General features: G+C 33.5%; 130 protein-coding genes, 1 tRNA gene and 1 pseudogene (2 of these 132 only partly in view). 57 read left to right on the forward strand and 75 right to left on the reverse strand.

The annotated features are described in order from the left end of the window. From METIN_RS05025 to rpl12p, 3 genes are all read left to right on the forward strand, one after another. A protein-coding gene (locus METIN_RS05025; protein WP_013100411.1) for a 50S ribosomal protein L1 crosses the window boundary here: on the forward strand, positions 1-610 show its 3' portion. 50 nt of this gene lie to the left of the window's left edge; the window shows 610 of its 660 coding nt (coding positions 51-660); the start codon falls outside the window, past its left edge; it ends in the stop codon at positions 608-610. Positions 611-624: 14 nt separating this feature from the next. Continuing rightward, positions 625-1,644, forward strand: coding sequence for a 50S ribosomal protein L10 (locus tag METIN_RS05030; RefSeq protein WP_013100412.1), 1,020 nt, complete (start codon positions 625-627; stop codon positions 1,642-1,644). Positions 1,645-1,726: 82 nt separating this feature from the next. Next, the gene (gene rpl12p / locus METIN_RS05035; protein WP_013100413.1) at positions 1,727-2,038 is read left to right on the forward strand and encodes a 50S ribosomal protein P1; all 312 of its coding nucleotides are present in this window, start codon (positions 1,727-1,729) and stop codon (positions 2,036-2,038) included. Here the strand turns inward: rpl12p and METIN_RS05040 are convergent. Then, positions 2,027-2,491: a DUF1947 domain-containing protein gene (locus tag METIN_RS05040; protein WP_013100414.1), complete on the reverse strand. Its 465-nt coding sequence runs from the start codon at positions 2,489-2,491 to the stop codon at positions 2,027-2,029. The two genes, rpl12p and METIN_RS05040, sit on opposite strands and share 12 nt — an antisense overlap. Positions 2,492-2,524: 33 nt before the next feature. Here METIN_RS05040 and pstK point away from each other — a divergent pair, with 33 nt between their 5' ends. Continuing rightward, positions 2,525-3,250: an L-seryl-tRNA(Sec) kinase gene (gene pstK / locus METIN_RS05045; protein WP_013100415.1), complete on the forward strand. Its 726-nt coding sequence runs from the start codon at positions 2,525-2,527 to the stop codon at positions 3,248-3,250. On the opposite strand, the gene METIN_RS05050 is transcribed toward pstK, so the two are convergent. Genes METIN_RS05050 through METIN_RS05075 form a run of 6 tightly spaced genes read right to left on the reverse strand, consistent with a single transcriptional unit; the run spans position 3,213 to position 8,721 of the window. Next, positions 3,213-4,535 carry an HD domain-containing protein gene (locus METIN_RS05050; protein ID WP_013100416.1) on the reverse strand — a complete coding sequence of 441 codons (1,323 nt, stop codon included), beginning with the start codon at positions 4,533-4,535 and terminating at the stop codon, positions 3,213-3,215. The two genes, pstK and METIN_RS05050, sit on opposite strands and share 38 nt — an antisense overlap. Further along, positions 4,522-5,682, reverse strand: coding sequence for an L-serine ammonia-lyase, iron-sulfur-dependent, subunit alpha (locus METIN_RS05055; protein ID WP_013100417.1), 1,161 nt, complete (start codon positions 5,680-5,682; stop codon positions 4,522-4,524). The genes METIN_RS05050 and METIN_RS05055 overlap by 14 nt, the downstream gene beginning before the upstream one ends. After that, positions 5,675-6,322: a phosphoribosylanthranilate isomerase gene (locus tag METIN_RS05060; RefSeq protein WP_013100418.1), complete on the reverse strand. Its 648-nt coding sequence runs from the start codon at positions 6,320-6,322 to the stop codon at positions 5,675-5,677. The genes METIN_RS05055 and METIN_RS05060 overlap by 8 nt, the downstream gene beginning before the upstream one ends. Beyond that, positions 6,322-7,458 (reverse strand): tRNA (guanine(6)-N2)-methyltransferase, encoded by a 1,137-nt coding sequence (gene trm14, locus METIN_RS05065; protein WP_013100419.1) that lies wholly within the window; start codon positions 7,456-7,458, stop codon positions 6,322-6,324. The genes METIN_RS05060 and trm14 overlap by 1 nt, the downstream gene beginning before the upstream one ends. Before the next feature lies 1 nt (position 7,459). Continuing rightward, the gene (gene cofC / locus METIN_RS05070; protein WP_013100420.1) at positions 7,460-8,110 is read right to left on the reverse strand and encodes a 2-phospho-L-lactate guanylyltransferase; all 651 of its coding nucleotides are present in this window, start codon (positions 8,108-8,110) and stop codon (positions 7,460-7,462) included. Then, entirely contained in the window at positions 8,107-8,721 is a 615-nt protein-coding gene (locus METIN_RS05075; protein ID WP_013100421.1) for an MBL fold metallo-hydrolase, read from the reverse strand. The genes cofC and METIN_RS05075 overlap by 4 nt, the downstream gene beginning before the upstream one ends. Positions 8,722-8,775: 54 nt before the next feature. Between METIN_RS05075 and METIN_RS05080 the strand changes: the two genes are divergently transcribed. From METIN_RS05080 to METIN_RS05100, 5 genes are read left to right on the forward strand one after another with little or no spacing between them, the layout of a single operon-like run. Next, positions 8,776-9,177, forward strand: coding sequence for a DUF120 domain-containing protein (locus METIN_RS05080; RefSeq protein WP_048203401.1), 402 nt, complete (start codon positions 8,776-8,778; stop codon positions 9,175-9,177). Further along, positions 9,174-9,842, forward strand: a complete 669-nt coding sequence (gene ribB, locus METIN_RS05085) for a 3,4-dihydroxy-2-butanone-4-phosphate synthase (RefSeq protein ID WP_013100423.1) — start codon at positions 9,174-9,176, stop codon at positions 9,840-9,842. Before METIN_RS05080 ends, ribB begins: the two co-directional genes overlap by 4 nt. Continuing rightward, entirely contained in the window at positions 9,839-10,663 is an 825-nt protein-coding gene (locus tag METIN_RS05090) for a methanogenesis marker 8 protein (protein ID WP_013100424.1), read from the forward strand. The genes ribB and METIN_RS05090 overlap by 4 nt, the downstream gene beginning before the upstream one ends. Positions 10,664-10,668: 5 nt before the next feature. Continuing rightward, positions 10,669-11,394 (forward strand): ABC transporter permease, encoded by a 726-nt coding sequence (locus METIN_RS05095; protein WP_048203403.1) that lies wholly within the window; start codon positions 10,669-10,671, stop codon positions 11,392-11,394. A gap of 1 nt (position 11,395) precedes the next feature. After that, entirely contained in the window at positions 11,396-12,637 is a 1,242-nt protein-coding gene (locus METIN_RS05100) for a UbiD family decarboxylase (RefSeq protein ID WP_013100426.1), read from the forward strand. On the opposite strand, the gene METIN_RS05105 is transcribed toward METIN_RS05100, so the two are convergent. From METIN_RS05105 to METIN_RS05120, 4 genes are all read right to left on the reverse strand, one after another. Further along, positions 12,626-13,399 carry a sugar phosphate isomerase/epimerase family protein gene (locus METIN_RS05105; RefSeq protein WP_013100427.1) on the reverse strand — a complete coding sequence of 258 codons (774 nt, stop codon included), beginning with the start codon at positions 13,397-13,399 and terminating at the stop codon, positions 12,626-12,628. The genes METIN_RS05100 and METIN_RS05105 overlap by 12 nt on opposite strands. Before the next feature lie 60 nt (positions 13,400-13,459). After that, positions 13,460-13,535 (reverse strand) — tRNA-Gln (locus tag METIN_RS05110). 98 nt (positions 13,536-13,633) lie between these two features. Then, a complete protein-coding gene (thrC, locus tag METIN_RS05115) occupies positions 13,634-14,839 on the reverse strand; it encodes a threonine synthase (protein WP_048203571.1) in 1,206 nt (401 codons plus the stop codon). Beyond that, positions 14,839-15,813: a M24 family metallopeptidase gene (locus METIN_RS05120; RefSeq protein ID WP_013100429.1), complete on the reverse strand. Its 975-nt coding sequence runs from the start codon at positions 15,811-15,813 to the stop codon at positions 14,839-14,841. Before METIN_RS05120 ends, thrC begins: the two co-directional genes overlap by 1 nt. Before the next feature lie 26 nt (positions 15,814-15,839). Between METIN_RS05120 and METIN_RS05125 the strand changes: the two genes are divergently transcribed. Genes METIN_RS05125 through METIN_RS05135 form a run of 3 tightly spaced genes read left to right on the forward strand, consistent with a single transcriptional unit; the run spans position 15,840 to position 19,520 of the window. After that, positions 15,840-16,340, forward strand: coding sequence for a chorismate--pyruvate lyase family protein (locus METIN_RS05125; protein WP_013100430.1), 501 nt, complete (start codon positions 15,840-15,842; stop codon positions 16,338-16,340). Between the two features lie 2 nt (positions 16,341-16,342). After that, positions 16,343-16,879, forward strand: a complete 537-nt coding sequence (locus METIN_RS05130; RefSeq protein WP_013100431.1) for a methyl-accepting chemotaxis protein — start codon at positions 16,343-16,345, stop codon at positions 16,877-16,879. Positions 16,880-16,883: 4 nt separating this feature from the next. Next, positions 16,884-19,520, forward strand: coding sequence for a valine--tRNA ligase (locus tag METIN_RS05135; RefSeq protein ID WP_013100432.1), 2,637 nt, complete (start codon positions 16,884-16,886; stop codon positions 19,518-19,520). On the opposite strand, the gene cdhA is transcribed toward METIN_RS05135, so the two are convergent. Continuing rightward, positions 19,498-21,774, reverse strand: a complete 2,277-nt coding sequence (cdhA, locus tag METIN_RS05140) for a CO dehydrogenase/acetyl-CoA synthase complex subunit alpha (protein ID WP_013100433.1) — start codon at positions 21,772-21,774, stop codon at positions 19,498-19,500. The genes METIN_RS05135 and cdhA overlap by 23 nt on opposite strands. Positions 21,775-21,861: 87 nt before the next feature. Here cdhA and cdhB point away from each other — a divergent pair, with 87 nt between their 5' ends. Beyond that, on the forward strand, positions 21,862-22,374 hold the full coding sequence (gene cdhB, locus METIN_RS05145) for a CO dehydrogenase/acetyl-CoA synthase complex subunit epsilon (RefSeq protein WP_013100434.1): 513 nt from the start codon (positions 21,862-21,864) through the stop codon (positions 22,372-22,374). Here the strand turns inward: cdhB and METIN_RS05150 are convergent. From METIN_RS05150 to METIN_RS05165, 4 genes are all read right to left on the reverse strand, one after another. Beyond that, positions 22,366-22,977, reverse strand: a complete 612-nt coding sequence (locus tag METIN_RS05150) for a cobalt-precorrin-7 (C(5))-methyltransferase (RefSeq protein ID WP_013100435.1) — start codon at positions 22,975-22,977, stop codon at positions 22,366-22,368. The two genes, cdhB and METIN_RS05150, sit on opposite strands and share 9 nt — an antisense overlap. Further along, positions 22,974-23,624: a selenouridine synthase SelU-like subunit gene (locus METIN_RS05155; protein WP_013100436.1), complete on the reverse strand. Its 651-nt coding sequence runs from the start codon at positions 23,622-23,624 to the stop codon at positions 22,974-22,976. The genes METIN_RS05150 and METIN_RS05155 overlap by 4 nt, the downstream gene beginning before the upstream one ends. Continuing rightward, positions 23,606-24,259 (reverse strand): selenouridine synthase SelU-like subunit, encoded by a 654-nt coding sequence (locus METIN_RS05160; RefSeq protein ID WP_013100437.1) that lies wholly within the window; start codon positions 24,257-24,259, stop codon positions 23,606-23,608. Before METIN_RS05160 ends, METIN_RS05155 begins: the two co-directional genes overlap by 19 nt. Before the next feature lie 120 nt (positions 24,260-24,379). Next, a complete protein-coding gene (locus METIN_RS05165) occupies positions 24,380-25,330 on the reverse strand; it encodes a cell wall-binding repeat 2-containing protein (protein ID WP_013100438.1) in 951 nt (316 codons plus the stop codon). Positions 25,331-25,539: 209 nt separating this feature from the next. Between METIN_RS05165 and METIN_RS05170 the strand changes: the two genes are divergently transcribed. Then, positions 25,540-26,463, forward strand: coding sequence for a transcriptional regulator (locus METIN_RS05170; protein ID WP_013100439.1), 924 nt, complete (start codon positions 25,540-25,542; stop codon positions 26,461-26,463). Here METIN_RS05170 and METIN_RS05175 read toward each other — a convergent pair. Beyond that, positions 26,460-27,479, reverse strand: a complete 1,020-nt coding sequence (locus METIN_RS05175) for an adenylosuccinate synthetase (RefSeq protein WP_013100440.1) — start codon at positions 27,477-27,479, stop codon at positions 26,460-26,462. The two genes, METIN_RS05170 and METIN_RS05175, sit on opposite strands and share 4 nt — an antisense overlap. Before the next feature lie 84 nt (positions 27,480-27,563). Between METIN_RS05175 and ftsY the strand changes: the two genes are divergently transcribed. Next, positions 27,564-28,676: a signal recognition particle-docking protein FtsY gene (gene ftsY, locus METIN_RS05180; protein ID WP_013100441.1), complete on the forward strand. Its 1,113-nt coding sequence runs from the start codon at positions 27,564-27,566 to the stop codon at positions 28,674-28,676. Between the two features lie 12 nt (positions 28,677-28,688). Continuing rightward, entirely contained in the window at positions 28,689-29,393 is a 705-nt protein-coding gene (locus METIN_RS05185; protein WP_013100442.1) for a hypothetical protein, read from the forward strand. On the opposite strand, the gene METIN_RS05190 is transcribed toward METIN_RS05185, so the two are convergent. Continuing rightward, positions 29,390-29,659, reverse strand: a complete 270-nt coding sequence (locus tag METIN_RS05190; protein WP_013100443.1) for an ACT domain-containing protein — start codon at positions 29,657-29,659, stop codon at positions 29,390-29,392. The two genes, METIN_RS05185 and METIN_RS05190, sit on opposite strands and share 4 nt — an antisense overlap. An 84-nt stretch (positions 29,660-29,743) precedes the next feature. Here METIN_RS05190 and ilvE point away from each other — a divergent pair, with 84 nt between their 5' ends. Both ilvE and METIN_RS05200 read left to right on the forward strand, forming a co-directional pair. After that, positions 29,744-30,601 (forward strand): branched-chain-amino-acid transaminase, encoded by an 858-nt coding sequence (gene ilvE / locus METIN_RS05195; RefSeq protein WP_013100444.1) that lies wholly within the window; start codon positions 29,744-29,746, stop codon positions 30,599-30,601. Positions 30,602-30,613: 12 nt separating this feature from the next. Continuing rightward, on the forward strand, positions 30,614-31,873 hold the full coding sequence (locus tag METIN_RS05200; protein ID WP_013100445.1) for an MBL fold metallo-hydrolase RNA specificity domain-containing protein: 1,260 nt from the start codon (positions 30,614-30,616) through the stop codon (positions 31,871-31,873). Here the strand turns inward: METIN_RS05200 and METIN_RS05205 are convergent. Genes METIN_RS05205 through METIN_RS05240 form a run of 8 tightly spaced genes read right to left on the reverse strand, consistent with a single transcriptional unit; the run spans position 31,857 to position 39,774 of the window. After that, on the reverse strand, positions 31,857-32,429 hold the full coding sequence (locus METIN_RS05205) for a hypothetical protein (protein WP_013100446.1): 573 nt from the start codon (positions 32,427-32,429) through the stop codon (positions 31,857-31,859). The genes METIN_RS05200 and METIN_RS05205 overlap by 17 nt on opposite strands. Before the next feature lie 9 nt (positions 32,430-32,438). Then, positions 32,439-33,545 (reverse strand): DUF2226 domain-containing protein, encoded by a 1,107-nt coding sequence (locus METIN_RS05210; protein ID WP_013100447.1) that lies wholly within the window; start codon positions 33,543-33,545, stop codon positions 32,439-32,441. Further along, complete coding sequence (larB, locus tag METIN_RS05215) at positions 33,538-34,320, reverse strand: nickel pincer cofactor biosynthesis protein LarB (protein WP_013100448.1); 783 nt, start codon at positions 34,318-34,320, stop codon at positions 33,538-33,540. The genes METIN_RS05210 and larB overlap by 8 nt, the downstream gene beginning before the upstream one ends. Next, positions 34,305-35,039: a D-aminoacyl-tRNA deacylase gene (locus tag METIN_RS05220; RefSeq protein WP_013100449.1), complete on the reverse strand. Its 735-nt coding sequence runs from the start codon at positions 35,037-35,039 to the stop codon at positions 34,305-34,307. The genes larB and METIN_RS05220 overlap by 16 nt, the downstream gene beginning before the upstream one ends. After that, entirely contained in the window at positions 35,036-35,524 is a 489-nt protein-coding gene (locus METIN_RS05225; protein ID WP_013100450.1) for a MogA/MoaB family molybdenum cofactor biosynthesis protein, read from the reverse strand. Before METIN_RS05225 ends, METIN_RS05220 begins: the two co-directional genes overlap by 4 nt. Beyond that, the gene (locus tag METIN_RS05230; protein WP_013100451.1) at positions 35,525-36,676 is read right to left on the reverse strand and encodes a class I SAM-dependent rRNA methyltransferase; all 1,152 of its coding nucleotides are present in this window, start codon (positions 36,674-36,676) and stop codon (positions 35,525-35,527) included. Between the two features lie 4 nt (positions 36,677-36,680). Continuing rightward, positions 36,681-37,646, reverse strand: coding sequence for a porphobilinogen synthase (gene hemB / locus METIN_RS05235; RefSeq protein WP_013100452.1), 966 nt, complete (start codon positions 37,644-37,646; stop codon positions 36,681-36,683). 4 nt (positions 37,647-37,650) lie between these two features. Next, the gene (locus METIN_RS05240; RefSeq protein WP_013100453.1) at positions 37,651-39,774 is read right to left on the reverse strand and encodes an ATP-binding protein; all 2,124 of its coding nucleotides are present in this window, start codon (positions 39,772-39,774) and stop codon (positions 37,651-37,653) included. 30 nt (positions 39,775-39,804) lie between these two features. On the opposite strand from METIN_RS05240, the gene METIN_RS05245 reads away from it, so the two are divergent. From METIN_RS05245 to METIN_RS05255, 3 genes are read left to right on the forward strand one after another with little or no spacing between them, the layout of a single operon-like run. Beyond that, a complete protein-coding gene (locus METIN_RS05245; protein ID WP_013100454.1) occupies positions 39,805-40,440 on the forward strand; it encodes a hypothetical protein in 636 nt (211 codons plus the stop codon). Then, on the forward strand, positions 40,437-41,222 hold the full coding sequence (locus METIN_RS05250; RefSeq protein ID WP_013100455.1) for a sugar phosphate isomerase/epimerase family protein: 786 nt from the start codon (positions 40,437-40,439) through the stop codon (positions 41,220-41,222). The genes METIN_RS05245 and METIN_RS05250 overlap by 4 nt, the downstream gene beginning before the upstream one ends. A gap of 3 nt (positions 41,223-41,225) precedes the next feature. Then, a complete protein-coding gene (locus METIN_RS05255) occupies positions 41,226-41,939 on the forward strand; it encodes a UPF0280 family protein (protein ID WP_013100456.1) in 714 nt (237 codons plus the stop codon). On the opposite strand, the gene METIN_RS05260 is transcribed toward METIN_RS05255, so the two are convergent. From METIN_RS05260 to cofH, 7 genes are all read right to left on the reverse strand, one after another. Continuing rightward, positions 41,936-42,700, reverse strand: coding sequence for a proteasome assembly chaperone family protein (locus tag METIN_RS05260; RefSeq protein WP_013100457.1), 765 nt, complete (start codon positions 42,698-42,700; stop codon positions 41,936-41,938). The two genes, METIN_RS05255 and METIN_RS05260, sit on opposite strands and share 4 nt — an antisense overlap. A gap of 61 nt (positions 42,701-42,761) precedes the next feature. Then, entirely contained in the window at positions 42,762-43,370 is a 609-nt protein-coding gene (locus METIN_RS05265; RefSeq protein ID WP_013100458.1) for an OB-fold nucleic acid binding domain-containing protein, read from the reverse strand. Positions 43,371-43,412: 42 nt separating this feature from the next. Then, complete coding sequence (locus tag METIN_RS05270) at positions 43,413-43,982, reverse strand: S-layer protein (protein WP_013100459.1); 570 nt, start codon at positions 43,980-43,982, stop codon at positions 43,413-43,415. 75 nt (positions 43,983-44,057) lie between these two features. Beyond that, positions 44,058-46,052 carry an S-layer protein gene (locus METIN_RS07455; RefSeq protein WP_013100460.1) on the reverse strand — a complete coding sequence of 665 codons (1,995 nt, stop codon included), beginning with the start codon at positions 46,050-46,052 and terminating at the stop codon, positions 44,058-44,060. Between the two features lie 185 nt (positions 46,053-46,237). Beyond that, complete coding sequence (locus METIN_RS05285) at positions 46,238-46,663, reverse strand: UPF0179 family protein (RefSeq protein ID WP_013100461.1); 426 nt, start codon at positions 46,661-46,663, stop codon at positions 46,238-46,240. Beyond that, positions 46,641-47,966: a P-loop domain-containing protein gene (locus METIN_RS05290; RefSeq protein ID WP_013100462.1), complete on the reverse strand. Its 1,326-nt coding sequence runs from the start codon at positions 47,964-47,966 to the stop codon at positions 46,641-46,643. Before METIN_RS05290 ends, METIN_RS05285 begins: the two co-directional genes overlap by 23 nt. Further along, the gene (gene cofH, locus METIN_RS05295; protein WP_013100463.1) at positions 47,959-49,026 is read right to left on the reverse strand and encodes a 5-amino-6-(D-ribitylamino)uracil--L-tyrosine 4-hydroxyphenyl transferase CofH; all 1,068 of its coding nucleotides are present in this window, start codon (positions 49,024-49,026) and stop codon (positions 47,959-47,961) included. Before cofH ends, METIN_RS05290 begins: the two co-directional genes overlap by 8 nt. A gap of 86 nt (positions 49,027-49,112) precedes the next feature. Between cofH and rpoE the strand changes: the two genes are divergently transcribed. The 5 genes and pseudogenes from rpoE to METIN_RS05315 all read left to right on the forward strand — a co-directional run bounded on the left by rpoE (position 49,113) and on the right by METIN_RS05315 (position 50,823). Next, positions 49,113-49,667 (forward strand): DNA-directed RNA polymerase, encoded by a 555-nt coding sequence (rpoE, locus tag METIN_RS05300; RefSeq protein ID WP_013100464.1) that lies wholly within the window; start codon positions 49,113-49,115, stop codon positions 49,665-49,667. A gap of 3 nt (positions 49,668-49,670) precedes the next feature. Next, positions 49,671-49,850 (forward strand): transcription elongation factor subunit Spt4, encoded by a 180-nt coding sequence (gene spt4, locus METIN_RS05305; protein WP_013100465.1) that lies wholly within the window; start codon positions 49,671-49,673, stop codon positions 49,848-49,850. A gap of 4 nt (positions 49,851-49,854) precedes the next feature. Next, a pseudogene (locus METIN_RS05310) lies at positions 49,855-50,325 on the forward strand (GTP-dependent dephospho-CoA kinase family protein); the annotation flags it as partial. A 9-nt stretch (positions 50,326-50,334) separates the two neighbouring features. Beyond that, positions 50,335-50,634 carry a 30S ribosomal protein S24e gene (locus tag METIN_RS07585; protein ID WP_083771776.1) on the forward strand — a complete coding sequence of 100 codons (300 nt, stop codon included), beginning with the start codon at positions 50,335-50,337 and terminating at the stop codon, positions 50,632-50,634. 3 nt (positions 50,635-50,637) lie between these two features. Continuing rightward, positions 50,638-50,823: a 30S ribosomal protein S27ae gene (locus METIN_RS05315; protein WP_013100467.1), complete on the forward strand. Its 186-nt coding sequence runs from the start codon at positions 50,638-50,640 to the stop codon at positions 50,821-50,823. Here METIN_RS05315 and mfnF read toward each other — a convergent pair. Beyond that, the gene (gene mfnF / locus METIN_RS05320; protein WP_013100468.1) at positions 50,807-51,778 is read right to left on the reverse strand and encodes a (4-{4-[2-(gamma-L-glutamylamino)ethyl]phenoxymethyl}furan-2-yl)methanamine synthase; all 972 of its coding nucleotides are present in this window, start codon (positions 51,776-51,778) and stop codon (positions 50,807-50,809) included. The genes METIN_RS05315 and mfnF overlap by 17 nt on opposite strands. A gap of 24 nt (positions 51,779-51,802) precedes the next feature. Between mfnF and METIN_RS05325 the strand changes: the two genes are divergently transcribed. Continuing rightward, positions 51,803-52,282: a UPF0254 family protein gene (locus METIN_RS05325; protein WP_013100469.1), complete on the forward strand. Its 480-nt coding sequence runs from the start codon at positions 51,803-51,805 to the stop codon at positions 52,280-52,282. Here METIN_RS05325 and METIN_RS05330 read toward each other — a convergent pair. Next, positions 52,268-52,870: a DUF366 family protein gene (locus METIN_RS05330; RefSeq protein ID WP_048203407.1), complete on the reverse strand. Its 603-nt coding sequence runs from the start codon at positions 52,868-52,870 to the stop codon at positions 52,268-52,270. The genes METIN_RS05325 and METIN_RS05330 overlap by 15 nt on opposite strands. Before the next feature lie 93 nt (positions 52,871-52,963). Between METIN_RS05330 and trpE the strand changes: the two genes are divergently transcribed. Continuing rightward, on the forward strand, positions 52,964-54,331 hold the full coding sequence (gene trpE, locus METIN_RS05335; RefSeq protein ID WP_013100471.1) for an anthranilate synthase component I: 1,368 nt from the start codon (positions 52,964-52,966) through the stop codon (positions 54,329-54,331). Then, a complete protein-coding gene (gene smc, locus METIN_RS05340; RefSeq protein WP_013100472.1) occupies positions 54,325-57,753 on the forward strand; it encodes a chromosome segregation protein SMC in 3,429 nt (1,142 codons plus the stop codon). The genes trpE and smc overlap by 7 nt, the downstream gene beginning before the upstream one ends. On the opposite strand, the gene METIN_RS05345 is transcribed toward smc, so the two are convergent. Next, positions 57,748-58,980, reverse strand: a complete 1,233-nt coding sequence (locus METIN_RS05345; RefSeq protein ID WP_157198823.1) for a helix-turn-helix transcriptional regulator — start codon at positions 58,978-58,980, stop codon at positions 57,748-57,750. The genes smc and METIN_RS05345 overlap by 6 nt on opposite strands. A 71-nt stretch (positions 58,981-59,051) precedes the next feature. Here METIN_RS05345 and METIN_RS05350 point away from each other — a divergent pair, with 71 nt between their 5' ends. Next, positions 59,052-59,897 carry a protein translocase subunit SecF gene (locus METIN_RS05350; RefSeq protein WP_048203580.1) on the forward strand — a complete coding sequence of 282 codons (846 nt, stop codon included), beginning with the start codon at positions 59,052-59,054 and terminating at the stop codon, positions 59,895-59,897. A gap of 1 nt (position 59,898) precedes the next feature. After that, positions 59,899-60,735: a carboxylating nicotinate-nucleotide diphosphorylase gene (nadC, locus tag METIN_RS05355; protein WP_013100475.1), complete on the forward strand. Its 837-nt coding sequence runs from the start codon at positions 59,899-59,901 to the stop codon at positions 60,733-60,735. On the opposite strand, the gene METIN_RS05360 is transcribed toward nadC, so the two are convergent. The 14 genes from METIN_RS05360 to glmM form a co-directional block, all read right to left on the reverse strand. Beyond that, entirely contained in the window at positions 60,703-61,365 is a 663-nt protein-coding gene (locus METIN_RS05360) for a fibrillarin-like rRNA/tRNA 2'-O-methyltransferase (RefSeq protein WP_013100476.1), read from the reverse strand. The genes nadC and METIN_RS05360 overlap by 33 nt on opposite strands. A 5-nt stretch (positions 61,366-61,370) precedes the next feature. Next, positions 61,371-62,114, reverse strand: coding sequence for an NAD+ synthase (locus METIN_RS05365; RefSeq protein WP_013100477.1), 744 nt, complete (start codon positions 62,112-62,114; stop codon positions 61,371-61,373). 4 nt (positions 62,115-62,118) lie between these two features. After that, positions 62,119-62,718 (reverse strand): DUF655 domain-containing protein, encoded by a 600-nt coding sequence (locus tag METIN_RS05370; RefSeq protein WP_013100478.1) that lies wholly within the window; start codon positions 62,716-62,718, stop codon positions 62,119-62,121. A 49-nt stretch (positions 62,719-62,767) separates the two neighbouring features. Next, entirely contained in the window at positions 62,768-63,091 is a 324-nt protein-coding gene (locus METIN_RS05375; RefSeq protein WP_013100479.1) for an RNA polymerase Rpb4 family protein, read from the reverse strand. Between the two features lie 2 nt (positions 63,092-63,093). Further along, complete coding sequence (locus METIN_RS05380) at positions 63,094-63,396, reverse strand: 50S ribosomal protein L21e (protein WP_013100480.1); 303 nt, start codon at positions 63,394-63,396, stop codon at positions 63,094-63,096. Then, positions 63,380-64,645, reverse strand: coding sequence for a tRNA pseudouridine(54/55) synthase Pus10 (locus tag METIN_RS05385; protein WP_013100481.1), 1,266 nt, complete (start codon positions 64,643-64,645; stop codon positions 63,380-63,382). Before METIN_RS05385 ends, METIN_RS05380 begins: the two co-directional genes overlap by 17 nt. 3 nt (positions 64,646-64,648) lie before the next feature. Continuing rightward, a complete protein-coding gene (gene leuD / locus METIN_RS05390; protein ID WP_013100482.1) occupies positions 64,649-65,140 on the reverse strand; it encodes an Isopropylmalate/citramalate isomerase small subunit in 492 nt (163 codons plus the stop codon). Positions 65,141-65,172: 32 nt separating this feature from the next. Next, the gene (eif5A, locus tag METIN_RS05395) at positions 65,173-65,565 is read right to left on the reverse strand and encodes a translation initiation factor IF-5A (RefSeq protein WP_013100483.1); all 393 of its coding nucleotides are present in this window, start codon (positions 65,563-65,565) and stop codon (positions 65,173-65,175) included. 81 nt (positions 65,566-65,646) lie between these two features. Further along, the gene (locus tag METIN_RS05400) at positions 65,647-66,393 is read right to left on the reverse strand and encodes a TatD family hydrolase (protein WP_013100484.1); all 747 of its coding nucleotides are present in this window, start codon (positions 66,391-66,393) and stop codon (positions 65,647-65,649) included. An 11-nt stretch (positions 66,394-66,404) separates the two neighbouring features. Continuing rightward, positions 66,405-67,781: a PFL family protein gene (locus METIN_RS05405; RefSeq protein ID WP_013100485.1), complete on the reverse strand. Its 1,377-nt coding sequence runs from the start codon at positions 67,779-67,781 to the stop codon at positions 66,405-66,407. Positions 67,782-67,787: 6 nt separating this feature from the next. Further along, the gene (hpt, locus tag METIN_RS05410; RefSeq protein WP_013100486.1) at positions 67,788-68,339 is read right to left on the reverse strand and encodes a hypoxanthine/guanine phosphoribosyltransferase; all 552 of its coding nucleotides are present in this window, start codon (positions 68,337-68,339) and stop codon (positions 67,788-67,790) included. Positions 68,340-68,348: 9 nt separating this feature from the next. Next, positions 68,349-69,026: a UMP kinase gene (gene pyrH, locus METIN_RS05415; protein ID WP_013100487.1), complete on the reverse strand. Its 678-nt coding sequence runs from the start codon at positions 69,024-69,026 to the stop codon at positions 68,349-68,351. Beyond that, the gene (gene pheS, locus METIN_RS05420; protein ID WP_013100488.1) at positions 69,023-70,453 is read right to left on the reverse strand and encodes a phenylalanine--tRNA ligase subunit alpha; all 1,431 of its coding nucleotides are present in this window, start codon (positions 70,451-70,453) and stop codon (positions 69,023-69,025) included. Before pheS ends, pyrH begins: the two co-directional genes overlap by 4 nt. Then, the gene (gene glmM / locus METIN_RS05425) at positions 70,441-71,742 is read right to left on the reverse strand and encodes a phosphoglucosamine mutase (RefSeq protein ID WP_013100489.1); all 1,302 of its coding nucleotides are present in this window, start codon (positions 71,740-71,742) and stop codon (positions 70,441-70,443) included. Before glmM ends, pheS begins: the two co-directional genes overlap by 13 nt. Positions 71,743-71,777: 35 nt before the next feature. On the opposite strand from glmM, the gene METIN_RS05430 reads away from it, so the two are divergent. Next, entirely contained in the window at positions 71,778-72,758 is a 981-nt protein-coding gene (locus tag METIN_RS05430; RefSeq protein WP_013100490.1) for a DUF354 domain-containing protein, read from the forward strand. 249 nt (positions 72,759-73,007) lie between these two features. On the opposite strand, the gene METIN_RS05435 is transcribed toward METIN_RS05430, so the two are convergent. Continuing rightward, positions 73,008-73,475, reverse strand: a complete 468-nt coding sequence (locus tag METIN_RS05435; RefSeq protein WP_157198825.1) for an IS1 family transposase — start codon at positions 73,473-73,475, stop codon at positions 73,008-73,010. Further along, a complete protein-coding gene (locus METIN_RS07845) occupies positions 73,438-73,731 on the reverse strand; it encodes an IS1/IS1595 family N-terminal zinc-binding domain-containing protein (RefSeq protein ID WP_449288508.1) in 294 nt (97 codons plus the stop codon). Before METIN_RS07845 ends, METIN_RS05435 begins: the two co-directional genes overlap by 38 nt. A 32-nt stretch (positions 73,732-73,763) precedes the next feature. Between METIN_RS07845 and METIN_RS07850 the strand changes: the two genes are divergently transcribed. The 5 genes from METIN_RS07850 (at position 73,764) to METIN_RS05455 (ending at position 78,529) form a co-directional block, all read left to right on the forward strand. Continuing rightward, entirely contained in the window at positions 73,764-73,985 is a 222-nt protein-coding gene (locus METIN_RS07850) for a transposase (RefSeq protein WP_449288509.1), read from the forward strand. A 226-nt stretch (positions 73,986-74,211) separates the two neighbouring features. Then, positions 74,212-74,481: a hypothetical protein gene (locus METIN_RS07815; RefSeq protein ID WP_394295976.1), complete on the forward strand. Its 270-nt coding sequence runs from the start codon at positions 74,212-74,214 to the stop codon at positions 74,479-74,481. A gap of 367 nt (positions 74,482-74,848) precedes the next feature. Continuing rightward, entirely contained in the window at positions 74,849-75,874 is a 1,026-nt protein-coding gene (locus METIN_RS05445) for an ABC transporter substrate-binding protein (protein WP_013100491.1), read from the forward strand. A 61-nt stretch (positions 75,875-75,935) separates the two neighbouring features. After that, the gene (locus METIN_RS05450; RefSeq protein ID WP_013100492.1) at positions 75,936-77,543 is read left to right on the forward strand and encodes an ABC transporter permease; all 1,608 of its coding nucleotides are present in this window, start codon (positions 75,936-75,938) and stop codon (positions 77,541-77,543) included. Then, a complete protein-coding gene (locus METIN_RS05455) occupies positions 77,534-78,529 on the forward strand; it encodes an ABC transporter ATP-binding protein (RefSeq protein ID WP_013100493.1) in 996 nt (331 codons plus the stop codon). The genes METIN_RS05450 and METIN_RS05455 overlap by 10 nt, the downstream gene beginning before the upstream one ends. A 119-nt stretch (positions 78,530-78,648) precedes the next feature. Here METIN_RS05455 and METIN_RS05460 read toward each other — a convergent pair whose 3' ends face one another. Beyond that, positions 78,649-79,686, reverse strand: coding sequence for a H(2)-dependent methylenetetrahydromethanopterin dehydrogenase-related protein (locus tag METIN_RS05460; protein WP_013100494.1), 1,038 nt, complete (start codon positions 79,684-79,686; stop codon positions 78,649-78,651). Positions 79,687-79,780: 94 nt separating this feature from the next. Between METIN_RS05460 and speB the strand changes: the two genes are divergently transcribed. The 6 genes from speB to METIN_RS05490 are packed head-to-tail and all read left to right on the forward strand — an operon-like array spanning position 79,781 to position 85,317. Beyond that, positions 79,781-80,629, forward strand: a complete 849-nt coding sequence (gene speB, locus METIN_RS05465; RefSeq protein WP_013100495.1) for an agmatinase — start codon at positions 79,781-79,783, stop codon at positions 80,627-80,629. A 5-nt stretch (positions 80,630-80,634) separates the two neighbouring features. After that, positions 80,635-81,153 carry a hypothetical protein gene (locus METIN_RS05470; RefSeq protein WP_048203412.1) on the forward strand — a complete coding sequence of 173 codons (519 nt, stop codon included), beginning with the start codon at positions 80,635-80,637 and terminating at the stop codon, positions 81,151-81,153. A gap of 5 nt (positions 81,154-81,158) precedes the next feature. Continuing rightward, the gene (locus METIN_RS05475) at positions 81,159-82,463 is read left to right on the forward strand and encodes an ornithine cyclodeaminase (RefSeq protein WP_048203413.1); all 1,305 of its coding nucleotides are present in this window, start codon (positions 81,159-81,161) and stop codon (positions 82,461-82,463) included. Continuing rightward, on the forward strand, positions 82,393-83,010 hold the full coding sequence (locus METIN_RS05480; RefSeq protein WP_013100498.1) for a DUF2100 domain-containing protein: 618 nt from the start codon (positions 82,393-82,395) through the stop codon (positions 83,008-83,010). The genes METIN_RS05475 and METIN_RS05480 overlap by 71 nt, the downstream gene beginning before the upstream one ends. Next, positions 83,000-83,935: a 2-phosphoglycerate kinase gene (locus METIN_RS05485; protein ID WP_013100499.1), complete on the forward strand. Its 936-nt coding sequence runs from the start codon at positions 83,000-83,002 to the stop codon at positions 83,933-83,935. The genes METIN_RS05480 and METIN_RS05485 overlap by 11 nt, the downstream gene beginning before the upstream one ends. Then, the gene (locus METIN_RS05490; protein WP_013100500.1) at positions 83,932-85,317 is read left to right on the forward strand and encodes a TrkH family potassium uptake protein; all 1,386 of its coding nucleotides are present in this window, start codon (positions 83,932-83,934) and stop codon (positions 85,315-85,317) included. Before METIN_RS05485 ends, METIN_RS05490 begins: the two co-directional genes overlap by 4 nt. On the opposite strand, the gene flaJ is transcribed toward METIN_RS05490, so the two are convergent. From flaJ to METIN_RS05545, 11 genes are all read right to left on the reverse strand, one after another. Then, positions 85,314-86,987, reverse strand: a complete 1,674-nt coding sequence (gene flaJ, locus METIN_RS05495; RefSeq protein WP_013100501.1) for an archaellar assembly protein FlaJ — start codon at positions 86,985-86,987, stop codon at positions 85,314-85,316. The genes METIN_RS05490 and flaJ overlap by 4 nt on opposite strands. 10 nt (positions 86,988-86,997) lie before the next feature. Next, complete coding sequence (locus METIN_RS05500; protein ID WP_013100502.1) at positions 86,998-88,644, reverse strand: type II/IV secretion system ATPase subunit; 1,647 nt, start codon at positions 88,642-88,644, stop codon at positions 86,998-87,000. 17 nt (positions 88,645-88,661) lie between these two features. Next, a complete protein-coding gene (locus tag METIN_RS05505) occupies positions 88,662-89,354 on the reverse strand; it encodes an ATPase domain-containing protein (RefSeq protein ID WP_013100503.1) in 693 nt (230 codons plus the stop codon). Between the two features lie 23 nt (positions 89,355-89,377). After that, positions 89,378-89,833, reverse strand: a complete 456-nt coding sequence (locus tag METIN_RS05510) for a flagellar protein G (RefSeq protein ID WP_013100504.1) — start codon at positions 89,831-89,833, stop codon at positions 89,378-89,380. Positions 89,834-89,845: 12 nt separating this feature from the next. Further along, positions 89,846-90,259, reverse strand: a complete 414-nt coding sequence (locus tag METIN_RS05515; protein ID WP_013100505.1) for a flagellar protein F — start codon at positions 90,257-90,259, stop codon at positions 89,846-89,848. Next, entirely contained in the window at positions 90,249-90,653 is a 405-nt protein-coding gene (locus METIN_RS05520) for a FlaD/FlaE family flagellar protein (protein ID WP_013100506.1), read from the reverse strand. The genes METIN_RS05515 and METIN_RS05520 overlap by 11 nt, the downstream gene beginning before the upstream one ends. Positions 90,654-90,686: 33 nt before the next feature. Then, entirely contained in the window at positions 90,687-91,640 is a 954-nt protein-coding gene (locus METIN_RS05525) for a FlaD/FlaE family flagellar protein (RefSeq protein WP_013100507.1), read from the reverse strand. Continuing rightward, the gene (locus tag METIN_RS05530) at positions 91,618-92,043 is read right to left on the reverse strand and encodes a flagella accessory protein C (protein WP_048203414.1); all 426 of its coding nucleotides are present in this window, start codon (positions 92,041-92,043) and stop codon (positions 91,618-91,620) included. Before METIN_RS05530 ends, METIN_RS05525 begins: the two co-directional genes overlap by 23 nt. Before the next feature lie 203 nt (positions 92,044-92,246). Beyond that, on the reverse strand, positions 92,247-92,906 hold the full coding sequence (locus METIN_RS05535) for a flagellin (protein WP_013100508.1): 660 nt from the start codon (positions 92,904-92,906) through the stop codon (positions 92,247-92,249). Positions 92,907-92,964: 58 nt separating this feature from the next. Further along, positions 92,965-93,618: a flagellin gene (locus METIN_RS05540; protein ID WP_013100509.1), complete on the reverse strand. Its 654-nt coding sequence runs from the start codon at positions 93,616-93,618 to the stop codon at positions 92,965-92,967. Positions 93,619-93,655: 37 nt separating this feature from the next. Then, positions 93,656-94,309 carry a flagellin gene (locus METIN_RS05545; protein ID WP_013100510.1) on the reverse strand — a complete coding sequence of 218 codons (654 nt, stop codon included), beginning with the start codon at positions 94,307-94,309 and terminating at the stop codon, positions 93,656-93,658. A 271-nt stretch (positions 94,310-94,580) separates the two neighbouring features. Here METIN_RS05545 and METIN_RS05550 point away from each other — a divergent pair, with 271 nt between their 5' ends. Both METIN_RS05550 and METIN_RS05555 read left to right on the forward strand, forming a co-directional pair. Next, a complete protein-coding gene (locus METIN_RS05550) occupies positions 94,581-94,883 on the forward strand; it encodes a hypothetical protein (protein ID WP_013100511.1) in 303 nt (100 codons plus the stop codon). Then, entirely contained in the window at positions 94,880-95,245 is a 366-nt protein-coding gene (locus tag METIN_RS05555) for a hypothetical protein (protein WP_013100512.1), read from the forward strand. The genes METIN_RS05550 and METIN_RS05555 overlap by 4 nt, the downstream gene beginning before the upstream one ends. Here METIN_RS05555 and dadD read toward each other — a convergent pair. The 5 genes from dadD to pheT are packed head-to-tail and all read right to left on the reverse strand — an operon-like array spanning position 95,234 to position 100,324. Next, complete coding sequence (dadD, locus tag METIN_RS05560; RefSeq protein WP_013100513.1) at positions 95,234-96,490, reverse strand: multifunctional 5'-deoxyadenosine/S-adenosyl-L-homocysteine/5'-methylthioadenosine deaminase; 1,257 nt, start codon at positions 96,488-96,490, stop codon at positions 95,234-95,236. The two genes, METIN_RS05555 and dadD, sit on opposite strands and share 12 nt — an antisense overlap. Beyond that, on the reverse strand, positions 96,491-97,438 hold the full coding sequence (locus METIN_RS05565; protein WP_013100514.1) for a SufB/SufD family protein: 948 nt from the start codon (positions 97,436-97,438) through the stop codon (positions 96,491-96,493). Beyond that, on the reverse strand, positions 97,435-98,151 hold the full coding sequence (locus METIN_RS05570; RefSeq protein WP_013100515.1) for an ABC transporter ATP-binding protein: 717 nt from the start codon (positions 98,149-98,151) through the stop codon (positions 97,435-97,437). The genes METIN_RS05565 and METIN_RS05570 overlap by 4 nt, the downstream gene beginning before the upstream one ends. 20 nt (positions 98,152-98,171) lie before the next feature. Next, positions 98,172-98,696 (reverse strand): DUF483 domain-containing protein, encoded by a 525-nt coding sequence (locus METIN_RS05575; protein ID WP_013100516.1) that lies wholly within the window; start codon positions 98,694-98,696, stop codon positions 98,172-98,174. Further along, on the reverse strand, positions 98,693-100,324 hold the full coding sequence (pheT, locus tag METIN_RS05580; protein WP_013100517.1) for a phenylalanine--tRNA ligase subunit beta: 1,632 nt from the start codon (positions 100,322-100,324) through the stop codon (positions 98,693-98,695). The genes METIN_RS05575 and pheT overlap by 4 nt, the downstream gene beginning before the upstream one ends. A 204-nt stretch (positions 100,325-100,528) precedes the next feature. On the opposite strand from pheT, the gene METIN_RS05585 reads away from it, so the two are divergent. Together METIN_RS05585 and METIN_RS05590 are read left to right on the forward strand one after the other, a co-directional pair. Further along, on the forward strand, positions 100,529-100,948 hold the full coding sequence (locus tag METIN_RS05585) for a ferritin-like domain-containing protein (protein ID WP_013100518.1): 420 nt from the start codon (positions 100,529-100,531) through the stop codon (positions 100,946-100,948). Between the two features lie 62 nt (positions 100,949-101,010). Then, positions 101,011-101,208 carry a 4Fe-4S binding protein gene (locus METIN_RS05590; RefSeq protein WP_013100519.1) on the forward strand — a complete coding sequence of 66 codons (198 nt, stop codon included), beginning with the start codon at positions 101,011-101,013 and terminating at the stop codon, positions 101,206-101,208. Here the strand turns inward: METIN_RS05590 and METIN_RS05595 are convergent. Further along, positions 101,195-101,959, reverse strand: a complete 765-nt coding sequence (locus METIN_RS05595; protein WP_048203582.1) for a 50S ribosomal protein L11 methyltransferase — start codon at positions 101,957-101,959, stop codon at positions 101,195-101,197. The genes METIN_RS05590 and METIN_RS05595 overlap by 14 nt on opposite strands. 9 nt (positions 101,960-101,968) lie before the next feature. Here METIN_RS05595 and METIN_RS05600 point away from each other — a divergent pair, with 9 nt between their 5' ends. Then, on the forward strand, positions 101,969-102,865 hold the full coding sequence (locus tag METIN_RS05600) for a hypothetical protein (protein WP_048203418.1): 897 nt from the start codon (positions 101,969-101,971) through the stop codon (positions 102,863-102,865). Here the strand turns inward: METIN_RS05600 and METIN_RS05605 are convergent. Then, positions 102,849-103,193 carry a roadblock/LC7 domain-containing protein gene (locus METIN_RS05605; RefSeq protein WP_013100522.1) on the reverse strand — a complete coding sequence of 115 codons (345 nt, stop codon included), beginning with the start codon at positions 103,191-103,193 and terminating at the stop codon, positions 102,849-102,851. The two genes, METIN_RS05600 and METIN_RS05605, sit on opposite strands and share 17 nt — an antisense overlap. Before the next feature lie 105 nt (positions 103,194-103,298). Here METIN_RS05605 and trpB point away from each other — a divergent pair, with 105 nt between their 5' ends. Both trpB and priS read left to right on the forward strand, forming a co-directional pair. Next, positions 103,299-104,495 carry a tryptophan synthase subunit beta gene (trpB, locus tag METIN_RS05610; protein WP_013100523.1) on the forward strand — a complete coding sequence of 399 codons (1,197 nt, stop codon included), beginning with the start codon at positions 103,299-103,301 and terminating at the stop codon, positions 104,493-104,495. Continuing rightward, positions 104,495-105,517: a DNA primase catalytic subunit PriS gene (gene priS, locus METIN_RS05615; RefSeq protein ID WP_013100524.1), complete on the forward strand. Its 1,023-nt coding sequence runs from the start codon at positions 104,495-104,497 to the stop codon at positions 105,515-105,517. Before trpB ends, priS begins: the two co-directional genes overlap by 1 nt. Here priS and METIN_RS05620 read toward each other — a convergent pair. Continuing rightward, on the reverse strand, positions 105,479-106,087 hold the full coding sequence (locus tag METIN_RS05620) for a DUF166 family protein (RefSeq protein ID WP_013100525.1): 609 nt from the start codon (positions 106,085-106,087) through the stop codon (positions 105,479-105,481). The two genes, priS and METIN_RS05620, sit on opposite strands and share 39 nt — an antisense overlap. Positions 106,088-106,100: 13 nt before the next feature. Continuing rightward, positions 106,101-106,991 carry a selenium metabolism-associated LysR family transcriptional regulator gene (locus METIN_RS05625; RefSeq protein ID WP_013100526.1) on the reverse strand — a complete coding sequence of 297 codons (891 nt, stop codon included), beginning with the start codon at positions 106,989-106,991 and terminating at the stop codon, positions 106,101-106,103. Positions 106,992-107,064: 73 nt separating this feature from the next. Here METIN_RS05625 and METIN_RS05630 point away from each other — a divergent pair, with 73 nt between their 5' ends. From METIN_RS05630 to fwdC, 7 genes are read left to right on the forward strand one after another with little or no spacing between them, the layout of a single operon-like run. Beyond that, positions 107,065-107,517: a 4Fe-4S binding protein gene (locus tag METIN_RS05630; protein WP_013100527.1), complete on the forward strand. Its 453-nt coding sequence runs from the start codon at positions 107,065-107,067 to the stop codon at positions 107,515-107,517. Beyond that, the gene (gene fwdF / locus METIN_RS05635; protein WP_013100528.1) at positions 107,504-108,574 is read left to right on the forward strand and encodes a tungsten-dependent formylmethanofuran dehydrogenase subunit FwdF; all 1,071 of its coding nucleotides are present in this window, start codon (positions 107,504-107,506) and stop codon (positions 108,572-108,574) included. The genes METIN_RS05630 and fwdF overlap by 14 nt, the downstream gene beginning before the upstream one ends. Continuing rightward, on the forward strand, positions 108,575-108,820 hold the full coding sequence (locus METIN_RS05640) for a 4Fe-4S binding protein (protein ID WP_013100529.1): 246 nt from the start codon (positions 108,575-108,577) through the stop codon (positions 108,818-108,820). A gap of 3 nt (positions 108,821-108,823) precedes the next feature. Beyond that, positions 108,824-109,255, forward strand: a complete 432-nt coding sequence (gene fwdD, locus METIN_RS05645) for a tungsten-dependent formylmethanofuran dehydrogenase subunit FwdD (RefSeq protein ID WP_013100530.1) — start codon at positions 108,824-108,826, stop codon at positions 109,253-109,255. Then, positions 109,240-110,940, forward strand: coding sequence for a tungsten-dependent formylmethanofuran dehydrogenase subunit FwdA (gene fwdA / locus METIN_RS05650; RefSeq protein WP_013100531.1), 1,701 nt, complete (start codon positions 109,240-109,242; stop codon positions 110,938-110,940). Before fwdD ends, fwdA begins: the two co-directional genes overlap by 16 nt. A 21-nt stretch (positions 110,941-110,961) precedes the next feature. Beyond that, positions 110,962-111,192, forward strand: a complete 231-nt coding sequence (locus METIN_RS05655) for a heavy metal-binding domain-containing protein (RefSeq protein WP_013100532.1) — start codon at positions 110,962-110,964, stop codon at positions 111,190-111,192. A 2-nt stretch (positions 111,193-111,194) separates the two neighbouring features. Beyond that, on the forward strand, positions 111,195-112,022 hold the full coding sequence (gene fwdC / locus METIN_RS05660) for a tungsten-dependent formylmethanofuran dehydrogenase subunit FwdC (protein WP_013100533.1): 828 nt from the start codon (positions 111,195-111,197) through the stop codon (positions 112,020-112,022). Here fwdC and METIN_RS05665 read toward each other — a convergent pair. Next, positions 112,003-112,551, reverse strand: coding sequence for a stage II sporulation protein M (locus METIN_RS05665; RefSeq protein ID WP_013100534.1), 549 nt, complete (start codon positions 112,549-112,551; stop codon positions 112,003-112,005). The genes fwdC and METIN_RS05665 overlap by 20 nt on opposite strands. A 6-nt stretch (positions 112,552-112,557) precedes the next feature. Further along, positions 112,558-112,735, reverse strand: partial view of a hydroxymethylglutaryl-CoA reductase (NADPH) gene (gene hmgA / locus METIN_RS05670; protein ID WP_013100535.1) — the 3' end only. Its footprint extends 1,025 nt past the window's final position; only the last 178 of its 1,203 coding nucleotides appear in the window; its start codon lies beyond the right edge, outside the window — the gene reads right to left on this strand; the stop codon is at positions 112,558-112,560.

Genomic DNA, 112,735 nt, shown 5'->3' on the forward strand with positions numbered 1-112,735 from the left:
GAAGCCGAGAAACTTTGTACAATCCTTTGAATTTATAGCTACATTAAAAGAAGTTGATATGAGAAAGCCTGAAAATAGAATAAGGGCTGAAGTAGTCTTACCACATGGAAGGGGAAAAGAGGCTAAAATTGCTGTTGTAGGAACAGGAGATTTAATTAAACAGGCTGAAGAGCTTGGATTAACTGCTATAAGGAAAGAGGAGATTGAAGAGCTTGGGAAGAATAAGAGACAGTTAAGAAAGTTGGCTAAGGCCCATGACTTCTTTATAGCCCAAGCTGACCTAATGCCTTTAATTGGTAAATACTGGGGGGTTATTTTAGGGCCAAGAGGAAAGATGCCTAAGCCTGTTCCTGCCAATGCTAACATAAAGCCATTGGTTGAAAGGTTGAAGAAGACAGTAGTTATAAATACAAGAGATAAACCATACTTCCAAGTGTTGGTTGGTAATGAAAAGATGAGTGATGAACAAATTGTTGACAATATTGAAGCTGTATTAGATGTTGTTAAGAAGAAGTATGAGAAAGGTCTCTACCATATAAAAGATGCCTATGTAAAACTAACCATGGGTCCAGCTGTTAAGATTAAGAAAGATAGTAAGAAAAAAAGATAAAGAGGGGAACTTAAATGGAAACTAAGGTTCAAGCCCATGTAGCCCCTTGGAAGATTGAAGAGGTTAAGACACTAAAGGGGCTTATTAAGAGTAAGCCTGTTGTAGCCATTGTAGATATGATGGATGTCCCTGCTCCTCAGTTGCAGGAGATTAGGGATAAGATAAGGGATAAAGTTAAGTTAAGAATGTCAAGAAACACCTTAATTAAGAGGGCTATTAAAGAGGCTGCTGAAGAGTTAAATAACCCTAAGTTGGCTGAACTTGCTAACTATGTTGAAAGAGGAGCAGCTATCTTAGTAACTGACATGAATCCTTTTAGATTATACAAGATCTTAGAAGAAAATAAGAGTCCTGCTCCTGTTAAAGCTGGACAAGTAGCTCCATGTGATATAAAGGTTGAGAAAGGTTCCACTGGAATGCCTCCAGGACCTTTCTTAAGTGAGCTTAAAAGGGTTGGAATTCCGGCAGCTATTGAAAAGGGTAAGATTGCTATAAAAGAGGATAAGGTTGTTGTTAAGAAAGGGGAAGTGGTTTCTCAAGATTTAGCTAATGTCTTAAACAAGTTAGGAATTAAGCCAATAAAAGTAGGTTTAAATATCTTAGCTGTCTATGAAGATGGAATTATTTACACCCCAGATACTTTAAAGATTGATGAGGAGAAGTTAAAAGAAGATATTCAGAGAGCTTTCCAAAATGCAATGAACTTAGCATTTAACATAGCCTACCCAGCCAAGGAAGTCTTACCATTGCTAATACAAAAGGCATTTATAAATGCAAAGGCCTTAGCCTTAGAAGCTTGCTATGTGACAAAAGATACAGCTGGAGATATATTAGCAAAGGCACAAGCTCAAGCCTTAGCCTTGGCATCAAAGTTACCTGATGAAGCCTTAGATGATGAGATAAAATCTTTACTGTCTTCATCAGCTGTAACTCAAACAGCTGAAGAGAAGGAAGAGGAGAAAAAAGAGGAAGAGAAGAAAGAAGAGGAGAAGAAGGAAGACTCTGGAGTTGCTGGATTAGCCCTATTGTTCTAACCGAAAATTATAAATATTCTTTTTTGTGATTATCTTCTAAAACTTTAATTTTTTATAAAAAAGGTTTAAGAGGTGTAGAAACATGGAATACATATATGCAGCTTTATTATTACATGCAGCAGGAAAAGAGATAAATGAAGAAAACTTAAAAGCTGTCTTATCAGCTGCTGGAGTAGAAGTTGATGAGGCAAGAGTTAAAGCTTTAGTTGCTGGTTTAGAAGGAGTTGATATAGAAGAAGCTATAGCCAATGCAGCTATGCCAGTTGCTGCAGCTCCAGCACCAGCTGCAGCTGAGGCAAGTGGAGGAGAAGAGAAGAAAGAAGAGGAGAAGAAAGAGGAGAAGAAAGAAGATGACACTGCAGCAGTTGCTGGATTGGCTGCTTTATTTGGATAAATTCCAAATATCATCTCCAACATAGTGTAAATTCTTTATAGCTTTTCCTTTACTCTTTTCTTTCATTTCCTTACCACTCATTAAGGCAATGCCAACACATATAGGTTTTTTATGATTTTCATCTAAGACTACAACAACATCATCCTTTTCTATGCTTTCATCAGCATCCACTATTCCAGGAGCCATGACATCAGCACCATTGATTAAAAATTTTATGGCTCCCATGTCAACTATGGCATATTTTTCCTTAATCTCTTTGTTAGAGAGTGCTTTTAAAGTTGGAATCCACTTATCTCCAAACTTAAAGGCTACAGGTTCATCAACATATAGAATATCATACTTGTCAGTAACAACCAACTCAACACCTTTTTTAGGAAGCTCTATAAAGTTTAGCTTCTCTTTTATCTCCTTAATATCCTTTTTACTTAAGAAGTGCCTCTTTTTAATTTCCATCTTGAGATCACCTTATAGGAAGAAGTGGTCACTATGCTAATTATCCTTACAGGGCTTCCAGCTGTGGGAAAAACAACCTTTGCAAAAAACTTGGCTAAAGAGCTTTCTAACTATGATGTAGATGTTATTGTCCTTGGCTCAGATCTAATTAGGGAGAGCTTTCCAAGATGGAAAGAAGAGTATGAAGAGTTTATAAGGGTGAGTACTTTAAAGTTAATTGAAATGGCTATAAAAAAGTATTGGGTTATTGTAGATGATACAAACTATTACAATTCAATGAGGAGAGATTTAATTAAAATCTGTCCAGATAACTATGCTATCATTTATTTAAAGGCTCCAATAGAAGAGATACTAAAAAGAAATGAGGAGAGAGGGAAAAAAGTTCCTGATAAAGTTATTAAGGAGATGAGCTTAAAGTTTGATGAGCCAGGAAAAAAGTATAGCTGGGATAAGCCTTTTTTAGTTGTTGATACAACAAAAGAAATAAATTATAAAGAGATTGTTAAATCTCTACTTTTATATAGTAAGGATAAAAAAGAGGAAAAAAAAGAAAGAAGTAAAGTAAGTAAAAAAGATGAGATAGATAAAAGAACAAGGAAGATAGTTGGAGAAATTATAAAGAGAGGGTTAGAGAAGGAGAGAATTAAAGAGCTCTTACAATTAAGAAAAGAGTTTATAAAGTCTCTTAAGCATGATGATGTTGATAAAGCTCTAAAAGAGTTTAAAGATTTACTGAATAAACATAACTTTTCCCTTTAGCCTCTTCCTTAACCAAGGATGAGAAGATCAATTTCTTTAACTCCTCATTGAACTCCTTGTAAGATAAATTAGAAAGTTCAAATAGCTTAGACTTTCCAACTATTTTTTTATGCTCTTTCAAAATTTCCAGCAAATTACTCTTAAATTCTTTCTCTCTAATTATACTTAAAAACTCTTTTTTTAGTTTTTCAACATCTATATCTCTTTTCTCACTATAGAAGGAGAGGTTCCATAGGCATATTTCAGCTGATCTTAAGGTTCTTGCCAGTGGAGAGATAGAATCTAATTTATAAACCTCTTCCTCATCAACTATATAAACATCATGCTCCTCCAGTGTGGGAATTGGATAGATATCTAAAAAAATCTCTCTTCCAAAACTCTCTGAAAGTAGGTTTTCAATATCTAAAACATCTTTTTCACTTAAGTTTATTATCCTCCATCTATCTAAGCTTGAGAGTTCATGATAGTTTAAGGTTAAAACTCTCTTAAAAAGTTCTCTCTTATCCAACTTTCTCATTAACCTATTTTCAGAATGCCTTAAAAGAGAGATTAGGTCAGGATCATCCATCTTAGATAGCTCTTTAATATCCAAATTTTTATTATAATACTCTTCAATAACAGCCTTCTTTAGCATCTTATCTGCTATCCTAACTGTTGGATGTAAATAGACAGCTGAATACATCTGATGCCTTGCCACTAAAAGAGATTCTATAGCCATTATCCCCTTTCTTAAAATTCCCATCTTTATTTTATCTCCACTCTTAAAGGTTGTTAAACTCCTTAAAATTCTTGGTAGATCTATCATTCCATAGGCTGTTCCTGTGTGATAACTATCTCTTAAAAGATAGTCTATTCTATCAGCATCAACATCTCCATTAATAATTTTCCTCTCCAACCTTCTACTACTTAAAATATTTAAAACCTCTGAAGGAGAGAAATTGATGAGATCCATTTTTTTAATTATCTTTTTACCAACTTGCTCATGATCATAGCCTAAAATTTCCAATGTATGAGAAAAAGGAGGATGCCCTATATCATGCAAAAGAGCAGCTACTCTTAAGAGTTCAAGATCTTCAACTCCTAACTTTTCCCCCATTCTTGAAGCTACATATAAGGTTCCTATTGAATGCTCAAACCTTGTATGATTAGCAGAGGGATAAACTAAGTAGGTTAAGCCTGTCTGCTTTATATTTCTCAATCTTTGGAATTCTTCACTATCAATTATTTTAATTTCAGTTTCACTTAAGTATATATCCTTATGTATTGAGTCTCTAATTACCTTCATTCATTTTCTCCTTTAGGATATCTATAATTTTATCTTCAACAGGGTTCATAGACTTCTCTATCCTTGACACATTTCTTAAGGTTTCTAACATATCCTTTCCAATAATTCCCCCAAATCCTTTAACACAGGAGTTAGCTGCTAAGTAAGATGAGAAGACAGCTGAAGCTAACTTTAAGGAACACTCTGTCTTACCACCATCACAGACTAAGCCAGCTAAGTTGGATGAGTAGGTTTTAACAGCCTCATCAACTTTATCAAACCCATGTATATAATAAGTAAGCCCTGCTGTAGCTCCAATTCCCCCTCTATTGACACAGCCACACATTGGTGAGATGTAGGAAGAGAGATAAGTGGCATAGATGGTCATGATTGATGAGAGAGCTATAGATCTTAACAACTTATCCTCATCTTTCTCAGTTTCCTGATCATAGGCTATAATTGGGACTGTTGCCATTATTCCCATGTTTCCACTGCCACCAATGGTCATGGCAGACTTTGGGATTCCTATCATTCTATTATAAACTGCTGATGCTGTATCCTTTATCATACTATTTAATATTCTATCATCTATCTTTAGGGATATAAAGTCTTCTGGAGCTTTAGGATTGGTTAGCTCTTTATTTAACTTTATAGCTTCCTTTAGCTTAGGAATAATCCCCTTTGGCAAGTTCTCTATGTAATTTTTGAAATCTTCAGGAGAGAGAGTTAAAAACCTATCCCTAACATCTGGAGGAATTATCTCTCCTGTATGGGATCCAATAGTTTCAGCTGTTCTATTGTCTATTTTAACTCTGCAGAATATGTCATCATAATTGACAACATTAACCTTTAACCTATCTTTTATATACTTCTCAAGCTCTTCATCATACTTAATATCCTTAAACACTTCTAACTTATTTTTTGGATCTCCCAATAAACCACCAACAACAGCTGGCAAGATTCCAAACTTTCCAGTGTTTGGAACAGCAACAGCAAAGGCATTTTTGAATGTCCTCTTATCTAAGGTTAGCTCTATTTTCTCTATACTGTAAGGATCTTCTGGCTTAGCCTTGGCTACAGTATAACCTATAATTCCCACTTCTGTACATCCTAAGGCTCTATTCATCTCCTTATTTAAAACAAAGGTTATTAATTCTTCTTTATCCATATTCCCACCTTCTAACAACTTTTATAAATTCATCTACCATATTTAAATTTTTCTTTCCTGGCTTATCTTCTAAAGAAGAGGAAACATCAACTCCATAAGGATTTAGGTAGTTTAAAGCCTGAACAACATTATCTTTATTTATTCCTCCTGCAATTATAAAAGGTTTTTTTATCTCTTTAATAATAGATTTTGTAATTTCCCAGTTATGAACCTTTCCTTTAATTTTCTCATCCTTTATTTTTGTGTCAAACAAAAAGAGGTCAACATAGTTTTCTAAGCTTTTAACATACTCTATATTTATATTATCTTCCACATGAATAGCTTTAATTATCCTAATTCCTTTTCTTTTTAACTCTTTCACCAACTCTAAACTTTCATCTCCATGTAGCTGTAAATAATCAGGCTTCAACTCTTTATATACATTTAGAGCTTCTTCTAAGCTCTCTGGCATGATGACAGCTACTAAGTTGGTTAGAGGAGAGAGATAATTTTTTAGCTCTATAGCTCTCTCTAAGCTTATCTTCCTTGGAGTCTTTACAGGAACATCTATAATTAAGCCAACAGCATCAGCTTTTTTTGATATATAGCTTATATCCTCTTCATTTGTAATTCCACATATCTTTATCTTAACCATAACCATCACAGTGTTAGATAATAAACCTTTGTTGAAAGCCCTCCAAATTTCACATTAAACTTTTCCTTAACAGTTAAGTCAGCTTTAGCTATAGCTTCCTCAAATAGCTTAGTTTCAGCTGTTATACAGATAACTCTTGAGTTTCCATGCATAACCCTCTTCACAGAGAGTAAAAAGTTATTATATAACTCTCTTAATAGCCTTTTCTTTCCCAACCTTATACCATAAGGTGGATTGACAACAACTAAATCAACCTCATTGAAGATCTTATCTATCTTAGTAGCATCTCCTAAGATTAAATTTACAGTGTCATCAACCATAGCACTCTCCAAATTTCTCTTAGCTCCCTCTAAGAATTTTGGATTTTTATCTATCCCATAGATTAAGTATTTCTCATAGTTTATATTAACCTCTCTCTTAACATCTTCCAACAACTCTCTACCAAAGAGATTTAAAAAAGAGAATCCATACTTTCTTTCCCTAAAAATACCTGGTGGAATATTTCTTCTAATTAATGCCCCTTCTATCAAGATGGTAGCACTTCCACACATTGGATCTAAAAGAGATTCATACTCTCTAAAATTTCCTAAGTAAATTAGAGATGCTGCTATTGTGGAGTTGAGATGGGCTAAGTGGTTATAAACTCTATAACCTCTTTTATCTAAGGCTATATCTCCAGTGGTGTCTAAGCCAACAAGTAACTCATTGTGAATAAGCTCAACTCTAACAATAACATCAGGTTCATCTAAATTAACCTTCAATCTTACATTTTTATCTCTTAAGTAGGATTTTATTAAAGCCTCTCCAGCAACTCTTCCAATGTCTATGGAGGTGAAGTTATGAGAACCAACTCTTAAGGGTCTAATGGCAAAGCTTTTATTCTCATCTATGAAAGTCCAGTCTAAGTTATAAATAACTTCATAAATATCTTCTAAGCTTTCAACCTCTCCTCTATATAGGAGAATATTTATTCTCTCCAAGGTTCTGCTAAAATAGTTGAGCTTAGCCATCACTTTTAAATCTCCTTCAAAAAAGACTCTTCCTCTTTCCTCTCTTATCTCTTTAACCTTCCCTCCTAAGCTCTCTATCTCTTCCTTAGCAATCTTTTCCAATCCAGGAGAAAGAGTTGAGTATAGCTCCATACTATTCCCTATAAATCTTAAATCTTCCTGCTGATGAATGCTTGGGCTCAACCTTTATATTTAAGCTCTCTAAGTATCTCTTTGTATAACTTCCATCTCCATGGATAAATATCTCTCCTAAATCTTCAGGAGTGTTTATATCTATTGATAAATAAAAAGAGTCATAGATATAGTAGCTAACCTTATTTCTCTTAAACTCTTCCAAGTGTTTTAAAAAGCTAAACCCTTCATATCTCAAGTTAATTAGGGAAGCTCTACTTAAATAGAGTAAGTTAGTCCCTCCACCCCTTGATGGAGCTATTATAGCTTCAAACTCCTCTTTTAATTTTTTTATCTCTTTTATGTGGCTCTCTCTTATTAATGGGATGTCAGCAGGCACAATTAAGAGATCTTCATTAACCACACTAAAAGCCTGATTTAAAGCCTGATTTAACCCTTTTCCTTTCTCCTCTATAGTTTTAGCTCCTAAGTTGTTACAAAACTCTAAAATTTCTGGGTCTTTACTTATGGCATAGATGTTTAATCCTTTCAAGGCTTTAAAAATATCTCTAAGCATGTTAAATAATAAATTTTTTCTCTCCTCAAGGGTTAAGAACTCCGATAACCTTGTTTTTAAGTTATTTATTGGTGAGATGGGGATAATGGTGTTCATCTTAATCCCAATAGAGCCTTTGCTATTTCCAAGCTCTTCCTATTTCCAACCTCTCCATGTCCTGGAAGAACCTCTTTTATATTATTCTCATATATTAGTCTTTCTAACTTTAATATTGAGCTCTTTAACTCCTCTAAATTTCCTGTTGGTAGGTCCCATCTTCCAACACTGTTAGAGAATAGAGTGTCTCCAGTTAAAACCTTATCTTCATAAATAATAGAGATAGAGCCATAGGTATGTCCAGGAGTATGGACAAATTTTAAAAAATCTATCTCAACCTCAGAGAGAGGAACAATTTCCTTAGGAGCTTTCAACCTTTTCCCAAAAAGCCATGAGACAGTAACTTCATCCCCTCTTTTTAGATGGTTAACTTCATTGTCATGTATAATAGTTGGACAATCAAATATCTCCTCTAACAGATAGTTGGCTGAGGAGTGGTCATAGTGGCAATGAGTATTTATAATATAATCTACCTTATTTGTTATAAACTCCAACTCATCCATAAGTTTGTCAAAGCTCTCTTCACTACCTGGGTCAACAACAATAATATCCTTATCTAAGATTACATAGGTGTTAGAGCTATAACCATAACCATTTATCATAGCTATCATGTCTAACCCCTCAATGATGAGGATTGGCTTTACTGAACCAAAATGATGATCCGTATGAGCTCTGAGAGGGCTTATTTGTTGGGAAAGGTAGTTTCAGGACTTGGTGAAGGAAAAAAGTATCTCTCAATTAAGAAGTATAAAGAAGATATAAAAAAAGTTGTTGGTTTTGAACCTTATGAAGGAACCTTAAATTTAGAGCTTCCTGAGGAGTTTGATATCAGTAAATATAATTATTATGAGACTGAAGACTTCTACCTAAATGGAAAAAAATTTTTTGGTGTCTATGTAGTGCCAGCAACCATCTTAGTTAAAGGTAAAGAAGTTAAAGGAGCTATTATCTTACCAAAAAAGACATCTCATAAGAGAAATGTTATTGAAGTTGTAGCTCCTATAAGGTTAAGAGACCTTGGCTTAAAAGATGGAGATGAAATAAAAGTTAAAATTGGGATAAGATGATAGAAAAGGCTATAAAAGCTCTAAAAGAGGGAAAGATTATTTTAGTTTATGATGCTGATGACAGAGAAGGAGAAACTGACATGGTTATAGCCTCAGAGTTTATCAAGCCAGAGCATATAAGAAGGATGAGAAAAGATGCTGGAGGTTTAATTTGTACAGCTATACATCCAGAGATAGCCAATAGGTTGGGAATCCCTTATATGGTTGACATCTATGAAGCTGCTAAGGAGAGATATAGAGTTTTAGAGGAGCTTTATCCTAATGATATTCCATATGATGAAAAGTCTTCATTTTCTATAACCATAAACCATAGAAAGACATTTACAGGGATAACTGATAAGGATAGAGCATTAACCATAAAGAAATTAACAGAGCTTGTTAAGGAAGGAAGATTTAATAACTTTGGGAAAGAGTTTAGAAGCCCAGGGCATGTTATTCTATTAAGAGCCACTGAAGGCTTAGTTAAAAAAAGGAGAGGACACACTGAGATGACTGTAGCTCTTGCAGAGCTTTGTAACTTAACTCCAATAACAACAATCTGTGAGATGCTTGGAGATGATGGCTTAGCCTTAAGTAAAAATGAGGCTAAGAGATATGCTGAAAAGCACAACTTAGTCTTTATAGAGGGGGAGGAGTTAATTAACTACTACTTGGAGAGAAAATGAGGCATGTAATGGAAGCTCTTGGAAAGGCTAAGGTTATTGTTGAAGATGGGAAAGTTGTCTATGTTGGAGAGCCAAAGGTTAAGTATTGTCCTCTATTTGCCAAGCATAGAGGAATTAAAGAGATAACAAAAGAGGAGATAAAGAAAAATATAGAGTTTAGAATTAAGGACTTTGGACTATTTACAAAGGATAGGAAAGTTTTAGAGAAAGACTATATAGTTCCATTTGGAGCCTCTGAAATTATAATGAGTGCCTTGAAAAGGAAAGTTGTTGATTGCTCTGTTATTGTTTCAGACTGTGCTGGGACAGTAATAACCAACAATCCTTACTTAGTCCAAGGCTTATGTGGTAGAATCTCAGGAATTATAGAGACTTCTCCTATAAAGGAAGTGATTGAGAAGATAGAGGAGAATGGAGGCATTGTCTTAGATAAAGAGAAGGCTAAGATAGATCAGGTTTTAGGGGTTAAGAAAGCTAAAGAATTAGGATTTAAAAAAATTATAGTTACTGTTACAAGCTTGGAAGAGGCTAAGAAGTGTAAAGAGCTTGGAGCAATAACCTTTGGAGTTCACTTAACAGGAATAGAGTGGAGTGAAGAGATAGAGGAATACTTTGACTTACTAACAAGCTGTGCCTCAAAGTGTTTAAGAGAGAGGCTAAGAAATATAAAGGCTCAGATTGGGAAAACCATTCCAATCTTTGCCCTCTCAGAGGTCGGGAAGGAGATACTTTTAGAGAGGGCTAAAGACTTAGATGGTGTTTTAATAACCCTTGAATCTCTTCCAAAGTTAAATGAGAACCAGCCAAGGCCACTGTTGTGATCTAAATGCTTAGCCTTATTTTGTCTTCAATATTTGTCATTCTCTCCATCATAATAGCAAGATTTTTAGAGCTAAGAAATGAGAAAGAAATTATATTATCTTCTTTTTTAGTTTTAATCCAGCTGTTAATATTAGGTTATCTTCTACTCTACATATTTACCCTAAAACTTTTAGGAATATGCCTAATGTTCTTTGTCATGATTATCTCAGCTACAGTGATGATTTTTAGGAAGATTAGAGTTAAGAATAGAATAAAATTTTTTTACTCACTCTTTCTTACATTCTTTTTAACAACCCTCTTCATTATCTCTCTACTTATTTTATTTAAAGTAATCTCCCTAACTCCAAGGGATGTTATCCCCCTCATGGGGATGGTTGTGGGGAACTCTTTAAACACTGTTCACCTACTACTTGATAAGTTAGGAGAGTTGGTTAAGAGAGATAGAGATCAGATCCTTGGCATGCTTGCTTTAGGAGCAACTGAGTGGATAGCTATAAAATTAACTCTAATAAGTTCCATAAGGTCAGCTATTATCCCTCATTTAAATAGGAGTAAGAGTGTTGGCCTCATCTTCATCCCAGGGGCTATGGTTGGTTTAATCTTAGCTGGCTACCCACCAATTGAAGCAGCTAAGATACAAATCATTATTATGTGGATGATCTTAACCTCTTCACTTCTATCTTCTTTAATTATCTCAATATTAACCTATAAAGAATTTCTGAGGTTTTAGCATGAGAGAGTTGATAGAGAAGTTGAAGCCTAAAGTTTATGAAAAAGCTTCTAAGAAATTTGGAGTCTCTAAGATATTAAAAGAGAATGATGGAAAGCCAATATATATTAAAGATGTTGATGACTTTGAGGTTGTTGGAAACCTATGGAGTAGAGAAACATTAGCTAAAATTTTCAATGTGAAAAAAGAGGAATTGTTATTTCTACTTCTAAATGCTATTGAGAGAGAGAAAGAGGGAAAAGTAGAGATAAATGATGATTTAAGGGAGTTGTATATTAAAGATAAAAATATTTTAAGCTGGCCTATCCCAACTTACTATGAAAAGGATGCTGGGCCATATATAACAAGTGGGGTAGTAATAGCTTATGATGAAGACTATGGTTATAACTTGTCAATTCATAGAATCTTAGTTAAGGAGAGCCACTTAGTTATAAGGATGGTTGAGCAGAGGCATTTACACTTCCTATATAACAAAGCTCTAAGAGAGGGGAGAGAGTTAGAGGTAGCTATAGCTATTGGTGTCCATCCCTCTCTACTCTTAGCAGCTTCAACCTCAGGAGATATAACCTTTGATGAGTATAAGATGGCCTCTATCTTAAATAAGGTTGAAGTCTTTGAACTTGACAACCTCTTAGTCCCAGAGGCAGAGTTTATAATAACTGGGAAGATTTGTAAAGAGTTAGATGATGAAGGGCCATTTGTTGATATAACTGGAACCTATGATAAAGTTAGGAAACAGCCAATTATTAAAATAAAAAATCTCTACAGAAAAGAGAAGCCTATATTCCATGCTCTCCTTCCTGGAGGGGTTGAGCATAAAACCCTAATGGGCCTTCCACAGGAGCCAAGGATATATAAGATTGTTAGAAACACAATTCCAACAGTTAAGAATGTTGTCTTAACCACTGGTGGTTGTTGCTGGCTACATGGGGTAGTTCAGATAGAGAAGAGAACTGAAGGAGATGGGAAAAATGCTATCCTTGCAGCTCTTGCTGGACATCCAAGTTTAAAGCATGTTGTTGTTGTAGATGAAGACATAAATATCTATGATATAAATGATGTTGAATATGCCATAGCTACAAGGGTTCAGGGGGATAGAGATTTAGTTATTATCAAAGGAGCTAAGGGCTCTTCCCTTGACCCTTCAAGTGATGGAACCACAACAAAAATAGGAATAGATGCTACAAAGCCATTAAAAGATAGGGAGAAGTTTGAAAAAGCTAAGATCCCCTCAGATATCTAAGAGTTCTAAATCTTTTAAAATAACCTCTATCTTATACTCTTTATCATGCCTCTTTATTCTCCTATCATCCAATTCTAAGGTTATTATCCCCCTATATTTTCTATCTAAAATTTTTTCTAAGTAGGGGATGAAGTTTATCTCAGACTCTTTTAAAGGGAAGTGATCCTTTCCATTACAAACTCCTGAGATGTGGATGTGGCCAACATCCAACTCTATGAAGTCTTTAACATAGTGTTTAGCATGGGCAAAGTCTAAGGTTATTGGAATATTAAAGGTTTCTGAGTAAAATTTAACCTCCTTAGGATGCCAGCAAAGCCTATTTATCTTCTTTGGCATATTTTCCAAGCAAATCTTAACCTTATTTTCTCTCTCTTTTATAGCTTTTAAATAATTTTTTAGATGCTCATGCTCTTCCTCAGTTGGCTCTCTATTCACTGGCCTCTTTCCTGGGTGGATAGTGAGAATTTTAGCCTTAAACCTCTCAGCCAACTCTAAAGACCATAGAGTCTCTTTTATACATATTTCTCTTATATGGTGATTAAAGGAGCATGGATTTAACTCAATATGGGGACAATGGACAGAAACCTTAAACTTCTTTATTTCCTTCTCAACCTCTTTTAAATAGTCCTCATTAAACCTATTATCCCAAAAATCTGGATTCTCTGGGAAAAACTCTATAGCTTTAATTCCTATTTCCCTTAGTATGTCTAAGATTTCAACAATCCCATACTCCCAAAAAAAGAGTGAGGACACAGCTATCATAATTATTCCCTATATATAAAATTATAAATATATACTTCTAAAATAAAAAATAATAAAAAATGGCAGCCCGGCGCGGATTCGAACCGCGGTCCCGGGGTCCAAAGCCCCGGATGATAGGCCGCTACACCACCGGGCTACATAATCTAAGAGCAGAGTATAAATTTTAAGATTGAGTATAAAAAGTTTTCTATTTTGTTATTTTTTATATTTAAATGCAAAAAATAAATTTTAAGTTTAAGAGCTTAATAACTTCTTAAGCTCATCTAAGGATTTAACCTTAATGGTTTCTTCACAAGCCCTTATAGCAGCATCTGGATCCTTTAAACCATGTCCTGTGGTTATACAAACAATTCTCTCACTCCTGTCAATAACTCCCTCATCCAATAGCTTAATTAAGCCAGCTATTGAAGAGGCTGAAGCTGGCTCTACAAAGATTCCCTCTTTTCTTGCTAATAACTTTTGAGCTTTAATAATTTCTTCATCACTAACTGACTCAGCATAGCCATTAGACTCATAGATAGCATTTAAAGCCTTTTTAGCATTAACTGGCTTCCCTATCCTTATAGCAGTAGCTATAGTCTCAGGATTTTCATAAGGCTCTATCTCTCTCTTCCCTTTTTTGAATGCCTCAACTATTGGCTTAGCTCCCTCTGCCTGAATTCCTGTCATTTTTGGAAGCTCATTTATAAAGCCAAGCTCATAGAACTCTTTAAACCCTTTCCAAATAGCTGATATGTTTCCAGCATTCCCTACAGGGACTATAACCCTATCAGGAACTTCCCAGTTTAGCTCATCAGCAATCTCATAGCCTATAGTCTTTTGCCCTTCCAATCTAAATGGATTTATAGAGTTCAATAAATAAATTAATCCCTCTTTAGCCAGTTCATTAACCATATCTAAGGCTTTGTCAAAGTTTCCATCAATCTCAACAACCTTAGCTCCATATATCATAGCTTGAGCCAACTTTCCTAAGGCTACTTTTCCTTTAGGTAGTAAGACTAAGCATTTCATCTTAGCCCTTGCTGAGTAAGCAGCTAAGGAGGCTGAAGTATTTCCAGTGGAAGCACAGCCAACAACCTTTATATTTAATTCATTTGCCTTAGAAACTCCTACTGTCATCCCTCTATCTTTAAAGCTCCCTGTTGGATTAGCTCCTTCATTTTTAACATAAAGCTCTTTAACCCCTAACTCTTCCTCTAAGTTTCTACACCTATAAAGAGGAGTTCCTCCCTCTTTTAGGCTAATTATCTTCTCCCTATTTTTTATTGGTAAGAGCTCAAAGTATCTCCAAACACTAAAAACTCTATTTTTAAACTTCTCTTTATCAACCTCTATCTTGTCAAAGTCATAAACTATCTCCAATAAACCATTGCACTCACACCTATAAACAATCTCATCATCTTCATAGGTTTTTCCACACTCTATACATCTCTGATATATCATAGAGTCACCTTACTCAATTTTTCAAAGCCATCCTTTTTTATAAGGTAGAGATCTTCTAATCTAACTCCAAATTTATCTTTAATATAAATCCCTGGCTCAATAGTTATAACCATATTTTCCTTTAAAATGATTTCCTCTTTCTTAGACACTGTTGGAAACTCATGAACCTCTAACCCTACTCCATGACCTAAGGAATGGATAAAATATTTCTCATACTCTTTAAAATACTCTCTAACCTTCAAGTCTAAGAACTTTGTAGAAACTCCTTCTCTTAAGTAATCTTCTACCAACTCCTTAGCCTCCTTAACTAAGTTATAAATCTCTCTAAACTCTCCCCTCTCATTCAATAGTAAGGTTCTTGTAATATCTGAACAATAGCCTTCATAACAGGCTCCAATATCAACCAATAGAATATCTTTAATCTCTCTATCTTCAGGAAGAGCATGAGGATAACTTGTCTTCCTTCCGGAGACAACAATGGAGTCAAATGCAGCCTTTATAGCCCCTTCCTTTCTCATTAAGTATTCAAGTTCAATAGCCTTCTCTCTCTCATTCCCCTCTGGATTCTCTATAATATACTTCATAGCCTTATCACTAATCTTAGCAGCCTTCTTTATCTTCTCTATCTCTTCCTTCTCCTTTATAGCTCTCAACTCTCTAAGCTTTTCACTAACTATTTTATAATTATCTAAATATTTTAAAAATTCTATCTTTAGCTCACTTTCAACTCCATCACAGCCTTCAAAAATCTCTTTCCAGCCAGTGAATTTTCTAACCTCAATATTTAGGTTGTCCTTAGCATACTCTAAGTCAAGCTCACCAACATATAAAATTGGCTTCTCCTCAAAGACAAGGACTGAGAAGAAAGGAAAATACTTTCCAAGGAAGTAATTTATATTCTCTCTCTTAGTAAGGACAACCTTTTTTAAACCTTCACATTCCATATATCTTAGGAAATCATTGATTTTCATCCTTTCACCAAAAGTTAGGTGAGATTATGAAGATCTATAAAAGAATTGCTGAAATTAATAAAGAGTTTCCTCTACTCAATGAGGAAAAAATATTACTTGGGACTGATGGAAGTGTAACCAATATCTTAGAGATACTATTTGAAGGAGACTGTGAAGTTAAAACCATCTCACAGAGGATAGTTAATGATGTAAATTATAGGGAAGTGATATTAAAAGTTAAAAATCCCTTAGTTTATGCCAAGTCAATAACTCCACTGAAGTTAATTGAGGAAGACTTAAGAGAGGAAATTAAAAAAGATTTATTATCAGCAGATATCCCAATTGGGAAAATAATTAAGAAGCATAACTTAGAAACAAGGAGAGAGATTAAAGAGATTAAGATAGAGAAAATTAGTGATAGAGTAAAGAGGTTACTAAATGTTAACTACAACTATTTGCCTATGAGAAAGTATAATATAATTTATAAAGGAAAAGCTATAATGGAGATCTGTGAAATATTTGCTATTAGGAAGTATATAAAGGGGTAATTATGGTAGAGAGAGATGTAATTAAAGAGCTTGAAGATTCTATAAATAAATTGTTAGTTAGCATAAGAAATTTTAAAGAAAGTAATAAAAATTTAACAACCCTATTAAATCAACTCTCTGATATCTTGAACAATGTAGAAAAAACCATAGATATAACTGAAAAGAAATTACAGGAGATGGTTAAAAGATTACATGAAGGAGGATCAATTAAAACAGAAGTCTTAGAAAAATTTATTAAAAATCTTGAGAACTTAAATATAGTGTTAGATAATGTAAGAGCCATCTCAAACAATATATTCAATGAGATGAAAAAGCATAGAGAATCTTTAGATAACATTAATGACATTGTCAAGAAATTGGAAAATATTGAAATGGAGAATGCTAAACAGGCCTTAGAAGAATACTATGAAGTAAAAAAAATTATGGATGAGAATGGGGCTAAGTTAAAGCTGATTGTTGATAAAAATATTGCTATTGAGGAGAGGCTAAAAGAGCTTTTATTAGAGATAGACTTTACCTTAGAAAATTTAAAAAAGTGAGAGGATGGATAAGGATTACAACATTATGATAGAGAAAGAGGTTCAGAAAAAGTGGGAAGAGGAAGAGATTTACAAGTTTAAAGAGGAGAGTGATAAGCCACCTTATATTATAGATACTCCTCCACCATATCCAACAGGGAAATTACACTTAGGGCATGCTCTAAATTGGACTTATATGGATATTATAGCAAGATACAAGAGAATGAAAGGTTATAATGTCCTCTTTCCACAGGGCTGGGATTGTCATGGGTTACCAACAGAGGTTAAGGTTGAAGAGATTCATGGGATAACTAAGACAGACATTGACAGAAAGAAGTTTAGAGAGCTATGTGTTGAGCTAACAAAAAAGAACATTGAAAGGATGAGAGAGCAAATAAAGAGCTTGGGAATCTCAATAGATTGGAGTAGGGAATATATAACAATGACTCCAAAATATATAGAGAAATCTCAGGTGGCTTTTGTTAGAATGTATAAAGATGGATTAATTTATAGGGGTAAGTTTCCAGTAAATTGGTGTCCAAGGTGTCAGACAGCTATAGCCTTTGCAGAGGTTGAGTACATTGAGAGAGAAACATATCTTAACTATATAAAGTTCCCTTCAGCTGATGGAGAGGGGGAGATAGAGATAGCTACAACCAGACCTGAGCTAATGGCTGCCTGTGTGGCCATCTTAGTAAATCCTGAAGATGAGAGATATAAGGATAAGATAGGAAAAGAGTTTATTGTTCCACTATTCAATCAGAGGGTTAAAGTTTTGGCTGATGAGCTTGTTGAAAAGGACTTTGGTACTGGGGCAGTGATGGTTTGTACCTTTGGAGACAAAACAGATGTTTTATGGGTTAATAAGTATAACTTGCCAATAATTAAAGCTATAAATGAGAGAGGAGAGTTAACTGAAGTTGCTGGTAAGTATAAGGGGTTAAAGACAGAGGAGGCAAGGAAAAAGATTATAGAAGATTTGAAGAAAGAAGGATATTTAATTAAGCAGGAGAAGATTAAGCAGAATGTAGGAGTTTGTTGGAGATGTAAAACACCAATAGAGATAGTTGTTACAGAGCAGTGGTTTGTTAATGTTAAAAAACTCCTTCCTAAGGTTAGGGAAGTGGCTGAAAAAATAAAGTGGGTTCCTGAGCATATGAAAATTAGGTTATTAAATTGGATAGAAAACATGGACTGGGATTGGGTTATAAGTAGGCAGAGAATCTTTGCCACTCCAATCCCAGTTTGGTACTGTCAAGATTGTGGGGCTATAGTTGTGGCTAAAGAGGAAGATTTGCCAGTGGATCCAACTGAGAGAGGCTATGTTTGTGATAGGTGTGGATCAACCAATCTGAAGCCAGAGACTGATGTCTTAGACACCTGGATGGACTCTTCAATAACTCCAATGGTTATAACCAAGTGGTTGGATGATGAAGAGTTCTTTAAAAAACACTATCCTGTCCAGTTAAGGCCTCAAGGGCATGATATTATAAGAACCTGGGCATTCTATACAATAGTTAAATCCCTTGCTCTAACAGGAAAGGAGCCATGGGAAGAGATAGTTATCAATGGAATGGTGTTTGGAGAAGATGGATATAAGATGAGTAAGAGTAGAGGAAATGTTGTAGAGCCTGATGAAATTGTTAATAAGTATGGAGCAGATGCTTTAAGGTTATGGGCAAGTAATTCAGTTATAGGTGATGATGTCCCATTCTCTTGGAAAGAGGTTGATTATGGCTACAGATTTTTAAGAAAGCTATGGAATGCCTGTAGGTTTGCTAAGCTACATATAAAGGATGAGGAAATTGAAAAATTAAAGGAAAAGAGAGAAGTTAAAAATATCATTGACAGATGGATACTATCTAAGTTACAGAGGCTTATTGAAAGGGTAGATAAGGACTTAGAGAGATACAGGTTTAATGTGATAGTAGAGATCTATAAATTTGTCTGGCATGAGTTTTGTGACAACTACATAGAGATGGTTAAGTATAGACTCTATGGAGAAGATGAGAAGGAGAAGGAGGAGGCTAAATATACTCTATACTATGTCATTGATAAGATCTTAAGGCTCTTAGCTCCATTTGCTCCACACTTCTCAGACTATGTAGGAGAAATATATAGGTTAGATAACCTACACTTCTCATTTCCAGAGGTTGATAAGGAGTTAATAGATGAAGATGCTGAGAAATTTGGAGAAATTGCCAAGAGAGCTGTGATAAGTATAAGAAGATACAAGGCCAATAAAGGCTTAGCCTTAAATGCTCCAATAAAAAAGGTTGAGATTTATACTGAAGATGAAGAAACATATAAAGCTTTAAATGAAACTATGAAGGATATAAAGGGAACCCTAAAGATTGAAGAGCTTAAAATAATAAAAGGAAAGCCATCCTTAGAATATAAGATTATTGAAATTATTCCAGATAAATCTAAGATAGGACCAGAGTTTAAGAGTAAGACTAAGGAGGTTATGGAAATTATAAAGAATGCTGATGAAAAAACCTTAGAGAAGATAATAAATGAAGGTTTAGAAACAGAGTTTGGAGTTATAAGAAAAGAGCATATAAAGGATGTTAAGAGAGCTCTCTTTTCAAAAGGGGAAGAGGTGGATTCAGTAGATATTGAAGGAGCTTTAGCTTTAGCTATAATATACTTGGCTCCTTAGGAGCCTCTCTTGGCTTCCATCCTTTCTCTTTTAGGATTTTCTTAACCTCTTCCTTGTATTGATATGGAATTTCTCTCTCATTTCTTATATATAAGTGGATATCTTCAGGGACATAGCCAAGATACTTTTTACTTAGGTCTATGTAGTGAGTTAACTTAATCAACCTACCTTTTGGAGTGTCATTAGGTCTTATACACAGCTTAGCAATTAATGGGATAGCTTCATTTAAGCTTTCAGCTGCATATATTAAGTGTAGTGGAGCTGGCTCAGTATCTATAAGTTCGCCTGTTCTCCTATCCTTTATCTTCCTTAACATCTCTTCTCCTAAGTATAGTCTTCTATACTTAGAGCCATGTGGTCCTAAGATAACTGGAATTCCCCACCTGTTTGCTCCTGTGGCTATAGCTGCAGCCTTCTGTGACATGGCTCCCCAGGCAACAGCACAAACTCCTATTCTATTTAAGATGTAATCAGCAACCTCTGGGAAGTTCTTTTCCAGTGGTAGTTTTGCAAATATATTAGCTATCTTTATAGCTGCTCCAATGGCATGGGCATTGGCTAAGCAGGGGCCTAAGTTTAACAGCCCTCCTCTGTCAAAGGCTCCATGATACTTTTCATAAAGTGTTTTTCCATCCTTATCTTTATAGAAAGCTATAGCCATTGAAGAGCAGCCAGTAGCCACTACTATATAACCTCTTTTTAAGAACTCCTCAGCCATTAGTGGAAGATCATTTCCATTATAGTAATTGTCACAGCCAGCAAATAGTATAACTCCAGGAATGTCTCCAAAGACTATAGGAGCTCCAACCTTTCTAATCTCTACATCAGTAACTGGCCCTCTTCCAGCTCTAACTTTAAACTTCTCATTCTTTATTCTCTCTTTAGCAGCTACTCTATAGAGGTCAACTAACTTAATATTTCTCTCGCAGAATTCAACACACTTCCCACAGCCCACACATTTCTCATAGATGTTAGATAAAGGCTCTAAATTCCCTTTCTTAGCCTCAATCATAGCTTCTTTTATTGGCAACATGGCTGGACAAACTCTATTACACCAGCCACACTCAGTACACTCTTTAATACTTTCTAAGACTTGCTTATCTCTCAAGTCTAAACCTATTCTCTTTTTCTGCTCCTTTAGGATTAAAGCTAATCTAACAGCAACCTCTCCAACCTTATCTTCATCTCTAATTAAAGCTCCAGGATACTTTTTTGTTAGCAAGTCTCTAATAATCTTATCTGGCTCCTCATCAGTTAAATCTGGCAGTCCAAAAGAAGCTTTTTCACTTGTTGCTATTACAGGAATGTCCATACTTGAACAAATTTCTAAGACATCATTCCTTATACATTGTTCATCTATAACAACAACATCAGCAGTTCCTGAGAGGATAAAGGTTAGTTGCCTTGATAATGGACCAACAATCTTAGCCCTCTTTGAGTATCTACTTATGTCTATAGCTGTACAACAGAGGCCACAAACCTCTACCTTATCTTCAATTCCAAGCTCTTCTAAGTAATCTATTATAGCAGCTCCTGGAGCTATGTTATGTCCAATACATAAAATTACTGGCTTCTCCTTCTCAATAGTTCCTAAACCAATCTCTACAAAGTGAACATCTTCCTCTCCAAATGGTAAATCATATAGTGAAATTTGTATTAGTTCTCCAATCTCTTTAGCCATGTTGTCCAATAAACCAGCATGTAAAGCCTTGGATTCAAAGTCTATACTATCTCCTTCCTGTCCTGTGTGTGTTGCTGCTAAGAGCATGGTGATTTCTCTCTCTATCATGTCAAGGATCTTAGCTAAGTCTTTAACAGTCTCTGGCTTAACTCCTGTTACTGTTGTAGTTATAGGAGCTATAACTTGAATATCCCTACTTGTCTTTAACTTTAAATTAGGATTTTTCTTTAATGCTATTTCTAACAAGTGTCTTGCATGTGATGTATGTGTTGCTGCTCCCATACAGCAGGCTAATAAAACAATCCTTGCCTGCTGTTTTTCAAGGTTAATCCCACATCCTCCTTTTCTATTCTTGGATAAGTCACATTTTCCATAGGTACAGAGACAGCAGAGAGAGCAGAGAGGAGAATAGAAAGGCTTGAAGTAAGAGAGTAACTTATGATCCCACTCCCTTAGCTTAGGATAGTTAGAGCTAACCTCCTTCTCCTCTTCTTCCTCAAACCCCTTAATTACAATTTTCTCATAATCTACCTTCAGATTTTTTGAGAGTATATTCTTTATATCTAAAGCCATGAATAAACACCTTTAAATATAAGTAAGTAATTTGTCATTATTAATCATTACAAATTATAACCTATATATACATTGTGGTGGTTCTTCATGTGGAATCCTGCCTATGTAACTCCTGAAATAGCTAATATAGCTTCACCAAAGATAGTAGCCATGGCTGTAAAAAAGGCTAAGAGGCCCATGTTTGTCTTAGGCTCTCTTCTAAATTCTCTGCCTGAAGAGATAACTATGGAAATTTTGGAGGTAGCTAAGTTGTTAAAAAATAAGTATAATGTTACAATAGTCTCCACTGGTGGCTCTTACTTAACCCTCTCTAAGTATCTTGAGCCAGATGCTAAAATAGGAATCATAGATCTAATAAATAACTTAAGAAATCCATACTGGGAAGGGTTTGATGGTAAGGGAAATTATGATCTAATTTTATTTGTTGGAGTTCCCTACTATATAGCTACTCAAGGCTTATCAACCTTAAAACATTTTGCTCCACATCTTAGAACCATAACCCTCTGTAAGTTCATGCACCCAAATGCAGACTATAGCTTTCCAAATCTATCTAATGAAGATTGGTTAAGCTATTTAAGAAACTTGAAAAGCTTAATCTAAGACACAGATGGTTAGATAAGAAAATTCTTTATTAATACAGTCACTTAACTTTAACTTATATATTTTCTCATTTGGATAGGTTAAGTTCTCTAAAATCCAAACTTCCCTATCAATTCCATTCTCAACCAAGTATTTGGCATCTTCCTTTAAATTGTTTGGGAGAAAAATTACTTTCTCGTTATTTTTTATGTAGTCTATTAACTTCTTCAAGTTCTCTCTTTTTCCATGTAAGGTTAGTATTTTAAAGTCTTCCCAAGATATCTTTAACTTGGCTGAAGCTATCTGAACTGAAGAAATGCCTGGAATCACTTCAATATATTCCTTATCAACTCCAATTTTTAAAAGAGTTTTAAGTAGCCCACTGAAACAAGGGTCTCCAGTTGATAAAATAGCCATGTCATGAGCCTTATAATCTATTGAGCCTAAAATATTCTTTAGATCTTCAACAACATTCCTTACTTCATAAACCTCCTTATCCTTCAGCTCAAAAAGAGATAAGGCTCTTCTTGAGCCAACTATATATTTACAACTATTAACCTTCTCTAAAGCCAATAGGGTTAAAAACCTTTTATCCCCTGGCCCTATCCCTATTAAGTAAATCATTTTTCCACATGCCTATAACTTTTAAATCCTCCAATTAACCTTTTAACCTTCTTAAAGCCTAAGAGGCTTAATATTAAAGCCACTGTTCTACTTCTCATCCCTCCCCTTGCACAGAAAACTATTATTTCTTTATTTCTATCTAATTTTTTAACTTCATTGAGTATTCTAACCAAGCTCTTACTAACTATATCTATAGCCAACTCCATAGCCTTCTCTTTTCCCTCATTCTTATAAACCTTTCCTATTAAAGCATGCTCCTCATCCAAGAATAGAGGGATGTTAATAGCTCCTGGAATTGTTTTTTCCTTAAACTCCCTTGGAGATCTAACATCAATAAAAATAGCATCTTTCTTTTTTAAAGCCTCATCTATGGTTATTGTGTCATCAGGAATAGTTATAGAGCTTAAAAATTTCTTTATATTTATTTTCTCAATGTAAATTTTCTCATCTTCAAGTAAGAAAATTTCCTTTCCTTCTTCCTCCATCTTTTTTATTGTATCTATTACTTTCCTAACTATCTCTCCTCCAACTTTCCCAGCTAAGATTTTTTCAGAGTTAGCTATCATCTTTCTTCCATCTTTTAAGAAAATACATAGATAGACATCTTTATTAAATGTTAGTAGCCTTGCTAAGATTTCCTCATCCATAGTTTTTCCTTGATAAACTTGTCTATGATTTCAGCAGATTTTTTAACATCTTCATTATAAACAACCAAATCAGGCTTAATATTCTTGATATTTCTCATATAATGAACTCTATACAGCTTCTCTTCCAACAGCTTAGCAGCTTCAAAGTATTGGTCATTTTTAATTAAGCTGATGGCTTCATCTAACATATCAATCATATCTGGCTTTTTAAAGTCTCTTCTTAAAATGAATAATTTATTGATTAGCATTTCCTTCTCTCTCTCATTTCTTGGCTTGTAAATATTAACCAACCTCTTTATTTGGCATTCATAAGGACAGTCTATTAAAATTTTATAGTCATAATTTTTTATATTAGCAAGAAGCTCAGGAATCTTTATTCTATAATCTCCCCCTATTTTTCTTCCTTCATACTCAACAACAACATAACCATATTTTCCAGCTTTCTTTATCTCTTTCTCTATAATCCTATCAAACTCTTCCTGTGTTCTCATCTTTAAGTCATAGAGGTCTCCTAATATACTTCCCCTTGTCCCAGCTATCTCCTCTATGTCAATAACTGGATGTTTCTTTTTTAACTCCCTTAAAATTTCAGTTTTCCCACATCCTGTTTTTCCAAACAGTCCAAAGATTATCATATTCATTATCTCTTACTTGTTTTCTGCAAAGTTATTAAAAAAGTTGTTTGGTATTAAATACTTTATTGAAATAAATTTAAATCTTTGGATTAAGAAAAATAAAAAATAAAAAATTTGAATTTATTTCATATAGCCTTTTTTCACTTCAGGCTTTTCTCCTAATTTTTTACCAACTGTTACATTTTCCATTTTGTTTGTTATATTTATTTTATTTTTTCCTTTTTCTATTTTCATCATTGTCTTAACTCTACCCATATGCTCCATTTTAACCATAACTCTAAATTCATTGTCTAACTTAACCATAATTCTAAAAGCTTCTTCTAATTTATTCTGCTCAATTAGTTGTTTAACTTCATTTAATTCTTCTTCTAACTTTGTTACATTTCCACTTATTTTTAATCTTACTAATTTATGCTCAAACATTTTTATTTTATTCATTAACATTAATCTTATTCTCTCTTTTGGGATAAATTTTTCCATTACCTTAATTTTAAATTTATTCTGTAACATAATTTTTATTTTTGTCATATTACAAGGACATACTGGATTTTCAATGACTATAGCTTTTGAAATATTCAACTCCTTAGGATTTACTGAGAGATTTAACCCATTTGTTAAAATTGGAACTGATCCATTTGCTACTAAATTTATAGACTCATTTAAAGCTATGTCATCATAACCATAACATATACAAGCACTCATATTTTTAAATCTTTTTTGTAACATAAGTTTGAATTGATTCAATGCTATAGCATTTGTCTGATATCTATCTTTTCCTCCAACTCTTTCAACATTGATTCCATAATCTTCTAAGGCTTTTGTATAATTTTCTACAACTGCTAAAGGACCTCCAACAATGATCACATTATCAGGAGTTAAATTTTCAATCTTAGTTATTAAACTCTCATTATAAATTCCCCACTCTGTAGTCACTATGGTAGCATTTAAGGCTTCAGCTATAGCTAAGGCTGTAGCATAATCTGCTGAGTTATCACTAACTAAAACAACAGTCTCTGCTGACACATATGTAAGGGCTAAGAGTGATAATAAAACCAACAACAATTTTTTCATACTCTCACCTCATTAAGGTAATAAAGTAGTATAATATAGTTTGGATTATATATATTCTTGCTCCTGTTTTCGGAACTATATATTTACATATAAAATTTTTTCTAAATTTTTTCCTTTTATATGAACTAAATTTCTTAATTTAAGTAGGTAAACTTTAAAAAACTAAATAGTAAATTTTATATATAATCATCATTTGGAGGGTGATGCTCATGAGATATATATTAATATCTGAATGTATGGAATTATTAATGAAGAATAACTTTGAAGTTTCTAAGCCTGTGAATAGAGCATGCTTTGACATCTTAGCTAAGAGGGATGATATTAGATTAGTATTAAAGATATTAAAGAATATTGATAGCTTTAGTAAAGAGCAATCTTCTGAGCTAAAGATGTTAAGTAAGGCAATTAGAGCAGTTCCTCTAATTATTGGGGCAAGAACAAGAAATGCCCCTATGGAAGATGGAGTTGTCTATGACAGATACAACATCAAAGCTGTAACCTTTGAAACCTTCAAAGATTTCTTAGAGGGTAGTCCTCCTATAGTTTATGCCAATAGAGGAGGGTTCTTTGTAAAGATTGATGGAGAAACCTTAAAGAGAGTTAGAGAGGAGAAAAAAATTTCAGTTGGTGAACTTGCAGAGGCTGTAGGTGTTTCAAGAAAAACCATCTATAAGTATGAAAATTACAGTGCTAACCCATCTGTTGATATAGCTATAAAAATAGAGGAATACTTAGATGCTCCATTAGTTAGAGGAATAGATCTATTTGAGCCAATAGATGAAGATATAGAGGTTAATAAAGAGATTGATGGTTTAAAGAAGGAGATAATAAATTTTTTAAATCAATTAGGATTTAAATCCTTTCCCTTAGAGAGGGCTCCATTTGATGCTGTAGCTGATGATAAGAAAGAGATACTATTAACAAACATAGACAAGGAGGAGAATATTGAAGTAAAGAAAAAGGTTTACTTTGTAAGGGAGATAGCTAAGTTGTTAGAGGCTTACACTTTATTGGTGTTGGAAAAGAAAGAGAGAGAATATAAGAATGTCCCAGTTTTAAGTAAAAAGGAGTTAGAGGATATGAATAATGCTATGGAGCTAATTAACTATATTAAATCTATAATAAATCACTAAATTTCTTTTCTTAAGTCTATTGTTTGCTCTATCTCTGGCCCAGTTGAGATAATGGTTACAGGCACTTTAGTCACTTCCTCAATCTTCTCTATAAACTCCTTAGCTCTTCTTGTTAATTTTCCAAACTCTTTAACTCCATAGCATTCTTTATCATACTTATCTAATCCTGTTAAAGCTATCTGTGTAGCTCCATTCAATCTACAAGCTTTCTTAGCCATCTCAAAGTCAAAGTATCCTACTCTTCTCCTTCTTCCTGTCACTGTCCCATATTCCACTATCCCTAATCTTTCAGCCTCTTCTAATGGCATTTCTGTTGGGAAGGGGCCTGAGCCTACTCTTGTAGGGAAGCTTTTAAAGACAACTATGACATCATCAACCCTTGTTGGCCCAATTCCTACATCAGCTGCAAAGGTTGAGGCTGTTGTGTCTTTAGAAGTAACATAAGGATAGGTTCCATAATAAAGGGAGAGGAATGTTCCCTGTGTCCCTTCAATTAAAACATCCTCTCCTCTATCTAAGGTGTCATTTATTAGCTCAGAGACATCTCCTAAGTAATCTTCCAACTCTTTAATATCCTTAGCCTGCTTTAATATTCTTAAAACTCTATCAACATTTGCCGGCCCACAGCCACTGCCAGTTGTCCCTATCTCCTTAGCTAAGTGCTCATCTTTTCTATCCATCTCTTTATGTTTCTCTTCAATAATTCCAGCTCTGTAATCAACAACTAATCTTTCTCCAACCTTAAACTCTTTCAACATCTCAATCTCTTTTAAAAGAACCTCTGGGTCTACTAAAACTCCAGCACCTATAGCAAGCTTAGCATCTAAGTGTGGAAAACCTGTAGGAACCATTCTAATTCCATAGCTTTTACCCTTAACCTTAACTGTATGCCCAGCATTTGGGCCTACTCCACCTCTGGCTATAACTGATGGCTTATCTTTCATACAGATATAACTAATTATTTTCCCTTTCCCTTCATCTCCCCACTGTCCTCCAACTATAATGGAGCATGTCAAAAAACTCACCTACTTAATATTGACATAAACTTTTTTGAATAGAAATTATATAAAAGTTCCTTATCATAGTTAAAGGGGATAACTATGTTCAACTTGCTAAGAGAAAAGTTTATGAAAGCTGCAGAGAAGATAAAGGAGAAAATTTATAAGAAAGGAGAAGCTGAAGAGGTAAAAAAAGAGGAAAAAGTAGAAACTAAAGAGGAGAAGAAAATTGAAGAGAAAAAGGAAGTTAAGGAAGAGAAAAGTAAGGGGATGTCATTCTTTGATAGGTTTAAGATAACAAGAACTATAAAGAGAGTGATAAAAAAAGAGGTTGTAATAGTTGAGGAAGATATAGAAGATATCTTAGAAGAGCTTGAGTTAGAACTGTTAGAGGCTGATGTTGCTTTAGAAGTTGTTGAGAAGATGATAGATTCTATAAAGAAGGAGCTTGTTGGTAAAAAGATAAGCCCTGATGACAATGTTGAAGAAATTGTCTATAATGCTGTCAAGAACTCTATTTTAAATATCTTATCAAGGGAGAAGATAGATCTTGAAGAAATTATACAAAAGAATAGAAAGGAGGGAAAGCCAACAGTTATAGTTTTTGTTGGAATTAATGGGACTGGAAAGACTACAAGTATAGCTAAGTTAGCATATAAGTTAAAGAATAAGGGTTACTCTGTTGTCTTAGCTGCTGGAGACACATTTAGAGCTGGAGCTATTGAGCAGTTGGAAGAGCATGCTAAGAGGATAGGAGTTAAAGTTATAAAACAAAAACCTGGAGCTGATGCTGCAGCTGTTATATATGATGCTATTCAACATGCGAAGGCTAAAAAGATTGATGTAGTTCTTGCAGACACTGCTGGAAGGCAGGCAACAAATATAAATTTAATGGATGAGATAAAGAAAGTTGTTAGGGTTACTAAGCCTGACTTAGTCATCTTTGTAGCTGATGCCTTAACTGGAAATGATGCCATCTTTCAGGCTGAAGAGTTTAATAAAGCTGTTGGTATTGATGGAGTTATCCTAACCAAAGTTGATGCTGATGCTAAGGGAGGGGCTGCTATCTCTATAGGTTATGCTATAGGGAAGCCAATACTATACTTAGGAGTTGGGCAAAGGTATGAAGATTTAATAGAGTTCTCTCCAGACTTCATTATAAAGAAAATCTTTGGAGAAGAAGATATTAAGTTTTCAACAGAAAGAGAATTTTAAAAGGGATAGGATATGGTTTTAGGTAAGATCAATAACTTAGTTCCTGGAACCCAGATAATAGCTAAGGTTAAGGTAGTAAATATTAGAAAGAAGGAAAGTGAAGATGGAAATGTCTTTTACATAGGGACTATTGTAGATAGAGATGGAGTAGCCAACTTTATCACAACCATTCCCTTGGAGAAAGGGAAGTGCTATGAAATCTTTGGTAGGATTACAGAGGAGAAGAGTGTAAAGATTATTGAGAAGGTTGTTAGGGGGGTTAGATACCCAAGAGAGATAGAGGATATTCCAGAGGAAGAGCTTTATAAAGGAGGAAAAGTTTTAGACTTAATGATTCCAGCCATCTTTGAGCTTTCAAAGAATAATATTTATGTTAACTATTATTGTAAGAACTGTAAAAGCTTAGTTGAAGCTAAGATCAAGCCAAGGGGTTTAGTCTATATATGTAATGTCTGTGGGGAGCTTAACCCTGAAGATGTAGATGTCAGAATTAAAGTTTTAGGGAAGATACACTTTGGAACCATATCAAAGAGATGCTATATCCCCTCTTCAACCTTGGAAAACTATTTCCCTGGCCTTTTAGATATGTTGGAAGAGTATGGAATTGATGACACTATAAATACCATATATTTAAAGTTACATGGAAAGACTTACTTGGTTAAGGGATTTGATGGGAAAGATGATAACTATATAGTTACTGAGATAGAAGATATTTAAATCCTATGCATGTATTTGAATATATCTTCATGTTGGACTATAACTTCAACTCCTAACTCTTTTCCCTTCTCAACAAGCTTCTTTTTTAAGCTTGAAAAATCTCCTTTTATGTTTGAGATATCTACAATCATAATCATGGCAAAAAGTCCTTCCATTATTGTCTGACTTATATCTAAGATGTTAGCATTATTTTCAGCTAAGACTGATGAGATTCCAGCCACAATTCCAGGTTTATCCTTACCTATAACTGAAACCACAACTTTCATAAAAATTTCACCTTAAAAAAATTTTTATAAGTTAGCTCAAAATTTTTAAAGAATTGTTATTTAAACATTACTTGGGTGGTTAGAGTGAAGATCTATTTAAATGGAAAATTTGTTCCCAAGGAAGAGGCTAAGGTTTCAGTTTTTGACCATGGTTTACTCTATGGAGATGGAGTTTTTGAGGGAATAAGGGCTTATGATGGAAATGTGTTCATGCTGAAAGAGCATATTGATAGGTTATATGACTCAGCAAAATCCATCTGTTTAGATATTCCTCTCACAAAGGAGGAAATGATAGATGTGGTTTTAGAAACACTTAGGGTTAACAATTTAAAAGATGCTTATATAAGGCTTGTAGTTACAAGAGGGGAAGGAGACTTAGGCTTAGACCCAAGGAAGTGTAAGGAGCCAAGTATTATATGTATAGCCATCCCTATGCCTCCTCTCTTGGGAGAGGAAGGGATTAGGGCTATAACCGTCTCTGTAAGAAGGCCTCCAATAGATGTTTTAAATCCAGCTGTTAAATCTCTAAATTACTTAAATAGTGTCTTAGCCAAAATTTTGGCTAACTATGCAAATGTTGATGAAGCTCTCCTTTTAGATAAAGAGGGTTATGTTGTTGAGGGTACTGGAGACAATATCTTTGTTGTCAAAAATGGGGTTTTAAAAACTTCTCCACCATACTTAAGTATATTGAAGGGGATAACAAGAGATGTTGTTATAAAGTTGGCTAAAGAGGAAGGAATAGAGGTTAGGGAAGAGCCAATAACTTTACATGATCTATATACTGCTGATGAACTCTTTATCACTGGAACAGCTGCTGAGATAGTTCCAATCTTTGAAATAGATGGAAGAATTATAAATAATAAAAAAGTTGGAGAGATAACAAAGAGGTTAAGGGAGAGATTTAAAGAGATTAGAACCAAATGGGGAATAAAAATATAAAAAGAGATAGTTATGGTTTTGCTTAAATTTCATGGAGGATGCCATCAGATAGGAATGAGTTGTGTAGAAGTTATAGGAGAGAAAGATAGAGTTTTCTTAGACTGTGGAATGATGCCTGACACTGGAGAGATTCCTAAGATAGATGATAATGCCCCTCTAATTGTTTCCCATGCTCACCTTGACCACTGTGGGGCTATTCCATTTTACAATTTTAAAAAGATTTATTGTACTCCTCCAACAGCTGATTTAATGTTTATCACTTGGAGAGACACACTAAATTTACAAAAGTCATTTAAAGAGGAAGATATTCAAAGAGCTCTATCTTCAGTGGAATGTCTCAACTACTATGAAGAGAAGAAGATAGGGGAGAATTTAAAATTTAAGCTCTACAATGCTGGCCACATCTTGGGAAGCTCTTCCATTTATTTAGAAATTGATGGAAAAAGAATTCTTTACACTGGAGATATTAATGAAAGTATGCAAAGAACTGTTAGGGCAGCAGATACTGACATTGATGACATAGACATCTTGATAATTGAAGCCACTTATGGATCTCCTTTAGATATAAAGCCTGCAAGGAAGGTTTTAGAGAGGGAATTGGTTAATGAGGTTAAAGAAACCATAGAAAGAGGAGGAAAGGTTATTATTCCAGTATTTGCTGTTGGTAGGGCTCAGGAGATATTGTTAGTTTTAAACAACTATATTAGATCTGGTGAGTTAGAGGCTAAGATATTTACTGATGGCTCACTGATTCATGCTACATCCATATACTTAAGCTATACAGATTGGCTAAATCCTAAGCTAAAAAACTTAATTGAGACTGGAATAAATCCATTTGGAAATGTAGAGAAAGCTGATGAGAGTAGAATCTTTAAAAAAGATGAGCCTTGTGTTATAGTTTCAACCTCTGGGATGGTTCAGGGGGGACCAGTTTTAAAGTATCTTAGGCTGTTAAAGGATCCCAAGAATAAGTTAATTCTAACTGGCTACCAAGCAGAGGGGACCTTAGGAAGGGCTTTAGAAGAAGGGATTAAAGAAATAAAGCCATTTAAGAATAAGATTCCAATTAGGGGAGAGGTGGTTAAGATAGAGTTTTCAGCCCATGGAGATTACAACTCCTTAGTAAGATATATAAAAAAGATTCCCAAGCCAGAGAAGGCTATAGTGATGCATGGAGAGAGATATCAAAGCTTAGCCTTTGCCATGACCATATGGAAAAATTTAAAGATTCCTGCTTATGTCCCTATTAAAGGGACTATTCTGCCAGTATAGGTTTTTCTTCTAAACTTTCTAATCTTCTTATACATTCTAAATATCTGTCTCTTACTATTTTATATATCTTTTTAACTACTTCTCTTTCATCAACAGGGTTTAGCATAACTCTGGACTCAAAAATAATATATATTGGCTCTTCTCCAATAATTGACTTAAAAATATATAAATAGCTCTCTTTTTTTGAGATAATAACCTTTCTTGTATCTGGAAAATTTTTAATAATATTTTCAAAGATATAGACTATCTTAGGCCCTAAGTCACTCTCATCTTTAATTGTTGTTGCTATAGTTAAACCCTCCTCATCAGTTACAATAATATCTATTAAATTATGTTCTAAAGCTAACTCCACTAAGTCAAAGTCTTTTGAGAACTCTCTTTCTTCAATAACCTCTTTTGGAGCAACATAACTTTTTAACTCTTTTAAGCTTTTAACTAACTCCTCTTCAATTTCCTCCTTTTTTTCATATTCTTTTTTTAACTTCATATTATAGAAAAGATAACCTAACAAACCACCAGTAATAAAGGTTATTAAAAAAATTAGTGTTGAACTCATGAAAAACCCTCACACTATTTTAGCATTTATCCTTATTTTTCCTGTAGAAACAATATTTCTAACTTTATTATTTATATCATATTTAATTTTATCTATAGGAATATCTTTTTTAATAAATCCTAATATCTTCTTTGGAGAAACTTGTACATTAATATCTATAATATATTCCTTATCCCAATCTACCTTAACATCAACTATAGCCTTTTCAATATTTTCATTACTCATTAAATAGTTATATATATCCTCTCTTATTTGATTCTGTAACTCAACAAGTTCTTCTGATGTTGGCCTAAAAATATCTTCTATAATTTGCTCAACCCATTCCTCATCTGGCTCTTTTATCCCAAGTTTCTTTAAAAGCTCCTCCCTTGAAAGTTCTTCAAATGTCTCTTTTAGCTCTTCCTCAGCCTCTTCTCTGATCTCTACAATTTCCAACTTAGCATCAGGATATAGATCAAAGATTTTATTAAACTCCTCTTCAGACAGTTTAAAGATTTTTACCCTTGAGCTACTATCCCTTATTAGGTTATCAATGTAATTCTTAGCATTCTCTTTAAATATAATTCCAAAGTTATTTTCATAGATAGCTCCAACTAAAGATTTATTCTTAAAAATTAGATATCCTTGCTCAAAAGAGTCTTTAATCTCCTTACAAATATGAATTAAATAATAACCTTCTCCTAAGAATTTTTCAAATTCTTTCTCTTCACTAATTAGCTTTCCAAGCTTTAACTTAACTTTTCTCTTTTTCCTTTCTTCTTCTTTTTTCTTTTCTTGTTTAGCTTTTTCTTCCTTAACTTTAAATATTTGAGGATAGAGCCACTTCATTAAATTCATTTTGTCTTTATTATACTTATAAACTTCAATTAATATATTTCCTTTAAGATTTTTATAGAACTCTTTAAACTTCTCTACATCTCCAAAGTATTCCTTATCATCTTTAATATAAACTCCAATAATTTTATTCTCAGAGATAAATAAGTATCCTTCCTTTATTTTGTTGTTCTCCTTTGAAAAAACTGCAATATAGCCTAAGCTAACAGCCTTTATTAGATTATCAAATTCTATTTTCTCATTAAATCTACTAACAAACCCTCCTTCTACTATTTTAATCATGAACTTCCCTCAGAAGATTTTTAACTATCAATCCTGCAAATACTGCAGCTCCAAAGCCATTATCTATATTAACAATAGCTAACCCTGGAGAACAGGAGTGAAGCATAGTGAGTAGAGGAGTTATCTTTATCCCATAACCTGTAGAGGTTGGCACTCCAATAACTGGGACATCAACAAGAGAAGACACTAAAGAAGGAAGAGCTCCTTCCATTCCAGCTATGGCTATGATACAAGAAACTTTAGAGCTTAACATTCTCTTTAAGTAGGGGAAGAGTCTATGAACTCCTGCTATGCCTACATCATAAGCTTTTATATAGTTAATTCCCATCAAATTTAAGGTTTCTATGGCTTCTTCAGCTATTGGTATGTCTGAGGTTCCAGCTGTTATAATCCCAACACAGCCAAATTTTTTTATTTTATAATCTTTCTTTCTTATTGATAAAGTTTTTCCAACTCTGTTAATTTTTACAATATAGTTATTTAAGTTATATTCTTTTAGCTTTCTCTCAACTCTTTTTATATTCTCTATCTTAGTTGCCAACGCCACTCCATTCCTCTCAGCCAATTTTAGAGTAGCTTCTACTATTTGTTTCTCACCCTTTCCCTTTCCATAAACCACTTCAGGAATGCCAGTTCTTAACCTTCTATTTACATCTAATTTAATTTCTTCCTCAATTTCTTCAAAATAGTTAAGCTTAACCAGCCTCTCAGCATCTTCTAAACTAATCTCTCCATTTTTAAATTTTAATAAAATTTCCCTTAGATCTTTTCCCATGGTATCCCTAAGGATTCAAAAAAGTTTATGTATCTTCTCTTATCCTCTCCTCTACAGCCTTTCCAATCTATTAATATCTTGTCTACTTCACTCTTCTCAACCATCTGGTTCAGAACATCTTCATCCACTTGAGCATACTTAGGAACTAAGTAGCCAAAGTAATACTTCCCCTCCAATGCTAACTTTGTGAATTTTGGGGCATAGTGGCCTCCTCCAAAGCCTATAACCCTCTCTTTCTCCTCATAGTTTTTATTTTTAATTATCTCTATGGCTTCTTTAACAGCTTTAGCCATCACTTCTCCAGCTTTCTCATCTCTCCACTCCTTTTCAGAGCTTCCAATTTCAACAAAAACAGCCTTTCCTTTTAAGTCTGTTGGTGTGTGATGAACCACTTCAAAGCAAACCTCATAACTTAACCCTAAGCTCTTCTCTTTAATTTTGTTAAGTAAGATTGTATTTAACTCTGGAGAGCATGGGCAAATCTCTTTAGGGTTTCCTCTCTCACAGTTCTCTGTTAAATTCCCAGGAACATGGACAGTTAAGCTTGGCTTATTTGCTAAACTTCTATGCTTAGAGAGAAAAATATAGAAATCTGCTTTCTCTAAATCATCCTGAGTTAGATCTAAAAGCTCTTTCTCAACTATAAAGACATTGTCAAAGTGCTTAGCCATGTTCATGCTTGCTAAGTCTTTTGTAGAGGCTACAATTAAAAACTTCATTCTTTCACCACATGCCCTAAGATGTGAGAACTTTCTTCTTTAATAATCTTAGCTCCAAGCTTACAGGCATTTAGAGAGCCTGGGAGAGAGTAGATTAAAGTTTTCCTATAAATTCCTGCAGTAGCCCTTGATAGTATTGTTCTAAATCTCACTTCTTCATAACTTAATAATTGAAAGATAATTTTAAATCCTTCTAATTCTTTCTCAAACATCTCCTTTAAGGTTTCTATTGTCACATCTTCCCTTTCTAAACCTGTGCCCCCAGTTAGGACTATACAGTTAACCTTAAACTTGTCTATAAAAAAGTCTATAGCTCCTTTTATCATCTCTCTATTGTCTGGCACTATTGTGTAACACTTAGCCTTTAACTCATTCCTTAAAAAAGTCCCAGATTCATCTCTAACTTCTTCTCCTAAGCAGAGAGCTTTATATCTGCTTGTACTTACTGTTATAACCCCAAATTTTGGCTCCACTTTTTTATGCATCTATATCTCCTCAACACCTAAAAATAGACATTTTAAATACTCTGTTCCCTTTGATGTTATTGGATGATCTGGAGCTTGTGAGCCAATTTTAATAATCTTAGCCCACTTTCTTGCCTTTAAGCAGGCATCAATAACCAAGGCTTTAAAAGCATCTGGCTCTATTGGTTGTGAACAAGAGCAAGTAACTAACATTCTTTTAGCCAACTTAGCCCCTAATCTATTTAGAGCATGATAACCTCTTATAGCATTTTTTAAGTATTTCTTTGATTGAGCAAATGCTGGAGGATCTAAGATAACAACATCATACTTCTCTCCTCTATCGGCAAGATCTGTTAAGATCTCAAAGGCATTTCCTTCAATAAATTCATATCTATCCTTAGGGATATTATTAATTTCCATATTTTGCTCAGCTACGCTTAGAGCTTTCTTAGACAGATCTATTCCAGTAACGTAAGCTCCTCTTATAGCTGCATGGACAGAGAATCCGCCGGTGTAGCAGAAGACATCTAAAACCCTATCTCCTGGCTTAATGAATTTCTCTAACTCTAATCTATTCTCTCTCTGGTCTAAGAAGAAGCCTGTTTTTTGCCCATCAATTCTTACTATAAATTTAGCCTCTCCTTCCCTAATGATGGTTTCTTTTTTATTTCCCAATAGATAACCTTCAACCTCTGGAAGCTTAGCCCTCTTTCTATTTCTTCCTGTACTCTTCTCATAGATAGTATCTATTCCTAAGCTTTCTAAGGTTTCTACAATTACATCTCTATACTTCTCAATTCCATAGTTAAATATTTGGATAGTTGAGAGTTCATTAAACTTATCTATAACCAAGCCATTCAGCCAATCTGATTGAGTATAAACCATCCTATAAGTGTCTTTAAAGCCAAGCTCTAACCTATAATTATTAGCATTTACTATTTTCTCTCTAAAATAATTTTCATCTAACTCCTCTTTCCTTAGAGTCATTATCCTAACTTCAGCAGGATTCTTAAACCCTCTCCCTAAAAATTTTCCTCTCTTTGAGTAAATATCTACAACTTCCCCAACTTCAATTTTGTCAAAGTCTTCTTTATTTAATATATTTTCCCTTGGAATTATTAAATTTCCTTTTTCTATTGCTGAGTAGCCTCCAAAATCAACATATAATTTCAAATGATCACCTCATCATTTGAGCAAACTCTTTAGCCCAGTAAGTAATAATAAAGTCTGCTCCAGCCCTCTTAATGCTAACCAAAATTTCATATATTGCTCTCTTCCTATCTATCCACCCATTTCTTGCAGCAGCTTCAACCATTGCATACTCTCCACTAACACAGTAGGCACCAATAGGAACTAAAAATCTTTCCTTAGCCATCTTTATTATATCTAAGTAAGGAAGTGCTGGCTTCACCAAAATTAAATCTGAGCCTTCATTAATGTCAAGCTCTATCTCCCTTAAAGCCTCTTTAGCATTGTGTATATCCATCTGATAACTTCTCCTATCTCCAAAGGCTGGCTTGTTGTCAGCAGCTTCTCTAAATGGACCATAAAAGGAAGAGCAATACTTGGCTGAATAACTCATAATTAGAACATCATGATAGCCCTCTCTTTCTAAAGCTTCTCTTATCACTCTAACCCTTCCATCCATCATATCAGAAGGAGCTATAATATCAGCTCCAGCCTCAGCATAGGATAAGGCTATCTTTTCCAATATCTTCAATGTTTCATCATTCAAAATCTTTCCATCCTTTACAATTCCACAATGTCCATGTGTTGTATACTCACATAAACAACAGTCAGCTATCACTAAGAGGTTATCTCCAAGCTCCTCCTTAATTCCTCTAATAGTTCTTTGAATTACTCCATCTTTCTTAAAGGCTGAGCTTCCAATTTCATCCTTCTCCTTAGGGATGCCAAATAAAATAACTGCTGGAATATTTAAATTAGCTATCTCTTTAGCCTCCTCTATAGCTTTCTCTACACTAAACCTATACTGTCCAGGGAGTGAGTTGATCGGCCTCTTATCCTTTATATTCTCATCTACAAAGATAGGCATAATTAAGTCACTAACATCAATCTTAGTTTCTCTAACCAACTCTCTTATCTTCTCATTTTTCCTTAGCCTTCTCATTCTAACTAACATGCTATCACTCTAAGATTGAATAAAATCCATATCTTGGGGTAAATATGTCTCCACTTTTTCTTAAATATTCTAAGGTTCTCTCAATATCTTTCTCATCCATTCCCTTAGCCTTAGCCCTCTCATATATCTCAGCTTCAGGAGCTAAGTTGTCTCCTCTCTCATCTATTATCTCCTTAATAATATCTAAGAGTAAGTCCATCTTATCTCTTCTTGACTTTGGAGTTCCAGTTATCTTATCTAAATCTAAAGTTCCAGACTCTGGATCATAGGCAATCTCTTTTAGGCAGTAATCTATAATCTTTATAGCTTCTTCAGCATCCTTCTTTTCAACTTTCTCTGACAGTCTTGCTTTAGCATGCATCTCAGAGATTCTTATAATGGCTTCTAACTGTCTTGCTGTTATAGGAATTGGATTATCTCCCTCTCCTAACTTTCTCATCTCTAAGTAATAATTTTCTATAAGCTTCATAGCCTCATTTGTTAAGTATGGCATCTTTAACTTAACTTCACTAAACTCATTGTCTAAGTATAAAGCTCTATTCTCCTCTATGTAAGCACAGTTTCTTGCATAAATAATATAGTATTTTAAAATCTTCTCATCTACAACTATACCATCAACCTCTATAGGGGCTAAGATCTGATAATCTTTTTTAGCACTCTCATAGTGAGCTTTTAAAATATATTCAGCTATCTCCTTATCTGTCTCTCTATTTGGAATATCTTTTAATGGAAAGATCAGATCAAATCTACTTAATAAAGGAGCTGGGATATCTATCTGCTCAATAACAGTTAAATTTCTATCAAATCTTCCTCTTTTTGGATTACAGGCTGCTAAGACTGCACACCTTGCAGGTAGTTTAACATTTAAACCTCCCTTACTTATGTGAATAGTTTGACTCTCCATAGCCTCTAAGATGTATTTCATAACATCCTTATCAACAGTTAGCTCATCTATACAAGCAGTTCCTTCATTTGCCTTAACAAAAACTCCAGGCTTGACAACCCAGCCATCACTTATCTCTGTGCTCTCCCTTGTAACAATAGCAGTTAAACCTCCTCCTGTAGCTGTGGTGACAGAGGCATAAGCATTTTGTGGAAAAAGCCTTGATATCCTCTTAAGCATTGTTGTCTTTCCAATCCCAGGGTCAGTTATTAGCAAGATATGGCTATCTCTCCTTAGTGGGGTTCCATCTGGTAAGAATTTGAAAGCCCCTTTAATCTGCTGTAAGAAGATGGCTTTCTTAACAATCTCATAGCCCTTTATTTGGTAAATTAAATAGTTTGACAAGATATCAATAATATTTTTCTTCCTTCCAAGCTCATCTAAGATCTCTATAATTTCTGGATTATTTATTATATCTCTAACTTCAATCCTCTGATAGCTTTCAGAGAGATTTATATAGTTACTTCTAACAAATATTTCAAAGACTGGCAAGTTCTTCCTTGTCTTTTTTCTTAGGACAGTTCCTATAACTTCAACCCTTCCTGAGTAAATTCCTTTACTATTCTCAAGGAAAACTTTAATGCTTCTTGGAGGGTCATCAGGATTTTTCATTAAGTCTATTGGTTGTTGTATCTCTAACTCCTGTATATTTATATAGGTTGATTCATCATAATCTAAAATCATCTTTTCTCTACAGATTTCTCCATCCTTCTCTCTATTACAGATAGGTTCAGGAAGCTCAAAGTAGTTATGGATATTTATATATTTTATATTTCCACACTTAGGACAGACAAAACAGGCTTTTTTAAGTAGGGCACAAACCTTTCCAGCCTTTATAATGTTTCCTTCAAATTTAACTAACCTATTAACATCCTCAGCAGAGATATCTTCAATAACCTTATAACAACCCATTGGATTTTTAAAGGCTATCTGTATCTTTTCAATCTTCTCATCTTCCCCATAGATCTCTATATAAGTCTCTTTAAAGATACTATATATTATGTCTTCAGCAAACTTTGGCTTTTTAATGATGATATCATTAATTTCACAAGCCTCTGGAAATTTCTCTATAAATTTTTTTATGTCAAACTCAAAAATATTATTCCTTGGCAAATTTTTCAGCTCTTCCTTAATAAAAAGCTTTAACTTATCCTCAAAAAGCCCTCTAAATTCTTCCTCATCCATCTAATCACCAAAAGTATGGAAGGTGAGTTTATGAAAGATATCTTTATTGAAGCTTATAGATGTATTAAAAAAGAAGAACTCTTTATCATCTTTATTATCTCCATAGCTATGTTTATATCAATTTATTTTAATAAGTATATATTTTTACTTTTCTTCACAATAATTTTGAGTGGCTTTTACTTGGAAATATTAAAAGAGGGAAAGAGATATAATTTAATTACCCTCTTAATTAATGGAGTTAAATATATTGCTTGGTTTTTATCTTTACTTTTCCCCATTTATTTAATATTTGTCATCCTACCTACTATAGTTTTAAAATATTTAAATGTTCCTCTAATTTACACAATTATCATAGTTCTCTTAATTTCCTTCTTTCCCTTCTTGCTCATCTTTTTCTACTTTCCAATTGGAGAGGTTGATTTTGCCAAATTTGGGTTTAGAGCTTACTTAAGGATGAAAGAGTTATTCAAAAAAATGATTAATGTTAAGTATATTCTCTTTATAACTATTCTCTACCTTATCTATTCACTTCCAGCTTTAGCACTCATATTTATTTTTATTAATAAATGGTTTACCATATTTTTGTTCATCTTAGCCAATAACTTAATATATCTTTACTGTAAAAAGGCTGAACTTCTCTACTACAAGAGGGAGGTAGAAGTATGAGGTTTGGGATCTCTTCCTTAGTCTTTCTACCAGAGAGCTTAGACTCAGCTTTAAATAAGATAACCAATAAGTTCAGTGTCTGGGAAGTTGTTTGTGAGGGAAACCACTACTTAGATGTTAAGAATATAAAGCTCTTGAGAGATGCTAAAGAAAAGTATAAGGTTGATATAGTTGTTCATGCTCCATTTGCTGATCTAAATCCTGCCTCTATGAACTATAGGGTTAGAGAACTAACTATTAACTGTATTAGGGATGCTATTGAAGGAGCTTATGAGTTAGATGCTGAGTTAGTTGTTATACACCCTGGTTATATCCCAGAGCTTTGGAAAGACTTAAAAGAGGAGGTTTTAGATAACAACTTTTCAACAATTTTGAAGTTGGTGGAGATTGCTGAGGACTATGGTGTAAAATTAGGCTTGGAAAATATGCCAAACTTTCCAGGAGTTTTATGCCAAAAGGCTGAAGAACTTAAAAATATCTTAAATGAGATAGACTCAAAATATTTAGGGGTTACTTTAGATATTGGACATGCTAACACTGTTGGAAATATTGAAGAGTTCATAGATGAGCTAAGGAATAAAATTATTCATATTCACATTCATGACAACAATGGAGAGAGGGATGAGCATCTTGCTATTGGAGAGGGGAAGATTAATTTTTATAGAGTGCTTAAAAAGTTGGTGAAGATAGGTTATGATAAAATCCTAACCATAGAAAATAAAAATTTAAGAGATGCTCTTAAAAGTAAAGAGATTTTATTAGAAATTTTGGAGGATTTATAAAAAATGTTCAGGAGAAGAGTTATTATTAAAGAAACTAATTTATTGGTTAAGTTAAAGGATCAGAGATACTTTAAATTTGTAGAGGAGAATGTAATTAGATTAAGAGCTGAGCTTGAACACTATATTTTAAAAAATCCTTATTTTTTAACTTCTTTAACTCCTATCTATGTTGAAGAGGCTCCAGAGATTATTAAGCTTATGTCCCTCTCCTCCATAAAAGCCAATGTTGGACCTATGGCAAGTGTTGCTGGAGCCATTGCTGAGCTCTCTATTAGAGATGTGCCTACTGAAGCTATAGCAGATAATGGTGGAGACATTGCCTTAAAAACTAAAAAAGCTATTGTTGGCCTATATTCTGGCTCATCTCCAATATCTGGAGAGATTGGATTTTTAATAAAAAATAAAAAGTTTTATGGGGTTTGTACATCATCAGCAACTGTTGGACATTCTATAAGCTTTGGTAATGCTGACTCTGTAACAGTCTTTGCCAAAAGCCCAGCTTTAGCTGATGCCTCAGCTACAGCTATCTGTAATGTAACTATTGGAAAAGATAAAGAGGAGATGATACAGAGAGGCTTAGAGAGAGCTGATAACATAGAAGGAATAGATGGAGTTTTTATAGTTGTTGGAGAGCTTGTAGGAGTTAAGGGAAAGATTCCAAAGGTAATTAAAACAGATAAAAAAGCTACTTTGGGAGAATTATTTGATATTTATTAACCAATATATCTTAGATCCTCATCACTTGGTGGTTTTTGCATAGCCTTGACCATCTCTTCTTCAAACTTTCTAATTCTCTCTATAAATTGTTCCATACTCTTAGCTCTCTTTTTAAGTTCTTCCATATCTATCTTTATATTCTCAATAGATGAGAATTTTTCAAGAACTGCTTTAGCTGCATTTGGGTCTATTAGATAACCAGGAGTTTCCCCCATTAAACAAACTCCTGGTAGGTTGTTAAGATCAGCAAAGAGTAGCATTAAACCAGCAGCTCCTACTATTCCTCCACCATCTGATCTAAACTCAACTCCATGCTCCTTTATCTTTTCAGCTAACTCTTTTCTGTTTGTTGCTCCATAAACCTTAGGCTCTTCACTAATCTTTCCTGTCCCAAAGCCTCCAAAGGTGTAGACAAAAGAGGCTCCATATTCTATGCCTATCTTAACAATCTCCTCAGATAGGTGATACTGTCCTATTGGAGAGAGAGCCTGAGTATTCCCTAAAACTATGATCATTGGCTTAGGCTCCTCTATCTTATAAAATTCAGCTCTCATATATTCAATAGTTCCATCATCTTTAACTAAAACCTGTGGGGGAAAGTCATAACAGTAGAGCTCTAAAAAGAGTTCTCCATTGAACTCATGAACTAAGTGCTCAGCTGCTAACCTACCAACATGTCCAATTCCTGGAAGCCCTTCAATAAGAAGAGCATCTTTTAGAGGATCAATTTCTTTAACAACTTTTCTTATCATCTTCACCATGATTAGACACCTTTAATAGTTTAAAGTTAATTTAAATTTTTTAGCTTTTAATATATAATTATTATTCTTTATCTTTTTCTGAGCACCACTTACATTTCCTATACCCTAAGTTTAAGGCATCTTCCTCAGAGTAGAAATAAATTTTATTATCTTCTTTAATTTTCTTACCATATGGGCAATCTTTATTTGTATGGTAAATTTTTGAGTATTTTGATGCATATATATTAGTTTTGTTTTTAGCTAAGGTTATTTTATCTTCAAAATTCTTCTTCAAAAGAAGTTTAAAATCTTTAATATCCCTTAGTATAATCTGATATCTTCCTTTATACACTGAAACCTTCCCTTTAACTTCAACATAATCTCCTTCTAAGATATTCTTCTCCTTTATATACTTGGTTAGTTCTTCTCTCACTTTACCAAAGGCTACAATATCTATATCTCCAGAATCATCAATAATTCTAATTTTATAAATTTTTTCAATCTCATTATATTTATTTTTCTTAGCATAAATTTTAGAAATATCTCCTCTTAAAATAACATAATCATCTTCTTTAACTTCAGCTATTTTCTTATAAGTTGGCTCTGGTGGAAAAAAGTAGAGATATGTAAAAGAGGAGAGAATAAAAATAAGTAAAAGAGGTAGAGTTAAGTTTTTAGGATGTATTTTCATATTTTACCTCAAGAAAAACTTTGAAAAACCTTTATAAAAACCTTAAGGCTTCTCTATTTTAACAGCCTTTCCGTCTTTCCATTCTACGAAGATTGGTTCCTCTGGAATATAATCCAAGGTTTTAAAGTACTCTACGGCAGCTTTAGTTCCCCATCTGTCTGAACCAGCTAAGAGTAGAACTTTAACTTCTTTGTAGAGATGATCGGAGATCTTAACATTCAACTTAATCATTTCAATAACTCCCTTATTCTTTCCTGGATATTCATTAGTTACTTTAACCGGGAACTTATCCATTAACTTCTTAGTTAATGGGTTTGCCACTGGCCCTCCGATTAGGATAGTGTCTTTTGTTATTTCTATATTATTATTTGTATTTGTTATTAATACTGGATTAATTTTCAGCTCTTTAGCAAGATCTAAATCTGAAGCAGTTCCTGCATAAATATCAGCTGTTTGTATAAATACTTTTAAAGTATAAGATTTAATATCTTGAGATACATCAGGACACCTTATATATGGAGAGCTTTTCCATCCATTACCTTTAGCATAAGCTCCACTCATTACTATTAATGCTAAAGTTAACATTACTAATATTAATACCATTTTTCTCATAATACTCACCAAAATGAACTTTTTTATGTAAATGTGTTAATATAATTTAATAAAAAAATAAGAAGATTTGAAGATTTATTCAAGTTCAGCCAATTTTTCTATTAAGTATTTAGCAGCTTCTCTTGTCTTGTATCTATCTCCACCAGCTACAACTACAACGTCATGTCCGTTAGCTGCGCCAGGAATTACTGCTATAGTTGCTGGACTATCGTTGTCTAAACTTATTTTGCCCATATCGACTAACTCTTTTGTTAATTTGTTTGCTACAGGCCCTCCAATTAAGACTAAGTTTTTATCAGCCGCATCTAAGCTAATTTCAGTGTCTAATTTGGCTATTGGAGTAGAGACTGGACATGGTTTTATTGCATTAGCCTCTATCTCATTTAATTTTATATCTGCATTTAATATAGGCTGTTCTTGACCTGGCTTTAAGCATATGGATTTTGTAGTATCCATTGAATAGTAAACATATAACCTATCTTTCTTGTCTTCATCATCAAACTTAAATACTGCATAATCCTCTGGGAAACTTAATTCGTCTCCATTTTCTAATCCATCCAACTTATCTCCTTCATATCTTAAAGCTATACCAACTACACAATCTCCAGTTTTAATATCTTTACTTAATACTAATTTATTGTTATCCATTACAACAGCATATATTTTCCAATCTGGAACATATTCTTTACCTAAATCTAATTCTTTGCAGTTAGTTAGTATCTTAAGTTCTGCAAATCCTGTTTGTTGTGGAATATTCTGCCATGCTTTATGTACAACAACAGCTATGTCTCCTTCTTTATAGTATAGAGTGAATGGAGCTTCTTTAAACTCTGATTTTACTACTTGACCATTCTTTAGAATTTCTACTTTAACCTTTGCTACATTTTGTGGAATATCTTGTAATATATTTGAAACTTTTACCTGATAACCGTTTCCAAGATCATAAACTGTACCTTCTTGCATTACGTCTGAATATACACATTTTCCAAGTAATATATAATCATCATCAGCATCAACTTTACCAACTGTCCAAGATGATCCTAAGAATGGAATTACCATTCCTTTATCTATACATCTAGTCAATAATGGATTTGATTCTCCATCTAAATATGCTAAACTCATATATAAAGCATCTTTTTTGTCGATTACATAAGATTCTGGATCGTTTGGATCTGGTTTAACTATTACTGCTAAGACTTCTCCAGCATCGTCATCAATGTCGTACCAATCACTTGGATCTATATCATCAATTTTTAACATAGTTCCCATTGAACCTAAACTAATTCTTGTATCCATTACAGTTTTTAATTTTTCAATAACTTTTTGTAAGTCTATTGTTACTGTATAAGTACCATCTCCATTATCCACTATATTAACAACAATGTCTGATTTGGTAGGATCTTTACTTAATATTGCATCAATAAACTTATTATATTCATCTTCACCTAAAGCTAATTTAATATCATTTAATAACTCATTACCATTTATATTATCTTGGTTAATATTTAATTTGGCATTTGTAATTGTTCTTTCATTTATATTAAAAGTTATTGAAAGAGTTGGATTACCTAAATCTTCTAATATTTTTGATACTAAAGCATATTCACTACTAACTTGTGCATTATACATTGGGATATTTTGTAAGTCTTTCATATCATTAACGTCTAAAACCCCTAAGTTACTTACTAAGTCGTCTGCATAATCACTATCAGAAGCGGTTATAAAGATTGTTGGCTCTGTTAATAAAGTACCGTGGTCATATATTAATTCATCGTCACTTTTAGAACACACATGAACATCTAAGCAAGCCTTTCCAGTATCAACTGTACTCTCTTTATAGCATAAGCTACCTATAGCTGCAGCAACGTCAGCAGCTGAAACAACGTCCATAGTTGATGGAGCGTTTGCACCGACTACAACGTAGCAGTTTGGCTGTCCATCTTTAACAAATATATCTTTAGAAACTTCCCCTATAACTGTAACTTCAGCGGAAACTCCACTTGCTAAGGCTGTAGCTACCATTGCTCCTCCAACAGCTATAGCACCTATTTTCTTTAAACTCATTGCCATCTCTTTCACCTAATTTTATGTTTTGACGGTATAACATTATGGCCATAGTAGTATATAAAGCTTACGAATTGAAAAAGTTTATAACTTTGTTTCTTGAAATGAAACTTAATTAAAATTGAGATTTCAAAAATTAAGGTAAAAATTAGCTAAATTTTTAAAAAATAAAAGGTTACAAAAATTTGCAACTAAATTAACCTTAAAATAACCTTCCTTAAAGATAAGTTATTTTTACACTCTACTCTCTCTAAAACCTTCTCAACTCTAACCTTATCTCCCTCAACTAATCCCTGAGGAACACAAAATTTATAGTTTTCACAGTCACTATTATCACATAAAATTGGGGAGTAAGTAAATGATAATCCTTCTAAAGCTTTTTTACTTTCTATGATAGCTTCAATTTCAGAAATCTCTACTTCAACAGCTTTAACTCCACCTAAGTGGATCTTACACCTATGGTTTGTTGATCTAACAGACTTTATTTTATAAATTCTACCAACCTCTAAGTTATGACAAAGATTTTTAAATTTACAGTCTTTACACTCTTCTAACTCTCCCAAGTAAATAAATTTTTCTCCTTCCTTAGCTAACTTACTTCCTATTAAAGTTATCATCTACTATCTCCTCAGCCAACTTTTTATAATAGTTAGAGAGCTCTTTCCTAAACTCTTCCAAATTTAAATAGTAAGCTCTATGGTTCTCAATAATCATAGCCCTATCTCCAAGAGCTGTTAGTAAGTCTAAGGAGCTTGTTACTATAATAAACCCTGTTTCTCTCAACTTTTCCCTCTCCTTTCTTATTATATAAGAGAGTGGCTTAACCCCCTCAAACTTTTTATTTAATAATCCTTCAACTAAGAGATTAACAGCTGAGTTATCTTCATCAATTAAAACTAACTTTTTCTTTAGCTTAATAGCTTTCTGTATTTGATAAGCCATAGTCATAGAGCCTGAAGCTGTACCATAAACACTTTTAGGCTCTCCCTTAATTCCCTCAGGAAGTTTTTCAAAAAATAGGCTTATATCTTCTCCCCTCATCTCCATAGTTCCAGCTGAAGCTTTAGATAAACTTTTTGTTGTAATTATAAATTCTCTCCCATCTCCAATAAGATGATCATCTTGGCCACTATCTATAGCCTGTAGAAGAGTTGATTTCCCTTGAGCATTTCTTCCAGTGATAATAAAGATTTCTTTCTCTTTAATCCCCAAGCCTTTAACTTTTCTATATCTTAATTTTATCTCTATAGGCTCTAACCCCTCTGGACAGTAGAAAGAAATATTATCCTTCTTAGGTCCAGCTATTCTATAGTGTTTCCTAACCTCAGTGTATTCTCTTGCTACTCTTGAACCATTGGCTATAAAAGAGACTAACCCCAAGTTTTTTAAAATACTTCTTAAATATTTTTGATCAATTATATTCTTTGCCTCATCAATTAGAATATTTATATCAACATTTTCAATAATTTTATTGATCTCCTCAGCTATCTCATCCACTCTCTCCTTAACCCTCTCTTCTCTATCAAAGACCATCCTTAAGATTAAAAAAATCTTATCTTTTTCTATATAGTTATATTTATCAGCTCTCCAAAGGTTTGCTCCAAAGTTTAGGTCACAATTGACAACAGTTAGGGGTTCATAAAGCTCTCTATATCTTCTCCTAAAATAGCCAGCAAGTTCAGGAAAATTATTGACATTCTCTTTTATGGTTTCTATAACTCTCTGTGTAGCTCCTTCTATTCCATCTTTATAATCTTCTAACTTTAAAAACTTCTTATTCTCAAAGCAAAAAGGTAGAACAACTTTAATAAAACCATCAGGTTGTTTAACAGCATAGTAAAGCTTATTTTTATTTTCCTTTGTTAATAACTTCCTATTTAGAAATTTAGAATTAATGCTTTTAACTATTTCATCAATCATATCTTATCAACTTATATAAAGTATCTCTCTGAGCTGGCTTTAGATTAACTTGCCTTATCATCTCTTTTATCTCTTCAATGCTCATTGATGATACTGTAGCCCCAGCACTCTTGGAAATGTTTTCCTCTATTAGGGTTCCACCTACATCATTAGCCCCAGCTCTTAAGGATACTTGAACCAACTTCTTCCCAAGCTTTACCCAAGAGGCTTGTATATTCTTTAAAACTCTATAAAAGATTATTCTACTAATTGCAAAGACTTTTAAATCCTCTATCCCACTTGCCCCAGCCCTACTTTTCCCATCTCTGTAGAGTGGAGAAAGTTTATACATAAATGATAGTGGAACAAATTCAGTAAACCCCTTAGTTTCCTCTTGAATCTCCCTTAATAAAAATAGATGATTGACCCAATCTTTATAGTCTTCAACATGCCCATACATCATAGTGGAAGTTGTTGGAATTCCTAAGGAATGAGCTTTCTTTATAATATAAACCCATTCTTTAGTCTTTATCTTGTTTGGACAAATTTTTTCTCTAACTTCATCATCTAAGATCTCAGCAGCTGTTCCTGGCATGCTGTCTAAGCCACTCTCCTTTAATACTTTAAGAGCCTCTTCAACATCTAAATTAGCATTTTCAGCAGCAAAATAAACCTCCATTGGAGAGAAGGCATGTATATGTATATCAACTCTCTCCTTAATAGCCTTCAAAATCTCAGCTTGGTAGTAAGTGTCTATCTTAGGGTGTAAACCTCCTTGGATACAAACCTCTGTACATCCCAGTTGTTTAGCTTCAATAGCTTTCTTAACAATTTCCTTTATATCTAAGAAATAAGCTTTCTCATCCTCTTCAGGAACATGGAAGGCACAGAACTTACAGTTACAGTAGCAGATGTTTGTGAAGTTGATATTTCTATTAACCACATAAGTAACTACATCTCCAACCTCCTCCTTTCTCAGTTGGTCAGCAAATTTTAAAATGTCATAAAAGTCTTCCTCATAAAATAAATCTAAAGCTTCTCTCTTTTTAATCCCTCTCTCTTTAAATTTTATCAGATCCATACAGCATACACCAAAATTTATATAAAATTTTAATTATTATTAAGGTTAATGCTTTTTTAAATTTAACCTCTTTTTAGGTGATGGACTTGTATAAAATTTTAGAAGTTGCAGATGTTGTTAGAATTCCTCCCTCAAAATTTGGAAGTGATCTAAAGGAAACAGTTAAAGAGATATTAATAGAGAAGTATGAGGGAATGTTAGAAAAAAACTTAGGGTTTGTCCTTTCTATAATTGATGTTAAGGAAATTGGGGAGGGAAGAGTGATACATGGAGATGGCTCAGCTTATCATCCTGTAGTATTTGAAGCTCTCATATATAAGCCAGAGATCTATGAGCTTGTTGAGGGGGAAGTTGTTGATGTTGTAGACTTTGGATTATTTGTTAGACTTGGCCCATTGGATGGCTTAGTTCATGTTTCTCAAATTATGGATGACTATGTTAGCTATGACCCAAAAAGAGAAGCTATTATAGGAAATGAGACTAAGAAGGTTGTTGAGGTAGGGGATACAGTTAGAGCAAGAATAGTGGCTATAAGCTTAAAGAGTGATAGAAAGAGAGGAAGTAAGATAGCTCTAACCATGAGACAGCCAGGGTTAGGAAAGATGGAGTGGATAGAAGAGGAGAAGAAAAAAGAGGGTTAAGATATGAGAGCATGTATAAAGTGTAAATATCTTACAGAGGAAAAGGAGTGTCCTATCTGTAAGAGCCCAACAAGTGAGAAGTGGATAGGCTTGTTAATAATCTTAGACCCTGAAAAGTCAGAGATAGCTAAGCTGTTAGGAATAAAGGTTAAAGGAAAATATGCAATATCAGTTAAGGAGTAAAATTATGCTGAAGCTTCCAGATCATTTAAGGGAAGAGCTGAGAAAGCCTTTTGGGAAAGTCTATAAGGAATTTCCAGATGTTGATGGTTATATAGTAACTGTTGGAGATATAGTAACAAAGTCAGCCATAGAAAAGGGAGTTAAGATAAAGTTGGCTATCTATGACTTGAAGACTAAGAGAAATATCCCTGTGAAGATAAATTATAAGTTTAAGAAGACTTTTAAAGTTTGTAATCCACCTGGTTATATATCAGATGAGGCAATAGAAAAGATTAAATATATCTCTCAATTAAATGATGATGACATTGGTTTATATGTTGAAGGAGAAGAAGATCTTTTAGCCCTGCTGGTAATAAAGTATTTTCCAAAAAACATTTATGTTGCCTATGGGCTTCCAGATAAGGGAGTTATTTTATTGAAAATAGATGATGAGCTAAAAAAGAAGATAGATGAAATACTAAAAAAATTTGAAAAGGTGAAGATGATGAACATAAAAATAGTTTCAGAGAGATACAACCCCTTAGCTCACAGAAAGGAGATAAGGTTTATAGTGGATCATGAAGGAGCAACTCCAACATTTAAGGATGTGAAGCTAAAGCTTGCAGCCATGTTAAATGTTAATAAAGAGTTGTTGATTGTTGAATCTATCTACCAAGAAACAGGATTACAGAGAGTTAGAGGCTATGCTAAGGTTTATGATAATGAAGAGTTTTTAAAGTACTTTGAGAGAGAGCATATAATAAGAAAGAACCAATTAGAAGAAGAACAAGAGCAAGAGGGATAAAGGATGACAAAGGGAAAGAAAACAGCAAAATACAAGTATTATAAAGTTGAGGGGGATAAAGTAGTTAGGTTAAAAAGATTCTGTCCTAAGTGTGGTCCTGGGGTGTTCTTAGCTGAGCATTTAAATAGATATTCCTGTGGAAGATGTGGATATATGGAGTGGAAACAACCAGCTAAGAAAGAAGAGTAAGTTTTAACAACTTAGCCACTGAAAAACTTGGCATGGCTAAGGAAACACTCTCATCATATAACTCTTTTATAGACTTTATCCTATACTCCCTTAAAGCCTCTTTTAATATCTCTTCTCCTAAACCTACAGTAACAACTTCTTCTAACCCATAACTCTCAAAGATGATTTTAACTTCCTCTCTAACCATCTCAACCAATTTTTTATAGAACTCTTTAGCTAAGCTATAGAGCTCTTCCTCTTTTATCATCTCAATGTCTCCACATACAACCCTTGATAACCTTATTAAGCAACCTTCTCTATCCTTCCCTCCACCATCAGGAGTTTCACAGCTGTAATTTTTAACCTTCCCTAATAAATAGTTGATATCAGCAGTTATAGCAAAGTATTCTGATGCCACATTTGTTAATTTTCCTCTAAATATTATTTTTCTTGCTAAGAAATGTAGAGGAGTTCTTAAAGCTCCAACATATAAGAGTTGGTTATTCATCAATCTATCTAAATCTGTTTTTTTAGCTAAAACCCTTCCTTCTTTTATTGGAATGATGTCAGTGGTGGTTGATCCCATATCAACTAAGATACAGTTGTTAGAAACAAATCTCTTAATAAATTCTGCTGTAGCCATCCAGTTTGAAGCTGAAACCTCTAAGTATCTTTTTTTAGCCTCCTCTGGAGTTAAAAATTTGCCATTAACATCAAAGATATAGACATTGTCAAAAACTGAAGTCACTTTATCTATAATATCTTCAACCCCTTCTTTCTTAGTTTTATAGCAATCTGAAAGCTCTGCAGTCATTACTAAGGCTACATAGTCAGCATCATAATTTTTTAAAACCTCTACTAACTTATCCTTCATCTTCCACATTGGTAAATAGTGAGTATCAATTTTATATTTCTCCCCTTCCAAAATAGTTATCTTAGTGTTGGCTCCTCCAATATCTAAGCCTATAATTTTCATCCTCTCACTTCATGGTGGTTAATGATGATAACAGTGGGAACAGCTGAATGCTTTACCCATGGTCAGATAGGTTTAACCATACATAAAGCTTCTGCTGGCTATCCTAATATAGAATATAAATTCCCTGAAAAAATTAGAGAGGTTAGAGTTTTAACCTCAATGTTTATCCCCTCTATCTATGCTGCTGAAAAACTTTTAGATATCTCTCTCCCAGAGCCAGATTTTGAGTATAAGTATGCTAAGGCATACTCTGAAGAGAAAGACTTATTAGTGGCTAAGCTTATGGCTAAAGGTTTAAAAGAAAAGTTAAATCTTGACATAGCCATAGGAACAACTGCAGGAGTTGGTAGAGGAGCAATAGCCATAATAACCAATAAAAAAGAGGAAGTTTTTACAACAGATATTTATGCCAACCTCTTAACCTTTGAGAATGTCCTTGAGAGACAAAAGAGAGGAATAGAGTTAGGAATAAAAAAAATTATAGAGATATTAAAGGATTGGTAAGGTTTTTCTAATATCTCTCTCTATTCTCTCAACCTCTCCAACATACTTATGAGCTATCTTTTTCATCACTTCCTTAATCTCATTTTCATTCAAAAACTCTTCTAAACCTACAACTTTTACATGCTCAGGCCCTTTGGAAGAGACATTAAGCCCTAAGTGTATCTTATGAGACACTAACCCAGAAGAGGCTATAGAGACAGATAACTTTCTATCTCCAATGTATAGATCATCTCCTTCTCTCCTTACTTTAACTCCAAAATCATTAAGTACTTCCTTAGCCATCATCACTAAAAGCCTCTGTCTAAGATAGGCAACCTTTATATTGTTTGTATCAAAATGCTCAACTATAAAGTTTATAGCCTTCTCAGATTTTATTGGATAATCTATATTAAACTCTTTCTTAACATCTGCTAAGTCTTTCATATTATCCTTACTAACTTCCATCTCCCCTATGAAAGCTACTATACTATCCTTCCTTGTTCCAAATGTCTTAAATGCCCATAAAGGAGAGAGTTCTTTACCAGTGTATTTTAAATTTAACTTGTTATCATTTAATATAATTATATCCATATAATTTCCTCCATACATAATAAAACCCCACAAGTTAATTAATACTTCTAATAAATTGAAATATTACTCTTAAATATAAATCTTACTAAAATATAAATAAAGTGATAAACTATGAAAATCTTGCCTTTAACTGTATCTCCAATAAAGTGTTATGAATATCTTGAAGAAGAAAATACTTTTCTCTTAGAATCTGGAGAATTAACAAGAGAATCAAGATACACAATTATGGGAAAAGCTGAAGGAATTGTTTCTATGAAGGATGGGAAGTTAAGAGTAAAGAGCTTTTCAGAGTTTTCTGATCAAATAAAGGATTTAGAAGGCTCCTATAGTTGTCCATTAGAAGCTTTAAATTTGGTTAGAGATAGGTTAAAAGAGAAAGTAAATTATAAAAATTTAAAAGATTTGAGATTTAAAGGAGGATTAGTTGGTTACTTAAGTTATGATATAGTTAGATACTGGATAGACTTGGAAGAGAAAGAAGAAACTATAAAGTTCCCAGATATGGAGTTTTTTATTGTTAAGGACTTTATAGCCTTTGATTTAAAGGGAGAGAAAATTTATTTAGTTGGTGAAGATGAAAGAATTTTAGAAGAGGCTAAGAAGTATAAGAGAGAGTATAAGGTAGAAACTAATAAAATAGAGTTTAAGAGCAATGTAAATAAAGAGAAATTTATGGAGATGGTTGAGAGAGCTAAAGAGTATATTTATGCTGGTGACATCTTTCAAGTAGTTTTATCAAGGAAAATTTTATTTGACTGTGAAGGATTAGATCCCTTCTTAATTTACAAAAAAGTTAGAGAAATTAACCCTTCTCCCTACATGTACTATTTAAACTTTGGAGAGAGGAAGATTATAGGCTCATCTCCTGAGATATTGGTTAAGACAGAGATGAGAGGAAATAAGAAGTATGTGATAACAAAGCCAATAGCTGGAACTATAAGAAGAGGAAGAGATGAAAAAGAAGATAAGGAGTTGGAGAAAATACTATTAAATGATGAAAAGGAGAGAGCTGAGCATGTCATGCTTGTTGACCTTGGTAGGAATGATATAGGAAAGATATCAAAATTTGGAACTGTGAAGGTTACTGAATTTATGAAGATTGAAAAGTATTCACATGTTCAACATATAGTTAGTAAGGTTGAGGGAGAAATTAAAGATAAATATAATTCCTTCATGGCTGTTAAGGCTACATTTCCAGCTGGTACATTAAGTGGAGCCCCTAAGGTTAGGGCTATGGAGATAATAAATGAGCTTGAAGTTGATAGAAGAGGACCTTATGGAGGAGGAGTTGGCTACTTTAGTTGGGATGATCTAATGGACTTAGCCATAACTATAAGAACCTACACCATCTCAAACAATAAAGGAGCTATACAAGTAGGAGCTGGAATTGTCTCTGACTCTGTTCCAGAGAAGGAGTGGGATGAAACTGAGAGGAAAGGAATGGCTAATGTAAGGGCAATAAGGGATTTACTATGCTAAAAAGGATAGAACTAAAAAACTTTAAATCTTTTAAATCTCTCTCTTTAGAGATCCCTAAGGGCTTTACAGCCATTGTAGGCCCTAATGGTAGTGGGAAGTCTAATATTGTTGATGCTATCCTCTTTGTTCTTGGGAAGAGCTCAGCAAGAAAGTTAAGGGCTAATAAGTTTAGTTCTTTAATTAACTATCATAAGGGAAGAAAGGCTGAGTATGCTGAAGTAACCCTATTCTTTGAATCTAATGGTGAAGAATTTGGAATTTCAAGAAAGGTTAAGAAGAGTGGAGAGACAGCTTACTATTTTATAAAAAATGGTGAGAAGAGAAGATTAACAAAGAAAGAAATTATAGACTTTTTTAGAAGGCTAAAGCTTTTAGGAGACAATATAATCTCTCAGGGAGATCTACTAAATATAATAAATATGTCTCCAATTGAGAGAAGGAAGATAATAGATGAGCTTAGTGGAGTCTCTGAATTTGATGAGAAGAAGAAGAAAGCTGAGGAAGAGCTAAAGAAAGCAAGAGAGTTAATAGAAATTATTGATGCAAGAATTTCAGAGGTTAAAAGTAACTTAGATAGGTTAAAGAAGGAGAAGGAAGAGGCTGAGAGATACTTAGAGTTAAAGCAACTTTTAAAAGAGGCGAGATATGAGCTAACAAAAAAGAGAATTGATTATTTAAATTTAGAGATAAATAATTTAAAAGAGAGAATAGAGAAACTTGAGAGGGAAAAGGAGGAGAAGATAAAAAAATTAAAGGAGATTGAGGAAGAAATTAAAAAGAAAAAAGAAGAGATAAGTAAAGTCTTAGAGAAATTAAAGGATAGTGAAGTATTGGACATCTACAATAAAATTAAAGAGCTTGAGCTTGAAATAAGACATGAGAATGAGATATTAAAGAGCTTAAGAGAGGAAAACCTTAGAATAAAGAATGAAAAGGAGAAACTCTTAAATGAAAAAGAGAAGTTGAGAGAAGAGATTAAACTTAATGAAGAAGCTATTGAAAAAAATAGAGAAAAGATTAAGGAGATTGTAAAGAGCTCAGATATGTTAAGGAAGGAATACTTAAAAATTAACCTTAGCCTTAAAGAGCTTGAAGAAGGAATAAACAAGTTGAGAGAAGAAAAAGAAAATTTGGAGAAAGAAATTGAGAAAAAAAGAGAAAAACTACTAAAGATAAAAGAAAAACTTAACCTAATAAGAACTGAGATTTATAAAAAAGAGCTTGAGATAAAGAATAACTTAGCTAAGATTGAAGAGCTAAAAAAGGAAATGAAGTTTGAAAAAATAGATACTAAAGATCTTTACATAGAGTTAGAGAACTTATCTATTGAAATATCCTTCTTAGAGAAAGAGTTAAGAGAGTTAAAAGAGAAAGAAAGAAAAGTTAAGGATGAGATTAGTAAGTTAAACTCAGAATATTTAAAGGAGAAGGCTAAGATAAAGGCTTTGGAAGAGATAAATCTTGATAAAGCTATTAAAGAGGTTCTAAAGCTTCCTGGGGTTATAGATATAGTTGGAAATCTTGGAAAGACTAAAATGAAGTATAAAAAAGCTATTGAAGTTGCTGGAGGTTCAAGGTTAAAGTATGTTGTAACAGAAACTACTGAAGATGCTATAAGGGCTATAAACTATTTAAAGTCTAAGAACCTTGGTAGGATAACATTTTTGCCACTTGATAGAATAAGAGGGAGGAAAATAGAGCATATCTATGAAGATGGAGTTGTTGGGAGGGCTATTGACTTACTCTCTTTTTCCCCAGAGTTTCAGAAGGTTTTTGAGCATGTTCTTGGAAATACTATTATAGTTGAAAATATTGATATTGCTAAAGAACTCTCTAAAAAATATAAGGCTAGATTTGTTACACTTGATGGAGATGTGATAGAGCCTTCTGGAGCCTTAATAGGAGGTAGCTATATAGAGAAGAACTTAATTAAGGTTGATGAAGAGGAGAAAATTAAAGAGCTTGAGCTAAGTATATTGAAGAAGGAGAGGGAGTTAAGGGAGATAGAAGAGAGAATAGAAGATCTTGAAAATAGAAAAAGAGAGTTAGAGAGAAGAAAAATAAGGATTGAGGAGAAGTTAAGAAGCATAGAAGAAGAAGAGAGAAGAAGAGAAAGAATAGTTGAAGAAAATAGAATTAAAATAAAAAAACTTGAGCTTAGAAATAAAGAGCTTGAAGAGGAAATAAGTAAATTAAGAGAAGAAGAGAAAAATATAGATGTAGAGAAGCTTGAAAAAGAGATAGAAGAGCTTAGTAAAAAGAAGGATGAGATAAATAAGAGAATAGAGGAACTTGGAGTTCAGGAGAAAATAAACAAGTTAAAAGAGATTGAGAAGAAAATAGTTGAGCTTAACAATGAGAAACTTGGTTTAGAAAAAGAAATTGAAAAATGTAAGAGCTTAAATAAATTATTATTAGAGAGAATAAAGGAAATTGAAGAGAAAATTGATGAGTTAGAGAGGAAGGATAAAGCTATTATAACAAATATAGGAGTTTATGAAGACAATATAAAAAAGAAAGAACTTGAGCTAATGAAGTTAAAAGAGAGGTATGAAAAAATCTCTGAAAAGATGAAAGAGCTTAATAATAAAAAGAGATCCTTAGAAGAAGAATTAAGAGAATTAGAAATTAAAAGAGAAGAACTCTTAAGGGAAATAAGAGATATAGAGAAAGAAATAAATAAGTTACATATAGAAAAGGCAAAATATGAGAGTAAGTTAGAGGAAGAAAGAAAAGAGCTTTACATTCAGGAGGAAACTAAAGTTAGGGAAGAGATTAAGGAGAAAGATATTAAAGAGCTTGAATTTCTCATTAGTGAGATAGATAAAGAGATTAAAGCCCTTGAGCCTGTCAATATGAGGGCTATTGAGGACTACAACATTATCTATGAAAGATACAAAGAGTTGCTTAACAAAAGAGAGAGTTATGAGAAAGAAGAGAAAAAATATTTGGATATGGTTAAAGAAATTGAAAAAAAGAAGAGAGAAGTTTTCTTAAAAGTTTTTGAGAAGATAGCTAAGAACTTTGAAGAAGTTTATAGGGAAATTGGTGGAGTGGGAAAACTTAGGTTAGAAAATGAGGAAGATCCTTTCAGTGGAGGCTTGTTAATAGATGCCTCACCAAGAGGAAAGAAGCTTTTAAGCTTAGAACTAATGAGTGGTGGAGAAAAAAGCTTAGCAGCCCTTGCCTTCCTCTTTGCCATCCAAAAGTTAAATCCTTCATCATTCTATGTTCTTGATGAGGTAGATTCAGCCTTAGATGTTAAAAATGTCTCACTGATAGCTGAAATGATAAAAAATTTATCAAGAGAGAGCCAATTTATTGTTATCAGCCATAGGGAACAGATGATTAGTAAGGCTGATGTTGTTTATGGAGTCTATATGGAAGATGGAGTTAGTAAAGTAGTAGGAATAAAATTATAAGTTATTCTTTATTTCATCTGATAATGTTAATTTGTTAATCCTTCCAATCTTCTCCTTAATAATTATCCCCCTATCCTGTAGCTCAGAAACTATCCTTGAAACCTTTGGCTTGGACATGCCAGTAATCTCTATTAACTCTTTCTGAGTTATATGCCCATGTTCTTTAATAATCTCAACTATCTTCCTCTCATCTTCAGTTAGGAAGTCCCATATTAACTTACACCTTGAAGTTAGGTAATTTTTAATCTCCTCCTCAAGTTCAATAACTCTCTCTCTTAGCTTTTTATTCTCTTCAGCTAACTTCTCTTTCTCCTCACTCAACTCACTTATTAACTTTATTAATTTCTCATTTTCATTCTTTAATGAATTAACTTGATTCTTAAGCTCTTCTTTTTCCATCTCAACCTTAGAGACTTTCCCATTAACTATATTTAAGATCTCTTCCTTCTTTTTTATTTCTTCAGTCAACTTTTTTATTTCAAGATCTTTCTCATTTAAGAGACTTTTTAACTTCTCTAATTCCTTATCTCTATCTTTCTTATCTTTAAAGAACTTTAAGCTAACTCCTAATAAAGAGGCTATAAGAAGTGAAGCTAAAATTAAAATTAAGTTACTTTTAGTTTTTGTTGTATTGCTACTTGGAGGAGAGTAAGGAGCGTACATATATTTAAATGAAAAAGTTACTATACTTGGCTCTTGATTTTTAAATTTCCAAATAATTATCTGATTCTTCCCATTTCCTGTTATATAGTAATTACTTGGAGTAATAACATCACTTGCTAATATATAACCAGGAGGAAGAACAACTTTAACTGTTGTATTTCCAGCCACTAAGTAGCTTGTAATAAACTGATAATTATCTTTCCAAAATATACAGTCTCTACAAATTCCTTTTATTGAAATATTTATAAGTTCTCCTTTTTTTAAAGTTTTGTTAAACTCAAGCTCTAACTTAGTGTAGCCACCAATATAGTAAATTACTAAATCTGAGTAATTTATAGAGCTATTAACCTTCAAGTTGTCAAGTTTGTGAGGAATATAATAATAGAGAGTCTCTGTATCATTCTTGATTTTCATAAGTATATTTATATTTTCATATGCTAAATTGTTGTAAGATATATTACAATAAATTTTTTGATTTACTATTTCATGCTCTAATCTTTCTCCAAGACTTAGAGGAAGCAATAAAAATAATAAAATTAGTATAATCTTTTTTATTTTAACCACCAAAACAAAGTTTATTTATATAAAAAGCTCTTAGGTTATATAAAAATTTTACAATGTGAGGGATAGAGTTGATAATTAAAGACTATAGGCTTGGGTTAGCAATAGTTTTTATTTTAATATTGGCTTCTATTTCTCTTTTAGTATTTAAGGGGATTCCTAAGAGTATTGACATAACAGGAGGGGCTGAGATCACTATAAAGGTGAAAGATCCAAACATCTTTTACAGTTTAAAGTCTTATTTAAGTGGGTTAGCTGAAGTTAAAGAGCTAAAGAGTAGCTCAGGCTACTATATAGTTGTTAGGTGTAGCTATGACAAAGTTGAGATCGTTAAGAAAAAACTTAAGGAGTTTTTTAAAGTTGAAAGTTTAAGCTCTTTAAACTACTCTGAAAAAACTGTTGGGCCCATACTATCAAGTAGGTTCTTTGAAGAAGGATTTAAAGCTTTAGCTTTTGCCTTTATCTTTATGTCATTGGTTGTCTATTTCTACTTCAGAGACCCTTATCCAAGTGGAGCCATCATCTTATCAGCTTTAACTGATATAATTTTAACACTTGGAGCTATGAGTTTATTTAACATAGAGCTATCAACAGCTACAATAGCAGCTTTATTAATGATTATTGGTTACAGTGTTGACTCTGACATCTTACTGACAACAAAGGTTTTAAGAAGGTTGTCAGTGAAGTTTGATGAATCTGTAAAGGAGGCATTTGAGACAGGAATTACCATGACATTAACAACTATAGCAGCTATGGTAACTTTATTAATAGTGGTTAAGCTCTTCATCCCAATAGCTGATATCCTTGCTAACATAGCTGAGGTTTTGGTTATAGCCTTGGTGGCTGATATAATATCAACCTGGATCCTTAATGTTAGCTTGTTAAAACTTTACTTAGAAAAGATTAAGAAAGTGATCTAAATTGATAAAGCTCTATGCCTTAAAAGTTTTAAATGAGGCTTTAAAGCAGGACATTGGTTTTATGGATATAACCACTGAACTTTTAGATGATAATGAGATTAAAGCTTACATTGTAGCTAAAGAGCCATGTATCTTATGTGGAATAAACTTTATTAAGGAATTTTTTGAACAATATAATGTTAAATGTAAAGTTATTAAGCCTGAAGGCTCCTTCTGTGAAGGAAAGGTTTTAGAGCTTTATGGAAGCTCTAAGACTATTTTAACCTTGGAAAGAACAGCTTTAAATTTATTAATGCATCTCTCAGGAGTGGCTACTAAGACATATAAATTAATTAAAAAAGTTAGAGAAGTGAATAAAAAAGTAAGAATAGCTGGGACAAGGAAAACTCTTCCTCTATTATCTCCTCTCCAAAAATATGCCATTCTCTTAGCTGGAGGAGATCCTCATAGGTTTAGGTTAGATGACTCTATCTTAATTAAAGATAATCATATAGACATCTTAGGCTTAAGGGAAGCTATAAGGAGAGCTAAGAGGTTTAGCTTCACAAAGAAGATAGAGGCTGAAGTTAGAAACTTTGAAGAGTTAAAGACAGCTCTTGAAGAAAAGGTTGATATAGTGATGCTTGATAACTTCTCTCCAGAAGAAATTGGAGAGGCTCTAAAGATAGTTAAAAGTTATAGCTATAGGCCTATCATTGAGGTTAGTGGGGGAATAAATGAAGACAATATTTTAGAGTATGCCAAGTATGATATAGATGTTATCTCTCTTGGCTCCCTAACCCATTCAGTAAAGGCTATTGACTTCTCACTCTACATTGAGCCACTTACAGACAAATAAGATATGATCCTTTTCATAAGGCTCTATATTAACCTCATCAACAACTTTAAATCCTCCTTTCTCTAAAATTTCTTTTTGCTCTTTAAAAACTTCTTTTGGATCCTTTGTTACATCTACACTCCTTGCCTTTATGGCTATCATTCCATAGCCATTCTTTTTTAAGAACCACTTGGCATTTTTTATTAAGATCTCTGCCTGGTTAGGTTGAGCTACATCTTCATAGATAACATCAACTTTTTCAACAATATTTGAATATTCCCATGGCTTATTTGCATCTCCAAGTATTGGAACAAGATTTTTCCTATCTGAGCAACTGTCTAAGAGCTCTCTCATAATCCTTGGAGCATACTCTAAGGCATAAATAATTCCATCTTCAACAATGTCAGAAACATGTGAAGGAGTGGTTCCAGCAGAGGCTCCAAGGTAGAGAACCTTAGAGTCTCTCTTTATTGGCATAACTTTTAATCCATTAACTATAGCTGCAGCCAACTTACTTTTATATGGGTTCCATACTCTATAGTAAGTTCCATCCTTCTCAATAAATTTCTCATCATAAACCTTCTTTCTACTTAAAGCCTTTGTAGCTATCTTATTATCTATTTTATATACATTTTCAAAGATCTCCTTCATAGCTTTCACTCTATCTTAGCTGGCAATTTTCTTTTATGCTCATTCTTCTTTATTAAATCAAAAATTCTTTTAACTATTTGGAGATCAACACTTAACTCCTTAGCTATCTCCTCTTCTTTCTTACCTTCCTCATACAACTTTAATATCTTGTCTAAAATTTCATAGCTAACTCCTAACTCCCCTTCATCAGTTTGCCCTTCCCAGAGGCCTGCAGAAGGAGGCTTTTCAATGATCTCCTTAGGCACTCCTAATTTTTTAGCCAACTCTCTTACTTCAGTTTTAAATAAGTGGGCTATGGGCATAAAGTCACAGGCAAGATCTCCATATTTTGTTCCATAACCAACATAGATCTCTGACTTATTTGCAGTTCCTGCCACTAAGTAGTTGTATTTATTTGCATAGTAATAGAGGACACACATCCTTACCCTTGCCTTCAAGTTACCATCTGGAATTTTCTCAAACTCCTTTGTAGGAGTATAGAGACCAAAGGCTTTTAGGACATCAGTTATATCAATAATATAATATTTAATTCCAAGCATCTCAGCAACTTTTTTAGCATCTTCTATATCCTCTTTCCTTGTAGTCTTTTCAGGCAAAATTAGACCTAAGACTTTATCTTTACCAAGGGCTTTAACACATAAGAAAGCTGTAGTAGAGCTATCAATTCCCCCACTTAGGCCAACAACAACTCCATTGGCATTGGCTTCTTTAACAACATTTCTTATAAACTCTAAAATTTTCTCCTCCATAGTCTCACTCTTTAACATAGAATGTCATAGTATCCTCATCTAAAATTATTCCTCTTTTCCACTTAACAAATAAATAATATTTATCTTTCTTCTCATCTGAAAGCTCTTTTTCTATCCTCTTAGCCAATATTTTTATTGGATCCCTACCTATTCTATTTTTAAAGTCTTCAAAGCTTTTAAACTTTTCTTTTTCTCTCTCTTCAAGAATCTTCCACATTAACTTATGTTTAATCTCTGGTAGTAGCTCTAAGCTATGTAGCCTTGTAGTAATAGGAGGGGCCTCATTAAAAAATCTTATAAATCTCTCCTCTTGCTGTTGTACAGCATTCATTATGTTATAGATGAGTTCAGTCTTAGCAGTTCCTGTTAGTTGCTCATATTTTATCATTCTATTGACATGGTCAATCTTATCCCTCTTACCCTTTCCTATATAAACTCTCTCTCCTAAGCTTATGTCATCACTCTTTGGAGTCATCTCCATTAGTAAAAATTGTTCCTCTCCAAGTCCTTGAACTATAGGATCTCCCTTTAAATTATAGAAAAAGTCTAAAACCCAGGCATACTCTTCAAACTTTTGAGGCTTATTTTTCTTAGGAAATTTCATAAAATCACCTATTTAATTTGAATTTATAAATATTCACATCTAAAAAAATTTATAAATACTTTCTAACAACCTCTAAGATTTCCTCAGCATTCTCAGGCAACTTTCTCTTGTAGTAAATAACTTCCAAATCTTCTATATCCTCTGGAAGTATATCAGCTATCTTAACAGCTGTTTCTTCATCTACTCCAATCTTTTTAAGTTCTTCAACTAACTCCTTAGCCTTCTCAGGAGTTAATTTTTTAAACTTCTCCAAATAATCTAAGGCACACTTCTGTTCATAGGAGAGGTCTCCAAGTTCAGCTCTTTTTTTCATAATTTCATAGGCTTCAGAAATGGTAATAAATCTTTCATTCAAGATTTTTTTGCCAATCATCCTTAACCCTCTTTAGCTACAGGTCTGAGATGCTGAGGGAAGGCTATTATTATCTTATACTTCCCTCCATCCCTAACCTTAACTAAGAAAGCTCTTCCCTGTTTTCCTACAACCACTCCAGTCCTTCCATGAAACCTTGGGTGAGGCATTCCCTTATGAACTGAAGGATCAATAACTATACTAACATACTCCCCTTCTTTATACTCCTTTAAAGCTCTTGTTATTGGATATAAACCTCTTTCTCTTGGACTCTTTGTCAACTTCTTTCTTGTTTTTCTCCTAAATCCTTCACTCATTTCTACCATTTGTTTCACCATCATGTACTTTTATCACATCAAGCTCCTTACAGATACACTGTTTATTTAAAATAGAGGAGACTGAAGGTTTAGTTCTTCCCTCATCTCCACTGATAAGCTCTTTTATGTAGAGTCCTCCATCACAATAGATAATAAGTTCAAAATGATTTCTATCAACTTTATTAGCTTCAACTTTATAAACCTTACGCACCCTAACCAAATCAGCCCTTCTATGTAAAACTCTCTTTGGAGTTCTTTGATAAATTTCTCTATTCTTTAACTCCTCTTCTAACTTCTTTAGCTCTTCTTCACTAACCTCATCTTCACAATAAACCAAGGCTCTATATGTCTTCTTATGAGGGACATTTTTTATAATAACCTTGTCCTTCCTTCTGCAGAACTCTAAGTTTAAAACTTCAACCCTTCCATCCTTGTTAATCTCTTCTTCCAATTTTTTAAGGTTAATATTTCTTATCCTTGGCTCTTTAATTTCAATGACAAAAGGCCTTCCATTCCCAAGCATTCTTACATCAATATCTTCCCTTCCCGCACCATGGAATCTATAGTCTTTCCCTTTGGTAGCTTTAAGTATGGGCTCTCCAATAATCTCTTCAACTGAAACCAAATACTTTTTTCCTGTAAAGTTACAATAAACACAACCCTTTCCCTTACAGAAGCCACAGAGCCATCTTGTTTGAGGAATGCCTCTAACCAACTTTCTATATCTTCCCTTTATAAAGAGAGGGTTTACTTGAAGCCATATTTCCTCTGTGTAAGGGTTTATATGTATAACAATATCAGGATTCTCCTTATCTGGCTTTTTATTTATGGTTCTTGCTAAGAGTTTTCCAAACTCTCTACCAAACTCCTGCTTTATACTCTCCATATACTCAGTTTTAATTTCCTCTTCAAACTCCTTAATCTCCTCAGGAATATGCGTTCCAATTAAAAAGGTGTTAAATTCATAATCTTTAACCTTCTCTAAAACTTCCTCTAAGAGCTTGTCCATCCTATTAAAAATTCCTTTACACCAAGGACATTCTTTAACTTCTTCATCTACTCCTCTTATTTCTTTAACTCCACTTCTACTTAGAGCTTTTAACATCTCTTCATCTTTATTTATCTCAGCCTCAATAGCCTTAGCTATCTTTAAAGATTTTCCCCTAACTAAGTTGGTGGTGTTAAGAACCTTACCATATAGCCTACCAAAGCATCTATCACAGAGAGGATACTTTTTTAAAATTTCATAGTTTATCATGGCCTAAGCCCTCTTCTTAACTAAATACTCCATTAATCCCCCAGCTTCTAAGATCTCCATCATAAACTCAGGAAGTTTAGTTCCTTGGTAAGTTTCTCCCTTAGTTAAGTTCTTTATCTCTCCAGTTTTTAGATTAACCTCTAAAATGTCTCCTTCATCAACCTTCTTAGAGATGTCCTTACACTCAATTAAAGGAAGTCCAATATTTATAGCATTCCTATAAAAGATTCTTGCAAAGCTTTCAGCTATCACTGCAGAGATACCAAGGGCTTTTAAGCCTATAGGAGCATGCTCCCTTGAAGAGCCACAGCCAAAGTTTTTACCAGCCACTATAATGTCTCCCTTCTTAGCCTTCTTAGGGAACTCTTCATCTATCCCTGTCATAGCATACTTTGCCAACTCTTCAGGCTCAGTATATATCAAATATCTTGCTGGTAAAATAGCATCAGTATCTACATTATCTCCAAACTTCCAAACTCTTCCTTTAATATTCAAAATAACCACCTCAAAAAATAGTTAAAAGGGGTTTACTTAAAGACTCTTGTTATCTTGTATTGTCCAACAGCCTCTATATATTCAACCTCAACCCCTGGCTCTAATCCTTCAATTCCCTCAGGGATTGGTAACTCTAAGGTTTCATAAGTTTGTAAGTCCATAATTTGAACTGTATCTCCAACAACAGCTAAAACTTGAGCCTTTCTCCTATCAATGATTGGAACCTCAACCTTGGAAGATGTTGGAGCAACAAATTCTTTTTTAACCTTATCAAAGATCCCTATTCCTACAACTCTTGCCTTAGCCCCTCCATGTTTTCCAGGCTTTGAGACACTGATATCTACAATCTCACAAGGAACTCCATCTATCATAACATACTGTCCAACTTTTAAAGAACCAACATTCACCTGTTTAGTTCCTGGCATAACTTTCACCTCAAAAAGTTTTTTCTTTAAAGTGGTAGGAAGTCTATTACTTTAAAGAGTTATTTAAAATTTTAGTAAAACTTAGATTCTATAGAATTTCTTAGCATTTTTATATAAACTTTCTTCTATCTTTCTCTTCTCAAGATTCATTCTCTTCATTTCTAACTTAGCCTTAGGTAAGGCATAGATATCAGATTTTAAGCTTCCCAAGTCACTACTAAGGATAAATTTTTTATCATAATCTCTAACAATTTCACAAGCCTCCTTTACACTTAACTTAAAAGCTGGCTGTATGGATAAGCCAACATAAACATCTCTATCAATTAAGTCTATAGTTTCCCTATTTATGTGATCAATTAAAACTAAGCTCTCATCAATCCTAACCTCATTTAGAATATCTAAAATCCTTAAGAGAGCTTCTTTTTTGTTCTTCTCTGGAGTGTGTATAACTATTGGCTTCTCATACTCCTTAGCCAAAATTAGCTGTTCCTTTAACAACTCTTCCTCTCCTTTTAAATAGTGAAGCCCAGTTTCTCCTATACAGACTATTTTATCAATATATTCAGGAATTTTTTTAATTAGGATTTTCCAATCTTTAGGATAGCCCATAGGATGAATCCCAATTCCTGGCAAAACATTAACTCCAGCCATCTCCCCCCTCTTAACCTCAAAATTTACTATCCTATCCCAATGGTCTAAATAAACCTCTGGGGAGATCATTTTATAAGGATCATGTGCTAAAGTAACTATATACTCAATCCCAGCTATGGCCATCTTTTCAATGTCTTCATAGCTTCTAACATCTAAGTGGGTGTGTGCATCTATCATTCTCTCACTTCTTAATTTGTTAGCCCCTGTATAGGAGCTGGAATTCTTCCACCTCTTTTTATAAATTTCTCTGAGGAATATTTATTAACCTTCATAACTACAGCCTTTCCTAACAAGCCTCCATAATCTACTTCATCCCCTTCCTTAGCTCCAGGGATTGGGATAATTCTAACTGCTGTAGTCTTGTTATTTATAACTCCTATAGCCATCTCATCAGCTATGATTGCTGATATTGTAGTAGCTGGAGTATCTCCTGGAATGGCTACCATATCAATACCAACAGAACAGACAGAAGTCATAGCCTCTAACTTGTCTAAGCTTAAAGCTCCGGCTCTTACAGCTTCAACCATTCCACTATCTTCACTCACAGGAATGAAGGCTCCACTCAACCCTCCAACATAGGAAGAGGCCATAGCCCCTCCTTTTTTAACAGCATCATTTAACAAGGCTAAGGCTGCAGTAGAGCCATGTGTTCCACATCTCTCCAAACCCATAGCTTCTAAGATGTTGGCTACACTATCTCCCTTAGCAGGAGTTGGAGCAAGGGATAAATCAACTATCCCAAACTTAACTCCAAGTTTTTTAGACACTTCTCTACCTATAAGCTCTCCAACCCTTGTTATCTTAAAAGCTGTCTTCTTTATCTGATCAGCTAAGGTTCCTAAGTCAGCATCTCCTAACTTCTCTATAACTGATCTAACAACCCCTGGCCCAGAGATTCCAACATTTATAGCTTTATCCCCCTCTCCAACCCCATGAAAGGCTCCAGCCATGAAGGGATTGTCTTCAGGAGCATTTGCAAAGACAACAAGTTTAGCACATCCTATAGCTTTCTCTGTCCTCTCAGCAGTTTCTTTAATAATCTCTCCCATCCTCTTAACAGCATCCATATTTATGCCAGTCTTTGTAGAGGCTACATTAACAGAAGAGCAAACCCTCTCTGTCTTCTCCATCATATAAGGGATAGAGTTAATTAGGGCTTCATCTTCTTTAGTAGAATCCTTATGAACTAAGGCTGAGTAGCCACCAATAAAGTCAACCTTGACATCCTTAGCCACTTTATCTAAAATTTTCCCTATTTCAACACAGGCCTTTATTTTCTCATCTTCCTCTAAACCTCTCAAAGCTCCACCAATGATTAAAGAGATTGGGGTTACAGCTATCCTTTTATTAACTATTGGAACCCCATACTTCTCAGAAACTTCTTCAGCAACATCAACAAGGTTCTTAGCAGAGGAGTAAATTTTATTGTATATATTTTCTTTCAACCTCTCTAAATCATCTGAGACACAGTCCTTAAGATTTATCCCTAAGGTTACTGTTCTTATGTCTAAGTTTTCCATTTTAATCATTTTTATAGTCTCAACTATCTCCTCTGGCCTAAACATGGTTTCTCACTTTATCACAACTTTTCCATCAACAACATCTATTTTAACCAATGTCTTTATCTTATAGCCTGTTTTTTTCTCAACTATCTCCCTTCCCTTCCCTCTCTCAATGACACAAACAATATCCTTAATTTCAGCTCCAGCCCTCTTTAAAGCTTCAATAATAGCTATCATTGTTCCTCCTGTTGAGATGACATCATCAACTATAACCACTTTGTCCCCTTCTTTAATCCCATTCACATAAAGCTGTCCCTTACTGTACCCAGTTTTTTGAAAAACTGGAATCTCTCCCTCTAAGCCATAGCTTCTCTTTCTAATAATAACAAAAGGGATATCTGTGTATAAGGAGAGGGTTGTAGCTAAATGAATTCCCATAGCTTCGGCTGTAACTATCTTGTCAACCTCACTAAAATCAACAATTTTTAGTATTCTACAAGCTACTTCCCTTAAAAGAGAGGGCTCAACTAAAGGAATTCCATCAGTTATAGGATGGACAAAATAGTTATATTCTCCTCTCTTAATTACAGGACACTTTTTTAAGCTCTCCTCTAACTTCAATGTTCCACCTCATTCTATAATAGTTCCAATCCTTTCTCCTTTTACAGCCTTTAATATATTTTCAGGCTCTCCCTTAACAACAATAGCCTTTAACTTAGCTCTCTCTATGATCTTAGCAGCTAAGAGATCAACCACTGAAGAAGAACCAGCCTCTAAGGATTGAGTATTAATTATATTTATTAATTCCTCTATCTTAATCCTGTCATATTTCTTAGCATCTTTATACTTTTTAGGGTCTTTATCATAGATTCCATCAACATTTGTAGCTATGATAAGGAGGTTAGCATCTATATACTCAGCAAGCCCAGCTGAAACAGCATCAGTTGTATGACCAGGATGAGTTCCTCCCATAACTGGAATCTTATTCATACTTAAAATTTCCTCAGCCTCTTCAAAGCTCTTAGGAACTTTCTTTATACTCAACTCTTTTAGAGCAGAGATTAAGAGCATGGCATTCATCCTTGTAGCCATAATGCCAAGCATGTCACAATAACCATTATTTGAGCCAAGCTCTCTTGCTATCTCTATGTATTCTCTTGCTACTTTTCCACCACCAACAACAATAGCTAAGTTATGCCCCATCTCATAAATCTCTTTAAAAGCTTCAGCATACTTCAAAATCCTCTCCTTATCTATCCCTTCCCTTGGAGCTATCATGGAGCCTCCAAGATCTATAACTATCTTCATCCTATAACCCTCCTAAGCCAATCTATGTCATTTTTATGAAGCTCTCTAATGTCAGTTAAGTTATACTTTAGCATAGCCAATCTACTAAATCCAATTCCCCAAGCTAAGACAGGCTTCTCTATTCCCAAAGGCTCTAAAACTTCTGGTCTGAAGATTCCAGCCCCTAAGATCTCTAACCATCCTTTTCCTTCCACATAGATCTCAGCTTCTAAGGATGGCTCTGTGAATGGGAAGTATGCAGGCCTAAATCTAACCTTATCAAAGCCTAACCTATTTAAAAACTCTTTCAATATTCCAATTAGGTTATCAAAATTAACATTGTCTCCCATTAATATACCTTCACATTGATAAAACTCTGGCAAATGTTTGTAGTCAATGGCTTCATTTCTAAACACTCTATCAATACAGAAAACTTTATGATTCTTCTTTTTCTCCTCTTCACTTAAAGAGGCAAGATATCTTATAGATGATGCTGTTGTATGAGTTCTTAATATCAACCTTCTACTAACTTTTTCATCAAACTGTCTCCAACATCTTAAATGTACTTCCCTAACCTTCTCAACTAACTCTTTAGGAATTTCTCCCTCAGTAGGATACTTTAAAAAGAAAGTGTCTTGCATCTCCCTTGCTGGATGATCCTGAGGTTCAAAGAGCATATCAAAGTTCCAGAACTCTGTTTCCACTATAGGGCTTTTAACCTCTTTAAAGCCCATTCCTAAGAGTATCTCCTTAACCTCTCTTATAATTCTTGTGAGTGGATGAACCTTAGCTGGGAAAATAGGCTTTGTAGGAACTTTAACATCATAAGGTCTGATATAAGCCTTTTTCCACTTCTTACTTATAATAATATCTCTTGTTAGTTGAGAAATCTCTTCTTCTATCTCTATTGGCTTCTCTAAAAGTTTCTTTCCTTCCTCAGTGAGTTTAATATTTACTTCTTTCTCCTCCTCTATTTCAATATAGCCTCTCTTTTTTAGGATATTTAATAAGTTTTTATCAACTTCCTCAACAGTTTTCCCATCTATTTCATTTAAAGCTCTCTCTTCCTCATCTTCATAGTCTAAGTTTTCAAAGATTATTTTCCCCTTCTCAATCTTAGCTATCCCTTTCCTCTTTATTGCTCCAAGGGCAGCATTGATCTCTTCCTTATTCAGTATATTTTTTAGTTCCTTAATCTCTATCTCCTTCAAGTTCCTCTCTTTTAAGTACTTAGCTATCTTTCTCTCAGGGAAGTCTTCTTTCTTTATAACTCTAACTCTCTCTCTTTTCTTCTCATCAATTTCAATTAAACCCTTTCCCTTAAGCCAGAGAGAAACTCTTAAAATTTTCTCTCTTGGGAGATACTTCTCCAACTCCTCCAACTTAAAACTATCCTTTCCAGTCTCTTGAAATATCTTCAATAACCTCTTTTCATCTATGTGTAACATCTTATCCCCTCTTTAACTAACTTAACTCCAAGGTTTAATAACTCTTTAGCCCTCTCCAAGGTTTTAGCTTCAACCCTAACCCTTATATATGACTCAGTTCCTGAAGGCCTTATTAGTAACCAGCCATCTTCAAGGCTTATCCTAACTCCATCTATGGTTTCAGCTTCTCCAACCTTCTCTTTTATGTAGTTAATAACTTTCTCTTTTAAGTGATCCTCAACCTTAACCTTTTCCCTTAAATTTATATACTCAGGAATCTCATCCAAGAGTTTGTAAAGCTCTTTATTATAATACTCTAAAACCTCTAAAATTCTTATCCCTGTTAATATCCCATCTGGAGTTTTATGTAATTCATGTATCCATGTTCCACTTGGCTCTCCACCAAATTTTATTTTCCTCTTCCTCATCTCCTCAGAGACATAGACATCTCCTACTTTAGTTCTAACAACCTTTATATCATCAATCTCTTCTATGGCCATTGAACAATCTACTGTAGTTACAACCTCTTTAATTCCCTTAACCTCAGAGAGATATTTAACATACAAAATAAGGAGTTTGTCAAAATATACCCTTCCCTTTTCATCTATAACTATGGCTCTATCAGCATCTCCATCATGAGCTATAGCTATGGTTTTTAAGCACTTAGCCATCTCACAAGTATCTCTTAAATTTTCCTTATCAGGCTCTGGAAGTCTTCCCAAGAATCTACCATCAGGATGGCTATTTATTGAAATAACTTTATAGTTAAAGTCTCCTATCAAACTTGGAGAGATAACAGAAGCTGATCCATTGGCACAATCTACCAAAATTTTCTTTCCCTTACCATCAAGCTCAACATTGTCTAAAATAAAATCTCTATATCTTTTTAAAGCTAATTTATCTTCATAGACCTCTCCAATATCTTCCCAATCAACTTTTTTAAATTTTCCTTCTTTAATTTCTCTCTCTATCTCTTCCTCTTCTTCTTTACTAAGTGAAAGCCCTTCCCTATTAAAAATCTTTATTCCATTGTACTCTGGTGGGTTATGAGAGGCTGTTATCATCACTCCTAAATTGTAATATTTACAGTTATAGCCTAAAACAGGAGTTGGGCATAGATTTATCTTATAAGCATTTCCTCCCCCCTCTAAGATTCCAGATATTAAAGAGCTTTCCAACAATGGAGAACTTTTTCTTGTATCTCTGCCAATAACAATATCTTTATATTTTGCTATGGCCAATCCTACTTTATAAGCTAACTCTGGAGGAAAGTTTTTTATCCTTATTCCAGATGTTCCAAAGAGTTTCAAATTCTCACCTCAATAAAGTTAGAAGGTGAAACACCTTGATCTGGATAGATCTAACCAATAATCCACATGTTCATTTTTTTTCTCAGATCATAAATTTTTATAGAGATATAGCTTTTGTAACCTTTAGAGAGATAAATAACATTAGAGATATTATAAAACTCTATGGTTTTAAAGCCAAATGTGTGGGAAAGCATTCAACTGACTTACTTGGGAAGCTTCTTAACTCCTCTAAGAGGATCTATTTATTAACAAAGCTAATAAGGAATTTAAATTTAAAGGTAGCTGTGGCTAAACACTCTGTTGAGCTCCCAAGGGTGGCATTTGGCTTAAACATTCCAACTATTTTTATTGTTGATAATGAACAGGCTGAGGCCCAGAATAGGCTAACAATCCCATTAGTTAATATTTTAATAAAGCCCATAGCTACAGACTTGGAGAAGTTTAAAAATTTTTGTGAAGTTATAGAGTTTGATGGAGTTTGTGAAGTTGCTAATGTAAATGCAAGGTTAAAAATAGGCTTAGATGAGAATGTAAAGAAATATTTAGATGATGAAAAATATAATATTGTCCTAAGACCCTGTCCAAACTCTTCCTACTGTAATGGGCATAAAGATATTCTCCCTAAGATTGTAGAAGAGCTAAATAAAAGGTTGGATTGTCACTTTATAGCATTTCCAAGAAGTAAGAAGCAAGAGCTTATTTATAAAAAGATAGCTACAGTTCCAGAGCCTTTAGATAGCATCTCTCTCCTATATGAATGTGACTTTATGATAGGTGCAGGAGGAACAATGAATAGAGAAGCTGGAGTCTTAGGAACTCCTGTAGTTTCCTGTTATCCTCAAGAGTTATTAGGAGTAGATAAGTATCTCATTGAAAAGGGAAGATTATATTATTCAACCAATATTAAAGAGATTGTTAGCTATGTTGAAGATAATATTGGAAAAAAGTTAGGGTTGGCTAAGTTTGAAGACCCTACTCATATAATAAAAGAGAAAATATTGGATTATTTATACTGACAAAAATCTAAAGATTTCTGTTGCCCAGAGGTTGTCGAAAAATATGAAATATAACTAAGGAGGTAATAAAATGTATGAGTGGGAAAAAATGTAAAAAGAAAAAGCGCTCATGTTCATTTAGGGTTACTTATATAAGTAGTAATCTCATATATAGCAATTATGAGCGTCGGAATATATAATTTATTCATTCCAAAAGATGAAGAATGTATTGAAGTTATAAGAAGGATCCGATGGAGTAGTGGATACGGGTCATGTACCAAATTTTGATATCATGTCTTTATTATAAAAATATACCAATAAATCGATAATAATATTATGCATTTCCATAGACTTAGAATATCGAATACCTCTTCTAACTAATCTTGCACATGAATTTCTAAATGTTAAGAAGGTTCTTTCTACCCGTCTTGTATATTCCTTACCAATTTTATGTCTTTCGTTAGGAAGTATGTTGTAAGCTTTCCATTTATCGGTATAGAATGTACATTTATCCAATACTTTCTTAGGAATTTCTTTAAGAAGTTTTTTAAGCGATTTGTCTGATCTATCGCCAGTTTTATGCGCTATGATTAGTCCAGTATTTTTATCGACTGCTATCCATATCCACACTTTATTATCCTTAGATCTAACGAAAGAATGCATTTCATCTATTTCTAAATGAATTTGGTTCATATTAAGTTTAATTTTCCTGTTCGCATTGTTTAGTTTTTTTAAAATCTTTAATCCACCTAAGTATTGTAGTTGTACTTAGTTTAAATACTCTACCGGCTTGTCTAATCCCTAAACCCTCAAAAACTACACTTCTAACAACTTTTTCTTTAAAACTATCGGAATATCTAGGAGCTTTAGATTCTTCAACAAATCGTCTCTTACATTTTTTACACAAATACATCTGCCTAACTCCGTATTTCTCTGACTTGTGCTTTCCTGCCTTAACGACTTTATCCGAATTACAATATTTACACCTGATCATAAGAAAAATATATCATAAATGATATATATCAATTGCGCGTACATGACCGTGGATACGTTTGTCCATATTGTGGATCAAAAGATGTTATTTTGAAAGGTAGAGGAAGAAATAGATCACACATTCAAGGATATAGATGTAGCTTGTGTAAAAGACATTTCAACGATTTAACAGGTACGATATTTGCCAAAAAACGAATGTCATTGGGAGGAATGTTTTATATAATCAAAAATTTAAAAAATTCTTTAATTAATTAAATATCCAAGGAATTAGGGGAGGTTATAGAACAATTCATTCGTTTGTAAAAGAGGTTATGAAACAGTCTAAAAAAAGACAACCTTTTAAAAAATTACTGGAAAAACATTAGAAATAGATGAATTTTATGTTAATACTGGAGATAAAGGCACTAAAAAAGAAAATAGTCGAAAGAGAGGTCTAAAAAGAAAGGGTAGAGGAATTTATTAACATGAAAGACCTCCAATAATTACTCTATACGACCTAGCGAATAAAAAAGTGTTTACTTCTGTTGAAACGAATCTAAGCAAAATTAAAATTAGGAAGATAATTAACGAAGTTAATAATTGTGATAGTTTAATTATTAATACAGACGAATACACTATTTACAAAGATTTAGAGTCACATTCAAAGACATTTAAATACTTAATAGTTAATCATACATCAAAAGAATACTCTAACGGCATACCTCATGTCAATAATTGCGAATGTTTCCATTCAATAATTAAACCCCATTAAGAAAACACTGGGGTATTAGTCGAAGAAATCTCTATTTTATTCGGCGGTTTAGAAACTAAAAATAGGCTAAATAGAAATGAAAAATCGTTAGATATGAGAATGAAATGTGTCTATGTAAATCGATAGTTCACAACATACAAACTTTAATGAGAGTAATATCAAGTAATAAATCAACAATAACCAATTTTTAATTTTTAGACAACCCTTAATAACCCATAACTAAGATCTTGCTTATAAATTTGAAGTATGTCTATATATAGATCTTATAACTTTAGTTATTAGAAATTCTAAATAATAATACATAAATATTATTTTTCACTGTAAGATTTTTAATATAACTTATTAAAAAAATTATAAAGGGATATTCATGAGAAAATATCTGACTATTTTATTTGTATTAGCTCTAATTTCTGTAATATTAGTTTGTGGATGTGTTGGCAAGCAAAAATCAGAAGAAACTGGAGAAAAAGTAGTGACAGTCTATGCTGCCTACGGTGGAATGGATTTAATAGCAAAAGAGTTTGAAAAAGATACTGGCATAAAGGTAGAATATATCTCTATGTCTTCTGGAGAAGTTTTATCTCGTCTAGAAGCAGAAAAGAACAATCCGTCAGCTGACGTTTGGTTTGGTGGAGGGATTGATGCTTTCATAAAAGCTAAAGAGGAAGGTTTATTAATGCCTTACAAATCCCCAAATGTGAAATATATTGACAAGAGGTTCGTTGATAAGGATTATTATTGGACAGGCGTCTCGTTAGTTACAATTGGTATAATGGAAAATGAAGAATTGGTTAAAAAGAAAGGACTTCCAGAGCCAAAAACATGGGACGATTTGATAAAGCCAGAATATAAAGGCGAAATTATTGCATCAAATCCAACGATCTCTGGAACTGCATACTTCACAATCTGTGGGATATTGCAAATGAAGGGTGAAAAAGAAGGTTGGAAATACTTAGAAAAATTGTATGAAAATGTCCCATTCTTAACAAAGAGAGGTTCAGGGCCTGCTAAAATGGTCATTTCTGGAGAATATGCATTTGGTATCTGTCCAGATCCGCACATAGCTCCAATGAAAAATAAAGATCTTCCTATTAAGGCCATATACTTAAACAAAGTAATTTGGTGGCCTGCACCCGTAGCTATCATAAAAAACTGTAAGCATCTGGAGAATGCAAAGATATTTGTTGACTGGGTATTATCTAAGAGAGGACAGGAAGTTTTAATGAAAGCATGCCCGAGAGTTCCTGTGAGGGGCGATATAGAACCTATTAAAGGAGTGCCAAACCCGGAAGATTTAGACTTTATTGATATGGACTTTCTCTACTGGAGTAAAAAGAGAGATGAAATATTAAGAAAGTGGGAAGAGATGTATCAACATCTTAAAACAGAATAAATCAAATTTAGTTTTCTCTTATTATCCTTATTTTTTAAAAGTATATTTTTAAGGTGAAATTTTGAGAGGTAATAAGAATATTGTTAGATTTTTACCTCACATATTTGCATTTATTTTTTTGGCAATATTTGTCGCATATCCAATATTGATGGTGTTTATTCAATCTTTTTATGAAAATGGTGTTTTCACATTAAAATATTATTATGAAGTTATTAGTAATGTTTACTATCTGGACAGTTTAAAAAATAGTTTAATGGTTGCATGTTTATCAACTATAATATCCCTGCTTATGGGATTATTATTTTCAATCCTTATCTTTAAAGCAGATATTAAAGGAAAACTCTTTTTTAAAATTGCGGTTTTTTTGCCAATAATTACTCCAGGATTTGTGGTATCTTTATCATATGTATTTTTGTTTGGAAGGAATGGGATTATAACAAATGGTCTTTTGGGATTAGAACCAAATATTTATTCTTGGAAGAGTGTCGTTATTATGCAGTCAATTGACTATACCACAACAGCATTTTTAATTATATCGGCTGTTTTATTGAGTATTGACAGTAGTTTAGAAGATGCCGCAAGAAATTTAGGTGCAAATGAACTTAGAGTATTTAAAGACGTTACTTTACCCTTACTTTTACCTGGCATACTAAGTGCTGGACTTTTAATATTTATGGAATCTATGGCTGACTTTGTAACACCAATTATTGTTGGTGGAAACTTTAATACACTTGCTACCGCTGCTTATTTTGAGATAATTGGTAACTACAACACAGTTATGGCCTCAACACTAAGTGTAGTATTATTAATTCCCTCATTAATTTTGTTTATAGTATATAACAAATTTTACAAGGGTTACAGTCAGAAGTTTTTAAAAGTAAGGCCATATTCTCTAAAAAAATGGCATAAAATTTTATTATCTTTACCTGCAGTTATATTTTCAATTGTTGTGTATTTATTATTTTTTTCCGTATTTTTGGCGGGATTTACTAAGGGCTTTGGATATAACTATGTATTTACTTTGGATCACTTTATAGAGGCATTAAAAAAAGGAAGTTTAGCAATAAAAAATACTATAATATTTTCTATATCATCAAGTGTCTTAGTTGGATTATTAGGCATGGTTTTAGCTTACCTAGTTGTAAGGGATAAATTTTTTGGACGTAGAATTTTAGATTTTCTCTCAGTTCTACCGTTTGCAATTCCTGGCACATTTATGGGTATTGGGTACCTATTAGCATTTAATAGACCTCCATTACTACTAACAGGGACATCTTTAATTATTGTCTTAAACTGTGTTGTTAGAAAACTACCTTTTTCTTTCAAAATAGGATGCGCTACACTTTCCCAAATCGACAAATCTATTGAAGAAGCTTCTTTAAATTTGGGGGCGAATAAAGTAAAAACATTTTTTAGAGTGATATTGCCATTACTAAAACCTGCAATAATTTTTAGCATGATATATACATTTATTGCAACGGTAAAAACACTGGGCTCAATAATCTTTCTTATAACTCCAAATACGAAAGTTTTATCGGCGATGGTGTTTGAAAGTACGATAAACTATGAATTTGGAGTTGCGGCGTGCTATGCAATAATAATGACTATACTTTCCGCAATAGGAACGCTTTTAATTTGGAAGTTAAATGGTGACAAAACATGGTTTTAAAACTCATCAATATTTCAAAATCTTATGGTGATAGGGCTGTAATAAAAAATATTAGCTTAGAATGTGAAAGAGAGTTGATTTCTCTTTTAGGTCCAAGTGGTTGTGGAAAAACAACTTTATTAAGGATTATAGCAGGTTTTGAAACTCTAAATAATGGTAGAATTATTTTGAATGAAGACGATATAACAAACCTTCCTCCTCATAAAAGAAATGTTGGAATGGTCTTTCAGAATTATGCATTATTTCCACATTTAAATGTCTTTGAAAATATTGCTTATGGGTTAAAGGTTAGAGGACTAAAACCAAATGAGATAAAAGAAAAAGTTAAAAATGTTTTAAGTTTAGTAAATTTAGAGGGTTTTGAGAATTATATGATTTATGAACTTAGTGGGGGAATGCAACAGAGGGTAGCCGTGGCAAGAGCACTGGTTATAGAGCCGGAAGTTCTCCTTTTAGATGAACCACTCAGTAATTTAGATGCAAAATTAAGAGTAAAAATGAGAAAAGAGTTAAAAAAACTCCAAAGAACATTAGGTATAACAACAATATATGTGACTCATGATCAAGAGGAAGCTATGGCGATCTCTGATAGGGTAGCTATTATGAATAACGGCATGATTGAGCAAGTTGATACTCCCCAAAATATATATAAATTTCCAAAGACTCCATTTGTTGCAAATTTTATAGGAAGTATAAATGAACTTTCAAAAGTTATTCTTGATAGTATGGGTATAGAATATAATAAAAAGTACTTCTACTTTATTAGACCTGAACATGTAACTATAGGGAAGGGTAATTTTGTTGGTAAAATAGAAGATGTTGAGTATCTAGGCAATTTAGTTAGATATACAATAAATTTTAAAGATATTAAGTTAATTTCTGAAGTTCATGGTCCAAAAATAGTTTTTAAAGAAAACAAAAAAGTTTCATTTGAAATTAAAAAAGATCATATTCTAAAAATTCCAAAAGAAATCTCAAGAAATTAACATATTTTAATCTTTTTTGTTATCTAATGTCTAAAGGGTAAATATTGAATTCATTAGATTTAAAGAAATAGTATCAAAACTGCATAGAATGTTTAAGCTACTAAAGAGAAAATATTGGATTATTTACAGTAAGTATTTTCCAATAATCTTTTTTGGCTTCTTCTTATCATTCCCTCAAGAACCCTCTTTCCTCCAAGCTTTTCTATCTCTTTAACCAACTCTTGAGTGGCAACAACATAGGTTTCTTTAACTTCAGCCTCTTCTATATCTCTTAAACTCTCTTCACTTAATTGAGAGAGTAAGTCTAAAGCTAACTCTAAATCTTTCTGCTTATCAACCAATAGCATAGATTTTGCAGCTCTTATAACTAACTCAGGATTTAAAGCCTTAGCCATCCCTTCAACTCCAGAACTCTCTACAAGAGAGGCTACTGTATATAAAGAATTTATAATTTGCTTTTCAATCAGGTCCTTATGAGCCTTTATATATCTTGTACCTAAGTAGTAGAAGCATAATATTCCAGATAAGGCTAAGGCTGTTACTAAAACTCCCATGTCTGCTACAGCTGAAACCAATTCAGCTGGGACAACATAAGGCTTTTTATTTATACTTTTACACAGCTCAACCAGTTTATTTATTTGCTCATCAGTAGCTAACTTCTTTTTAGTTAAGGTTTCTCCAGCTATTACATAGTGCTGATTCAACTCTGTCCCTGGAACAGAGGCTGGATGAAAGGATGATACTCCAAGATCCTTTCTTTTTAATCTTAAGATTGGCTCTAACTCATAATACAGAAGGAGAGGGTTTACTGTACAGGTTGTACAAATAACAGAATTCTCTGGAAGCTTTTCTATAACATTCTTTATAATGTCACAAGACTTCCCAAAAGGTGTAAAGAAGATATGAATCTCACCATGCCTTGCAGCTTCTAAATCATTATCAGTAACTTTAACATTGGCACTTTCTACTTTTTCCCACTGCTCTTCACTTAACTTATTTTTGTTGGGCTCTGCTAAGATAACATCATATCCAGCCTTAGCCATCTCTATAGCCATTGCTGCTCCTCCATAGAGAAGGTTTCCTCCAAACCTCTCATGAATTTTAAGCCTCTCTAAATACAGCTTCTGATTTCCAGCTCCATATATAGATATCTTCAAATCTTTCACCTTTTTATTAATTTTAAGCTAAGATTATAAAAGTTAAAGAGCTCTTATTTAATTTAACTTAAAGAGTGAGAGGTGAGTATTAGAGATGTTCATAGACTTTTCTAAGTTTATGCTGTCTAAAGATTATGAAAGTTCTAACATAGCTATAGTTTCAATTCCCTATGATGAAACCTCTTCCTTTAAGCCAGGGTCAAGGGAAGGGGGGTTAAGTATAAGAAGAGTTTCTTGGGGATTGGAAAGTTATAGCCCAGAATTGGAGAGAGATTTAAATGATATAAATTTTTGTGATCTGGGGGATCTTGACTTATATGGCTCTCAGGAAGAGAAATTTAAGATGATAAAAGAGGCTGTAAAAAGTATCTTAAGTGATGGGAAAAAGGTTATTTCTTTAGGTGGAGAGCACTCTATAACCTATCCTATAGTAGAGGCTTATAAAGAATTTTATAAAGACTTGGTTGTTATTCAATTTGATGCTCACTGTGATCTAAGAGATGAGTACTTAGGAAATCCCTTATCTCATGCCTGTGTCATGAGGAGAATTTATGAGATCAATAAAGAGATAATGCAATTTGGCATAAGGAGTGGAGATAAAGAGGAGTGGATCTTTGCCAAAAAACATAATATTTATCTAAAAAGAAGACTTTTGAGTGAAGAAGATATTAAATATATAAAAGAACTAAATAAACCAATCTATTTAACTATAGATATAGATGTCCTTGATCCAGCCTATGCACCTGGAACTGGAACTCCAGAGCCTTGTGGCTTTTCAAGTAGAGAGCTTTTTAACTCTCTTTACATGTTAAAAGAGGTTAGTGATAAAATAGTTGGATTTGATGTTGTTGAAGTTTCTCCTCCCAATGATGTAAATGACATAACCTCAATAACTGCTGCTAAGATTGTGAGAGAACTCTTATTAATGATTGGGATTGAGTGATGAAAATGAAAGTCCTAAAGATGTCTGAAAATCTCTACTATATTAAGTATTTAGATAAAGTTTATAAGGTTGAGATTAAGAAAAATAAAGTTTTCTTAAAGAAGAAGGTTAATGATGAGTATCAGAAAATAGAGGAGTTTGAAGATTGTGATATTGAGAAAGTAAAGGAGTTTATAGCTTTTATAGAAGACTTTTCCTTCAACCATGAAAAGCCAAAGATTCATGAGGCTTTACATCTAACTGATAAGGAAGCTGATGAGGTTCTATTAGCTGTTAGAGATGCTTACAATACTAATGTTCCATCTAAGGCTATTGAATATCTATATAGAAAGTTTAAAGAGGACACTAAAAAACTTCTTTTCTCCCTATTTTTATTAGGCTCATGGTTTGAAGAGGCTAAGGCTTATGAAGCCTTAAAGAGGATTGATGAAATCTCAAATGCCTATATAAAATCTACATATATACACAAGGTTAAAGAACTCATGGAGAAGGAAAAGAAGTGTGATGATGTGTTATATAGGTGATAGATTTGTTCATGAGGGAGATTGAGTTAAGGGGTCATATTATAGATAGCTTAATCCTTCCTAAGGTTCTTGATAAAATTTTAGATATGGGTGGAGATTATAAAATTTTAAAGTTTGAAATTGGGAAGAAAAAGACTGATCCAAGTTATGCTAAGATATTGGTTATTGGAAAGGATGAGAAGCATGTTGATGAAATTCTAATGGAGCTTAGAGACTTAGGAGCAGAGATTCCAGAAATAGAGGAGGTTGAGCTAAAACCAGCTGAGAGAGATAGGGTTTTACCAGAAGGGTTTTACTCAACAACCAACCATAAGACATTTATTAGATTTAGAGGGGAGTGGATAGAGGTTGAAAATCAAAAGATGGATGGGGTTATTGTAGTCTACCCTGAAGAGATGAGAGCTGAAGTAAAAACTATAAGGCAAGTAAAAAAAGGAGACTTAATAGTTGTTGGCCATAAAGGGGTTAGAGTAATTCCTCCAGAGAAGCCAAGGGAGCAGGGAGTTTTTGAGTTTATGAAGTCTGATGCTTCCTCAGAAAAGCCTAAAAAAACTATTATTAGACAGATAGCTGAAGAGATGTATAAAATTAGAGAGAAATTTAGAAAAACTGGAGAGGGAGGAATTGTAGTTGTTGCTGGTCCAGCTGTTGTTCATACAGGGGCAAGGGATGCATTGGCAAAGCTAATAAAAATGGGTTATGTTCAAGTTCTCTTCTCTGGGAATGCTTTAGCTACCCATGATATTGAACTCTCCTTATATGGAACATCCTTAGGAGTTAATATAAAAACTGGAAAGCCCGTTCCTGGAGGGCATAGCCATCATCTAAGGGCTATAAATACTATAATGAGAGAAGGAAGTATAAAAAATGCTGTTGAAAGAGGAGTTTTAAAAGAGGGAATTATGTATGAGTGCATAAAGAACAATATTCCCTATGTATTAGCTGGGAGTATTAGAGATGATGGGCCCCTGCCAGATGTTATAACTGATGTGGTTGAAGCTCAGGAGAAGATGAGAGAGCTTTTAAAAGGTAGGGATATGGTTTTAATGCTCTCCACTATGTTACACTCCATAGCTACTGGAAATTTACTTCCTTCATGGGTTAAAACTGTCTGTGTAGATATAAACCAATCTGTTGTAACCAAGCTGATGGATAGAGGAACTTCTCAAGCTATTGGTGTGGTTACAGATGTTGGAACATTCCTTCTTTTATTAGTTGAAGAGCTGGAGAGGTTAGAAAATGAGAGAAAAGAGCTTAATAAAGAAGGGGATAGAGACAATAACCTTACTGTCAAGGAGAAAAGTAACTGAGGAGAGAAGAAGTTACAATGAGGCAAGAGCTGGGACTATTAACACTGAAGAGTTTAAGAAGGCCATACATTACTTAATTGAGGCTGATAGCTATTTATATAAAAAATCTCCAAAGTTCTATTTAAATGATGAAGAGGCTAAAGAATTCTGTAAGTTAATTTTTAAAGCAAAAGATAGCTTAGATAAGGTTTTATCAAACTTTGGTTTCTCCTTCTATAAAGAGGAAGAGCTTGATGAATCCTCACTCTATATAGTTTCAAATAGAAAACTCTTCAAAAAGTTAAAGTCTAAAAATAAAAACTTAAAGGTTGTCTGTACTGAAGGTTTGTTAGACATTGAAGACTTTAAAAAAATTGGAGTGCCTGAGAGTGCTCTAAAATCTTTGGAGAAGAAGGTGGAGATGGCTAAGAAGAATATAGAGAGATTTATTGAGAAGTATAAGCCAAATAAGATATATGTGGTTGTTGAGGATGAAAAAGACAATCTCTTATTTGAGAGAGCTAAAAAGCTATATAATGCTGAAAAGGTAGAGATTGATGAACTCTGAAGATATCATAGTTATAGGAAAAAAGATAAAAATGCCCTTCTCCAAGGGGATCTTAGCAAGATCTCTAACAGCAGCTGGCTTGAAACCAAGTATAGCTTATAAATTAGCCCTTGAAATTTATGAGATGCTAAAAAAAGAGAATATAAAGGAGATAGATAAAGATGAGCTAAGGAGAAGGGTTTATTATTTTTTAATAGAGAAGAACTATGAAGAAATAGCTAAAAGATATTTACTATGGAGAGCCATACTAAATAAAAAGCCAATATCTATTTTAATAGGTGGGGCCTCTGGAGTTGGAACCTCTACAATAGCCTTTGAGTTAGCCTCAAGGTTGGGAATATCAAGTGTTATAGGAACTGATTCTATAAGGGAAGTGATGAGAAAAGTTATCTCAAGAGAGTTGGTTCCAACACTGTATGAGTCAAGTTATACAGCTTGGAAAGTGCTAAGGGAAGAGATTAAAGATGAGGAAAAAAAGTATATCATTGGCTTTGAGAGGCATTGTGAATCTGTTTTAGTTGGAGTTGAAGGGGTTATAGATAGAGCCTTATTAGAAGGACAAAGTGTTATTATTGAGGGAACTCACTTAGTTCCTTCTTTAATAAGTAATAAGTATTTGGAAAGTCCAAATGTTATTTTTATAACTTTAACAGTTAGTGATGAGAAGTTACATAAAATGAGATTTTATGCTAGAGGAAAGGTTTCCAATAGGCCAACTGAAAGATATTTAAGACACTTCAAGATAATAAGGATTATAAATGAATATTTAGTTGTCACATCTAAGAAAAAGGGAATTCCTGTAGTTGAGAATATTAATATAAGTAAGACAGTTGAGGAGTGCTTAAATATCATAACTGAAAAGTTAAAGAGAATCTTAGAAATGGAAGGTGGAAGGGTAGAAGATGTGTTAGAGGAAAGCTTATGATCACTTATAAAGATATCTCAACAATCCTTAACATCCTTGGAAGAATAAGCTTAATTATCTCTTTAATCTCTCTAATTCCTATATTTGTAGCCTTCTATTTTAAAGAAAATCCCTTTCCATTTATAATTTCATCTCTTTTATCTTTTCTAATATCCTTAATATTGTTGAAAACTACAAAAATTTATAAGGTTAAGCTCTACCATTGTATGTGTGTCTCTTCCCTCTCTTGGATCTTGGCCTCTTTAATTGGAGCTATTCCTTTCTATCTCTCAATTCCCTACTTTTCCTATCTTGATGGAGTTTATGAGAGTGCATCAGCTTGGACAACAACAGGAATGAGTTTAATTATAGATTTAAATGTAGTGGATAAATCAATACTATTCTGGAGAAGCTTAGAGCAGTGGATTGGAGGAGTTGGGATCTTAGTATTCTCTTCCTTAGTTTTATCTAACTTAGCCTCTCATCTCTACCTCTCGGAGGCAAGACAGGAGAAAATCTTACCCAAATTTTTGAGTACTATAAAAACTATTATATGGATTTATATATTTTATACTATTGTTGGGATTCTCCTTCTCTACCTCTCTGGCCTATCTCCTTGGGAAAGTTTAAACTTAACCATGACAGGCATCTGTACAGGAGGAATGAGTTTAAGCAATGAAAGCTTTCCTTACAATAGCTTAGCTAAGCTCTTTATGATCCTTATCATGCTTGCTGGAGGTGTAGTTTCTTTTTCAACACACTATAAAATACTGTCTGGGAAGTTAAAGTTGGATTGTCAAATAAAATACTCTCTCCTTGTAATTTTGCTAAGCTCTTTATTTATTTGCTTTAAAGATAAGATTAATTTTTTAGATTCTCTATTTTTAGTGACATCAGCATTAACATCTACAGGCTTCTCAACTTTTGATCTCTCAAAGTTGTCAGAACCTTCATTAATACTATTAATCTTTATTATGTTCATTGGAGGAGGGACTGGAACAACAACAGGAGGGGTTAAGATATTAAGATTCTTAATTATTTTGAAGATAGTTTACTATGAAATTAAAAAAATAGTCTATCCAAGAAATACAGTTTTTCCCAAATATCTTAGTAATCTTAAATTAGATGATAAAATAGTTAAAGAAGCTTTCACAATCTTTATTTTATACTTATTTTCCTCATTTACATTATTTTTTATATTCTCTTTTTACACCTCTCCATTAAAAGCTCTTTTTGACTCTGTCTCTTTTGTCTCTAACATAGGCTTATCTTTGGAAGTAGTTAATATAAATTCTCCAGCAATATTAAAAATAGCTGGAATTTTTGGAATGATTTTAGGTAGGTTAGAAATAATCCCTATATTAATTCTAATTTTAACCTTTTCTAAAATTAAAAGGATTTAATAGATTGGAACTCCTGTACCTAAGAGCTTTATGACTAACATCTTTGTTATATAAGCTACTACTGCACAGATCCAGAGAGTGATAACAAAGTGTAAAAATGCAACATACTTATGTCCACCATCCATAGTCTTTATCAAAATTCCAGAAAAAGCTGAATAAATAATTAGAGTAATAAAAAATATATACTCAACAAGTTGGGCATTAGTTATAGGCTGAATTTGAATAATATTAACAACTGTTTCAGGTATATTCATTGAGTTGTATATATCACTTATTGCTTTGGAAACAGAGAGAGATGAGAAAAGAGCTAAGGCTAAACCTCCACCTAAACCATAGACAATTCCAACAAATTGCTGAACACTCTGATACTTTGCCTTTCTTAGCTGAATAATTCTTTTAAAATTCTTACTTATAATTTCTGAAGCTATTTTTGGATCTCCTCCTAAGTAGGTACATCTTGCATACATATCTGAGAATAGCTGAATTAGATAACTACAAGATTCAAAACCAAAGTATCTCCAGGCTTTATTAGAATCAATACTAAGAGCTATCCTTTTATATAACCTCTTTAAATCTTCTGTTAAAGGGCCAAAGTCATGTAAGGTTAAATATTTTAAAGATTCTTTTAACCCTCCTCCTTTGGCAGCTACAGAGCTTCCTAAAGATCTTAAAAACTCTGGAAAGACAAATTCTTTTCTTTTAACCTTACTCTCTTCTATATGAGAAATAATTCCACAAATAGCTAAAGGTGTAAAAGCTATAGCTACTAAAATTTGATAGGGAATTTTAGCTATTGGTTGTAATCCAATATAGTAAGCATAGCCCAAAATAGCCCCTAATAACACTGTTAATAATATAGAGATCCTTAACCATTTATTTAACTTCTTATCAGTATCTGTTGGCTTCTCTCCAGTGTGCCATAGCCTGTCAAAAGGTAACCTACCTTTGATAACAATGTAAATTAAAAGTTCAGTAACAATAAATAAAAAGACTCCTGCTACAGCCATAAAAATAAAACTAAAAGGCATTAAAAATGGAACTAAAATTGCAAATGCTAATAAGAATGAGATAGATGTCATAGCACTAACATAAAGCTCTTTATATAGATCAAGAGATCTTAACACTCTGTTATAGAAAGCTTCATAGTCATCCATAACAATATCTTGCTCTTTAATTAAGAACTCTTTTAGATCTTCTCCACTATCTAAGGCAAAAGCTAACCTATCTAAAAAGTCTGCAAATTCTGGACTTGGTGTTCTTTGAGCTAAAAACCTACAGGCTTCAGCTAAGGATCTACTCCACTTATCAACTAAGACATATAATTTTCTTGATTCTTCTGCAAGTTGTCCAAGTTCTTCTTTTTCTTCAGATAATATCTTTAAAAGATCTTTTCTATTTAAATCTGTAATTGAGAGAGTTCCAAATTTAGTTATAAAAATATGAAGTCTCTCATTTATTTTATTCTTTAAATTATCTAATAATATGTAAGGGTAGGCAAGAGCCACTCCTAAGATTAGAAGAGCTAAAACAATAAAGAGATATAAAATAACTCCACTAAAAAATTTAATTGCAATAATAATTAACAAAATTGAAACAATAAAAGAAGGAACAACAATTTTAATAAAATACTCCTTTGGGTTTAAACCAGCTCTTATAATAACAGAAAGCACTAAAACCACCTCAGATAGTGAAAGGTAGCCCTTCTAATCCTTTCTCATAGAATGACCATATAATGTCTTTAACTTGATAGTAGTCAAAAATTTCCCTTGCTATCATCTCATCCAAGATTTTAGCCCTTAACTCTAACTCATTGTAAATTTCTCTTGTATCTTCAAAACCAGCAGCTTTAGCTATTTTTTCTTCAAGTACATAACTATTATTTCTCCCTGTAAATACATGCCTATCTTTATCAGGCTCCCATTGGAAAACTCCTCTTGTTATAACCCCATCTACCTCTTTGTAGTAACCCTCTATCTCTTCTATAGTAACCACTCTTCTCAATACTTTCCCTCTCTGATAAACAGCCAGCTGGAAAAGGGCAACATTAAGGTTATCCATGAAGGTGAGAGGAACATTAATAGGATCTCCACTTAATCTTTGAATCATCTTTCTAACATTAGCTGCGTGGAATGTAGAAAGAACAGGGTGTCCAGTTTGCATAGCTTGGAAAGCTACAGCGGCTTCAACACTCCTAATTTCTCCAACTATAATATAGTTGGGCCTTGATCTTAAAGCAGCCCTTAGTAAATCAAAGAGTGTAACTCTACTCTCTTCTGGCCCTCTCTCTCTTGTAATTAGCTGCTGCCATACTGGGTGTGGAGGCTTAACTTCAGGAGTATCTTCACATGAGAAGATCTTAGAATCTGGCTTAATGAATGGAAGGATAGCATTTAAAGTAGTAGTTTTTCCAGAAGCTGTTTCTCCACAGATAAAGATAGACATCCCATACTCTAAGCAAAGCCAGAGGTAAGCAGCAATCTCTGAGGACATTGTTCCCCAACTAATTAGTTGGGTTATACTAATTGGTACATCTGTAAATTTCCTAATTGTAAAAGATGGCCCTTTTAAAGAGACATCAGTTGAGTAAATAATGTTAATCCTTGAACCATCAGGAAGTGCTCCATCAACTATTGGGTTGGCATCAGATACTGGCCTTCCTATTCTCTCCCCAATATTCTTTAAATAGTTGGCAAGCTCAACATCATCCTCCCATGTTATGTTTGTTGGAAGCATTCCAAAGATCTTATGAACTACATGGGTATTATAGGCTCCAATAACATGGATATCTTCTAAGTATGGATCTCTTGATATAGGCTCAAGGTTCCCTAAGCCTATTAAATCCCTTTTTAACAAATAGATATATTTATCCCTCTCTTCTTTTGTAATTTCAATTCTATCATCAACCTTCTTTATTATCTTATCCAAAAATCCTTTTTTTTCTCCAGGTTTTTCAACTACTTTAGTACATTTATCAAAAAGCTTAACTAAGACTTCTTCAAACTCCTCTATACTCTCAGGAGTTTTTTCATAAGGAGCTATCTCTAAAATTTTGTCTAAAATTAATTTATACTTTAATTTTTCTTCAGGAGTCTCTAATCTTGGCTCAATAACAATATATTTAGTCCTTGTTTCAGGAGTTCCAAAAATATGGATAAAAATAGGATCTCCAATTGGATATATTATATTTGGATATTTTAATTCTTTTAATTCCCTTGACAATGAAATTAAAAAGTCAGGAACTCTCATGTAGATTCTTTTAAAATTTTCAATATATTTCTGTAAATGTGGATTTCTTGACATTGCTTCTCTAAGTTCAGCTTCACCCATAAGTCTCCCTCAAAAATTTATGCAACAGAGGCTATTTCTACAGCTAAACCTATCTTAGGTTCTACTCTAAAGACTATATTCTTCTGATAAGTTCCAGGAGCCATATTATATTTAAGTATCTTAGCTACATTCTTAATATTTCCAGCAAAAACAAACAATTCAGTTTTAATTAGCATAGTAGCAGAACTTCTTATAATTGTTAAAACTTCTTCTGATAATTCTTTTGGGTTTATTGTGCAAATTATAATTTTCTTTAAAGCTGTTATTCTCTTAAAAAAAGCCATTAAGTCATTTACACTAACTTCACTGGCATCATTTGCAATTAGTGAGGAGAGAGAATCAAAAATAATAACATCTTTCTCATAAAAAGCTCTTGTTTCCATAACCTTTTTTAAAAATCCATCTTTCTTTTTATTATCTGCTATTAAAGGATAGACAGGAATATATAAGAGAGCCCCAGATAAGAGTTTTTTATTTATAACATAGTCTAAGGAGTTCATCTGCTTTATAAATTCCAAGGTTGTCATCTGGGTAGACACATAAGTAACTGAATGTCTATTTTGTAAAAATCCATAAGTTAATCTTTGACATAGTACAGACTTCCCTGTACTTTCCTCTCCTTCAATAACTATTAAGCTACCATATGGTATACCACCACCAATTCTTTTATCAAAATCATCTCTTGCTAATTCAATTTTTGCTAATTCCATAAAAATCCCCTTAAATATCGTTATTATGGAATATATCCTATAATTTCACGGGATAATCCACTATATAGAACAACTTTTATTTTATGATAGCCAGAGTTATTATATGAAACATTTATAATTCCCACATCTCCAGGATATAGAACATTGGATCCTGGATTGTTATAATTATCAACATTTTCTATAGGTACAACTAAACCATCTATTATTACTGTGTAACTATTCTTTGTTATTGGTAGTTGAGTATTCCCTGTGTTTTTTATGTATAAAGTTGTTATCCCTAAATTAGAATCTCTTGGAATGTTTGAAGGGTCATTAACTATCTCAAAATCTTGGGAAAGCTTTTCTGACAGTACATCTGTTTTTTCTCCAATTCCTATAGATATTTTGTAAGATGAAGTCAGTAAAACTCCAGCAACAAATGCAGCTATTATTAGGACAGTTACAAACAATATAATCTCAGAAAGGGCACTTGATGCCACATTTTCACCAAGCTATGTAGTAGCAAAATACTTATTTCCATAGTTAGATACTATACAGATCCTTGTAGGCTGTGTCCAATTAACTATTAAAGTTATGCTCTCTAAGGGTAATAAGTAGGGAACATCTGGACTATAGGATATATTCTGAGGAGGAACAATAGTTCCATCAAATAGAACTGTAAATTTGTGTGGCTCAACAACCACAGAGCCATTATTGTAAATTGTAATGTTTGTTTGAGTTGCAGAGCTGGACACTTTAGTAATAACCAACTTCTCATTAATTTTATTTTCCAAGTGTTTCTGATAAGCTTCATAGTTTTTATATAGAATTGAGTAACTACTATCTATAGTTGTGTATAGATAAGCTCCAACTATCAATAAAGAAATAACCATAATTACAGTTCCTGCAACACTGCTAAATCCCATAAAATTGTTCAGCCCCCCTCTTGATTTTCCTTAACTCCCACTCTATCTTATCCATAAATTCAGTTGATATTTGCTTACCTTGTATCCTTTCTATGAACAATAGTGAAATTATATGATCAGCAACATCCAATTTTCCTGATGAATCTATAACATTCTCATTGTCTACTCTAATTCCTTTTAATATTTTTAGGAGTTGAGTTAAGGCCTTATCTCCAATCCAGCCAAGCATATAGTAGAATTCTAAAACTTCAGTAACTCCTTCAACACCTACTTTTTCACATAAATATTCTATCCATTTAAATGTCATGATTATTGAGATAGGATCATCAGGAATTTTTTCTAACTTACTTGGCTTGTGTATTTCTAATATTGCTGAAGCTGTTGCTGGATCCATATTTTAACACCCCCTTAAGTATTTGGACTAAGTTTAAATTGATCTTAATTCTTCAGCCCATTTTTTAAATCTTCTAATTTCAATTTCTAACATTTCTAACATATCTGGATCTAATGGTCTTCCAGCTAATTTTTCAATATATAAGAAAGACATTATATGGTCACTTGGTGTTAACTTGTCATTAACCTTAACATTCTCTTCCTCTCCACCAAAAAATCTCATATTTTTAGAGTATCTTAATAACTTTAATACTACTTTATTAGATATCCAACCTATTTTATTGTAATAGTCTAAGACATCAGGCAAATTTGAAGTTCCAACCTTACTAACTAAGAACTGTAACCACTTAAAAGCTAATGCTGTTGATATAGGATCTTCTGGAATGTCATTTAATCTATAACCCTGTTCCTCACCTAACATTTCTTCCACCTCTTCAATCCCCTCTACATCAGGAATTTCTTTAGGAATCTCCTCTTTTTCTTCTTCAACTTTTATTTCTTCTTCCTCTTCTAACTCAATTTCTTCAGGCTCTATTTCTTCCTCTTCTATTTTAATTTCTTGTTCTTCTATGGGTTTTTCTTCTTTAACTTCTTCAACTTTTATTTCTTCTTCTTTCTCTTCTTTCTTTTCCTCTATTTCACTTTTTTCAATCTCTTCAGAAATCTTTGAGGAAGCTACAACAGTGGTTAATTTCATTATAGTATCTAACTTCTGCTCTAAAGATTGCAATTTTTTATTCATTTCTTCTATTTCATCTCTACTTGTCTTACTCTTGGATAATACTTCAGATATTCTCTCAACAATCCTATCCAATTGCCTCTTAGTTATCCTTCTACCTTTTAAATTATTTTTTAATAAGATGATCACAAAAGAAGGTAATTTAGATTTAAGATTTTCTAAATATTCTTCTATTTCATCATCAGTTAAAACTTCCTCATCAGGAAGAATTTCCAATGATGAAGCTTCACTTATTGCCTTTTGAATCATGTTTATCCTCCTCAGTTACAAGCTTTATTATCTCTTCTTCTAACACCTCTTCAATAATCTTCTCAAGATCAACATTTAACTGATTTAGATAGAGAGATCCTAAGATTATTAAGTCATTTGTCAACTCCTCCACAGTTTTTTTAAGTCTTTTATACTCAGTTTCAAGCCTTTCTAATTTCTCTAAACTTGTAGCAGTAATCTTAGAGACCCCAATAAATGGGTTTATTTGATTAGAAACTACTTCATACAAGGCCATTATATCTTGGAGATTTTCATTTATTTTATTAAGCTCAATTCTTAGCATTTCATTTTCTTTTCTTAGGTTGTTTAATGAAGACTCAAGCCTTGGAATTCTTGTTTCTATATCCCCAACCTTAGCCATTAAATTTTCAGTAGTTTCCATTAATTCCCTAACAGTTCTCTCAATCTCATCTAATCTTCCACTTTCCTCCTCAAGATCTTCAAGTATCTCCTCCTCTAATGGAGGAGACTCTTCCTCGGGGGGCTGGTCTTTTTTTTTATTTTTAATTGTGAAAGTTTAGATTTAATTTTTTCAATAAGGTCTTTTATGTTCATAATGTTTCACCTTTAAAAAGGTTAAAAAGTTTATTGCAACTCAATAACTCTTCTATTAAATGTTGATGGAGCATAGAACTCTATAATTCCTGGAGATCCATATTCTGGAATAACTTCTCCTTCAATTAAATCTCTTGGTTTTATTGGCATCCCTATTGCATTAAGATCAACTGTTAGAGCTACTTTATCTCCAAAGTTTATAGTTGGATGAGCTGAGTCATTACATGACCCATCAGCATCTTGCAATATTATAACACCAAATCTGTCTCCACCTGAATATGTCCAAGCAGTTTGTACATTATCACCATTAAATAAATCTTCTGTTCCTTGAATTGCAGGATCATTTACATAAGCAGCACTATCATAAACTAAAGAACACTTCTTCTCTCCATTTGATAATGTAACAATAGTAGATGATAAATCAATTTCATCTCCAATATTTGGAGATACAAATATAAGTAATTTAGTTATTTCATTGTTATTTGGGGCATAACCGACAACTTTTACTACTTGAATCCCACTTGCCACTTGTTTAGTACTTTCTTGTCCGACTCTTGCAGCTTTTTGTTGTAAGTTAGCTGCAGTATTTATAATAACAGCTGCAGCTATAGCAGCAACTAATACTAAAGCAATGAATATAATCAACGTTCCAATTCCAATAGCTCCTTTTTTGGAGCTAAAAAATTTCATAATCTCGCCACCTCATAAGTTTAATCTTAAAAAAATCAGTTTTAAAAAGTTAAAAAGTTTATTGTAGGGTTACTACAGACTGATCTCCTAAATAGGTAGCTGGAGTTGTGAACTGTATAACTGCTGGAGCTCCAAATTCTGGAACAACTGATCCAGTGACAGTTGTTCTAGGTGGTAAATTAAATTGATTAGCTGTAGCATTTATGGTTAATACGACAATATCTCCTTTATTGATAACTGGAGTATTACTTGTACAGGAATTATCAGCATCTTGAACAACAATTATTCCAAATTCTCCTCCACTAAGATTCCATGCATCCTTAGAAATATTTGAAACCTTACCTCCAGTGCTTAGGTCTGTAAATGCGGTGGATTTATACTGTAATACTGCCTTTCTTGAACCGTCACTAATTAATATTTTAGTCTGATTTAAGTCAATTGGAGCACTTCCAGCGTTTGGTGTTATATAAATTCCAAGATAATTTATAGATGTATTGTTGTGTATTCCAATAACTCTTAAAGTTTGTAACCCACTTGCAACCTGCTCAGTACTCTCCTTCCCAGTAGCCATTGCCTTTTGCTGTAAGAATCCACTTGTGTTAATTAAAACTGCTGCAGCTACTGCCGCGACTAAAACCATTGCTATGAAGACTATCAATGTTCCTATACCCATAGCCCCTTTCTTACCTTTTAAGAACGCTAAGAGTTTCATTTGTTATCACCCTATAAGGTTTTAGTTAAATATTTTTTTATTGTAATTCAACTATATCAGAAGTGAATGCTGCTGGAGTTGTGAACTGTATAACTGCTGGAGCTCCAAATTCTGGCTGAACTTGTCCAGAAACTTCTTTTCTATCAGGAATTGATTCACCAAATACTTGACTTACGTCAATTAATAATACTGCTATGTCTCCTTTGTTAATTACTTGACCATTATCTAAAGATCCATCGGCATCCTGTATCTTTCCTACAACGAATGAAGTTGCATCTGCATTACTCCAAGCGGTAATAGTAGCACTATCAAATATATTACTTGCACCTGCAGTAGCACTAGTATAACCTGAGTAATTTAAAACTACTGTATTTCCATCATAGGTTAATAATACTTTACACTGTTTTAAGTCAATTGGAGCACTTCCAGCGTTTGGTGTTATAAAGATTGCTATTCTATCAATTCCACTTGTACCATCATAATGTCCAGTAACTCCTATACACATTAACCCACTTGCAACCTGCTCAGTACTCTCCTTCCCAGTAGCCATTGCCTTTTGCTGTAAGAATCCACTTGTGTTAATTAAAACTGCTGCAGCTACTGCCGCGACTAAAACCATTGCTATGAAGACTATCAATGTTCCTATACCCATAGCCCCTTTCTTACCTTTTAAGAACGCTAAGAGTTTCATTTGTTATCACCCTCTGATTAAAAAATTTTGAATTTAAAGAAGATTCATTAGTTCCCCTATACATCAAACCCCTAAACCAAACTTCGATTATATTATGTTACGCTTTTATAATAAATCTTTTTTTTGTAATCAACTTTGTAACTGTTTTTATTGTTATTTATGTAGGTAGTTATGTAGGTTTATAATAAATAAACTAAATTAACGGATTTATAAAAGCTTATATAAAATAAACCCTAATAATAAAAATCAAAAGTTTTTATGAGGGATAACTATGAGTGAGAAGAAAGAGATAAAGATAGAGATTCCAGCAGAAATAGTTGAAAAAATAGAGAAGTTAAGCTCTCTGCTATCAAGCTTTAAAGGTGGAGTGGTTTCAAAGGAAAAGGTTGAGGAGGCATTAAAATTATTGGATGAGCTTAAGAAGAGATTGCCAGAGGTTCATATAGACTTGGAAAAAATTATAGATGCTTTAGAAGGAACTGGGAGTGAGGTTAAGTTAAGCTTTAACAACTTAAGCTTAAATGGAGACATTAGCTTAAAGATAATTCCAATAAGGAGAGAGAAGAAAGAATGATCCTTAAAATTCTTTTCTCTTTTCAAAATTTGATTAATAAAGGGAACTTAACTATTGAAGTTAGCAATTTTCTCTATATTAAAGTAGAAAAAGAGAAAGTAGAGATTAATATAAAGGATATAGAGAGAGTTAAGATGTTATTAAAAATCTTTAGCAAGAGAAAAAAGGAGAAATCAATTTTCAACTCTTTTAAAAGCCTTATCAAAAAATTAAATGATATTGGGGAGCAATTTAAAAGAGAAAATAAAAGACTTATCTTAAAAGTTGAAGGAAAAGAAGTTTTAATTTTGGGAGAAAGCTCTTTATTATTCAAGAATTTTAAGATAAAAAATAAACTATACTTGATTAAGCTATTCCTTTAACCTATAGTAAGCTTTTTCAGCTTCCTCATAAACCTTTTCCTCATCTATAGTTAATATTTTCCCATCTCTCATAACTACATTTCCATCAATAATAACATCATCTACAAAGCCATTAAAGGAATAGACCAAATGAGAGCTAATATTTTCAAGTGGTTGGAGTGTAGGATTATCTTTATTAATTAAAACTATGTCTGCTAAGGCTCCTTCTTCAAGCTTGCCAGCATTTATATCTAAAGCTTTAGCTCCATTAATGGTAGCAAAGTTAAAGGCTTCATCAGCTTTAATAAGTGTTGGATCTAAATTAACTCCCTTATGTAAGATGGCACAAACCTTTATCTCTTCAAATAGATTTAAATTATTATTACTTCCACAGCCATCAGTTCCTAAGGTAATATTTATTCCCTCTTTTAATAACTTTGGAATTGGGGCCACTCCTGAGGCTAATTTTAAATTACTTATTGGGTTGTGAGAAACATTAACTCTCTTTTCTTTAATAATCTTTATTTCCTCATCACTAAGATGAACACAGTGAGCAGCTATAACCTTAACACCATCAAAGAATTTGAAAGAGTTAAGATATTCAAAAGGTTTCATTCCTGTTAGCTCTTTAACTCTCTTTATCTCCTCAAGGGTTTCATTCATGTGAATATGTATAGGAACACTATATTTTTTAGCTAACTTATTAACTTCAGCTAAAAGCTCTTTTGAACATGTGTAAGGAGCATGTGGCCCTAAGGCTGGCTTTATCCTCTCACATCCTAATTTATTTAAATATTCTATATATTTCTCAGCATTTTTTAGTTCCTTCTCTCTTCTCTCCTCATCAAAGAGATCAATCATCCCATAGGCTAAGAAAGCTCTTAACCCACTTTCCTCTACAGCTTTAGCTATTCCCTCTAAGTAGAAATACATGTCATTAAAAGTTGTAGTCCCTGTTTTTATCATCTCAATACATCCTAACAGGGTTCCATAATAAACTATTTCCTCATTTAACTTAGCCTCCATAGGCCATATATAGTTATTAAGCCACTCCATCAGTGGAAGATCATCAGCAACTCCTCTGAAGAGAGTCATAGGGATGTGGGTGTGAGTATTTATTAACCCAGGAATAGCTATTTTTTTACTTCCATCTATTACTTCCATCTCTTCCTCTCTCTTAACCTCTCCAATCTTCACAATCTTATTATCTTCAATTAAAATATCTCTCCTCTTTCCATTAAAAAATACATTTTTTATTAAGAGCATTTACTCACCAATCATTCCCTTTATGATGATTTCAGTAGCTTCCTCTTCATCCAATCCCTTAGCCATTAAGGTTTCTAACTGTTTTCTGTCAACACTTCCTATAGCTGCTTCATGGGTGATTCTTGCAGTTTCATCTCTAACTAAGACTATAGGGATAGATTCAACTTCAGCATTTCCTTTAATGACTTCAGCACAATCTATATGCCCCTTACAGTGTGGAGCATTCCCTTCTATCTTAAACTTTAAGATTATCTTACTATTATCTTTTCCAGCCCCTCTACTTCTTATCATGGCTTTAGCATTTTCTCCATTTAACTTAACTATCTCATCTATCTTAACCTTATCATCCTTTATTGCATAGGTTTTTGTTAAAATATCTATAATACTATCTTCCTTAGCCTCTATCTCTTGGTAAATTTCTAATGTTCCAATTCTACCATGAGTTAGGTTAAACTCTGAAATGTAAATTCCTCCCTTATCAATTTCAACCTTCACAGTTGGCTTAACCAAAATCTTCCCTTCCTCTCCATGGTAGTGAATCTCTTTATAAACAAACTTAGCATTCTTCCCTATCTTTATCCTTCCATCCATGATATGCTTTAAATCCTTCCCCTTAGGGAAAGAGCAGTGAGATAATAAAGTTATCTCAGAATTATCCTCTAAGATAATTTCAACATCTATTTCTTGGCAAACATTATCTTGAGTAATTCCCATACAGACATGGATAGGATACTTAAACTTGTATCCCTCTTTAACAACAATCTTAGCCCTTATCTTCCCTTCCTTGTCACTTCCCTCTATAACTATTCCTTCATCATCCTTAACATCCAATATTTTTCCTTCTCTCACTATTATTCTTGGACCCTTCCCATGAATAATTTCCTCTGGCTTCTCAGCTGTATATTTAATAAACTCTATAGCCTCTAAGAGTTCTTGTTTAACACTCATGCACTCACCTTACATTTTCCACATCTTCTTTTGTAGAAGTTGGCTACTTCATCAGGCTTTCCTGTCTTAATAACCTCTCCTCCACAGATTAGAGAGGCTCTATCACCATACTTACTTAACTCTTCCCTATGAGTGATAACTAAGAGAGAACAACCCTTATTTTTTAAATATTTAAATACTTTTCCAATCTCATCTATAGAAACCATGTCTATTCCACTGTCAGGCTCATCCAAGATGGCTAAGTCTGGCTCTATACAGATGATGGAAGCTAATTCTATCCTCTTTCTCTCTCCACCACTTAGGGATTCATCTACATATCTATCTAAATATCTTTCAGGGTTTAAGCCAACTAACTCTAAAGCCTCTCTGATTTTTTCCTCTTCTCTACCAGCATATTTTTTATTCATTCCTATCTTTAAATAATCTCTAACTTTAATTCCTTCAAACCTTGCAGGTTCTTGCCAAGCCAAGGTTAAACCTAACCTGGCTCTTTCAGTTATAGACTTATTGGTTATATCCTCTCCCTTAAATATTATCTTTCCACCACTTGGCTTATAACCAGAAACTCCCATTAATGTGTAAGCCAAAGTAGATTTTCCAGCTCCATTAGGGCCAATAATAGTATGTATCTCATTTTTCTTAACCTCTAAATTAATCCCCTTTAAAATCTCTTTATTTCCTCTTTTAACTTTTAAATTCTCTACTTTTAACATATATAATTCACCAAAAAAATTTATTTGATGAAGTCATAGAAATCTTCATAGAAGATATTAAAGGAACCAAGCCTTTTTTTAAGTTCCTCATTAACTTTCTTAATAACCTCTAATTCTTTCTCATTTAGATGTCCTAACAACCCTCTTTTTATAGCCTCTCTACACTTCAAAGAGCAAGGAATGAAGCCTGAAGTTACTACTACTCTTTTATTAATCTCCTCAGCCTCTTTTAAATGCTCTCTATCTATTGAAACCCTAACCTCTTCAGTGAAAGACTTTATACAGCACTCAGGATAGTTTAAAAATTTCCCTATCTCATGGTCATCCAACCTTCTATATATTCCCAACTCCCCTGAAACATAGGGATCAAGGGCTGGCCTAACCTTTGGCTTGTACTTCTTAACTATCTCATCCTCAATCTTTAATCTTTCTAAGATTATGTTGTATTGAACTTCATCTAAATTCATAATATGCTCTTTCAAAACCTTGAACTCTCCTTCTCCATTTCTCATTTTCTTTATCTTCTCTATAATTTCCTCAATCATTTTAAAATCACTTCAAAGGCTGTTACTGGAAACTCTATTTCAAAGTTCTCTAAAACCTCTGGGTGTATCTCTCCAAAGTAGCCTATCTCTTCATTATCAACTAAGATTTTTGCACACCTTCCCTTAATAAAGGAAGGATGCTCATATTCCTCTATCTTATAAGTTAGCTTCAACTCCCTTAGAAGAGCTTCAACATAACTCTTAATTTCATTGAAGTTTGTTTCATTGCTTACAATAGCTCCAGCTATATTTTTAGTTTCAACAATCTTATTATCTTTAATATTTATACACTCTCCAATTTCAAATATCTTTATTGGTAACTCCTTATGTTGATTTATTCTTACTGTTTCCATAATAATTGGTAGTAAGAAGGGTCTAACAATTTTATGCTCTATAGAGGCTGGCTTTAAAACCTCTATATAGTCTTTAATATCTAACCTCATATTTTTAAATAGAACCTCTTCATTTGAGAGCATTAAATTTATAACCTCATAGAAGCCTAAGCCAATCATTATATCTCTAATAAAGTCACATCTTTTTTCTAATGGATGGAGAGAGCCAATGGTGGCTATCTCAGGATATAAGCCTTTAAATTTATCATAGCCATAGCAAATAGCTACTTCCTCAGCTATATCTATCTCTCCAAATATATCAACCCTATAAGGAGGAACAAAGACTTTAAATTTATTCTCTATAAATTGGGCATCCATTCTTGCCTTTCTTAGGTAGTTAAGAATAGCTCCAGGAGTTAAATTAGTCCCTAAAATTTTATTTATATAGTCAGGAGAGACTTCAACAACTTCCTCCTTTAAATTTGGATATTTAATTTTTTCATTTTCATAGATCACTTCAACACTATGGATTTTAGCATACTTTCTTTCAGCCAAGGCTGTCACTATTATATTCAATGTCTTCTCCACTGCCCATTTATCAGTTCCTGTCACATCTATCAGTAAATTTCTTGTTTCTGTTGTAACCTTGGTTAAGTTAGAGTTTATGATTGGAGGCATGGACAAAATGTTTCCTTCACTATCTTCTAACAAAGGGAAACTATCTTTTATTAAGTGTCTATACTTAATCCCCTTCTCATGCTTCTCCAAAATTTCCTTAGGTGTCATCTCCTCATCAGAGTTTAGAGGGATAAATTTAACTTCATCTCCTTTCACATCCCTATAGTAGAAGGGAGGCTTAACCTTATCAAAGTCATGGATCCCTATAGCCACTTTTTTCCTATCCCTTCCCATGACCCAGTGGAGCTTTTCCTGGAAGTTTATTAAATTCTCTAAGACATAGTCATCAATTATAATTCCCTTAACAACAGCTAAGGCTATGTAAGGTCTTGACTTGTTTGTTGAATATAACTTTACATCTGAATCTTCAACCTCATATTTTGGTAAGCCCTTCTCAATCCCTATAAACCCTCTAAATCCTCTTGCTAATCCCTCAGAGCTTAAATAGTCTGGCCTGTTGGGATTAACTGAAAATTGAATTATCTTTTCTCCCTCTTCCTCATAGATATTTTCAACTTCAATCCCCATCATAGGGAAAGTTTTTTCTATAAATTCATCTTCCAAGGGCATATTAACCAATCTCTCCAAATCATACTTTTTCACATTAACAGTAGGCATTTTCTCCCTCCTAAGCTTTTAGGTTCTAAAATTCTCTTTTAAAGGATATAAAATTTTACTTTAAAAGATTTAAATAAACTTTGATATGATATTTGTCCTATATTTTACTATTTTCCTCAAAATTTTAACGAAATTCGCACCGATAGCATTATTAATCCCTTCATAAATCATAATAATCAGAGAAAATACAAAGAGGTGAGAGCGATGGAATTAATAAATGAACACAAAATAGGAGTTACAAAAGGAACTGAGTTAGAGAAAATTGTTCAAGCAAACTTTGAAGGAGAATGTAAAGAGGTTGGAATGTACTTAGCTATGGCAAGATTAGCTGAGAGAGAAGGATTACCAGAAGTTGCTCAGGCTTTAATAAAGATAGCTATGGAAGAAGCTGAGCATGCTGCACACTTTGCAGAGATGAATGGAGTTATCTCAGAAAACTTAAAAGAGAACTTAGAAATGATGTTAGAAGGAGAGTGCAAAGCTAACAAGGAGAAAAAAGAAGCTGCTAAGAAGGCTAAGGAGTTAGATATTGATCCAGCTCATGACTACTTTGATGAGTCAAGTAGAGATGAGGCAAGACATGCAAGAATATTAAAAGGATTGTTAGACAGATACTTCAAGTAAATTCTTAACCTCTTTTTTCTTTATAATTATTAAATCTATAAAACTAAATATTTAGTGAAATTATGGCTGTTGAGATTATTGTTAATAAAAACAAGTGTGTGGGCTGTGGCATCTGCTTAGAGGCTTGTCCAAAAGGTCCAAAAATTTGGAAAAAGGATAAGGATGGGAAATATATAGCTTATAATACAGAAGACTGCCACAACTGTAAAATCTGTGCTGGAAGATGCCCAAAAAATGCTATTTTAGTTAGAAGACTTTAACTTTTATGCTGTCAAGATCTCCTCCTCTTTTATAGCTTAGCTTAACTTTAACATCACTACCATCAACATTTAGAGGAATAACAAGAGGAGGGTTTAACATCCTTAAAGGGCCAGAGACAAATTCTTCACTTAAAATAGTGTAAGTCCTTAACTTTAGCCCTAAGTTTTCTCCATACTCTCCTGAAAGCTTAAATTTATAGCTAACCTTTAGAGGATTCACTTTATAAAAATTAACTTCCTCATAAATAATCTCATTGGAAAGCTCTTTTTCTTTATCTTCTTCATCATAGTGTATATAACTTAAAGAGCTATTAACCAACTGAACAGTTGAAATAGCCTTTTCAGGAATAATTTTTCCATCTTCTTTTAAAACTTTCTTCTTATTTATTGTATTTAGAACTCTAACCTGAGGCTCAGTTATTAAAGCTGTGTCTAAAAGTTCGGCTATTATTAAGTCAGCCTTCTCTTTATAGTCAAAGAATTCAGCATCAGCCTCATACAAGAGAATATTTTTAAAGCCATTTCTCTCAATGTTCTCCTTTGCATACTCATAGGTGAAGCTGTCTAACTCAAGGGCATAAACCTTCTCAGCCTTCTTAGCAGCTATCATGGCTAAGATTCCTGAGCCTGTGCCAAGGTCATAAACTATTCCCTTAGCATACTTCTCTATGGCTAATTTAAATATAGCTAACCTCTCATAGTCAGTTAATAAAGAGGAATGCCACTGAGGAACCTTTAGAAGCATAGCTATCACAAGGTGATGATTTTGCTTAGACTAAGATATAGAAAGGTTCCAAATGTTGAGTTAGAGGGAGAGGAAGAAGTGGCTAAGGAGATGATAAATGATCTTCTAAATAATGACTATAAAATTTACTTCCTCCCTTCTGGAAATTCAGCTATATTCTTAATTGTAAGCTTATTTAATAACTTCACAGTCCCAGATGTTGGAGGTTGGAAAAAATTTGTAGATTTTTGTAAAATCTTAAATAAAAATTTTGAATTCTTAAAAACTGAGCATGGGTTGGTTAGAGAGGTTAAAGGAAAGTATTTATATTTAACAACTCTTTCAGGCTATTTAGCTAAGCAAGATATGAAAAGGATAAAGAAGGAATGTGAAGAGAAGAATATTTTTTTAATTGAAGACCTTTCTGGAGCTATTGGTGGGGACTGTGGCTATGGAGATATTATAGTTGGCTCAACAGGAGAGCCAAAGATTTTAAACTGTGGCTATGGTGGCTTTATTGGAATCTCTGAAGAGTTGAGTATAAAGGTTGATGACATAGTTAAAAGTTTCAAAACTAAAAACTATTTTGGCTTGCTAATAGAGGAGCTTATGAATGCTAAGAGATGTTATAGAGCTTATGTTAAAGCTAACTATAAGATGAAAAAGAATATTGAAAGCTCTTTCTTTAAAGATAGAGAAGGGATAAGTTTATTTATAAAGCATGATAAGCCTAAGGAGTTAGCTAAAAAAATAAATAGTGCTATAAAGCTAACTAAAAGAAAATCTTTAACAACCATCTGCCCAAATTACAATAGGATAGATGTTAAAGGAGTTGTCTTTGAGACCAAAAAGATAGACTATAGAGAGCTAAACAATAAAGTTGTTAAAGAGATAACTAAAGAGATAACAAATATTATTAAATCATTGCTTTAATCTTATCAATAGCTTTCTTCATAATCAACCTAATTAAACCTAAGTTAATCTTATCCTCTGTTAAAACCACTAATATATAATCTCCTATATCTATCATTAAAGCCTTACCAAACTCTCCTTCTATCATGGCCTGCTTTATCTTTCCTAATTTTATCTCTTCACAAGCCTTCTCAGCAGCTCCATAGGCAGCAGAGAGCATAGCTCCAACAAGTTCAGCATCAACATCACTCGGAAGTTGGGAAGCAATTAATAAACCATCTTTACCAACTATCATACTCCCTTTAACTCCTTCTGTTTTATTAATTTCCACCAATATTTTCTCTAACATTCAGATGTCCCCCATTCTCTGTTACTTTACATATGTAATATCCAAACTTATATAATAATGTTATTGTTTTTAACTTTAATAAAAGCAATTGGAGGTTAATAAGCCATGTATAAAGACAGATATCCAGATGAAAATGGGAAATTTGGGATATATGGAGGAAAGTTTGTTCCTGAAACTTTAATGCCAGCTATAGAAGAGCTTGAAAAAGCCTTTAATAAATTTTGGATAAAGAATGAGGGTAACTTTAGAGAAGAATTTTACAGCTTACTTAAGGAATATGTAGGAAGGCCTACTCCTCTATATTATGCTGAAAACCTCTCTAAGGAGCTTGGATGTAAAGTTTATTTAAAGAGGGAAGATTTAGCCCACTTAGGAGCACATAAAATAAACAATGCCTTGGGACAGGCTTTATTAGCTAAGAAGATGGGTAAAAAGAGAGTTATAGCTGAAACTGGAGCTGGACAGCATGGAGTAGCTACAGCTGCAGCCTGTGCAAAACTTGGGCTGAAGTGTGAGATTTACATGGGAGCTAAGGATGTGGAGAGGCAAAAATTGAATGTTTTTAGAATGGAACTGATGGGAGCTAAGGTTATTCCTGTTTATGGTGGCTCTCAAACTTTAAAAGATGCTGTAAATGAAGCTTTAAGGGATTGGACTACAAATGTTAGGACAACCTACTATCTATTAGGCTCAGCTCTTGGGCCACATCCTTATCCTATGATGGTTAGGGAATTTCAGAGAGTTATAGGAAAGGAGCTGAAGGAACAGATATTAAAGAGAGAGGGAAGGCTTCCTAATGCAATAGTTGCCTGTGTTGGTGGAGGTAGTAATGCCATAGGCTGTTTTTATGAATTCTTAGATGATGATGTTGAACTCTATGCTGTTGAAGCTGGAGGAGAGGGAATAAATAAGAGACATGGAGCCTCTCTCTGTGCTGGAGAGGTTGGAGTTTTACATGGCTCTAAGATTTATGTGATAGAAGATGAGTATGGACAAATAAAAGAGAGCTATAGTATCTCTGCAGGTTTAGACTACCCTGGAGTTGGGCCAGAACTTTCTTTCTTAAAGGATGAAGGTAGAATAAAGCCTGTCTATGTTACTGATGAAGAGGCATTAGAAGCTTTCCAATTGTTATGCAGATTAGAGGGAATACTTCCAGCTTTAGAAAGTTCTCATGCCATTGCCTATGCTGTAAAGTTGGCTGAGAGCTTAGATAAAGATGATATCTTAGTTATCAACCTTTCAGGTAGAGGAGATAAGGATGTCCAAACAGTGGCTAAGGCATTGGGAAGGGAACTATGATGAGAATCATAAAAGAGCTTTATAAAAAATACTATCAATACTCAATAAAAAATAACCTTTTAGAGGTTCCAGAGAGGTTAAGGGATAGGGAATTTGCCTATGGCTATGAGAATAAAGTAGATAATAGGAATCTATCCTTCTCTTCTGAAAAGGAGTATAAGTCTTGGGTTTTAAGATATACTCCTTACCATCTCTATAAATCTTTGGCATATATGAAGTATCCTAAAAACTCTGGAGCTAAGAATAAGGGAATCTATGGGAGAGAGTTAGCTTTTGACATAGATGCCCATAAAACAGAGAAGTGCGAGCATAGAGATGATTGGATCTGTAAGTATTGCTTAGACTCAGCTAAAAGGCAAGCTATTTACTTAATTGAAGAGTTTTTATTTGAAGACTTTGGTTTGAGTGAAGAAGACATAAAGATAGCTTTTAGTGGGAATAGGGGTTATCACATCTATATAAAGCCAAAAGATATAGAGGTTAAAAAGAAGATAGAGAAGTATAGTAAGAATGAGAGAAGGGTTATTCTAAACTACATCCTTGGGAGAAATTTAAATTTATCTAACCTAAACTCTGCCTGGAGGAGAAGGTTAATAAATATTTTAAGGAAGTATAAAATTAGTGTAAAAGAGCTGAAGAATGAGAGGAATTGGAAGAAAGTTTTAGAGAGGAGGGAGGATAAAGAGAGAGTATATAATATTATAAAAAAAGCTCTCAACATTGAGATAGATGAGAAGGTTATGGAAGATGATATAAGGTTATTAAGGGTTATAAACTCTCTTCATGGTTACACAGGGTTAATAGTAAAAGAGCTAACCTACAAAGAGTTAAAAAAATTTAATCCTCTTAAAGATGCTGTGTTTGAAGAGTTTGAGAATGAAAAATTTAAGGTTAGTATTAATGAAGAGATTGACAAGATAAAAATAGCTGGGAAGAGTTATTCTTCAAAGAGCAAAAGTGTCTCAGGAACAGCCCTTCTATACTTATTTGGACATAAAATAGACTTCAATATTCTTAACTAAGTTTTCTCCAACCTTAACCTTCTTACAAGTCTTTTCTTTAAAAAGTCTTAACTTTCCAGCTTTACAGAAGTGCTGAATCCTTAAACCCATATCTTTTAAAGTTTTGTCATTAAATTCTTTTCCTTTAAACTCTTCCAGAACTTTCTCAACTGAGCCACAAGGGGTTTCTTTTAAAATTTCATATTTATAAATTTTGTTATTCTTTATGTAAAGCTTAACCTTTGGAGTTCCAAAGTATTTATTAAAGGGCTCTATTGGCAGATCTGAGCATAATAACTCTGGAGCATAAACATTTTTAAATTTTTTAGCCAATCCCTTACCAAAGCTTATGCCTAAGATTATTGGCTCTTCCCCTTTCTCTCTAATCTTTTTTATCACTTCTAAGGTAGCATCTGGGTCTCTTATGTAAAGGATATATAAGTCATGATTAAGAGGCTTATCAAAGCTAACCTTTAGATCATCAAGCTCTCCTGAGTAGGAAACCCTTATTAAGTCTGTTGGAAACCTCTTACTTATGGTTTTATATGCATTCTCTCCATAGACTCCATCAGTTATTATAGCTACTTTCAAGCTCTCACAAAATTTAAATTTTTTTCAGGAATTCCCAGAAGGTTTTAACAGCACTTGGATTTTTTGGCCTTCTACTCTTTATTAAGTATAAGTATCTTGTTATATCTAAATCTTCTATAGGAACAATTCTAACTAAACCAGCACTCTCAGCCTTCTTAGCAGGGATCTCTGAAATGATACTTATCCCATAACCTTCAGAGACAGCTGTAATAACTGATGAAGTGCTTCCTAATCTCATGGTGACATTTAAATCCATCATTGAATACCCTTTCTTGTTTAGAGCCTCTTCAATAGTTTTCTTAGTTCCTGAGCCTTCCTCTCTATCTATATAGTCTTCATTTAATATTTCTTCAAATTTAACACTCTTCCTTTTTGCAAATGGGTGGTTTGGAGGAACTATAAGGACTAACCTATCCTTCCCAATAATTATGTAATCATAATCTTTACTTTTCAAGTATCCAACTGATATAACATCAGCTAACCCTTCTTCAAGAGCTTTATAGCATCTTTCAGTGTCAAGAATGTTTACATCAAAATCTACACTTGGATACTTCTCTTTAAACTCCTTTATAATTGAGGGTAAGATATATTCTCCTGGAATGGTTGAAGCATAAAGCCTTATAGTACCTTCTGGCACTTCACTTAGAGACTTCATTAAAATTTTAGCCTCTTCAACCATATCCAATATAGCTTTAGCCTTCTCATAAAGTATCTTCCCCTCTGGAGTTAGCTCTACTCCTTCAGGAGTTCTAACAAAGAGTTGGGCATCAAAATACTTCTCTAAGGTAGCTATGTGATTACTTACAGTTCCCTGTGTTATTCCTAAGATCTTAGCTGCCTTTGAAAAGCTCTTTGTTTCACTTGCCACTAAGAAGGTTTTAAAATATTTTAACTTAGGATCCAAATTAACACCTCTTAACTTTATTTAATAGTAATTAAATAACTTAGTACTATATATTAAATTTTTTGGTGAGACCATGCCAGAGCATATCTTATCTGGAATTAAGGCAATAGTTGCTAAGAAGTTAAAAGAGAAGGGCTATTTACAGAGGGAGATTGCTAAGAAGATAAAGGTTGATAGGAGTATGGTTTCCCACTATCTACATGGAAGATTTCCTAAGAAAAAAGTTATAGAGTTTGTAAAAATTATTGAGGAGTTGCCACCAAGCTGTGGCTCCAAGTTGATACATTCAATAGCCAATGATAAAGAGTTAGCTAAGGAATTGGTTAAAGAGCTATATAACCCTAAGCTTGTATGGGATAGGGATAAGTGCCTATTCTGTGGCTCCTGCCTTGTGTGTGAGGCACTCACATTAGAAGGAGAAACTTTAAATATAAATTTTGAAAAATGTTACTTGTGTGGAGAATGCACATTTATATGTCCAACAAAGGCACTAACACTTAAGAGGGATAGTAATGATAAAAGCTGAAAAATCTGTTTTTGATGAAGGTTTTGAAATTTCAAGGGAAGGAAAAGAAAAAAGAGAGCTAATTTGGAATAATAATAAGTGTGTTGGTTGTGGCATCTGTTATGATGTGTGCCCTGCTCAAGCCATAGTTTTAGGACCCTTAGGAGCAATAGCTAAGGGGATAATAGATACTTTTAAACTAAATATTGATGAAAATAAGTGTATTTTATGTGGTCTCTGTGCTTCAGCATGTCCATTTGATGCTCTTAACTTGTATATCAATGGAGTGAATAGTAAAGATATTGAGAGATATCCAAAGATAAAGAGAGATATAGAGGTTAGCCAAGAAACCTGTGTTCTCTGTGAGCAGTGTGAAGTTGTCTGTCCAAAAGAGGCTATAAGGGTTCATAGAGAATTAACTGAAAGGAGTAAGTTTGTGGTTGGAGAAATCAACATAAATAAAGAGAAGTGTGTTTACTGTGGAATCTGTGCTGACTACTGTCCAGCTGATGCTATAATTTTAGAGAGAGTTATCCCAACTCCAACAAATCCTAAGCCAGTTGTTGATATTAGAGTTGATACAGAGAGATGTGTCTATTGTAGGGTTTGTGAATATGTCTGTCCTCATGATGCTATAGAAGCTATCTGTTACAAGTGTCCTCTTCATAAGAGAATTCCTCATGCTAAGTTATATGAAGATATTAAAGGAGAGACCATTGTTGATAAAGAGCTCTGTGTCACATGTGGGTGGTGCTCACATATCTGTCCTGTCAATGCTATAAAGGTTGAGAAGCCATTTGAAGGAGAGGTTAAGATTGACACTGAAAAGTGTAATGCCTGTGAAGCCTGTGTCTATATTTGCCCATGCTCAGCCTTAGAATTCCCAGAGGCTAAGAAGAAGGGTGAGAAGGTTACTAAGTTAGTTGTCAATCAAAACCTCTGTGTTCTCTGTGGAGCCTGTGCTAAGGCTTGTCCTGTCAATGCTATAAAGGTTGAGAGAACTAAGATTAATTTTGAAAGAGAACCAATTTCAAAGGCTTGGAGGAATGCATTTAATAAGTTATTAAAGGTGAACTAAATGAAGGGCTATGATTTAGTTATTTTCAAAGAAAGATGTCATGGCTGTGGAAACTGTGTAGTTGCCTGCCCAGTTAATGCTCAGGATCCAAACACTTGGGGAGGAAAGGGATCAAAAAGTGAAGATGTAGTTATTAGAGTTGAAAATGGAACTGTAGAGCTTGTTAAACCTGAACTCTGTGGGGGCTGTGGAGCCTGTGTTGAGGCTTGTCCAGTAGATGCTATAAAGTTAGTGGTTAGGTGGTAAATTATGAGATTTAGATTAAACACAGGTAGAACCATCTGGCAAGGGCAAGCTATAGAAGCTGGGAAAGACTTAGATCTCTATGTAAAAGCTGCTGCTGTTGTTTATATCAATGAGGAAGATATGGAAAAATTGGGAATTAAAGAAGGAGATAATGTTAAAGTTAAATCTGATTGGGGAGAGGTTGTTCTTAAAGCTAAAAAAGCTATAGAAAGGAATCCTGAAGGTTATGTTTATGTCCCAATGGGACCATGGGCAAACCTCTTAGTTTCCCCTGAAACCCATTCAACAGGAATGCCAGACTTGAAAGGATTTCCTGATCTATATGTAACCATTGAAAAAACCAATGAGGAAGTTCTTGACATGAAGAGGTTAATGAAAAGATACTACCTAACAAAAGGGGCAAGGAAAGAGGTGAAAACATGGAATATATTATAAAAAATGGAATTGTCTATGACCCAATCAATGGGGTCAATGGAGAAAAGATGGACATTTGTGTTAAAGATGGAAAGATAGTTGAAAAGGTTTCAGAGGATGCAAAGGTTATTGATGCATCCAACTGTGTAGTTATGGCTGGAGGGATAGAGATACACTCTCACTTAGCTGGGCCAAAGGTTAATATTGGAAGAATGATGAGGCCTGAGGATAGTATTAAGGAGATCTATGCTAAAAAAGGGCTTAGATGTGGAACAGGTTTCTCTATTCCATCAACCTTTAAAACTGGTTACCAATACTGTGAGCTTGGCTACACCTTTGCCTTAGAGGCAGCTATGCCACCATTAAAAGCAAGGCATGTTCATGAAGAATTTTTATTCACTCCACAGATTGATGTTGCAGCCCTCCCATTGTTTGGAAATAACTGGATTGTCTTTAAGTACATAATGGAGAAAGACTATAAAGCTTTAGCTGCTTATGTAGCTTGGATGTTAAAGGCTACAAAAGGTTATGGGATAAAGATAGTTAACCCAGGAGGAACTGAGGCATGGGGTTGGGGAACAAATGTTCATAGCTTAGATGATCCAGTTCCAGGATTTGATATAACCCCTAAGGAGATAGTCAAGGGTTTAGGAATGGTTAATGAACTTTTAGGATTACCTCATTCTATCCATGTCCACCCAAATGATTTAGGACATCCTGGAAATTATGAGGTTACTATAGAAACTATGAAGTTATTAGAGGATGTAAAGGCTAAACCAAAAATTGGAGAGAGATGGAGCTCTTACCATAATACTCATATTCAATTCCATGCCTATGGAGGAACATCATGGAAAGACTTTGAAAGTAAGGCATTAGAAATTATTGACTATGTAAATAAGTCAAAGCATGTAACCATTGATGTTGGGCAAGTTACTTTAGATGAAACTACAACCATGACAGCTGATGGACCAATGGAATATGATCTATATATGATGACTAAGTTCAAGTGGGCTAACTGTGATGTTGAGTTAGAAACTGGTTCAGGAGTAGTTCCATTCATCTACTCAAGAAAGAACCCAGTTCATTCTGTCCAGTGGGCTATAGGTTTAGAGTTCTTACTCTACACTGACACTGATAAAGTGATCTTAACAACTGATCACCCAAATGCTGGACCATTTACAAGATATCCAAGAATATTAGCTTGGCTATTAAGTAAGAAGTATAGAGAGGATTGGCTATATAACAAAGTTCATAAGTGGGCAAGGGAGAGAACAGCCCTTCCAGATGCTGATAAGGAATATGATATGTATGAAGTGGCAAAGGTAACAAGAGCTAACCAAGCTATTGCTCTTGGTTTATCTGAAAGTATGGGACACTTAGGAGTTGGAGCCAATGCTGACATAGCCATATATGAAATAGATCCAGAGGAGAAGGATGGAAAGAAGATAGAGAAGGCATTTAGATATGCTAAGTATGTCTTAAAAGATGGAGAAGTTATTGTCAAGGATGGAGAGATAGTTAAGGAGAAATTCTATAGAACATTCTACTTAGATGTGCAAGTTGATGAATCATTGATGAATGAAGTTCTCAAGGATGTAGAAGAGATGTTTAAGAGATACTATACAATAAACTTTGAAAACTATGTTGTTACTGAGGAATATGCTAACAACTGGAAGCCTATAAAGATTGATGCTACAAACCTCTAAAAAATTTTTTGGTTATCTTTTATGATTATAACAACAACTGAAACCTTAGAAGGCTATGAAATTGTTGAATATCTTGACATTATTATAGGCTGTGGAGATGATCCTGAAGATGCTTTAAAAGAGTTAAAAGAGATTGGAGAAACTTTAAAAGCTGATGCAATTGTGGGAGTGAAGATATTCAATGAAATTCTTGATAGGGAATTAACTTACTATGCCTATGGAACTGCTGTAAAAATAAAAAAGAGGGAATAGCTATGAGTAAGGAGGTTAAGATAATACTACAGGAAGAGCTATATGCTCCTCTCTCATTAGAGAATGTCCTTCCTGAGGATTTAGAAAGTAAGAGCTTAGAGGATATAAAAAATATAAAGTTATACTATGGGAATAGGGTGGTTAAGCTCTCTGACATGTTTGATGTTGAAGTAAATGAGATAGAAGGAGAGCCAAGGTTAGTTATTGAAAACCCTTCTATAAAGATAAAGCATATTGGCTCTAAGATGAGTAGAGGAGAGATTATAGTTAAAGGAGATGCTGGAATGTATGCTGGAGAGCATATGAAAGGAGGGAAGATAGTTATTGAAGGAAATGCTGATAACTGGTTAGGAATGAATATGAAAGGTGGGGAAATAATAGTTAAAGGTTCTTCAAGAGACTACACTGGTGGAACATATAAAGGAGAATGGAGAGGAATGAGTGGAGGAAGGATAGTAGTAGAAGGAAATGCAAGGCACGAGCTTGGCCTCTACTTAAGGGGTGGAGAGATTATAGTTAAAGGAGATGCTGGAATGTTTGCAGGATTACATCAGCAGGGGGGCTATATTATTGTAGAAGGAAATACTGATGTGAGACTTGGAGGAGAGATGGAAGCTGGAGCAATAATAGTTTATGGTAAAGTTAAAGAAATTTTACCATCCTTTAAATATGAGGGAATTGTTGAGAATCCAGTTATAAAGATAAAGAAGAAGGATGAAGGAAGAAAGTTTGAAGGAACCTTTTATAAGTTAGTTGGAGATTATGCAAATGGTAGAAAGGTTAAAGGCCAATTATATATAAATGTTGAAACTAATGAGGGATTATTCTAAAGGTTATAAAACTCTCAATAAATCCAGCAATGATAAAGAGGATAATAGATAAAGATAGAATTCTTAAAGAATCTATCACTCTCTCTAAACTCTTTTTTCTCAGATATTCAATAACTCCAATGTAAAAGATGATCCCTGAAGAGATGGCTAAGATGAAGGCAGGAATTTCTATAACTCCATGTGGCAAAACAAAGATAACAAATTTTTTTATTCCAAACTTAACAAGCACATAGGAGAGGATAAAAGAGTTTATCAGTAAGATAAATATGTTAAAAAAGCCAGATATATAGGAGAGGAGACAAACTTTTAAATTATTACTCAAAATTAGTAAATAGAGGCTAAAGCTATTTAGAGCCTTTAAATTAACTCCACTTAATATTTGACTTTTAAAGTTGTAAAAAATCTCATTCCCCAAGTTAAAAAAGTATTGGTTATGGGAGATTAGAAAAGAGAAGACTAAAAAAGATTGGAAATAAATTAAGGAAACAAGAGAAATTATATTTTTATTCCTTTTTAAACTATCTATCATTTTTCATCATCTTCCAAGCTCTTTATGAGCCTTTGCTAAATGGTTAGAGGCTAAAGCTCCCAATAAGGAGAGTTCTCCAGCCAAAACAGCAGCTCCAACAATCTCAGCAAATTTTAAAACCTTGTTAGAGCCATAACATCCCATAATTTCTAAAGCCTCTCTTTGAGTCTCTACACTTGTTCCT

It is taken from the genome of Methanocaldococcus infernus ME, from assembly GCF_000092305.1.
In the GTDB taxonomy this organism is placed as follows: domain Archaea; phylum AGJL01; class Methanococci; order Methanococcales; family Methanocaldococcaceae; genus Methanocaldococcus; species Methanocaldococcus infernus.

Bases quoted from the DNA above. Each gene is read 5' to 3' on its own strand.
- METIN_RS05030 (WP_013100412.1), top strand. From the start codon at position 625: ATGGAAACTAAGGTTCAAGCCCATGTAGCCCCTTGGAAGATTGAAGAG.
- rpl12p (WP_013100413.1), top strand. From the start codon at position 1,727: ATGGAATACATATATGCAGCTTTATTATTACATGCAGCAGGAAAAGAG.
- METIN_RS05040 (WP_013100414.1), bottom strand. From the start codon at position 2,491: ATGGAAATTAAAAAGAGGCACTTCTTAAGTAAAAAGGATATTAAGGAG.
- pstK (WP_013100415.1), top strand. From the start codon at position 2,525: ATGCTAATTATCCTTACAGGGCTTCCAGCTGTGGGAAAAACAACCTTT.
- METIN_RS05050 (WP_013100416.1), bottom strand. From the start codon at position 4,535: ATGAAGGTAATTAGAGACTCAATACATAAGGATATATACTTAAGTGAA.
- METIN_RS05055 (WP_013100417.1), bottom strand. From the start codon at position 5,682: ATGGATAAAGAAGAATTAATAACCTTTGTTTTAAATAAGGAGATGAAT.
- METIN_RS05060 (WP_013100418.1), bottom strand. From the start codon at position 6,322: ATGGTTATGGTTAAGATAAAGATATGTGGAATTACAAATGAAGAGGAT.
- trm14 (WP_013100419.1), bottom strand. From the start codon at position 7,458: ATGGAGCTATACTCAACTCTTTCTCCTGGATTGGAAAAGATTGCTAAG.
- cofC (WP_013100420.1), bottom strand. From the start codon at position 8,110: ATGAACACCATTATCCCCATCTCACCAATAAATAACTTAAAAACAAGG.
- METIN_RS05075 (WP_013100421.1), bottom strand. From the start codon at position 8,721: ATGATAGCTATGATAAATGGTTATGGTTATAGCTCTAACACCTATGTA.
- METIN_RS05080 (WP_048203401.1), top strand. From the start codon at position 8,776: ATGAGCTCTGAGAGGGCTTATTTGTTGGGAAAGGTAGTTTCAGGACTT.
- ribB (WP_013100423.1), top strand. From the start codon at position 9,174: ATGATAGAAAAGGCTATAAAAGCTCTAAAAGAGGGAAAGATTATTTTA.
- METIN_RS05090 (WP_013100424.1), top strand. From the start codon at position 9,839: ATGAGGCATGTAATGGAAGCTCTTGGAAAGGCTAAGGTTATTGTTGAA.
- METIN_RS05095 (WP_048203403.1), top strand. From the start codon at position 10,669: ATGCTTAGCCTTATTTTGTCTTCAATATTTGTCATTCTCTCCATCATA.
- METIN_RS05100 (WP_013100426.1), top strand. From the start codon at position 11,396: ATGAGAGAGTTGATAGAGAAGTTGAAGCCTAAAGTTTATGAAAAAGCT.
- METIN_RS05105 (WP_013100427.1), bottom strand. From the start codon at position 13,399: ATGATAGCTGTGTCCTCACTCTTTTTTTGGGAGTATGGGATTGTTGAA.
- METIN_RS05120 (WP_013100429.1), bottom strand. From the start codon at position 15,813: ATGAAAATCAATGATTTCCTAAGATATATGGAATGTGAAGGTTTAAAA.
- METIN_RS05125 (WP_013100430.1), top strand. From the start codon at position 15,840: ATGAAGATCTATAAAAGAATTGCTGAAATTAATAAAGAGTTTCCTCTA.
- METIN_RS05130 (WP_013100431.1), top strand. From the start codon at position 16,343: ATGGTAGAGAGAGATGTAATTAAAGAGCTTGAAGATTCTATAAATAAA.
- METIN_RS05135 (WP_013100432.1), top strand. From the start codon at position 16,884: ATGGATAAGGATTACAACATTATGATAGAGAAAGAGGTTCAGAAAAAG.
- cdhA (WP_013100433.1), bottom strand. From the start codon at position 21,774: ATGGCTTTAGATATAAAGAATATACTCTCAAAAAATCTGAAGGTAGAT.
- cdhB (WP_013100434.1), top strand. From the start codon at position 21,862: ATGTGGAATCCTGCCTATGTAACTCCTGAAATAGCTAATATAGCTTCA.
- METIN_RS05150 (WP_013100435.1), bottom strand. From the start codon at position 22,977: ATGATTTACTTAATAGGGATAGGGCCAGGGGATAAAAGGTTTTTAACC.
- METIN_RS05155 (WP_013100436.1), bottom strand. From the start codon at position 23,624: ATGGATGAGGAAATCTTAGCAAGGCTACTAACATTTAATAAAGATGTC.
- METIN_RS05160 (WP_013100437.1), bottom strand. From the start codon at position 24,259: ATGATAATCTTTGGACTGTTTGGAAAAACAGGATGTGGGAAAACTGAA.
- METIN_RS05165 (WP_013100438.1), bottom strand. From the start codon at position 25,330: ATGAAAAAATTGTTGTTGGTTTTATTATCACTCTTAGCCCTTACATAT.
- METIN_RS05170 (WP_013100439.1), top strand. From the start codon at position 25,540: ATGAGATATATATTAATATCTGAATGTATGGAATTATTAATGAAGAAT.
- ftsY (WP_013100441.1), top strand. From the start codon at position 27,564: ATGTTCAACTTGCTAAGAGAAAAGTTTATGAAAGCTGCAGAGAAGATA.
- METIN_RS05185 (WP_013100442.1), top strand. From the start codon at position 28,689: ATGGTTTTAGGTAAGATCAATAACTTAGTTCCTGGAACCCAGATAATA.
- METIN_RS05190 (WP_013100443.1), bottom strand. From the start codon at position 29,659: ATGAAAGTTGTGGTTTCAGTTATAGGTAAGGATAAACCTGGAATTGTG.
- METIN_RS05200 (WP_013100445.1), top strand. From the start codon at position 30,614: ATGGTTTTGCTTAAATTTCATGGAGGATGCCATCAGATAGGAATGAGT.
- METIN_RS05205 (WP_013100446.1), bottom strand. From the start codon at position 32,429: ATGAGTTCAACACTAATTTTTTTAATAACCTTTATTACTGGTGGTTTG.
- METIN_RS05210 (WP_013100447.1), bottom strand. From the start codon at position 33,545: ATGATTAAAATAGTAGAAGGAGGGTTTGTTAGTAGATTTAATGAGAAA.
- larB (WP_013100448.1), bottom strand. From the start codon at position 34,320: ATGGGAAAAGATCTAAGGGAAATTTTATTAAAATTTAAAAATGGAGAG.
- METIN_RS05220 (WP_013100449.1), bottom strand. From the start codon at position 35,039: ATGAAGTTTTTAATTGTAGCCTCTACAAAAGACTTAGCAAGCATGAAC.
- METIN_RS05225 (WP_013100450.1), bottom strand. From the start codon at position 35,524: ATGCATAAAAAAGTGGAGCCAAAATTTGGGGTTATAACAGTAAGTACA.
- hemB (WP_013100452.1), bottom strand. From the start codon at position 37,646: ATGTTAGTTAGAATGAGAAGGCTAAGGAAAAATGAGAAGATAAGAGAG.
- METIN_RS05240 (WP_013100453.1), bottom strand. From the start codon at position 39,774: ATGGATGAGGAAGAATTTAGAGGGCTTTTTGAGGATAAGTTAAAGCTT.
- METIN_RS05245 (WP_013100454.1), top strand. From the start codon at position 39,805: ATGAAAGATATCTTTATTGAAGCTTATAGATGTATTAAAAAAGAAGAA.
- METIN_RS05250 (WP_013100455.1), top strand. From the start codon at position 40,437: ATGAGGTTTGGGATCTCTTCCTTAGTCTTTCTACCAGAGAGCTTAGAC.
- METIN_RS05255 (WP_013100456.1), top strand. From the start codon at position 41,226: ATGTTCAGGAGAAGAGTTATTATTAAAGAAACTAATTTATTGGTTAAG.
- METIN_RS05260 (WP_013100457.1), bottom strand. From the start codon at position 42,700: ATGGTGAAGATGATAAGAAAAGTTGTTAAAGAAATTGATCCTCTAAAA.
- METIN_RS05265 (WP_013100458.1), bottom strand. From the start codon at position 43,370: ATGAAAATACATCCTAAAAACTTAACTCTACCTCTTTTACTTATTTTT.
- METIN_RS05270 (WP_013100459.1), bottom strand. From the start codon at position 43,982: ATGAGAAAAATGGTATTAATATTAGTAATGTTAACTTTAGCATTAATA.
- METIN_RS07455 (WP_013100460.1), bottom strand. From the start codon at position 46,052: ATGGCAATGAGTTTAAAGAAAATAGGTGCTATAGCTGTTGGAGGAGCA.
- METIN_RS05285 (WP_013100461.1), bottom strand. From the start codon at position 46,663: ATGATAACTTTAATAGGAAGTAAGTTAGCTAAGGAAGGAGAAAAATTT.
- METIN_RS05290 (WP_013100462.1), bottom strand. From the start codon at position 47,966: ATGATTGATGAAATAGTTAAAAGCATTAATTCTAAATTTCTAAATAGG.
- cofH (WP_013100463.1), bottom strand. From the start codon at position 49,026: ATGGATCTGATAAAATTTAAAGAGAGAGGGATTAAAAAGAGAGAAGCT.
- spt4 (WP_013100465.1), top strand. From the start codon at position 49,671: ATGAGAGCATGTATAAAGTGTAAATATCTTACAGAGGAAAAGGAGTGT.
- METIN_RS07585 (WP_083771776.1), top strand. From the start codon at position 50,335: ATGAACATAAAAATAGTTTCAGAGAGATACAACCCCTTAGCTCACAGA.
- METIN_RS05315 (WP_013100467.1), top strand. From the start codon at position 50,638: ATGACAAAGGGAAAGAAAACAGCAAAATACAAGTATTATAAAGTTGAG.
- mfnF (WP_013100468.1), bottom strand. From the start codon at position 51,778: ATGAAAATTATAGGCTTAGATATTGGAGGAGCCAACACTAAGATAACT.
- METIN_RS05325 (WP_013100469.1), top strand. From the start codon at position 51,803: ATGATAACAGTGGGAACAGCTGAATGCTTTACCCATGGTCAGATAGGT.
- METIN_RS05330 (WP_048203407.1), bottom strand. From the start codon at position 52,870: ATGTATGGAGGAAATTATATGGATATAATTATATTAAATGATAACAAG.
- trpE (WP_013100471.1), top strand. From the start codon at position 52,964: ATGAAAATCTTGCCTTTAACTGTATCTCCAATAAAGTGTTATGAATAT.
- smc (WP_013100472.1), top strand. From the start codon at position 54,325: ATGCTAAAAAGGATAGAACTAAAAAACTTTAAATCTTTTAAATCTCTC.
- METIN_RS05360 (WP_013100476.1), bottom strand. From the start codon at position 61,365: ATGAAGGAGATCTTTGAAAATGTATATAAAATAGATAATAAGATAGCT.
- METIN_RS05365 (WP_013100477.1), bottom strand. From the start codon at position 62,114: ATGGAGGAGAAAATTTTAGAGTTTATAAGAAATGTTGTTAAAGAAGCC.
- METIN_RS05370 (WP_013100478.1), bottom strand. From the start codon at position 62,718: ATGAAATTTCCTAAGAAAAATAAGCCTCAAAAGTTTGAAGAGTATGCC.
- METIN_RS05375 (WP_013100479.1), bottom strand. From the start codon at position 63,091: ATGATTGGCAAAAAAATCTTGAATGAAAGATTTATTACCATTTCTGAA.
- METIN_RS05380 (WP_013100480.1), bottom strand. From the start codon at position 63,396: ATGGTAGAAATGAGTGAAGGATTTAGGAGAAAAACAAGAAAGAAGTTG.
- METIN_RS05385 (WP_013100481.1), bottom strand. From the start codon at position 64,645: ATGATAAACTATGAAATTTTAAAAAAGTATCCTCTCTGTGATAGATGC.
- eif5A (WP_013100483.1), bottom strand. From the start codon at position 65,565: ATGCCAGGAACTAAACAGGTGAATGTTGGTTCTTTAAAAGTTGGACAG.
- METIN_RS05400 (WP_013100484.1), bottom strand. From the start codon at position 66,393: ATGATAGATGCACACACCCACTTAGATGTTAGAAGCTATGAAGACATT.
- METIN_RS05405 (WP_013100485.1), bottom strand. From the start codon at position 67,781: ATGTTTAGGCCAGAGGAGATAGTTGAGACTATAAAAATGATTAAAATG.
- pyrH (WP_013100487.1), bottom strand. From the start codon at position 69,026: ATGAAGATAGTTATAGATCTTGGAGGCTCCATGATAGCTCCAAGGGAA.
- pheS (WP_013100488.1), bottom strand. From the start codon at position 70,453: ATGTTACACATAGATGAAAAGAGGTTATTGAAGATATTTCAAGAGACT.
- METIN_RS07845 (WP_449288508.1), bottom strand. From the start codon at position 73,731: ATGATCAGGTGTAAATATTGTAATTCGGATAAAGTCGTTAAGGCAGGA.
- METIN_RS05445 (WP_013100491.1), top strand. From the start codon at position 74,849: ATGAGAAAATATCTGACTATTTTATTTGTATTAGCTCTAATTTCTGTA.
- METIN_RS05455 (WP_013100493.1), top strand. From the start codon at position 77,534: ATGGTTTTAAAACTCATCAATATTTCAAAATCTTATGGTGATAGGGCT.
- speB (WP_013100495.1), top strand. From the start codon at position 79,781: ATGTTCATAGACTTTTCTAAGTTTATGCTGTCTAAAGATTATGAAAGT.
- METIN_RS05470 (WP_048203412.1), top strand. From the start codon at position 80,635: ATGAAAGTCCTAAAGATGTCTGAAAATCTCTACTATATTAAGTATTTA.
- METIN_RS05480 (WP_013100498.1), top strand. From the start codon at position 82,393: ATGAGAGAAAAGAGCTTAATAAAGAAGGGGATAGAGACAATAACCTTA.
- METIN_RS05485 (WP_013100499.1), top strand. From the start codon at position 83,000: ATGAACTCTGAAGATATCATAGTTATAGGAAAAAAGATAAAAATGCCC.
- METIN_RS05490 (WP_013100500.1), top strand. From the start codon at position 83,932: ATGATCACTTATAAAGATATCTCAACAATCCTTAACATCCTTGGAAGA.
- METIN_RS05500 (WP_013100502.1), bottom strand. From the start codon at position 88,644: ATGGGTGAAGCTGAACTTAGAGAAGCAATGTCAAGAAATCCACATTTA.
- METIN_RS05505 (WP_013100503.1), bottom strand. From the start codon at position 89,354: ATGGAATTAGCAAAAATTGAATTAGCAAGAGATGATTTTGATAAAAGA.
- METIN_RS05515 (WP_013100505.1), bottom strand. From the start codon at position 90,259: ATGGGATTTAGCAGTGTTGCAGGAACTGTAATTATGGTTATTTCTTTA.
- METIN_RS05520 (WP_013100506.1), bottom strand. From the start codon at position 90,653: ATGGATCCAGCAACAGCTTCAGCAATATTAGAAATACACAAGCCAAGT.
- METIN_RS05525 (WP_013100507.1), bottom strand. From the start codon at position 91,640: ATGATTCAAAAGGCAATAAGTGAAGCTTCATCATTGGAAATTCTTCCT.
- METIN_RS05530 (WP_048203414.1), bottom strand. From the start codon at position 92,043: ATGGAAACTACTGAAAATTTAATGGCTAAGGTTGGGGATATAGAAACA.
- METIN_RS05535 (WP_013100508.1), bottom strand. From the start codon at position 92,906: ATGAAATTTTTTAGCTCCAAAAAAGGAGCTATTGGAATTGGAACGTTG.
- METIN_RS05540 (WP_013100509.1), bottom strand. From the start codon at position 93,618: ATGAAACTCTTAGCGTTCTTAAAAGGTAAGAAAGGGGCTATGGGTATA.
- METIN_RS05545 (WP_013100510.1), bottom strand. From the start codon at position 94,309: ATGAAACTCTTAGCGTTCTTAAAAGGTAAGAAAGGGGCTATGGGTATA.
- METIN_RS05550 (WP_013100511.1), top strand. From the start codon at position 94,581: ATGAGTGAGAAGAAAGAGATAAAGATAGAGATTCCAGCAGAAATAGTT.
- METIN_RS05555 (WP_013100512.1), top strand. From the start codon at position 94,880: ATGATCCTTAAAATTCTTTTCTCTTTTCAAAATTTGATTAATAAAGGG.
- dadD (WP_013100513.1), bottom strand. From the start codon at position 96,490: ATGCTCTTAATAAAAAATGTATTTTTTAATGGAAAGAGGAGAGATATT.
- METIN_RS05565 (WP_013100514.1), bottom strand. From the start codon at position 97,438: ATGAGTGTTAAACAAGAACTCTTAGAGGCTATAGAGTTTATTAAATAT.
- METIN_RS05570 (WP_013100515.1), bottom strand. From the start codon at position 98,151: ATGTTAAAAGTAGAGAATTTAAAAGTTAAAAGAGGAAATAAAGAGATT.
- METIN_RS05575 (WP_013100516.1), bottom strand. From the start codon at position 98,696: ATGATTGAGGAAATTATAGAGAAGATAAAGAAAATGAGAAATGGAGAA.
- pheT (WP_013100517.1), bottom strand. From the start codon at position 100,324: ATGCCTACTGTTAATGTGAAAAAGTATGATTTGGAGAGATTGGTTAAT.
- METIN_RS05585 (WP_013100518.1), top strand. From the start codon at position 100,529: ATGGAATTAATAAATGAACACAAAATAGGAGTTACAAAAGGAACTGAG.
- METIN_RS05590 (WP_013100519.1), top strand. From the start codon at position 101,011: ATGGCTGTTGAGATTATTGTTAATAAAAACAAGTGTGTGGGCTGTGGC.
- METIN_RS05600 (WP_048203418.1), top strand. From the start codon at position 101,969: ATGATTTTGCTTAGACTAAGATATAGAAAGGTTCCAAATGTTGAGTTA.
- METIN_RS05605 (WP_013100522.1), bottom strand. From the start codon at position 103,193: ATGTTAGAGAAAATATTGGTGGAAATTAATAAAACAGAAGGAGTTAAA.
- trpB (WP_013100523.1), top strand. From the start codon at position 103,299: ATGTATAAAGACAGATATCCAGATGAAAATGGGAAATTTGGGATATAT.
- priS (WP_013100524.1), top strand. From the start codon at position 104,495: ATGAGAATCATAAAAGAGCTTTATAAAAAATACTATCAATACTCAATA.
- METIN_RS05630 (WP_013100527.1), top strand. From the start codon at position 107,065: ATGCCAGAGCATATCTTATCTGGAATTAAGGCAATAGTTGCTAAGAAG.
- fwdF (WP_013100528.1), top strand. From the start codon at position 107,504: ATGATAAAAGCTGAAAAATCTGTTTTTGATGAAGGTTTTGAAATTTCA.
- METIN_RS05640 (WP_013100529.1), top strand. From the start codon at position 108,575: ATGAAGGGCTATGATTTAGTTATTTTCAAAGAAAGATGTCATGGCTGT.
- fwdD (WP_013100530.1), top strand. From the start codon at position 108,824: ATGAGATTTAGATTAAACACAGGTAGAACCATCTGGCAAGGGCAAGCT.
- fwdA (WP_013100531.1), top strand. From the start codon at position 109,240: ATGGAATATATTATAAAAAATGGAATTGTCTATGACCCAATCAATGGG.
- METIN_RS05655 (WP_013100532.1), top strand. From the start codon at position 110,962: ATGATTATAACAACAACTGAAACCTTAGAAGGCTATGAAATTGTTGAA.
- fwdC (WP_013100533.1), top strand. From the start codon at position 111,195: ATGAGTAAGGAGGTTAAGATAATACTACAGGAAGAGCTATATGCTCCT.
- METIN_RS05665 (WP_013100534.1), bottom strand. From the start codon at position 112,551: ATGATAGATAGTTTAAAAAGGAATAAAAATATAATTTCTCTTGTTTCC.